98 protein-coding genes, 4 tRNA genes and 3 pseudogenes (2 of these 105 cut by a window edge) are annotated in these 115343 nt (G+C 58.2%); 41 read left to right on the forward strand and 64 right to left on the reverse strand.

The genetic code is table 11. The features are described 5' to 3' along the window. On the reverse strand, positions 1 to 35 hold the 5' portion of the coding sequence (locus I6E42_RS00250) for a hypothetical protein (protein ID WP_235369697.1). 244 nt of this gene lie to the left of the window's left edge; 35 of the gene's 279 nt are visible here — the first part of the coding sequence; it begins with the start codon at positions 33 to 35; its stop codon lies beyond the left edge, outside the window. A 175-nt stretch (positions 36 to 210) separates the two neighbouring features. Between I6E42_RS00250 and I6E42_RS00255 the strand changes: the two genes are divergently transcribed. The 5 genes from I6E42_RS00255 (at position 211) to I6E42_RS00275 (ending at position 4961) form a co-directional block, all read left to right on the forward strand. Further along, the gene (locus I6E42_RS00255) at positions 211 to 1245 is read left to right on the forward strand and encodes a tripartite tricarboxylate transporter substrate-binding protein (protein ID WP_235369698.1); all 1035 of its coding nucleotides are present in this window, start codon (positions 211 to 213) and stop codon (positions 1243 to 1245) included. Between the two features lie 94 nt (positions 1246 to 1339). Beyond that, the gene (locus tag I6E42_RS00260) at positions 1340 to 1855 is read left to right on the forward strand and encodes a tripartite tricarboxylate transporter TctB family protein (protein WP_235369699.1); all 516 of its coding nucleotides are present in this window, start codon (positions 1340 to 1342) and stop codon (positions 1853 to 1855) included. A gap of 21 nt (positions 1856 to 1876) precedes the next feature. Further along, positions 1877 to 3397: a tripartite tricarboxylate transporter permease gene (locus tag I6E42_RS00265; protein ID WP_235369700.1), complete on the forward strand. Its 1521-nt coding sequence runs from the start codon at positions 1877 to 1879 to the stop codon at positions 3395 to 3397. Between the two features lie 107 nt (positions 3398 to 3504). Further along, entirely contained in the window at positions 3505 to 3786 is a 282-nt protein-coding gene (locus tag I6E42_RS00270; protein ID WP_235369701.1) for a UxaA family hydrolase, read from the forward strand. Continuing rightward, entirely contained in the window at positions 3786 to 4961 is a 1176-nt protein-coding gene (locus I6E42_RS00275) for a UxaA family hydrolase (RefSeq protein WP_235369702.1), read from the forward strand. Before I6E42_RS00270 ends, I6E42_RS00275 begins: the two co-directional genes overlap by 1 nt. 2 nt (positions 4962 to 4963) lie before the next feature. Here the strand turns inward: I6E42_RS00275 and I6E42_RS00280 are convergent, their stop codons facing one another. Continuing rightward, the gene (locus I6E42_RS00280) at positions 4964 to 5866 is read right to left on the reverse strand and encodes a LysR family transcriptional regulator (protein WP_235369703.1); all 903 of its coding nucleotides are present in this window, start codon (positions 5864 to 5866) and stop codon (positions 4964 to 4966) included. Positions 5867 to 5999: 133 nt separating this feature from the next. Between I6E42_RS00280 and ilvD the strand changes: the two genes are divergently transcribed. From ilvD to I6E42_RS00295, 3 genes are read left to right on the forward strand one after another with little or no spacing between them, the layout of a single operon-like run. After that, positions 6000 to 7682 carry a dihydroxy-acid dehydratase gene (gene ilvD, locus I6E42_RS00285; RefSeq protein ID WP_235369704.1) on the forward strand — a complete coding sequence of 561 codons (1683 nt, stop codon included), beginning with the start codon at positions 6000 to 6002 and terminating at the stop codon, positions 7680 to 7682. 54 nt (positions 7683 to 7736) lie between these two features. Continuing rightward, positions 7737 to 8972, forward strand: a complete 1236-nt coding sequence (locus I6E42_RS00290) for an MFS transporter (RefSeq protein WP_235369705.1) — start codon at positions 7737 to 7739, stop codon at positions 8970 to 8972. After that, a complete protein-coding gene (locus tag I6E42_RS00295; protein WP_235369706.1) occupies positions 8969 to 10012 on the forward strand; it encodes an Ldh family oxidoreductase in 1044 nt (347 codons plus the stop codon). The genes I6E42_RS00290 and I6E42_RS00295 overlap by 4 nt, the downstream gene beginning before the upstream one ends. A gap of 108 nt (positions 10013 to 10120) precedes the next feature. Here the strand turns inward: I6E42_RS00295 and I6E42_RS00300 are convergent, their stop codons facing one another. The 6 genes from I6E42_RS00300 to I6E42_RS00325 all read right to left on the reverse strand — a co-directional run bounded on the left by I6E42_RS00300 (position 10121) and on the right by I6E42_RS00325 (position 15859). Further along, positions 10121 to 11389: a bifunctional folylpolyglutamate synthase/dihydrofolate synthase gene (locus I6E42_RS00300; protein ID WP_235369707.1), complete on the reverse strand. Its 1269-nt coding sequence runs from the start codon at positions 11387 to 11389 to the stop codon at positions 10121 to 10123. Positions 11390 to 11418: 29 nt separating this feature from the next. Next, positions 11419 to 12288 carry a bifunctional 5,10-methylenetetrahydrofolate dehydrogenase/5,10-methenyltetrahydrofolate cyclohydrolase gene (locus I6E42_RS00305; RefSeq protein WP_235369708.1) on the reverse strand — a complete coding sequence of 290 codons (870 nt, stop codon included), beginning with the start codon at positions 12286 to 12288 and terminating at the stop codon, positions 11419 to 11421. Between the two features lie 31 nt (positions 12289 to 12319). Continuing rightward, positions 12320 to 12916: a HutD family protein gene (locus I6E42_RS00310; protein WP_235369709.1), complete on the reverse strand. Its 597-nt coding sequence runs from the start codon at positions 12914 to 12916 to the stop codon at positions 12320 to 12322. 126 nt (positions 12917 to 13042) lie between these two features. Continuing rightward, positions 13043 to 13681 carry a cyclodeaminase/cyclohydrolase family protein gene (locus I6E42_RS00315; RefSeq protein ID WP_235369710.1) on the reverse strand — a complete coding sequence of 213 codons (639 nt, stop codon included), beginning with the start codon at positions 13679 to 13681 and terminating at the stop codon, positions 13043 to 13045. A gap of 33 nt (positions 13682 to 13714) precedes the next feature. After that, positions 13715 to 14629 (reverse strand): glutamate formimidoyltransferase, encoded by a 915-nt coding sequence (gene ftcD / locus I6E42_RS00320; protein ID WP_235369711.1) that lies wholly within the window; start codon positions 14627 to 14629, stop codon positions 13715 to 13717. Between the two features lie 294 nt (positions 14630 to 14923). Beyond that, positions 14924 to 15859, reverse strand: a complete 936-nt coding sequence (locus I6E42_RS00325) for a LysR family transcriptional regulator (protein ID WP_235369712.1) — start codon at positions 15857 to 15859, stop codon at positions 14924 to 14926. A 180-nt stretch (positions 15860 to 16039) separates the two neighbouring features. Between I6E42_RS00325 and I6E42_RS00330 the strand changes: the two genes are divergently transcribed. The 3 genes from I6E42_RS00330 (at position 16040) to I6E42_RS00340 (ending at position 19935) form a co-directional block, all read left to right on the forward strand. Continuing rightward, positions 16040 to 18061 (forward strand): urocanate hydratase, encoded by a 2022-nt coding sequence (locus tag I6E42_RS00330; protein WP_235369713.1) that lies wholly within the window; start codon positions 16040 to 16042, stop codon positions 18059 to 18061. 178 nt (positions 18062 to 18239) lie between these two features. Then, positions 18240 to 19466 carry an imidazolonepropionase gene (gene hutI / locus I6E42_RS00335; RefSeq protein WP_235369714.1) on the forward strand — a complete coding sequence of 409 codons (1227 nt, stop codon included), beginning with the start codon at positions 18240 to 18242 and terminating at the stop codon, positions 19464 to 19466. Between the two features lie 31 nt (positions 19467 to 19497). Next, positions 19498 to 19935, forward strand: a complete 438-nt coding sequence (locus tag I6E42_RS00340; RefSeq protein WP_235369715.1) for an Lrp/AsnC family transcriptional regulator — start codon at positions 19498 to 19500, stop codon at positions 19933 to 19935. 200 nt (positions 19936 to 20135) lie between these two features. On the opposite strand, the gene I6E42_RS00345 is transcribed toward I6E42_RS00340, so the two are convergent. After that, complete coding sequence (locus I6E42_RS00345; protein ID WP_235369716.1) at positions 20136 to 21812, reverse strand: formate--tetrahydrofolate ligase; 1677 nt, start codon at positions 21810 to 21812, stop codon at positions 20136 to 20138. A 383-nt stretch (positions 21813 to 22195) separates the two neighbouring features. Here I6E42_RS00345 and I6E42_RS00350 point away from each other — a divergent pair, with 383 nt between their 5' ends. Further along, positions 22196 to 23014 (forward strand): formate/nitrite transporter family protein, encoded by an 819-nt coding sequence (locus I6E42_RS00350; protein ID WP_235369717.1) that lies wholly within the window; start codon positions 22196 to 22198, stop codon positions 23012 to 23014. Positions 23015 to 23066: 52 nt separating this feature from the next. On the opposite strand, the gene I6E42_RS00355 is transcribed toward I6E42_RS00350, so the two are convergent. Both I6E42_RS00355 and I6E42_RS00360 read right to left on the reverse strand, forming a co-directional pair. Further along, positions 23067 to 24245, reverse strand: coding sequence for a mandelate racemase/muconate lactonizing enzyme family protein (locus I6E42_RS00355; protein ID WP_235369718.1), 1179 nt, complete (start codon positions 24243 to 24245; stop codon positions 23067 to 23069). Positions 24246 to 24448: 203 nt separating this feature from the next. Beyond that, positions 24449 to 24787 (reverse strand): histidine triad nucleotide-binding protein, encoded by a 339-nt coding sequence (locus I6E42_RS00360; protein ID WP_235369719.1) that lies wholly within the window; start codon positions 24785 to 24787, stop codon positions 24449 to 24451. 249 nt (positions 24788 to 25036) lie between these two features. Between I6E42_RS00360 and I6E42_RS00365 the strand changes: the two genes are divergently transcribed. Next, positions 25037 to 25113: transfer RNA gene (locus I6E42_RS00365), tRNA-Pro, on the forward strand. Positions 25114 to 25701: 588 nt separating this feature from the next. Here the strand turns inward: I6E42_RS00365 and I6E42_RS00370 are convergent. From I6E42_RS00370 to I6E42_RS00380, 3 genes are all read right to left on the reverse strand, one after another. Further along, positions 25702 to 28218: a heavy metal translocating P-type ATPase gene (locus I6E42_RS00370; protein ID WP_235369720.1), complete on the reverse strand. Its 2517-nt coding sequence runs from the start codon at positions 28216 to 28218 to the stop codon at positions 25702 to 25704. A gap of 86 nt (positions 28219 to 28304) precedes the next feature. Continuing rightward, positions 28305 to 28601 (reverse strand): metal-sensing transcriptional repressor, encoded by a 297-nt coding sequence (locus tag I6E42_RS00375; RefSeq protein ID WP_235369721.1) that lies wholly within the window; start codon positions 28599 to 28601, stop codon positions 28305 to 28307. Positions 28602 to 28718: 117 nt separating this feature from the next. Further along, positions 28719 to 29237, reverse strand: a complete 519-nt coding sequence (locus I6E42_RS00380; RefSeq protein ID WP_235369722.1) for a DUF1836 domain-containing protein — start codon at positions 29235 to 29237, stop codon at positions 28719 to 28721. A 205-nt stretch (positions 29238 to 29442) separates the two neighbouring features. Here I6E42_RS00380 and I6E42_RS00385 point away from each other — a divergent pair, with 205 nt between their 5' ends. The 3 genes from I6E42_RS00385 (at position 29443) to I6E42_RS00395 (ending at position 32343) form a co-directional block, all read left to right on the forward strand. Beyond that, on the forward strand, positions 29443 to 30303 hold the full coding sequence (locus I6E42_RS00385; protein WP_235369723.1) for a DegV family protein: 861 nt from the start codon (positions 29443 to 29445) through the stop codon (positions 30301 to 30303). A 254-nt stretch (positions 30304 to 30557) separates the two neighbouring features. Further along, positions 30558 to 31574: a FecCD family ABC transporter permease gene (locus tag I6E42_RS00390; RefSeq protein ID WP_235369724.1), complete on the forward strand. Its 1017-nt coding sequence runs from the start codon at positions 30558 to 30560 to the stop codon at positions 31572 to 31574. After that, positions 31567 to 32343, forward strand: a complete 777-nt coding sequence (locus I6E42_RS00395) for an ABC transporter ATP-binding protein (RefSeq protein ID WP_235369725.1) — start codon at positions 31567 to 31569, stop codon at positions 32341 to 32343. The genes I6E42_RS00390 and I6E42_RS00395 overlap by 8 nt, the downstream gene beginning before the upstream one ends. Positions 32344 to 32376: 33 nt before the next feature. Here the strand turns inward: I6E42_RS00395 and I6E42_RS00400 are convergent, their stop codons facing one another. Beyond that, a complete protein-coding gene (locus I6E42_RS00400; protein WP_235369726.1) occupies positions 32377 to 33159 on the reverse strand; it encodes a ZIP family metal transporter in 783 nt (260 codons plus the stop codon). Positions 33160 to 33438: 279 nt separating this feature from the next. Between I6E42_RS00400 and I6E42_RS00405 the strand changes: the two genes are divergently transcribed. Further along, the gene (locus I6E42_RS00405) at positions 33439 to 33828 is read left to right on the forward strand and encodes a metal-dependent transcriptional regulator (RefSeq protein WP_235369727.1); all 390 of its coding nucleotides are present in this window, start codon (positions 33439 to 33441) and stop codon (positions 33826 to 33828) included. A gap of 336 nt (positions 33829 to 34164) precedes the next feature. On the opposite strand, the pseudogene I6E42_RS00410 reads toward I6E42_RS00405, so the two are convergent. From I6E42_RS00410 to I6E42_RS00440, 7 genes and pseudogenes are all read right to left on the reverse strand, one after another. Next, a pseudogene (locus I6E42_RS00410) lies at positions 34165 to 34797 on the reverse strand (plasmid recombination protein); the annotation flags it as partial. A 510-nt stretch (positions 34798 to 35307) separates the two neighbouring features. Next, positions 35308 to 35970 carry an AAA family ATPase gene (locus tag I6E42_RS00415; protein WP_412761275.1) on the reverse strand — a complete coding sequence of 221 codons (663 nt, stop codon included), beginning with the start codon at positions 35968 to 35970 and terminating at the stop codon, positions 35308 to 35310. Then, positions 35946 to 36467 (reverse strand): annotated as a pseudogene (locus I6E42_RS00420) (plasmid recombination protein); the annotation flags it as partial. The gene I6E42_RS00415 and the pseudogene I6E42_RS00420, both read right to left, overlap by 25 nt. Positions 36468 to 36928: 461 nt before the next feature. Next, complete coding sequence (locus I6E42_RS00425; RefSeq protein WP_235370036.1) at positions 36929 to 38083, reverse strand: helicase RepA family protein; 1155 nt, start codon at positions 38081 to 38083, stop codon at positions 36929 to 36931. A 7-nt stretch (positions 38084 to 38090) separates the two neighbouring features. Further along, entirely contained in the window at positions 38091 to 38411 is a 321-nt protein-coding gene (locus I6E42_RS00430) for a plasmid mobilization protein (RefSeq protein ID WP_154039263.1), read from the reverse strand. 2 nt (positions 38412 to 38413) lie between these two features. Beyond that, a complete protein-coding gene (locus tag I6E42_RS00435) occupies positions 38414 to 39490 on the reverse strand; it encodes a site-specific integrase (protein ID WP_235369728.1) in 1077 nt (358 codons plus the stop codon). Positions 39491 to 39493: 3 nt separating this feature from the next. Next, positions 39494 to 39694: a MerR family transcriptional regulator gene (locus tag I6E42_RS00440; RefSeq protein ID WP_033524007.1), complete on the reverse strand. Its 201-nt coding sequence runs from the start codon at positions 39692 to 39694 to the stop codon at positions 39494 to 39496. 191 nt (positions 39695 to 39885) lie between these two features. On the opposite strand from I6E42_RS00440, the gene I6E42_RS00445 reads away from it, so the two are divergent. Next, positions 39886 to 40419: a helix-turn-helix domain-containing protein gene (locus I6E42_RS00445; protein WP_235369729.1), complete on the forward strand. Its 534-nt coding sequence runs from the start codon at positions 39886 to 39888 to the stop codon at positions 40417 to 40419. 433 nt (positions 40420 to 40852) lie between these two features. Here I6E42_RS00445 and tet(W) read toward each other — a convergent pair whose 3' ends face one another. The 6 genes from tet(W) to I6E42_RS00475 all read right to left on the reverse strand — a co-directional run bounded on the left by tet(W) (position 40853) and on the right by I6E42_RS00475 (position 47693). Next, positions 40853 to 42772: a tetracycline resistance ribosomal protection protein Tet(W) gene (gene tet(W) / locus I6E42_RS00450; protein WP_235369730.1), complete on the reverse strand. Its 1920-nt coding sequence runs from the start codon at positions 42770 to 42772 to the stop codon at positions 40853 to 40855. Between the two features lie 509 nt (positions 42773 to 43281). Next, positions 43282 to 44625: a plasmid recombination protein gene (locus tag I6E42_RS00455; RefSeq protein ID WP_036376036.1), complete on the reverse strand. Its 1344-nt coding sequence runs from the start codon at positions 44623 to 44625 to the stop codon at positions 43282 to 43284. Between the two features lie 320 nt (positions 44626 to 44945). Beyond that, entirely contained in the window at positions 44946 to 46100 is a 1155-nt protein-coding gene (locus I6E42_RS00460; protein WP_031583915.1) for a helicase RepA family protein, read from the reverse strand. Between the two features lie 7 nt (positions 46101 to 46107). Further along, positions 46108 to 46428, reverse strand: coding sequence for a plasmid mobilization protein (locus I6E42_RS00465; RefSeq protein ID WP_019541684.1), 321 nt, complete (start codon positions 46426 to 46428; stop codon positions 46108 to 46110). Beyond that, positions 46428 to 47504 carry a site-specific integrase gene (locus I6E42_RS00470; RefSeq protein WP_019541685.1) on the reverse strand — a complete coding sequence of 359 codons (1077 nt, stop codon included), beginning with the start codon at positions 47502 to 47504 and terminating at the stop codon, positions 46428 to 46430. The genes I6E42_RS00465 and I6E42_RS00470 overlap by 1 nt, the downstream gene beginning before the upstream one ends. Beyond that, positions 47505 to 47693: a helix-turn-helix transcriptional regulator gene (locus tag I6E42_RS00475; protein ID WP_016412724.1), complete on the reverse strand. Its 189-nt coding sequence runs from the start codon at positions 47691 to 47693 to the stop codon at positions 47505 to 47507. Between the two features lie 189 nt (positions 47694 to 47882). Here I6E42_RS00475 and I6E42_RS00480 point away from each other — a divergent pair, with 189 nt between their 5' ends. Further along, a complete protein-coding gene (locus tag I6E42_RS00480) occupies positions 47883 to 48416 on the forward strand; it encodes a helix-turn-helix domain-containing protein (protein ID WP_019541686.1) in 534 nt (177 codons plus the stop codon). A 210-nt stretch (positions 48417 to 48626) separates the two neighbouring features. Here the strand turns inward: I6E42_RS00480 and guaA are convergent, their stop codons facing one another. From guaA to I6E42_RS00500, 4 genes are all read right to left on the reverse strand, one after another. Continuing rightward, on the reverse strand, positions 48627 to 50168 hold the full coding sequence (gene guaA, locus I6E42_RS00485; RefSeq protein ID WP_235369731.1) for a glutamine-hydrolyzing GMP synthase: 1542 nt from the start codon (positions 50166 to 50168) through the stop codon (positions 48627 to 48629). A gap of 259 nt (positions 50169 to 50427) precedes the next feature. Then, on the reverse strand, positions 50428 to 50955 hold the full coding sequence (locus I6E42_RS00490) for an immunoglobulin-like domain-containing protein (RefSeq protein ID WP_235369732.1): 528 nt from the start codon (positions 50953 to 50955) through the stop codon (positions 50428 to 50430). A gap of 114 nt (positions 50956 to 51069) precedes the next feature. Then, the gene (gene carB / locus I6E42_RS00495) at positions 51070 to 54279 is read right to left on the reverse strand and encodes a carbamoyl-phosphate synthase large subunit (protein WP_235369733.1); all 3210 of its coding nucleotides are present in this window, start codon (positions 54277 to 54279) and stop codon (positions 51070 to 51072) included. After that, on the reverse strand, positions 54279 to 55361 hold the full coding sequence (locus I6E42_RS00500) for a carbamoyl phosphate synthase small subunit (RefSeq protein ID WP_235369734.1): 1083 nt from the start codon (positions 55359 to 55361) through the stop codon (positions 54279 to 54281). Before I6E42_RS00500 ends, carB begins: the two co-directional genes overlap by 1 nt. A gap of 221 nt (positions 55362 to 55582) precedes the next feature. On the opposite strand from I6E42_RS00500, the gene I6E42_RS00505 reads away from it, so the two are divergent. The 3 genes from I6E42_RS00505 (at position 55583) to I6E42_RS00515 (ending at position 57658) form a co-directional block, all read left to right on the forward strand. Further along, positions 55583 to 56272 carry a DUF421 domain-containing protein gene (locus tag I6E42_RS00505; RefSeq protein WP_412761276.1) on the forward strand — a complete coding sequence of 230 codons (690 nt, stop codon included), beginning with the start codon at positions 55583 to 55585 and terminating at the stop codon, positions 56270 to 56272. Positions 56273 to 56284: 12 nt separating this feature from the next. Beyond that, positions 56285 to 56665 carry a DUF4363 family protein gene (locus I6E42_RS00510; RefSeq protein ID WP_235369736.1) on the forward strand — a complete coding sequence of 127 codons (381 nt, stop codon included), beginning with the start codon at positions 56285 to 56287 and terminating at the stop codon, positions 56663 to 56665. Between the two features lie 96 nt (positions 56666 to 56761). Continuing rightward, complete coding sequence (locus I6E42_RS00515; protein ID WP_235369737.1) at positions 56762 to 57658, forward strand: DMT family transporter; 897 nt, start codon at positions 56762 to 56764, stop codon at positions 57656 to 57658. Between the two features lie 134 nt (positions 57659 to 57792). Here the strand turns inward: I6E42_RS00515 and glmS are convergent, their stop codons facing one another. Further along, on the reverse strand, positions 57793 to 59628 hold the full coding sequence (gene glmS, locus I6E42_RS00520; RefSeq protein WP_235369738.1) for a glutamine--fructose-6-phosphate transaminase (isomerizing): 1836 nt from the start codon (positions 59626 to 59628) through the stop codon (positions 57793 to 57795). Positions 59629 to 60212: 584 nt separating this feature from the next. On the opposite strand from glmS, the gene rsmA reads away from it, so the two are divergent. The 6 genes from rsmA (at position 60213) to I6E42_RS00550 (ending at position 68182) form a co-directional block, all read left to right on the forward strand. After that, positions 60213 to 61073 carry a 16S rRNA (adenine(1518)-N(6)/adenine(1519)-N(6))-dimethyltransferase RsmA gene (gene rsmA, locus I6E42_RS00525; RefSeq protein ID WP_235369739.1) on the forward strand — a complete coding sequence of 287 codons (861 nt, stop codon included), beginning with the start codon at positions 60213 to 60215 and terminating at the stop codon, positions 61071 to 61073. Positions 61074 to 61286: 213 nt separating this feature from the next. After that, on the forward strand, positions 61287 to 62894 hold the full coding sequence (pckA, locus tag I6E42_RS00530; RefSeq protein WP_235369740.1) for a phosphoenolpyruvate carboxykinase (ATP): 1608 nt from the start codon (positions 61287 to 61289) through the stop codon (positions 62892 to 62894). A 54-nt stretch (positions 62895 to 62948) separates the two neighbouring features. Next, positions 62949 to 63620 (forward strand): YoaK family protein, encoded by a 672-nt coding sequence (locus I6E42_RS00535; RefSeq protein ID WP_235369741.1) that lies wholly within the window; start codon positions 62949 to 62951, stop codon positions 63618 to 63620. 160 nt (positions 63621 to 63780) lie between these two features. Next, positions 63781 to 65946: a Tex family protein gene (locus I6E42_RS00540; RefSeq protein ID WP_235369742.1), complete on the forward strand. Its 2166-nt coding sequence runs from the start codon at positions 63781 to 63783 to the stop codon at positions 65944 to 65946. A 718-nt stretch (positions 65947 to 66664) separates the two neighbouring features. Next, the gene (locus I6E42_RS00545; RefSeq protein WP_235369743.1) at positions 66665 to 67609 is read left to right on the forward strand and encodes a dipeptidase; all 945 of its coding nucleotides are present in this window, start codon (positions 66665 to 66667) and stop codon (positions 67607 to 67609) included. 66 nt (positions 67610 to 67675) lie between these two features. Beyond that, positions 67676 to 68182 (forward strand): AlbA family DNA-binding domain-containing protein, encoded by a 507-nt coding sequence (locus I6E42_RS00550; protein ID WP_235369744.1) that lies wholly within the window; start codon positions 67676 to 67678, stop codon positions 68180 to 68182. Positions 68183 to 68217: 35 nt separating this feature from the next. On the opposite strand, the gene I6E42_RS00555 is transcribed toward I6E42_RS00550, so the two are convergent. Continuing rightward, complete coding sequence (locus I6E42_RS00555; protein WP_268841821.1) at positions 68218 to 70374, reverse strand: stage V sporulation T C-terminal domain-containing protein; 2157 nt, start codon at positions 70372 to 70374, stop codon at positions 68218 to 68220. A gap of 273 nt (positions 70375 to 70647) precedes the next feature. Between I6E42_RS00555 and I6E42_RS00560 the strand changes: the two genes are divergently transcribed. Then, complete coding sequence (locus tag I6E42_RS00560) at positions 70648 to 70920, forward strand: hypothetical protein (RefSeq protein WP_235369746.1); 273 nt, start codon at positions 70648 to 70650, stop codon at positions 70918 to 70920. Between the two features lie 99 nt (positions 70921 to 71019). Here I6E42_RS00560 and I6E42_RS00565 read toward each other — a convergent pair whose 3' ends face one another. The 3 genes from I6E42_RS00565 to I6E42_RS00575 form a co-directional block, all read right to left on the reverse strand. Next, positions 71020 to 71979, reverse strand: a complete 960-nt coding sequence (locus tag I6E42_RS00565; RefSeq protein WP_235369747.1) for a hypothetical protein — start codon at positions 71977 to 71979, stop codon at positions 71020 to 71022. A gap of 1091 nt (positions 71980 to 73070) precedes the next feature. Then, on the reverse strand, positions 73071 to 73457 hold the full coding sequence (locus I6E42_RS00570) for a hypothetical protein (protein WP_235369748.1): 387 nt from the start codon (positions 73455 to 73457) through the stop codon (positions 73071 to 73073). Further along, a complete protein-coding gene (locus I6E42_RS00575; RefSeq protein WP_235369749.1) occupies positions 73370 to 74545 on the reverse strand; it encodes a hypothetical protein in 1176 nt (391 codons plus the stop codon). The genes I6E42_RS00570 and I6E42_RS00575 overlap by 88 nt, the downstream gene beginning before the upstream one ends. Positions 74546 to 74913: 368 nt before the next feature. On the opposite strand from I6E42_RS00575, the gene I6E42_RS00580 reads away from it, so the two are divergent. Then, on the forward strand, positions 74914 to 75120 hold the full coding sequence (locus I6E42_RS00580; RefSeq protein WP_235369750.1) for a hypothetical protein: 207 nt from the start codon (positions 74914 to 74916) through the stop codon (positions 75118 to 75120). A gap of 524 nt (positions 75121 to 75644) precedes the next feature. Here the strand turns inward: I6E42_RS00580 and I6E42_RS00585 are convergent. From I6E42_RS00585 to I6E42_RS00595, 3 genes are all read right to left on the reverse strand, one after another. Then, positions 75645 to 80423, reverse strand: coding sequence for an S-layer homology domain-containing protein (locus I6E42_RS00585; RefSeq protein WP_235369751.1), 4779 nt, complete (start codon positions 80421 to 80423; stop codon positions 75645 to 75647). A 653-nt stretch (positions 80424 to 81076) separates the two neighbouring features. Then, on the reverse strand, positions 81077 to 81847 hold the full coding sequence (locus tag I6E42_RS00590) for a response regulator (RefSeq protein WP_235369752.1): 771 nt from the start codon (positions 81845 to 81847) through the stop codon (positions 81077 to 81079). Further along, the gene (locus tag I6E42_RS00595; protein ID WP_235369753.1) at positions 81825 to 83654 is read right to left on the reverse strand and encodes a sensor histidine kinase; all 1830 of its coding nucleotides are present in this window, start codon (positions 83652 to 83654) and stop codon (positions 81825 to 81827) included. Before I6E42_RS00595 ends, I6E42_RS00590 begins: the two co-directional genes overlap by 23 nt. Before the next feature lie 497 nt (positions 83655 to 84151). Here I6E42_RS00595 and I6E42_RS00600 point away from each other — a divergent pair, with 497 nt between their 5' ends. After that, positions 84152 to 84394, forward strand: coding sequence for a helix-turn-helix domain-containing protein (locus I6E42_RS00600; RefSeq protein WP_235369754.1), 243 nt, complete (start codon positions 84152 to 84154; stop codon positions 84392 to 84394). 226 nt (positions 84395 to 84620) lie between these two features. On the opposite strand, the pseudogene I6E42_RS00605 reads toward I6E42_RS00600, so the two are convergent. Beyond that, positions 84621 to 84722: pseudogene (locus I6E42_RS00605) on the reverse strand (AbrB/MazE/SpoVT family DNA-binding domain-containing protein); the annotation flags it as partial. A 484-nt stretch (positions 84723 to 85206) separates the two neighbouring features. Beyond that, positions 85207 to 85282, reverse strand: a tRNA-Ala gene (locus tag I6E42_RS00610). A 207-nt stretch (positions 85283 to 85489) separates the two neighbouring features. Between I6E42_RS00610 and I6E42_RS00615 the strand changes: the two genes are divergently transcribed. Continuing rightward, positions 85490 to 86086: a precorrin-2 dehydrogenase/sirohydrochlorin ferrochelatase family protein gene (locus I6E42_RS00615; protein ID WP_235369755.1), complete on the forward strand. Its 597-nt coding sequence runs from the start codon at positions 85490 to 85492 to the stop codon at positions 86084 to 86086. Next, positions 86083 to 87546 carry a uroporphyrinogen-III C-methyltransferase gene (cobA, locus tag I6E42_RS00620; protein ID WP_235369757.1) on the forward strand — a complete coding sequence of 488 codons (1464 nt, stop codon included), beginning with the start codon at positions 86083 to 86085 and terminating at the stop codon, positions 87544 to 87546. The genes I6E42_RS00615 and cobA overlap by 4 nt, the downstream gene beginning before the upstream one ends. Here cobA and I6E42_RS00625 read toward each other — a convergent pair. The 6 genes from I6E42_RS00625 to I6E42_RS00645 form a co-directional block, all read right to left on the reverse strand. Next, positions 87543 to 88478 (reverse strand): ABC transporter substrate-binding protein, encoded by a 936-nt coding sequence (locus I6E42_RS00625; RefSeq protein WP_235369758.1) that lies wholly within the window; start codon positions 88476 to 88478, stop codon positions 87543 to 87545. The two genes, cobA and I6E42_RS00625, sit on opposite strands and share 4 nt — an antisense overlap. A gap of 158 nt (positions 88479 to 88636) precedes the next feature. Continuing rightward, positions 88637 to 88712, reverse strand: a tRNA-Ala gene (locus I6E42_RS00630). A gap of 151 nt (positions 88713 to 88863) precedes the next feature. Then, positions 88864 to 89046, reverse strand: a complete 183-nt coding sequence (gene rpsU / locus I6E42_RS00635; protein WP_023348912.1) for a 30S ribosomal protein S21 — start codon at positions 89044 to 89046, stop codon at positions 88864 to 88866. A 130-nt stretch (positions 89047 to 89176) separates the two neighbouring features. Then, positions 89177 to 89299, reverse strand: a complete 123-nt coding sequence (locus I6E42_RS12660; protein ID WP_268841822.1) for a hypothetical protein — start codon at positions 89297 to 89299, stop codon at positions 89177 to 89179. 135 nt (positions 89300 to 89434) lie between these two features. After that, positions 89435 to 91864, reverse strand: a complete 2430-nt coding sequence (leuS, locus tag I6E42_RS00640; protein ID WP_235369760.1) for a leucine--tRNA ligase — start codon at positions 91862 to 91864, stop codon at positions 89435 to 89437. 150 nt (positions 91865 to 92014) lie between these two features. Then, on the reverse strand, positions 92015 to 92218 hold the full coding sequence (locus I6E42_RS00645; RefSeq protein WP_235369762.1) for a hypothetical protein: 204 nt from the start codon (positions 92216 to 92218) through the stop codon (positions 92015 to 92017). A 209-nt stretch (positions 92219 to 92427) separates the two neighbouring features. Between I6E42_RS00645 and I6E42_RS00650 the strand changes: the two genes are divergently transcribed. Next, positions 92428 to 93894 carry a copper amine oxidase N-terminal domain-containing protein gene (locus I6E42_RS00650; RefSeq protein ID WP_235369768.1) on the forward strand — a complete coding sequence of 489 codons (1467 nt, stop codon included), beginning with the start codon at positions 92428 to 92430 and terminating at the stop codon, positions 93892 to 93894. Between the two features lie 78 nt (positions 93895 to 93972). Here the strand turns inward: I6E42_RS00650 and I6E42_RS00655 are convergent, their stop codons facing one another. The 8 genes from I6E42_RS00655 to I6E42_RS00690 form a co-directional block, all read right to left on the reverse strand. Then, positions 93973 to 96285 carry an ATP-dependent Clp protease ATP-binding subunit gene (locus I6E42_RS00655; protein WP_235369770.1) on the reverse strand — a complete coding sequence of 771 codons (2313 nt, stop codon included), beginning with the start codon at positions 96283 to 96285 and terminating at the stop codon, positions 93973 to 93975. An 89-nt stretch (positions 96286 to 96374) separates the two neighbouring features. Next, a complete protein-coding gene (locus I6E42_RS00660; protein ID WP_235369774.1) occupies positions 96375 to 97070 on the reverse strand; it encodes a CvpA family protein in 696 nt (231 codons plus the stop codon). 28 nt (positions 97071 to 97098) lie between these two features. Further along, the gene (locus I6E42_RS00665; RefSeq protein ID WP_235369776.1) at positions 97099 to 98268 is read right to left on the reverse strand and encodes a DUF5711 family protein; all 1170 of its coding nucleotides are present in this window, start codon (positions 98266 to 98268) and stop codon (positions 97099 to 97101) included. Positions 98269 to 98771: 503 nt separating this feature from the next. Then, on the reverse strand, positions 98772 to 99524 hold the full coding sequence (gene truA, locus I6E42_RS00670; protein WP_235369783.1) for a tRNA pseudouridine(38-40) synthase TruA: 753 nt from the start codon (positions 99522 to 99524) through the stop codon (positions 98772 to 98774). A 10-nt stretch (positions 99525 to 99534) separates the two neighbouring features. Beyond that, positions 99535 to 100344: an energy-coupling factor transporter transmembrane component T family protein gene (locus tag I6E42_RS00675; RefSeq protein WP_235369785.1), complete on the reverse strand. Its 810-nt coding sequence runs from the start codon at positions 100342 to 100344 to the stop codon at positions 99535 to 99537. After that, on the reverse strand, positions 100345 to 101214 hold the full coding sequence (locus tag I6E42_RS00680; RefSeq protein WP_235369786.1) for an energy-coupling factor transporter ATPase: 870 nt from the start codon (positions 101212 to 101214) through the stop codon (positions 100345 to 100347). Positions 101215 to 101287: 73 nt separating this feature from the next. Continuing rightward, entirely contained in the window at positions 101288 to 102136 is an 849-nt protein-coding gene (locus I6E42_RS00685) for an energy-coupling factor transporter ATPase (RefSeq protein ID WP_235369792.1), read from the reverse strand. A 97-nt stretch (positions 102137 to 102233) separates the two neighbouring features. Further along, a complete protein-coding gene (locus I6E42_RS00690; protein WP_235369794.1) occupies positions 102234 to 103127 on the reverse strand; it encodes a class I SAM-dependent methyltransferase in 894 nt (297 codons plus the stop codon). Positions 103128 to 103397: 270 nt separating this feature from the next. Between I6E42_RS00690 and I6E42_RS12665 the strand changes: the two genes are divergently transcribed. From I6E42_RS12665 to I6E42_RS00715, 5 genes are all read left to right on the forward strand, one after another. Continuing rightward, the gene (locus I6E42_RS12665; protein WP_268841823.1) at positions 103398 to 103760 is read left to right on the forward strand and encodes a hypothetical protein; all 363 of its coding nucleotides are present in this window, start codon (positions 103398 to 103400) and stop codon (positions 103758 to 103760) included. Between the two features lie 88 nt (positions 103761 to 103848). Next, complete coding sequence (locus I6E42_RS00700) at positions 103849 to 105084, forward strand: leucine-rich repeat domain-containing protein (RefSeq protein ID WP_235369795.1); 1236 nt, start codon at positions 103849 to 103851, stop codon at positions 105082 to 105084. Next, positions 105081 to 105266: a hypothetical protein gene (locus I6E42_RS00705; RefSeq protein ID WP_235369797.1), complete on the forward strand. Its 186-nt coding sequence runs from the start codon at positions 105081 to 105083 to the stop codon at positions 105264 to 105266. Before I6E42_RS00700 ends, I6E42_RS00705 begins: the two co-directional genes overlap by 4 nt. After that, complete coding sequence (locus I6E42_RS00710) at positions 105253 to 106020, forward strand: peptidoglycan recognition protein family protein (protein WP_235369803.1); 768 nt, start codon at positions 105253 to 105255, stop codon at positions 106018 to 106020. Before I6E42_RS00705 ends, I6E42_RS00710 begins: the two co-directional genes overlap by 14 nt. Before the next feature lie 37 nt (positions 106021 to 106057). Then, positions 106058 to 106195: a hypothetical protein gene (locus tag I6E42_RS00715; RefSeq protein WP_235369805.1), complete on the forward strand. Its 138-nt coding sequence runs from the start codon at positions 106058 to 106060 to the stop codon at positions 106193 to 106195. A 77-nt stretch (positions 106196 to 106272) separates the two neighbouring features. Here I6E42_RS00715 and I6E42_RS00720 read toward each other — a convergent pair. Next, positions 106273 to 106346: transfer RNA gene (locus I6E42_RS00720), tRNA-Gln, on the reverse strand. 292 nt (positions 106347 to 106638) lie between these two features. Here I6E42_RS00720 and I6E42_RS00725 point away from each other — a divergent pair. Beyond that, positions 106639 to 107334: a hypothetical protein gene (locus I6E42_RS00725; protein WP_235369807.1), complete on the forward strand. Its 696-nt coding sequence runs from the start codon at positions 106639 to 106641 to the stop codon at positions 107332 to 107334. An 892-nt stretch (positions 107335 to 108226) separates the two neighbouring features. Here I6E42_RS00725 and I6E42_RS00730 read toward each other — a convergent pair. The 5 genes from I6E42_RS00730 to I6E42_RS00750 all read right to left on the reverse strand — a co-directional run bounded on the left by I6E42_RS00730 (position 108227) and on the right by I6E42_RS00750 (position 113411). Then, entirely contained in the window at positions 108227 to 109462 is a 1236-nt protein-coding gene (locus I6E42_RS00730) for a murein hydrolase activator EnvC family protein (RefSeq protein WP_235369808.1), read from the reverse strand. A gap of 143 nt (positions 109463 to 109605) precedes the next feature. After that, on the reverse strand, positions 109606 to 110496 hold the full coding sequence (ftsX, locus tag I6E42_RS00735; RefSeq protein ID WP_235369809.1) for a permease-like cell division protein FtsX: 891 nt from the start codon (positions 110494 to 110496) through the stop codon (positions 109606 to 109608). After that, positions 110480 to 111169, reverse strand: coding sequence for a cell division ATP-binding protein FtsE (gene ftsE / locus I6E42_RS00740; RefSeq protein WP_235369811.1), 690 nt, complete (start codon positions 111167 to 111169; stop codon positions 110480 to 110482). The genes ftsX and ftsE overlap by 17 nt, the downstream gene beginning before the upstream one ends. Positions 111170 to 111489: 320 nt before the next feature. Continuing rightward, on the reverse strand, positions 111490 to 112581 hold the full coding sequence (locus I6E42_RS00745) for a PucR family transcriptional regulator (protein ID WP_235369815.1): 1092 nt from the start codon (positions 112579 to 112581) through the stop codon (positions 111490 to 111492). Between the two features lie 104 nt (positions 112582 to 112685). Next, on the reverse strand, positions 112686 to 113411 hold the full coding sequence (locus I6E42_RS00750) for a pseudouridine synthase (RefSeq protein ID WP_235369817.1): 726 nt from the start codon (positions 113409 to 113411) through the stop codon (positions 112686 to 112688). A 163-nt stretch (positions 113412 to 113574) separates the two neighbouring features. Between I6E42_RS00750 and I6E42_RS00755 the strand changes: the two genes are divergently transcribed. Further along, on the forward strand, positions 113575 to 114051 hold the full coding sequence (locus tag I6E42_RS00755) for a DUF4830 domain-containing protein (RefSeq protein WP_235369820.1): 477 nt from the start codon (positions 113575 to 113577) through the stop codon (positions 114049 to 114051). Positions 114052 to 114083: 32 nt separating this feature from the next. On the opposite strand, the gene I6E42_RS00760 is transcribed toward I6E42_RS00755, so the two are convergent. Both I6E42_RS00760 and I6E42_RS00765 read right to left on the reverse strand, forming a co-directional pair. Further along, positions 114084 to 114905 (reverse strand): mechanosensitive ion channel family protein, encoded by an 822-nt coding sequence (locus I6E42_RS00760; RefSeq protein ID WP_235369822.1) that lies wholly within the window; start codon positions 114903 to 114905, stop codon positions 114084 to 114086. A 137-nt stretch (positions 114906 to 115042) separates the two neighbouring features. Next, positions 115043 to 115343, reverse strand: the 3' portion of a protein-coding gene (locus tag I6E42_RS00765) for a metal-dependent transcriptional regulator (RefSeq protein ID WP_235369829.1). The gene runs 68 nt beyond the window's last position; the window shows 301 of its 369 coding nt (coding positions 69–369); its start codon lies off the right edge, out of view; its stop codon occupies positions 115043 to 115045.

Consider the following 115343-nt stretch of genomic DNA (forward strand, 5'->3'; position numbering starts at 1 on the left):
TTTGCATTTTTTCTCCGGCAGGCGAATTTTGGCACATTCTTTGCTTTATTAAGATATGTAACTTATTTTTTTATGCAACATCCCCTATTTTCCTGTTCCGGTCCACACCGGGGCGCCGGATGCCCGGTATCGGAACGCACAACCCGTTTATGACGTATGAGGGAATACCCTTGTACGAGTCATAAAAAATAAAAATGGAGGAGAATATCAATGAAAAAACTTTTGTCCGCTTTGCTCGTCTCCGCTATGTTACTCTCCCTCGCCGCCTGTGGCTCTTCCGGGAAGACTTCTTCCACTGAAAGCAGCAAGTCCTCGGCTTCCGCGTCTTCCTCTGCCGCTGCCTCTCAGCCCGCCACGAAGGATGACTACCCCACCAAGCCCATCACTGATATCGTCTGCACCTCCGCCGGCGGCAGTACCGACCTGTACAACCGTCTGATCGGCTCTTACATTGAAAAGTACCTCGGCCAGGGCTTCGTGGTTGAGAACGTGACCGGCGGTGCCCAGGTCATCGGCACCACCCAGCTGGCCAATTCCGAGCCCGACGGCTACACCCTCGGCGGCGGCTGGAGCGCCTCCTTCGGTATGCGTCCCTACCTGCTGGAAGTCACCTATGATGTGGACGACTTCACCTTTGTCTGCGGCATCCTGAACCAGATCGAGGCCGTTATCGTCCGCGCCGACTCCCCCTTCCAGACTCTGGATGACCTGATCGCTTATGTTGGCGAGCACCCCGAGACTCCCTACGGCGCCGGTGATGCCGGTTCCTTCCAGTACCTCTGGGCCCGCTACGTCATGAACCAGAAGGGCGTCAACGGCACCTTTATCCCCCACAACGGTGATGCCGCTGCTCTGACCTCCCTGCTGGGCGGCGCCGTGGACTTCGTCTTTGCTGAGACCACCTCCGCCATGAGCGGCATCAAGTCCGGTGACTACCGCGTCCTGGCTACCTGCATGACCGAGCGCGACCCCGCCACTCCCGATGTCCCCTGCCTGACCGAGCTGGGCTATGAGTGCAAGCTGTCCCACACCATGTCCCTGATCATGCCCGCCGGCGTGCCCCAGGAACGCGTGGACAAGGTCTACAACGCCGTGGAGCAGGTCATGCAAGATCCCGAGTTCATCGAGCAGTGCAAGCAGGCCGGCTTCTCCGCTTGCTTCAAGACCGGCGCTGAGATCCGTGAGGAGATCGACAACCTGGCTGCCATCGTGAAGCCCATGATCGATGCGGGTGAGCTGGGCTGATCTGAGCTAAACCCAGTTTTTCCTCAACTATAGACAAAGCCCGGGAGGGGATGGTTTCCATACCTCTCCCGGGCCATCGCAAATGAGGTGCGAAATGAATAACCTATTTCAAAAACGTATCGTCATCAAGAAATCCTATTCGGATCTGGGGCTGGGCATTCTGTTCGCCTTGCTGACGCTGTACATGCTTTTTATCGGCAACTATAAGTTTATCAAGGTCGGTTTCGGCGCCGTCGGCAAAGTCGATGACCGGCTGTTCCCCACCATCGTTATGGTCATCGCCCTGATTTGTGCCTGCGCGATCATCGTCCTCGCCATCGGGGATATCAAGCGGGATAAGAAACTCGTTGCGGCCGGAAAGCAGCCTGCAACCGTAGAGTTTTCCATCATGGTTCTGTTTCTGTTCGCTGTTGGCCTTTTCTTCTACCTGACTATGAAAAAAATCGGCTATCCGCTGTGTAACTTTATCTGTGTATACGCCGCTTATTATATGCATGGAGGCAGAAAAATCTGGAAGGGCGTACTTCTGGCCGGTATTTTCACGCTGATTTGCTACCTGTTCTTCGCCGTCTACCTGGGTGTGAATCTGCCATTGGGCTTCTCACTGTAATCTGAACAGGAGGTCGTTTCAATGTCATTTAGTTTTGCCAACATTATCGCCGGTTTCCAGCAGATCGGCACGCTGAACTGCATCCTGATGATCGCATTCGGCACACTGCTGGGTATCATCATCGGCGCGCTCCCCGGCCTGACGGCCACCACTGGTGTCGCTATTTTCCTTCCCCTCACCTTCTACATGGAACCTGTTCCCGCCCTTGGATTCTTGGTGGGCATCTACTGCGGCGGCATGTACGGCGGCTCTATCACCGCCATCCTGATCAACACCCCGGGTACGCCCGCCGGCGCCGCAACGGTTCTGGACGGACATCCAATGGCACAAAAAGGCGAAGCATACCGGGCACTGCAGATGGCGCTTTACGCCTCCACCATCGGCGGTCTGATCTCCTGCGTTGCCCTCATGTTCTTCGCCCCTCTCCTGGCCTCCGCCGCCCTGAAGTTCAGCTACGCGGAATACTTCGCCCTGGGCGTGTTCGGCCTGTCCATCGTGGCCGGCCTCTCCAACGGCAATATTTTCAAGGGCCTGCTGGCCTGCTGCATCGGCCTTTTCATCGGCTGTATGGGCATGGACCCCATCTCCGGCTATCCCCGGCTCACCTTCGGCGTCACCTCCTTCCTGGGCGGTTTCCAGCTGATCCCCGTGCTGATCGGTATCTTCGCTTTTTCGGAACTGATCAAGCAGTGTGCTGAGAAAGTGCGCCGGAAGGATGAGAAGGAAGAGATATTCCCCGTATCCGGCAAAAGCCTGACCAAAGCGGACTGGAAACGGTCCATCTCTCCCCTTATCAAGGGTTCCCTCATCGGTACCTTTATCGGCGCCGTCCCCGCCACCGGCGGCGGTACCGCCGCGTTCCTCTCCTACGGCGAGGCCCGCCGGGCCAGCAAGCACCCCGAGGAGTTCGGCAACGGCAGTATTGAAGGCATCGCCGCCTCCGAGTCCGCCAACAACGGCGCCACCGGCGGCACCTTCATCCCCATGCTGTGCCTGGGCATCCCCGGCGACTCCGTCACCGCGGTTCTGATGGGCGCTCTGATCATTCAGGGCCTCACCCCCGGCCCCACCCTGTTCACCGACCACGCCGACACTGTCAACGGTCTGTACATCGCCCTTCTGATTGCCAACATCTTCATGCTGATCATGGGTCAGGTTGGTCTGCGCTGGTTCTATAAGGTCTGCCTCATCCCCAAGGAGATCCTCCAGCCCATTATCTTCGGCCTGTGTCTCATCGGCTCCTACGCGGCCAACTCCAACCTGTTTGATGTAGGCACCATGCTCGTCTTCGGTCTGCTGGGCTACCTCCTTATCCGCGCCGGCGTGCCTATGACCCCCATCCTGCTGGGCCTGATCCTCGGCAACATCACCGAATCCAACCTGCGCCGTGGTCTGATCCCCACCCAGGGCAATTTCCTGAAGTTCATCAATCGTCCCATCTGTCTGGCCATCCTCGCGATCACCATCTTCTCCCTGGCATTCACCATCATCCGGATGCTGCGGGACCGGAAGGCTGGCAAGGAGATCAATGAGGAGGAATAACCTCTTCCCTCTTTCATCACGTCTATCTGAACGGGCAACTCCGGACTCGGATTTGCCCGTTCGCTCTAACAATCTTCATTTTCCATCATCAAAGTGAGGTATGACGCATGACTGAAAAACGAATGTTGATCCTGGCCAGCGGCGACAACGTGGGTGTGCTGCTGGAGGATGCCCAGCAAGGCGATATTGCCGTCAGCGGCGATATCCGCGTGCCTTGTCTGGAGGACATCAAATTCTGCCACAAGATTGCCCTGAATGACCTGCCCAAACACACTTATTTCATCAAATACGGCGAGATCATCGGATATGCCCTGCGCGACATCAAAAAGGGCGAGTGGGTCCACACACACAATCTGGATGACGTGCGCGGAAGAGAGGGGATGCTGTAATGGATCAGATTTTAGGTTACCGCCGTCCAAACGGCACATTTGGTGTGCGCAATCACATCGCTGTGATCCCTTCCGTATTCTGCGCCAACCACACGGCCAAGATGGTGGCCAGCCAGGTGCAGGGTGCCATCGCGTTCCCCCACCCCGACGGCTGCGGCCAGCACGGCAAGGACCTGCAGCAGACCATCAACACCCTGGCCGGCATCGGACGCAACCCCAATTTCGGCGCCGTCCTGGTGGTCGGACTGGGGTGTGAACGGATCCACGCCGACTCCCTGGCCGCTCTCATTGCGGAGAGCGGAAAGCCTGTCCAGTACCTGAACATTCAGGAAATGGGCGGCACCCTAAAGGCCATCGAGGCCGGCGTCAAGATCGTCCGGGACTTCGCCTTCCAGCTCTCTCAGCAGCAGCGCGAGCCGTTCCCCATATCTGAGCTGATCCTGGGGCTGAAATGCGGCGGGACCGACGCCACCTCCGGCATCGCCGCCAACCCGGCCCTGGGTCTGGCCGTGGACAAGATCGTCGCCCAGGGCGGAACCGCTTTCCTCTCCGAGCTGGCGGAGCTGCTGGGCACGGAGCACATCATGGAGCGCCGTTCTGAGACCCCCGAGGTCTATCAGCGCATCAAGCAGGAGCTGAGCCACTGCGAAGACGTGCTGGAGCGGATGACCAAAGACTATGTGCGCACCAGCGAACAGGCGGCTCTGGTCACCCCCGGAAACTTCGAGGGCGGCGTCAGCTCCGTCTCGGAGAAGGCCCTGGGCGGGATCCATAAGTCCGGCAGCAGCAAATTTGTCGGCGTTCTGGACTACGCCGAGCAGCCCTCCAAAAAGGGCCTGTTCCTGATGGCGGCGGCCGGCGGCGACTCCGACATCGCCACCAGCTTGGTGGCCGGTGGGGCGCAGATCATCGCCTTCACCACCGGCCGCGGCACCCCCACCGGCTTCCCCGGCGTGCCTGTTTTGAAGATCACCGGGAACAGCAACACCTACCGCAACATGGAAGATGACCTGGATTTCAACGCCGGACAGGTCATTGACGGCACCCTTACCCTGGAGCAGGCCGGAGAGGGGATCTATCAGGAGATCCTGGCTATCGGCTCCGGCAAGCCCACCAAGGCGGAAGTGACCGGCCACGACGAGCTGTTCGCCATTGGCCGCTACGAGTGCTATTGATCTCACATCCCGCTGTGGGGAACAAATTCCGTCAGAAAGGCACGGAAGGCTTTCATCACCGGTGTCAAACGCCGTTCCTTCCGCCAGAACAGCCCTAACTGCCGGACCGCGCAGTCATCCTCAATGGGAACACACGCGAAGGGCCGAAACATCTCCGCAACAATGGGCTGCTTCAGCGCGGGGCCATATAGCAAAACAATGCCCATCCCGCTGGCCAGCAGGCGCGGACGCAAAGGGAAGTCACATTCCGTTATAATATTGGGGGTAATACCCGCCTTCTGGAACATATTCATACAAAAAACGGTATAGGGCATCTCCCTCAGCGTAGAAATGATCGGTTCGTCTTTCAGGTCAAGCAGTGTTACCGCTTGCCTGCCCTCCAGCCTGTGCCCCCGGGGCAGGCAGGCATATATTCTGCCTCCCTGCAGGGGCAGACACTCCAGCCGCTCGTCCGACATATCCTCTGTTCCCACCAGTGCCATATCCAACCGCCCGGACAACAGATTGTCTTTCATGGCCGGCAGCACTTCGCTCTGTTGCGTGATCCGGTACTGGGGGTATTTCTGCTTGAAGGCAATGATCGCTTCACCCCAAGCATTGGTGCCGCTGATGGCAAGAGAGAGGGTGCTGCTGTCTCCCTGTCCCCCCAGTGCTTTGACCGTATTCTCTCCATCTGCCAGCATGAGCAGCGCACCGTTTACATACTGCAGATACCTCCGCCCGCACTCGTTCAGCCGCAGGCCACCCCCATTCCGGTCAAACAGGCGCACACCAAGTTCCCGCTCCAGTTTCGAGATCATCGTAGACAAAGTAGTTTGAGAAATATAAAGTTTTTCCGCTGTCCGTCCCAGATGCTGTTCATCAGCCAAAGCCTGAAAATACTGTAATTGCAGCAGAGAAATCATATCATTTTCTCCTTTTATCCTTCTATTTTTATAGTAGTCTCTACGATGATTATATGCTTTACACCATTGCTGCACAAGGGTAATATAAAAAAAAGTAATGGGAGCATACCCAAGAAATCAGGAGGAGATTTATATGAGCGAAAAAATCAAAAAACTCCGCAACGGAGAGATGACTGACGGCATCATCAACGCCGGCAACCGCACCCTGCTGTACGCCCTGGGCATCGACAAGGAGGAGATGGAAAAGCCTTTTATCGGCGTGGTCAACTCCTGGAACGAGATGCACCCCGGACACAAGCACCTGCGGGAGCTGTCCGCCGCGGTAAAAGAAGGCATCATCGCGGCCGGTGGCCAGCCCTTTGAGTTCAACACCATCGCCCTGTGTGACGGCGAGACCCAGGGCCACAAAGGCATGTGCTTTGTCCTCCCCTCCCGTGACCTGATCGCGGACAGCGTGGAGGTCATGGCGGAGGGCCAGCGTCTGGACGGACTGGTGATGCTGGCCAGCTGTGACAAGATCGTTCCGGCCATGGCCATCGCCGCGGGCCGCCTGAACATCCCCGCCGTCATCGTCACCGGCGGCCCCATGATGCCCAGCACCTACAAGGGCCGGGCCTTCGGCGGCGCTTGGGAGGTCCGTGAGGCCGCGGGCAAGCTGGCTGCCGGCGAGATCTCCCAGGCGGATTACGACGCTATGGAGCAGTGCGTCTGCGGCGGCGTAGGTTCCTGCCCCATGATGGGGACCGCGAACACCATGTCCTGCCTCATGGAGCCTCTCGGCCTGTCCCTCCCCGGCTGCGGCACCATCCACGCCACCCAGGCAGACAAGCTGCGCTACGCCCGCAACAGCGGCAAACTGGTCATGCAGCTAGTGGCGGAAAACCGCCGTCCCCGGGACTACATCACCTATGAAAGCATCCTGAACATGATGCGGGTCAGCGCCGCCATCGGCGGCTCCACCAACACCTTCCTCCATATCCCCGCCATCGCCAAAGCCTTCGGTTTCCAGCTCGACCCCCAGGAGTTCAACCGCATCGGAGACAGCACGCCCTATCTGGCATGCACCAAGCCCTCCGGCAAGTATACCCTCTGGGACATGCACATGGCCGGCGGTGTCCCCGCCGTCATGAAGGAGCTGGGCGGCAAATATCTGGACCTCTCCCAGAAAGCCGTCACCGGACAGACCTGGGCCGAGGTGCTGGAACACGTCCCCGGTACTTTGAATCCCGAGGTCATCCATACCGCCGCCGAACCTGTTGCTCCCCAGGGAGGACTGATCGTCCTGAAAGGCAGTCTGGCTCCCGTGGGCGCCGGCCTGAAGCGGACGGCGGTGGACAAAAAGATGTGGATCCATCGCGGCCCCGCCAAGGTCTTTGACCGGGAAATGGACGCGATCCTGGCCATCCGAAACGGCAAGATTGAAAAGGGCGACGTCATCGTGATCCGCTACGAGGGACCCAAGGGCGGCCCCGGTATGCGGGAGATGCTGGCCGCCACCACCACCCTTATGGGCTTCGGACTGGGCGACAGCTGCGCCCTGGTCACCGACGGCCGGTTCTCCGGCGCCAGCCGCGGCCCCTGCATCGGACATGTGGCGCCCGAAGCCGCGGAGGGCGGTCCCATCGCCCTGGTGGAGGACGGCGACATGATCAGCATCGACCTGTACAAAAAGACGCTGGACCTGGAGGTCAGCCCGGAGGAGCTTGCCCGCCGCGCTGAGCACTGGACTCCCAAACCGCCGATGGTGGAGAGCTACTACCTGAACCGCTACCAGCGGCTGGTCAGCTCCACCTGGGACGGCGCCGTTCTGGAGTAATGGAGCGTCACAGCGAGCCGCTCCCCAACACCATCCCGCAGGAAGGGCCCCACTATGAAACAAGGTAAGATCCACTACGGCTTTTTTGTGGCAGCCGGCTGTTTTCTGGTCATGTACTATGGATTGGGGATGTCCTTCAACCTCTGTTCCCTTTTCCTGTCCAGCATGGTGTCCGAACGCGGCTTTTCCCAATCTCAGATCTCCGACGCGATGACCCTGCAGAGCATCGTATCCCTGCTATGCATCCTGTTTCTCGGCAGAATATACGCCAAATACAGCACCCGCAAGGTCCTGGCCTTCTGTTCCCTGGCCGGTGTTCTGGCCTATCTTTGCTTCATGTGCGACAGCTTGGCGATGTGTTATTTGGGCGCCGCCTTTGTGGGCGTGGCCCACGGCGGCGCGGCCCTGGTCCCGGTCTCCATCCTGGTGACAAGCTGGTTCCAAAAGTACCGCGGCACCGTGCTGAGCTGCTGCATGGTGGGTTCCAGCGTTCCCAATGTACTCTGGTCCCGGTTTATCGCCGGTATTCTGGACAGTCGGGGACTGGCCGCAGCCGGTTTGATCCATGCCGCCGCGATCCTGGTTCTGGCGGTCATCGCCCTGCTCCTTATTCGAGACGAACCGGCTCAAATGGGCCTGCTCCCCTTCGGCGCCGACGCAGAGCAGGCCGCCACGGCCCCCGTAGCCTGCGGAGATGCGTCCAGTCGCCCTCCAGCCGGAGATCACCAATCCAAGTTTATCCTCCTCGCCTGCGCCATGTTCATGGTGGGTTTCGTCATCACTCCCCTGAACGGTTTTTATCCCACATTTCTCCAAAGTGTCGGCTACAAGACCCTGTTTCTCGGAACAGCCTCCGCCATGTTTGGCATTACCATGATCGTCAGTAAGCTGTTTGTGGGCGGGATCATCGACTACTTCGGCATCCGCCGGGCCACCTTCTATCTCTACACCCTGCCTATCGCCGCCACAGTGTCTGCCCTGCTTGTCACCACCAATCCAGCCAGCGCGATCCTGTTCGTCGCGCTCTGGGGCATCGGGAACCCTCTGGGCACCGTCCCTCTCCCCCTCTGGGTCATCAGCATCTTCGGGCAGGAGAACTATAAACTGACCTATAGCAGAGTCCTGACAGTCTTTACCATGGGCAGCACCTGCGGATTCTTCCTCATCGGCAAGATTGCGGATTGGACCAACAGCTACAAACCTGTGTTTCTCTTAAATCTCGCCTGTCTTACCGTCAGCTTTTTCCTCGTCATGCTGGCACAACACAAGAAAGAGGTCGATACATTATGATCAAATACCCGGTCGAAACCATCCGTGATTTTTGCATCCAAGTCTGGGAACGCGTGGGCCTCTCCCCGGAAAACGCCCGTGTATGCACCGACACCCTTCTGGCCGCCGAGCTGCGCGGGGTCCGGACCCACGGCGTGACCCACATGAAGGATTACTGCACCCGCATGACCCTTGGCACCCTCGCCAACGGCGACACCATGGAGTTCACCCTCACCTCCCCCTCCACCCTGTTGGTGGACGCGAAATTCACCATGGGCACCGTTGCGGCCAACAAAGTGATGGACCGCTGTATTCAGGAGGCCAAGAAATCCGGCGCCTGCTTCGCTGCGGTCCGCAATGGCTGCCACTACGGATTGGGCGCTTACTACCCCATGAAGGCCGCCAAGGAAAACATGATCGGTCTGAGCCTCACCAACACCTCCCCCCTGGTGTCCCCCTCCGGAGGCGCTGACCCTCTGCTGGGCACCAACCCCATCTCCATCGCCATCCCCGCCGGCCGGTATCCCGATTTGGTCCTGGACATGGCCACCAGCACGGTGGCCAAGGGCAAGATCTCCCTGGCCCTGAAAGAGGGCAACGATATTCCTCTGGGCTGGGCCCTTGACTCTGAAGGTAAGCCCACCACTTCCGCCGCTAAAGCGGACAAGGGGTCCCTGACTCCCTTTGGTGGATACAAGGGCTACGGCCTGGGGCTTGTGGTTTCTCTGCTGTCCTTCGCCCTTAGCGGAGCCGACATGGACATCAACCTCCCCAAATTCTTTGACCGGCCCGACACCTTCAGCAACGGCGGCTACTTCATGGGCGCCATCGACGTCAACCGGTTCTGCCCCGCCGATGTGTTCAAGATCCGTGTGGACACATTCCTCGATATTTTGAAGAACTGCCGCCCCGCCGCCGGCTCCACCGGTGTGATGATCCCCGGCGAGATCGAGATCCAGCGCGCCCAGAAGATCCAGCAGGAGGGGATCGAGCTGTCTGACGCTACCCTCCGGGACTTCCGTGAAATGTCGGAGGCCTATGGGGTCCCCTATGTATTCTGAGGCGTGGTTTCATTGCATCGCTCTTTTCTTTTTCTCTCTCCCCCCTTTTTATGCTGAAAGCGGGCGCCTATGGCGCCCGCTTTCAGCATATTATTTGATTGTCCGCGGTCAGCAAAGTCCCAGAATATGCCGGACCTCTCCGATCATGTAGAGGGACCCGCAGATGCAGACCGTATCCTCGGGACCGGCCAGCTCCAGTACCTTTTCCACGCCTTCCTGCGTGGAGCCGCAGGGAAAGGCACGCTGCCCCCGCTTCTCCAGATAGGCAGCCAGATCCTGGGCCGTCAGGGCCCGGGGACTGTCCGGGGTGATGGTGACGAAGCCTTTAGCCAAGGGGATGATCTGTCCGAACATGGAGGGATAGTCCTTGTCCGCCAGCACGCCAGTCAGGAACCAGATCTTTTTCCCGGGATACAGCTGGGCCAGACTCTGACTCAACGCTTCCATACACTGGGGGTTGTGGCCGCCGTCCAGGATCACATCCGGCTCCCGGCGGGCCAGCTCCATCCGTGCGGGCCAGACAGCCTTCTCCAGTCCCTGCTCCAGGGCCTCCCCGGAGATGTGCCACCCCCGCTCCCGCAGGGACAGGATCACATCAATGGCCACCGTGGCGTTCAAGGTCTGGTAATCCCCCAACAGCCCGATCCGGAAGGGGCCCATGCCCCGGTAGCGGAATATCTGGCCCTCCCGTCCGGAGGACAGGACCTCCAGGGTATCAGGGGCGGTGATGGTCAGCGGGACGCCCACCTTGCGGCAGGCCGCCTCCACCACCTCCTCCACCTCCCGGCTCTGGTGGTAGAGAACGGCGGAGCACCCGGTTTTCAGGATGCCTGCCTTTTCCGCGGCGATCAGCGCCCTGGTATTCCCCAGTTCCTGGGTGTGCTCCAGACCGATGTTGGTGATGACAGCCGCCTCAGGGGCAGGGATCACATTGGTGGAGTCCAGGCGGCCCCCAAGGCCCACCTCCAGCACCACCAGATCGCAGCCCGCCTCCCGGAAATAGAGCATCCCCACGGCGGTCATCAGCTCGAACTCCGTGGCCGGGTCCTCCATTCCTTTGCCAGCACGGATCACCTGCTCCGCAATGCGGCCCAGGTCCGCGTCCGGAATGGGCTGTCCGTTGACCTGAAACCGCTCGTGGAAGCGCCACAGGTGGGGGGAGGTGTACAATCCCGTTTTCAGCCCCGCCCGGGTCAGGACTGAGGCCACCATGGCGGCGGTGGAGCCCTTTCCGTTGGTGCCGGTAATATGGATGAATTTCAGGCCTTTATGGGGGTCTCCCAGCCGCCGGAGCAGCTCCGTGGTCCGCTCCAGCCCCGGTTTCCGCCCGGTCCACGCCTCCTGATGGATCAGTTCAACAGCTTCCTGGCCGGTCATAGGCCGCGCCTCCTTACCATGTCATTTCCTTATTCCAGGGCCAAACCCTGAGCGCGCAAAGCCGCCTCCACCGTGTGGGCAGCCAGTACCGTGGAGGTCACCGCCCCCACTCCTCCGGGCACCGGGGTCAGTGCGGCCACCACAGGTTCCACCTGGTCAAAGGCCACATCTCCGTGGAGCTTACCGTCCGGTCCGGGGCTGACTCCCACATCCACCACCGCCTGGCCGGGACGGACATGGTCCCGTCCGATGAGCCCGGCCTTCCCGGCGGCGGAGATGATCACATCCGCGCTCCGACACAGCTCCGCCATGCGCCCGGGATCGGTGAAGATATTGCACACAGACACCGTGGCCCCCTGGTTCATGAGCAGAATGGCGGTGGGCATCCCCACTGTCATACCGCTGCCCACCATGACCACGTTCCGTCCGGGCAGCTCCACCCGGTAGTGGCCCAGCAGGGCCATACAGGCCGCGGCGGTACAGGGCGGGAAACCCGCCGCCCCCTGGACCATCAGTCCGCCCATAGAGGTGCTGGTCATGGAGTCGATGTCCTTCTCCGGGCACAGGGCTCCCATCACCGCGGGCGTATTCAGGCGGGGCGGCAGGGGACGGAACAGCAGACAGCCGTGGATACGGCGGTTACCGCTGATCTCCTCCAAGACCTGGATCAGCTCCCCCTCGCCCACATCCTCGGGCAGCAGGGTGCGGATCACCGCGATGCCCAGCGACTGGGCCCGCTTGGTAAACCCCCGCTCATAGGACAGGTCGGCCGGACGCTCCCCTACCCGGACGATGGCCACGGTGGGGGTCACCTCCCGGCTCTTCAGCAGGGCCACGCCCTCTCTGAGCCGGGCGCACAGCGCCTCGGCTACCGGGGCGCCGGTAAGCAGTTGGGCCATGGGAAATCAGCTCCTTTTCTTCCAATGAGGCTCAGCGGGTGAAGATCACCGCGGCCATGAAGGATGCGCCCGTCCGGCTGGACAGCTTCACCTTTCGGGTGGGGTCTGCCTGGCGGCACAGCAGGAACTGGCCCTCCTGTACAGCCACACCGTCCACCTCCGCGGCACCGGACACACAGTACAGGGCCACGGTGCAGCCAGGGTATTCCATGGGAGCGGGAACAGCGGGGGTCCAGGTCAAAGCGGAGCCGGCCTCCAGCGCCAGAGACTGGGCGTTTCCCTGGGCACGGCCCTTCCGCAGCATCAGGTTGTAGTCGGTACACTGGCCCCAGGACTCCACGGGGACGCCCCCGTCAAAGGAGCAGAGGGTCAGGGGTTCCAGGCCAAACCGTTCCCCCTCCCCCACTTTCATATCCAGGTCCCCATGGAGCACGGAGATCAGCCGGACATAGTCGGGCAGCGGCGTAAAGTCGGAGTGCTCCAGCTCCACCCGGGCGGAGCTGAACCGCCACAGGAAGTCCCGGTCGGCGTAAACCGCGCCCTCGGGCGCGATGGCCAGCTGGGTGGTGGTCCCGCCGGACCACAGGGTGGTCACATAATCCTCTTGGGTCAACAGCTTCCATTCCATTGGTAGGTCCCCTTCCAAACAAAGCAGACCATATAGCCGCCCTGTTTTTCCTCAAAATAGCGACAGAGGAAGGCCGCCGAAGCGGCCTCCCCCAGTCCCGGACAGGCAAAGCCCGTCCGTCATGATTTACATAGCAGCCAGAACGGTCTCGTAGATCTTGTCAGCCAGAGGCAGAGCCTTGGCCAGCATGGCCTCGCCCTTGGCGCGGTAGTCCTCGGCCAGAGCCTTGTTCTTCAGGCTGCCGATGTTGATGAGCACGTTCAGCCAGGCGCCCTGGATGGCGGCGCGCAGGGACAGGGCGGAGACGCCCAGGTCGCTGGCGGCGCTGTCGTTGGTCTTGCCCAGCAGCTCGGCGGTGAGCTCCAGAGTCTCGGTGGCCAGCTCCATCATCTCAAAGGGAGTGGCGGTGCAGCCCTCCAGACCCTTCTGGATGGCGGCGGAGCGGGCAGCCTTCTCCTCGTCGGTGGCCTTGGGCATACCGAAAGCGGCGCTGACCACGTTGAAAGCCTCGGTGTCCCGGTCCATCACGTCCACAAAGCGTGCCTTCAGGTCGGTGGCCTTCTTCTGGCTCTCGATGACGAACTCCTGATACTCGGCGTACTTCTCCTTGCTCTTGCCCACGGTGGTCAGGCCGCACACCATGGCGGTGAGGGCGGCGCCCAGAGCGCCTTCCAGAGCGGCAGCGGAGCCGCCGCCGGGAGCGGGAGCGTCAGAGGCCAGCAGGTCCACAAACTCAGCAGTCTGCAGTTCGGCTAATTTCTTCATGTCGTTTATCTCCTTTTCTTTCCGCTCTTCCGCTTACTTCATGTCCAGGAGGTGATACTCCATGATCTGGTTGTGGCAGTCGAAGTCACGGGCCTTCAGGTAGAACTCGGCGCAATCGATCATGGCCTTGGCGGGGGTCAGGCCCACGATCTCGCTGTCCACAATGTAGGTGCCGTAGCGCTCAGCCAGGGCCTTGATCTGCTCATAGACCACGTACAGGGGGGTGTCCTCATAGTTGACCATGTTCATGGAGACCTGAGCGATGCCCCGGTCCTCCATCATGAAGCCCATGGCCTTGCAGCTGCGGAAGCCGCCGGAGGAACCACGGATGACCTTGGCAATCTTCTTGGCGACTTCCACGTCGGAGGTGGCCAGGTTCACATTGAAGGCGACCAGGGGCATACGGGCGCCGATGGCGGTGATGCCGGCGGTGGGGTGGATCTTCCGCTCGCCGTAGTCGGGAGCCCACTCGGGCTGCAGCAGCTTCTCGGGCATGCCCTCGAACTCGCCCTTGCGGCAGGTGGCCAGATTGCGGCGCTCGGGACGGGTGGCGGAGTCCTCATACAGGAAGGAGGGGACCTTCAGCTCGTCCCAGATGCGCTGGGCCAGACGCTTGGACAGCTCCACGCACTCCTCCACGGTGACGTCCTTGGACTGGGGAACGAAGGGGATGACGTCGGTGGCGCCCATGCGCTTGTGCTCGCCCTTGTGCTTGGTCATGTCGATGCGCTCAGTGGCCACCTTGGTCAGCTGGAAAGCGACCTCCTCGATGGCGTCGATGTTGCCGATCAGGGTGAACACGCAGCGGTTGTGGTTGCCGTCGGTCTGAGCGTCGAACAGGGTGCAGCCGGGCACGCTGTTGGCGGCTTCCACCAGAGCGTTATAAGTGGCCTCGTCCTTCTCCTTGCTGCAGCTGAAATTGGGGATACACTCTACGAGCTTAGCCATTTTGATTTCCTCCTATAAATTTTTTGATGCTTCCTATCTTTCCATAAACGGACACGGGCAGGACGCCGTGCCCGGTTACTGACGGGATCGCGCCGGGTTTCGGGTTCTTTTGGGGACATTATACCATAAACCGGTTTTTTTGTTAATGTCGCCGCAAAAGCATTTTTCCCGCAACGTTTAATATTTTTAACCAGAATCCTTTTCCAAGAATCAGTCAGTCAACAGGCCGGTACGCCGGAAATATCCCGCTCCGGCAAAGCCATTCCAATTATCCTTTTATTGAAAAAATGCCCTTTAAACACCGGGCTCACCCTCCTCTTTCTCCTCTTCCTGCACATATTGCCAGGCTTCCGAGCCGGCCATGGAAATGAACTGCTTCACGCAGTTGGCGTAATAGATGTTGTCGCTCCAGACCAGGGTGGGATAGGATTTGGCCGTCAGGCCCAGGATGGGCTTGGTGTAGATGCCGGAATTGGGGTGGGTGGCCACGATGGAACGGGGCAGATAGCTGACGCCGAATCCCGCCTGCACCATCTGCATGGCCATGGGGGTGTCATAGCACTGGCACACCACATTGGCGAAGAATCCCTCCCGCTGGCACTCGCTGCGCAGATGGCTGCTGTATCCCCACAGGTCGTCGCTGCGCAGCAGGCACATGGGTACCCCCTTCAGCGCCTGGATGGGCACAAAGTCCTGGCCGGGGGCTGGGTCGGTCTCCGCCGTCATGACCAGCTCCAGGGGGTCCTCCCCCAGCACCTTCTCCCGCAGGCCGGAGACCACCTTCGACTGGCTGCGCAGAAAGAGCAGATGCAGTTCTCCCCGGTTCAGGTCTTCCAGCAGGTCGTTGGGGGAGCCCAGACGGATATACAGCTCCACCTGGGGATAACAGGCGTGGTACTCCTTTAAATGCTCCATGACTACAGGTAAGTCCGAGTAGATCACGCCCAGCTTCAGCAGACCCCTCACCCCGGCGTCGATGTCCCGGACGCTGTCCGTCATCCGCCTGAGATTCTGGAACATCTGCTGGCTCTGCTCATAGAGGCTGCGGCCCGCCTCGGTCAGTTCGATGCCCTTGTTATTGCGCAGAAATAAGCATACCCCCAGCTCATCCTCCAGCATGGAGATCTGCCGGCTCACCGGCGGCTGGGCCACATGGAGCTTCTTTGCCGCCATGGAAATGCTCTTTGCCTCTGCAACAGCGGAAAAATATTCGAGCTGCTTAAAATTCATCGCTTCATATCTCCCTTTCCTTTTATAGTTTTTGGGCGATATACCTTTTTTATATAGCTAATATATAATATCGGTACTTTTCATTCTAGCGATTTTCCGTTAAAATGCAATATGTAGAGAGAATTCTTTAAGCATCGAGAGCCAATTCTCACAAAATTTTTAAGAAACGAGGGAACTGCAATGAATGGTAACATCAACGACGCGATGACCATCAAGCTCGACTACGAGCTGCCCGAGTATCCCGCCTTTGAGGAGGGCTACCGCCGCGCTCCCCGCCGCGAGTCCCACCTGTCCGAGGCGGACAAAGCTCTGGCCATCAAGAACGCCCTGCGCTACATCCATCCCGACCATCACGCCCAGATGGCCAAGGAGTTCGCCCAGGAGCTGGAAGAGCACGGCCGTATCTATGGCTACCGCTTCCGTCCCGTCGGCAAGCTGTACGGCAAGCCCATCGACGAGTACAAGGGCGCCTGCATCGAGGGCCGCGCCATCCAGGTCATGATCGACAACAACCTGGACTTCGACGTCGCCCTGTATCCCTATGAGTTGGTCACCTACGGTGAGACCGGCCAGGTCTGCCAGAACTGGATGCAGTACCGCCTGATCAAGAAGTACCTGGAGGTCCTGACCGACGAGCAGACCCTGGTGGTCATGTCCGGCCACCCCCTGGGCCTGTTCCACAGCCACAAGATGGCCCCCCGCGTCATCATCTCCAACGGCCTGATGGTGGGTACCTTCGACGATCAGAAGAACTTCAACCGCGCCGCCGCTCTGGGCGTCGCCAACTACGGCCAGATGACCGCCGGCGGCTGGATGTACATCGGTCCCCAGGGCATCGTCCACGGCACCTTCAACACCCTGCTGAACGCCGGCCGTCTGAAGCTGGGCATCCCCCAGGACGGCAACCTGGCCGGCCGCCTGTTCGTCTCCGCCGGTCTGGGCGGCATGTCCGGCGCTCAGGGCAAGGCCGCTGAGATCGCCGGCGCCGCTTCCATCATCGCCGAGGTGGACGACTCCCGTATCGAGACCCGCTACACCCAGGGTTGGGTCAGCCACCGCACCGACAGCCTGGAGGAGGCCTGGGCCATCGCCAAGCAGCACATGGAGGACAAGGAGCCCTGCGCCGTCGCTTACCACGGCAACGTGGTGGACCTGCTGGAGTACCTGTACGACAACAACATCCATGTTGATCTGCTGTCCGACCAGACCTCCTGCCACGTGCCTTACGACGGCGGCTACTGCCCCCAGGGCCTGACCTTCGAGGAGCGCACCGAGATGCTGGACAAGGATCCCGAGGGCTTCGCCAAGCTGGTCGACAAGACCCTGCAGCACCACTATGAGATGATCTGCAAGCTCCATGACCGGGGCACCTACTTCTTCGACTACGGCAACAGCTTCCTGAAGGCCGTGTACGACACTGGCGTCAAGTCCATCTGCAAGAACGGCGAGAACGACCTGGACGGCTTCATCTTCCCCTCCTACGTGGAAGACATCCTGGGTCCCTGCCTGTTCGACTTCGGCTACGGTCCCTTCCGTTGGTGCTGCCTGTCCCGGAACCCCGAGGACCTGGACAAGACCGACGCCGCCGCCGCCGAGTACATCAAGAACCACAACCGCCGTTATCAGGACTACGACAACTATGTCTGGGTCCGTGACGCCAAGAAGAACAAGCTGGTCGTGGGTACCCAGTGCCGCATCCTGTACCAGGACGCCATGGGCCGCATGAACCTGGCTCTGAAGTTCAACGAGATGGTCCGCAACGGCGAGATCGGTCCCGTCATCCTGGGCCGTGACCACCACGACACCGGCGGAACCGACGCCCCCTTCCGTGAGACCTCCAACATCAAGGACGGCTCCAACATCATGGCCGAGATGGCTACCCAGTGCTACGCCGGCAACGCGGCCCGCGGCATGAGCTACATCGCTCTGCACAACGGCGGCGGCACCGGTATCGGCAACTCCATCAACGGCGGCTTCGGCATGGTTCTGGACGGCTCCGAGCGCGTGGACAACATCCTGAAGATGGCCATGCCTTGGGACACCATGGTGGGCGTTTCCCGCCGCGCCTGGGCCCGGAACGAGAATGCTCTGACCACCGTGGTTGAGTACAACGAGATGTACAAGGGTCAGGATCACATCACTCTGCCCTACCTGGCCGACGACGCGATTGTTGCTGAGGCGGTCAAGTCCATGAAGGGCTGAGCCTTTCGGGCTGAACCAAATCCAGTGAACTCTTGAAAGAGGGGGCGTGTTCGCACGCCCCCTTTTTTGAACTTGACAACCTTCGGAAAGTGTGTTTTCCTATTATTGGTACACCGTGATCCAATTATGCTGAGACAGGGCCGGTCCGGCTCCGTCTTTTCGGAAAGGATGTATGCACATGAGCAAATTATTGCTGAAAAATATCGGTATGTTGGCCACCCCCCTGGGCACCGCCGCCAAAAAGGGCACGGAGCAGGGCCAGATCCAGATCCTGAAGGACGCCTGGGTCCTGGTAGAGGACGGCATCATCGCCCAGGTCGGCACCGGTGCGGCCCCCGCTGTCGAGGACGCCCAGGTGCTGGACGCCGGCGGCAACCTGGTCACCCCCGGCCTGGTGGACGCCCACACCCACCTGATTTTCGGCGGTTGGCGCCAGAACGAGCTGGGCATGAAACTCCACGGCAAGACCTACCTGGAGATCCAGAACGCCGGCGGCGGTATCCAGTCCACCACCAATGCCACCCGTCAGGCCACCGAGGAGGAGCTGACCCAGAAGGCCGCCAAGGCCCTGGATGAGATGATGGGCTTCGGCACCACCACCGTGGAGGCCAAGAGCGGCTACGGTCTGGCCACCGAGCATGAGCTGAAGGCCCTGCAGGTCATCAAAAACCTGAACGACCGCCACGCCATGGACATCGTCGCCACCTTCATGGGCGCTCATCTGGTCCCCGCCGAGTACAAAAACAACCGCGCGGAGTATATCCGCCTGGTCTGCGAGGAAATGATCCCCCTGGTGGCCAAGCAGGGGATCGCCCAGTTCAACGACGTTTTTTGCGAGGCTGACACCTTTACCGTTGAGGAGTCCCGCCAGGTGCTGGAGGCCGGCAAGAAGTACGGCCTGACCCCCAAGATCCACGCCGACGAGATCGAGGCCATCGGCGGCTCCATCCTGGCAGGCGAGATCGGCGCCATCTCCTCCGAGCACCTGATCGTGTGCCCGCCCGAGGGCATTGAAAGCCTGGCCAAGGGCGGCGTCATCGCCTGCCTGCTCCCCGCCACCAGCTTCAACCTGGGCGCTGTCTTTGCCCCTGCCCGGGATATGGTGAAGGCCGGTGTCCCTGTGGCCATGGCCACCGACTTTAACCCCGGCTCCTGCCCCTGCCTGAACCTGCAGTTTGTCATCAACCTGGGCTGTCTGAAGTACAAGCTGACGCCCGAGGAGGTCCTGACCGCCGTCACTCTGAACGGCGCCGCGGCTATCCGAATGGCCGACAAGGTGGGTTCCGTGGAGCCCGGCAAGCAGGGTGACCTGGTGATCTGGGACGCCCCCGACCTGGATTATATCTGCTACCGTGTGGGCAGCAATCTGGCTAAGACTGTGATCAAGAAGGGCGTCGTGGTCTGAACCGCGCACCCTCAGAAAGGAGAAAACCGGGATGGACCGGACAGATTATCAGATCCTGAATATCCTTCAAGCCGACTCCCGTACCACTTTGCGGCAAATCGGTGACCAAGTGGGCCTCACCGCTCCGGCGGTCTCCGAGCGCATCCACCGCATGGAAGAAAAAAAGATCATCCGGGATTACCGCATTGACGTGGACCGGGAGCAGCTGGACTGCAGTATGACCGGCTTCATCCTGGTGGCTCCGGAACCGGAAAAATACAACAGCTTCTGCGAGTTCTGCCAGAAAAACCCCGCCATCATCAGCCACTACCATGTGATCGGCGTCTTCAATGCCCTGCTCCGTTTCGCGGTCCGGGGCACCCGGGAACTGGACGAGCTGTTGTCCGCCATCAAGCGTTACGGAGACTCCCAGACCTCTGTACAGCTCAAAACCTATTTTGAGACAAAAGAGATCGTTCTCCCCCGCTGACCCTTTTATGGAACAGCCGGAGGCCGCTGGCAGCGGCCTCCGGCTATTTTTTATTTTAAAGTCCGGGGTTCGTCCTTGAATGTTCTTCTCCTCCAGGCGCAAAAACGGCCCCACGGTACGAAATACCGTGGGGCCGTTTGCAGTAATCACACTTTCTCCCCCTTCGCCTGCCGGCGATAGGGAGCGAACCGCCGGTTCGATTAGAACAGGCCGGTGATCTTGCCGTTCTCGTCGATGTCGATGCGGTTGGCAGCGGGGACCTTGGGCAGGCCGGGCATGGTCATGATGTTGCCGGTCTTGGCAACCAGGAAGCCGGCGCCGGCGTTGACCTTCACCTCGCGGACAGTGATCTTGAAGCCGCGGGGAGCGCCCAGCTTGGTCTGATCGTCGGAGAAGGAGAACTGAGTCTTGGCCATGCAGATGGGCATCTTGTCAAAGCCCATCTCAGTCAGCTGCTTGATCTGCTTCTTGGCGTCGGCAGTCAGCACCACGCCGTCAGCGCGGTAGACCTTGGTGGCGATGGCATTCAGCTTCTCCTCAATGGTGGTGTCCAGATCGTAGACGAACTTGAAGGAATCGCTGCTCTCCTCCTCGCAGAGGCGGACGACCTCCTCGGCCAGAGCCTTGCCGCCCTCGCCGCCCTTGGCCCAGACCTCGGACAGGCGGACGTTGACGCCCTGCTCCTTGCACTTCTCCTCCACCAGCTTCAGCTCGGCCTCGGTGTCGGTGGGGAAGGCGTTGATGGCGACCACGCAGGGCAGGCCATAGACGTTCTTCACGTTGTCCACATGCTGCAGCAGGTTGGGCAGGCCCTTCTCCAGAGCCTCCAGATTCTCGTTGTTCAGGTCGGCTTTGGCCACGCCGCCGTGATACTTCAGGGCGCGGACGGTGGCAACGATGACCACAGCGTCGGGATGGAACCCGCCGGCGCGGCACTTGATGTCCAGGAACTTCTCAGCGCCCAGGTCAGCAGCGAAGCCGGCCTCGGTGACGGTGTATTCGGCCAGCTTCATAGCAGTCTCAGTGGCCTGGATGGAGTTGCAGCCGTGGGCGATGTTGGCGAAGGGGCCGCCGTGGATGAAGGCGGGGGTGTGCTCCAGAGTCTGGACCAGGTTGGGCTTGATGGCGTCCTTCAGGACGGCAGCCATGGCGCCCTCGGCCTGCAGGTCATGGGCGGTGATGGGCTCGCCGGCGCGGTTGTAGGCGACGACCATCTTGGCCAGACGCTGCTTCATGTCGGCCAGGCCGGAGGACAGGCACAGAACGGCCATGATCTCGGAAGCAACCACGATGTCGAAGCCATCCTCACGGGGCACGCCGGAGGCCTTGCCGCCCAGGCCGCAGACGATGTGGCGCAGCTGGCGGTCATTCATGTCCACAACGCGCTTCCAGGGGATGTTGCGCACGTCGATGTCCAGAGCGTTGCCCTGCTGGATGTGGTTGTCGATCAGGGCGGACATCAGGTTGTTGGCGATGCCGATGGCGTTGAAGTCGCCGGTGAAGTGCAGGTTGATGTCCTCCATGGGGACGACCTGAGCGTAGCCGCCGCCGGCAGCGCCGCCCTTGACGCCGAACACGGGACCCAGGGAGGGCTCACGCAGGCAGACGATGGTCTTCTTGCCGATCTTGTTCAGAGCGTCGGCCAGACCCACGGAAGTGGTGGTCTTGCCCTCGCCGGCGGGGGTGGGGCTGATGGCGGTCACCAGAACCAGCTTGGACTTCCGGGGCAGATCCTTCAGGGAGTGGATGTCGACCTTGGCCTTGTAGTGGCCGTAGTGCTCCAGGGCCTCGGGGCCGATGCCGATCTTGGCAGCAACCTCTTCGATAGGCAGCATGGTGGATTCCTGAGCGATCTCGATGTCAGTCTTGAAACTCATGTGGGCTCCTCCTCAAAATTTTTTCTTTTATTTCCCGGGGCCTCCCCGGGAATCGTTTCTCTCGATGATCCTATTTTACCGCAAAACCGGCGATTTCGTAAAGATTTTCCTTTTTCCTTTTTTGCCCCCCCACTTTTCTTTATTAAGCAAGGTTTCTTATTTTCAAAATAAAAAAAGGACCCAATTTTTCTTTTCCGCCCCGAGGCCCTTTCCCCCCAAGACTTCTCCCAATTTTTTGTGCATTTCGACGGGAAATGCGTCTTTTCTTTTTTGTGTTTGCATTCTTCTGTTCCCTATGCTATGCTGTAATCAACATTTTCACAGGGGGCGGCAGGCCCCCTGTGTGTCCCAAAATACGGATTTTGGAAAGGATGGATCACTCCATGGAATCGTCTCTCTCCCCCGCAGAGATCGCGGCAAAATACGCTGAAGTGGGCGCCGGAAAGGCCAAGCGCTCCACCCCCCTTCTCGTGGTGCTGGGCGTCCTGGCCGGCGCCCTCATTGCCCTGGGCAGCGCCGCCACCAACACCGCCGTCTACGGCATTCAGGACACCTGGATCGCCCGGACCATCTGTGGGCTGCTCTTCCCCTTCGGCCTGGGTATGGTGGTCATCATGGGCGCGGAGCTCTTCACCGGCAATTGCCTGATCACCCTCTCTGTACTGGATAAGCGCTGCACCTTCACCCAGATGCTCCGCAGTTGGGTCATCGTGTATCTGGCTAACTTCGCGGGCGCCCTGGCCGTGGCCGCGGGCTGCGCCTTCTTCGGACAGCTGAATTACTCCGGCGGCGCCTTGGCCGTCTACACCATGAAGGTGGCCGCCGGAAAGTGCGCCATCCCCTTCGGCAACGGCGTGGTGCTGGGCATTCTGTGCAACTTGCTGGTCTGTCTGGGGGTGCTCATGGCCATGTCCGCCAAGGATACCACCGGTAAGATCCTCGGCGCGTTTCTGCCGGTGTGCTACTTCGTCCTGTGCGGCTTTGAGCACTGCGTCGCCAACATGTACTACATTTCCGCCGGCCTGATGGCCAAGGCGGTCCCCGCTTACGCCCAGTTGGCCGCCGAGTCGGGCGTGGACCTGTCCGCCCTCACCCTGACCAACTTCCTGGCGGGCAATCTGATCCCCGTCACCCTGGGCAATATCCTGGGCGGCGCCGCGCTGGGCTGGCTGATGTGGTTCTGCCACCTGAAAAAGCGCTGAATCGGCTCTTTCCAAAAGAAAGCTCCCCGTCTTGCGGACGGGGAGCCTTTTTTCATTGAATGACCGTCATATCACAGTTCCGGAACGCCGTCTCAGACAGCTCCTGCCCAATACCAGGCAGCTCAGGCACCTGGTATTTGCCGTTGATCGGCTGATAGTCATATTTGCAGAGCTCGATATTGTAGGGACTCAGGGCATAGGTGTGGTGCTCATGGATCACAAAATTGGGGATGACCGCCTCCACCTGGAGGGCGGCGGCAGTAGAGATGGGACTGCCGCAGGCGTGGACCTGGACGCCCACATCATAGACATAGGCCATGTCGCACACCTTCTTCACCTCGCTGATCCCGCCGCAGGTACCAATGTCAGGCTGGATCACCTGGATCGCGTTCTCCTTGAAGTACTCCGCATACTGCCACCTGGTATAGATGCGCTCTCCGGTGGCGATGGGCAGCCCCGTCTTGTCTCCCACCAGCTTTGTCAGTCCGGGCGTGGGCGTCGTGGGCTCTTCGAAATAGAAGATATTCAAATGCTTGATGGCGTTTCCATACTGAATGGCGCTCAGCGCGTCGGTATAGCTGTGGTTCTCAATGATCAGATCCACATCGGGGCCAATGGCCTCGCGGACCGCTTCCACACGCTGGGTCAGAAGACGGATGGTCTTGGGGTCCCGCAGGCCCAGCCGGTCCTCGTCCGTATACTTGCGGCCGTCGGGTGCGAAGGTGAAAAAGTCATACTTCACGCAGTCGTACCCCTCTGCCACAGCCTTTTTGCCCTCCCGGGCGTAATCCTCCAGGGTGCAGGCCGGAATGATGTCCGGGCCCCAGCCGAATTGCAGCTGGCTGGCATAGGCCCGCAGGTTTTCCCGCTTCTTGCCGCCCAGGAGCTTGTACACAGGGACGCCGAAATATTTTCCCTTGATGTCCCAGAGGGCAATGTCGATGGCGCTGATTCCTGCGTTGATCACCGGGCCGCCATTCTGTCCCCAGAACGTGCTCCGGTACAGCTTGTCCCAGATCACCTCCGTGTCCAACGGGTCCATGCCGATGATGAGCCGGGCCATGTTCTGGACGATGCCGTAAGCCGCCACCTGGGCCTCGCCGTAGGCCAAAGCAGCCTCGCCGTCTCCATAGATCCCGGCATCCGTATGGATCCGGCACACCACGGGACGCCAGTGGCCGCCCTTCAGCTTGGTTTTCAAATGAAGAACTTCTACTTTTGTAATTTTCATGATGAATCTGCCCCTTTCACCGCTGCGGAGCGGAGGCCGCTCTCCTTCCATGAAACCGGACCGCTTTGCCGCTTCACTACGCTGATTCAATTGTATACATTATTCACAGAAATGCAACAGAAATCTGATAAAATCTCAAAAAAACTTCCGCACACAAAAAAGCGCCCCAGCTCCGCACGGGAAGCTGAGACGCTTTCTGCTGCTTAGCCCGGAGGCCAGGTCATGTCGCGGCCGCTCAGTACGTGGAAATGCAAGTGATGCACACTTTGCCCCGCCTGCTCACCGATATTGGACACCACACGGTAGCTGTCCAGACCCAACTCCTTGGTCACCTTGGAGATGACGGCAAAAATGTGGGCCACCACAGCCGCGTTATCCTCATTGACCTCAGCCACAGAGCCGATATGGGCCTTGGGGATCACCAGAAAGTGAGTGGGAGCCTGGGGCGAGATGTCGTTGAAAGCATAACACACCTCGTCCTCATAGACCTTGCTGGACGGGATCTGACCTTCCGCGATCTTACAAAACAGACAATCAGACATGGAAAAACCTCCTTTGCGTCATTTTATCCCAAACGATTCAAAAGGGCAAGCCCCCGGCCAGAAAAAGCCCTTCACTTTTCCGTTTTACGCTCCTCAGTTCAGCAAAATTGCCCTGTTTTGTCTTGTTTTCCCCCTGTCTTTTACACGAAATGTCAAAAGCGATTTTTTTCAAAAAAGGTATTGCTTTTTCTTTTCCTATGTGCTATTATGTATAAGCTGTCTGAGACAGCCAAGCAAAATCGAAAATATCCGGGTGTGGCGAAGTTTGGTATCGCGCTTGAATGGGGTTCAAGAGGCCGCTGGTTCGAATCCAGTCACTCGGACCAAGAAAAGCCTTGTGGTTCAATGAACTGCAAGGCTTTTTGCTTTACATTGAAATGGCAAAAGATGTAAGCGGGTCAACAAATGGGTCAACACCTTTCGAAAAACATTGGTCACCTGGGAAGGGTGTTTATCAATGGCAAGTATCACTCTAAAGAAAAAATCTGGCAGAATCGTATCCTATAAATTCAAAACTTGTGTCGGCAGAGATACCCAAGGCAAGCAGATTTTTCGTTCCAAGACTTGGACTCCCCCGGATGGTATGAGCGTCTTTATTCACGTGCAGGATGCAACATGGCGGGAGCGTCATCCCCACTCTTCTGTTGTTCGGCCTGTTGTTTCGCTTTCTGCTCCAAAATCTCCCTTATTTCTTATCAAACCGTCCTATCACACAGACCATTCTTGACCGTCTCCAAACACAAGAGCCGATAATCCGTGCCCAATGGGCAACGGGTTACCGGCTCTTCGTCTATATATTCGTCCCGTGGATCACTTCTGCGCTGTTCCGTGCTTTCTGCTTACAGCTCAGACAGCATGTCGTGAAATTTCACGAATCGTTTAAAGCTCCAATGCAGCGGCTGTTTCGTTCCCGATCACTGGATCCCGGTCACAGTATAGTCCTGGTCCTCCACCGTCTTCTTCAGCACCTCGTCGGAAACATCGGACTTCAAAGTCACCACGGCGGTACCCGCCTCATGGCTCACCGCCGCCTGCTCCACCTGGGGCAGCGCCTCCAGCGCCTTCTTGACCCGTGCCTCGCAGTGCATGCACATCATGCCCTCGATCTTCATTGTCTTTTCCATGTTTTTTTGTTCCTCCTTTTGTTTCACTTTGATAGCTTTATCGTTCGCGGTGTTCCGCAGATCAAACAGATTCAGCCTCAGGGCGTTGGACACCACACAGAAGCTGCTGAGGCTCATGGCCGCGGCGCCGAACATGGGGTTCAGCGTCAGGCCCAGGGGAATGAACACGCCGGCAGCCAACGGGATGCCGATGGTGTTATAGAAAAACGCCCAGAACAGGTTCTGATGGATATTCCGCAGGGTGGCCCGGCTGAGGCGGATGGCGGCGGGCACGTCGGAGAGCCGGCTCTTCATCAGCACCACGTCCGCCGCGTCGATGGCCACGTCCGTGCCCGCTCCAATGGCGATCCCCATGTCCGCCCGGGTCAGGGCCGGGGCGTCGTTGATCCCGTCGCCCACCATGGCCACCTTGCCCTGCTGTTTCAGCGAACGGATCACGCTCTCCTTCCCCTCCGGCAGGACCCCGGCGATGACCTCGTCCACCCCGGCCTGGGCGCCGATGGCCTTTGCGGTGCGCTCGTTGTCGCCGGTGAGCATGACAACCCGGATGCCCATATTCCGCAGTTCCTGTACCGCCTGGGGGCTGTCCTCCTTGATGACATCCGCCACAGCGATTACGCCCAGAGGCGTTTTCAGCGTCTCATTGGCAAAGTACATGGGGGTTTTGCCTTGGGCGGCTAGGGCGTCGGCCCGGCCGGAGAGCCCGCCGGGGACGATGCCCGCCTCCTCCAGCATAGCCCGGTTCCCACCGATGAAGGTGCAGTCTTCCATGACCGCCCGGACGCCTCGGCCATGGACGGCGGAAAAGTCGCTGACTGGTGTCAGAGACAGGCTATGTTTGGCAGCCTCCTCCACAATGGCCTTGGCCAGAGGGTGCCCCGAAGGGCCTTCCAGACAGGCGGCCAGGGTCAGCAGACCCTCCTCCGTGTTGTCCGGAGCCGGGATGATATCCGTCACCTTGGGCTCGCCGCTGGTGATGGTGCCGGTCTTGTCCAGGGCCACGATCTCCACCTGGCCGGTCTCCTCCAGAGAGGCGGCGGTTTTAAACAAGATGCCGTTTTTCGCCCCCATGCCGTTGCCCACCATGATGGCCACCGGCGTAGCCAGACCCAGGGCGCAGGGACAGGAGATGACCAGTACGGAGATGCCCCGCGCCAGGGCGAAGCCCGCGGTCCTGCCCAGCAGCAGCCAGACGATGGTGGTGACCGCGGCGATGGTGATGACGGCGGGGACAAACACACCGGAGACCCGGTCCGCGATCTTGGCGATGGGGGCCTTGGTGGCTGCCGCGTCACTGACCATTTGGATGATCTGAGACAGGGTGGTGTCCTCCCCCACCCGGGTGGCCCGGCATTTGAGGAAGCCGGACTGGTTCAGGGTGGCGGCGGACACCGCGTCTCCCACGTTTTTGTCCACCGGGATGCTCTCGCCGGTGAGGGCGGACTCGTTGACCGCGCTGGCGCCCTCCAACACCACGCCATCCACCGGGACCGTCTCGCCGGGGCGCACCACAAACACGTCGTCTTTCCGCACCTGCTCGATGGAGACCTCCGCCTCCTTGCCGTTCCGCAGCACCGTCGCGGTCTTGGGGGCCAGCTTCATCAACCCCTTCAGGGCATCGGTGGTCCTGCCCTTGGAACGGGCCTCCAGCATCTTGCCCACCGTGATGAGGGTCAGGATCATGGCGGCGGATTCGAAGTAGAATTCGTGCATATAGGCCATGACAGCCTCCGAATTCCCCTTTATCTGGGCGTCCGTCATGGCGAACAGGGCGTAGGTGCTGTACACGAAGGCCGCGGCGGAGCCCAGGGCCACCAGGGTGTCCATATTCGGCGCCCGGTGCCACAGGCTCTTGAACCCGCTGACAAAAAATTTTTGGTTGATGACCATGACGGCCACCGTGAGCAGCAGCTGGGTCAGGCCCATGGCCACATGGTTCCCGTCATAGAAGGACGGCAGGGGCCAGCCCCACATCATGTGGCCCATGGAGAAGTACATCAGGACCAGCAGGAACCCCACGGACCAGAGCAGGCGCCGTTTCAGCACCGGGGTCTCCAGGTCCCGCAGGGCGTCCTCCCCCGCCGCCCCGCCGCTTTTGGGGGCAGACGCTCCTTTCTCCGAAGCGCCGTACCCGGCCCCCTCCACAGCGGCGATGACCTCGCCGGGGGAAGCAGTTCCCTCCACGCCCATGGAATTGGTCAGCAGGCTGACGGAGCAGGCTGTGACGCCGGGCACTTTGGACACGGCCTTTTCCACCCTGGCACTGCAGGCCGCGCAGCTCATGCCAGTGACATTGTATTGTTTCATGATTTCCTCCGGAGTTCCCCCTATGCGGCAGATGATGTCCGCTGTTTCCCAGCGGCTGTCCTTATCATGTCCCGCTTTCGGATTTCCTACTTCATCAGTTTCTGCAGCGTGGCAACCAATTCTTCGATTGTCTCGTCCCTGCCCTCCCGGATGTCCCGGGCCACACAGGTGCGGATATGCTGGGCCAGCAGCTCCTTGCTGAAGGCGTTCAGCGCCGCGTTGGCCGCCGCCACCTGCGTCAGAATGTCCGGGCAGTAAGCGTTTTTTTCCACCATGCCGCGGATCCCCCGGATCTGACCCTCCACCCGGTTCAGCCGGTGGATCAGATTCTTATACTCCTCCTGGGAACGTTCTTTGGTCTTGTGGCAGCAGCACTCCTCCACAGCCTATCCCACCTTTCTTCCGCATTATATACCCCAACGGGGTATTTGTCAAGGTATAAAAAACCGCCCCACTTCCGGCTCATGCTGAAAGCGGGGCTTTCTATTCTCGTGGGAGCCTCAGCAAATGCCCACCGGGCCGCCGGACTCCAACTGCCCAAAACAAGCGTCCAGATAGATCATGTGGGAAACTGCGATGATGGCGCTGCGCAGCATGTCCTTTTCCACAGAAAAGGTGACGCCCACATCGTCCACGGAATCCTTGAGTCCAAACCGGAAATAGAGGATATTCTCCAGCTCCGTACAAAAATAGTCGTAAGCCACCGGGTCGGTGTAGACCTCCTTCTGCCGGGCAAAAAGCTGGCTGATGTGCTCCAGAGACATCACCTGTTTCAAGATGGTGACGCTGATCAAATGGGCGATCTGATCGGCCTTGTACTGCTTTTTGACAGGGTTGGTGACCAGTCCCATTTTCACGTAGTTACGGATCATGGAACCGGTGATCTCGATACACCCAAGGGGCTTCAGATAGTGATTGATATATTTGGTTGTCTGCTCCAAATAGAGCCCCACATCAGGCAATTCCCCATAGCGGGGCAGCCGGAAGGCCCGCATGGGATCTGCCAATGCGCTTTTCATTTTCTTATCCATACCTGCATTATATTTTGCGCGGCGAAAAAAGTCAAGAGCACCTCGAAATAGAGTTTTTAAAACTCCTTGACGAGTTTTTTGAAATATGCTAGGATGAATTGGGCCGCGGTGTTGGAAACATCCCAGCCCCCTATCCAAGAAAAAAATCCCGCTCCGGTTCCCGCCGGGAGCGCAGCATAAGGAGAAATGACCGATGGAACAGCATATCGTTTTGGTGGCGGAGACAGGGTCTGACCTTACCCCGGAACTGGCCCGGGAATACGGGGTCTGGCTGGTGCCCATGCACGTCTCCATGGGGGACCGGACGTTGGACGACGGTACCTTCCCCGCGGAGGATGTGTGCGCCTACTATGACGCCACCGGGCGGGTTCCCCAGACCAGCGCCAGCACGCCGGATAATTTCACCCGGGTCCTGGATGAGATCCACCAGAAATGGCCGGAAAAGCACATTCTGCACCTGGCCTACTCCGCGGTCACCACCTGCTCCTATCAAAACGCCCTCCTGGCCTCAGAGGGCCGGGATTATGTGACCCACATCGATACCAAGCACGTTTCCGTGGGCCAGGCGGCTGTAGTGTTGGAGGCGGCCAAGCTGCTGCGGGAGCATCCTGAGATGGACGTGGAGGAGGCCGTGGCGGCGGTGCGGGAGATCTGCGCCCGGACGCAGATGTGCTTTCTGCCCCGCAACCTGGACTACCTGCGGGCCGGAGGCCGGGTCAGCAACGTGGTGGCGCTGACAGGCAACCTGCTGAACCTGCACCCCTGCATTGAGATCATCGACGGACGGCTGCTGGCCAAGAAGAAGTACCGCGGCGCCCTCGTCAAACAGATCCCGAAGCTGATCGGGGACTTCGCGGACAAGCACCAACTGGATCGGGAACATCTGTATTTTATCTGGTCCCCCGGCCTGGATGACGCCTGCCGCAGAGCGGCGGAGGAGTGCGCCGCCGCCCACGGCTTCCGAAAAGTCACCTGGATGAAGACCGGATGCGTCATCACCTGCCACGGCGGTCCCAGCTGCTTTGGCATCGTCGGCTTCGCGGGGAACCCGTGAAGCTGCCGGTAAACCCTAATTTACCATATGCTTGAAAAAAGCGGCCGCGTTTGCGGCCGCTTTTTTGTAAAACAGGGCAAGCTATCTGTCGGCGGCGCCTCCCCGCCGTGACCGGATTCCGGGAAAGAATCTTGTATTTCCAGGGCGCATGGTGTACAATTGATCAACATATTTTCTTTGACCATACTGGGACGTACGTTCCCCCACCCAGGAACAGAAGACGGACATGACAACCGGAAAAGAGGTGTGCAGCCATGGAACGCGGGATCAAACAGGATAACCGGAACATACCGGTCCGGCTGGCCGGACTGGCTGCTGTACTGCTGGTGTTGGTGGCCCTGTCCCTGCTGTTGGGGTCCACCCGGTTGTCTCCCGTCCAAGTGGTCCGCGCCGCACTGGCCCAGGATTGGGAGGACACCAGCCTTCGCATCTTCCTCTATGTGCGCCTTCCCCGGACCTTGGGGGGGATCCTGTGCGGCTGCGGTCTGGCGGTGGCGGGTTCGGTGCTCCAGGTGGTGCTGAACAACTCCCTGGCCGGCCCCAACATCATCGGCGTCAACGCCGGAGCCGGTTTCGCCTCCCTGGTGGTGATGGCCCTGTTCCCCCGGGCAATGAACCTGCTCCCGGCGGCGGCTTTCGCCGGTGCCCTGGCCTGCTCCCTGCTGATCTACGGGGTGGCCCGGTGGACAGGCGCCTCCCGGATGACGCTAATCCTGGCGGGCGTGGCTGTGACCAGCGTGGTCAACGCCGCTTCCGCCTGCCTGCGCTACCTGTTTCCCGATATTCTGGCGGCCTACAACAGCTTTTCCGTGGGCACCCTCAACGGCGTCACCATGGGCAAGCTGTGGGCGGCCCTGCCCTACCTGGCGGCCGGTCTGGCCGCCGCCCTCCTCCTGAGCGGTGAGATGAACGTTCTGGCCCTCGGGGAGGAGATGGCCCGCTCTCTGGGGCTGAAGGTGGAGCGGTGCCGCCTGCTGCTGATCCTGACGGCGGCGGTGCTGGCGGGCGCTTCCGTGAGCTTCGCGGGGCTGATCGGCTTCGTGGGCCTGCTGGTCCCCCACGCCGCGCGGATCCTCCTGGGATCAGACAACAGGATGGTGGTGTCCGGCTCCGCGCTGCTGGGCGCGGCCAGCGTCCTGCTCTGCGACCTGCTGGGCCGGGTGGTGTTCGCCCCCTATGAGCTGCCTGTGGGCGTGGTCCTGTCCCTGGTGGGCGGCATCTGCTTCGTGGTCCTGCTGTTTCACCGGAGAGGAGGCAAGCTCCATGATTGAGTGTATCGGACTGGGGACCGGCTACGCCGGGACCGCTGTTTCCCGGCACATCGACCTGACCGTCCGGGATGGCGAGCTGCTCTCCCTCATCGGTCCCAACGGCTGCGGGAAAACCACCCTCCTGCGGACCATGGCCGGGCTGCTTCCCCCGCAGGCGGGAACCGTCTGTGCGGAGGGCCGTGATGTCCGCGAGATGACGGAGCGGGACCTGGCCCGGCTCCGCGCCTATCTGCCCCAGCTTCGGGAGACCCCGGACATCACCGTGGGCGCGCTGGTGGGCCATGGCCGCTTCCCCTATCTGGGCTTTTCCCGCCAGATGACCGCCCACGACCGGGAGCAGGTGGACCGGGCCATGGAGATCACCGGCGTATCCGGCTGGCGGCACAAGAAGCTGCGGCAGCTGTCCGGCGGCCAGCGGCAGCGGGTGTATCTGGCCATGACAGTGGCCCAGGACACCCCGGTACTGCTCTGGGACGAGCCGGCCACCTATTTGGATGTGGGCAGCCGGCTGGCCGTCATGGATCTGGCCAAAACACTCAACCGCAGCGGAAAAACGGTGGTGATGACCCTGCACGACTTATCCGACGCCCTGACCCTGTCAGACCGGGTATGCCTGATGGACGGAACGGGGCAGGTGGTCATGACCGCTCCCCCGGAGGAGGTCTTCCGTTCCGGCGCCCTGGACCGGGTATTCTCTGTCCGCGCGGAACAAGTGCGCCTCTCCTCTGGCAGCTTCTCCTACGTGTTCACACCGGAATCCGGTATTTGACAGTTCCCTGCCCCGGCACGCGAGGTGCGGCCATTACCCCAGCGCCACATCCAGCACCATCATGACGCTGAAGCCCACGGCGAAAAACACAGTACCGATGTTGGAATGACTTCCCTGTGACATCTCGGGGATCAGTTCCTCCACGACCACATAGACCATGGCTCCCGCGGCGAAGCTGAGCAGATAGGGCAGCGCGGGGACGATGATCCCCGACGCGGCGATGGTAAACATGGCTCCGAGGGGCTCCACCGCTCCCGAAAGCAGCCCATAGGTGAAGGCTCTCCCCTTTCCCGCCCCCTCTGCTCTCAGGGGCATGGAGATGATCGCGCCCTCCGGGAAGTTCTGGATCGCGATTCCCAGCGCCAGCGCTAAGGCTCCGGTGGCGCTGATGTTCGCGTTCCCGGTGAGATAACCCGCGTAAACCACGCCCACAGCCATGCCCTCCGGAATATTATGCAGGGCAACGGCCAGGACGAGCATGGTCGTTTTTTGCAGCTTTGTTTTCGGACCCTCGGCCTCCTGGCTGCCCAGATGCAGATGGGGGATCACATGGTCCAGCAGCAGCAAGAACAAGATCCCCAGCCAGAACCCTGCCACCGCCGGGAGGAACGACCAGCTTCCCATGTGTTCCGCCTGTTCAATAGACGGGATCAGCAGACTCCAGACTGCCGCCGCCACCATGACCCCAGCCGCAAAACCTGTGAGGATCCGCTGCAGGGTGCCGCTCATGGTATGTTTCATAAAGAAGACGCACGCAGCGCCCAGGCCCGTACCCAGAAACGGGATCAGGAGGCCCAATATCACTTCTGCCGGCATTTTACCGTCCTCCTATGCCAATGTTATGTATGCGAACGGCACGTTCACGGCCGTTCCAGTATAAAATAGCATACCCCTCCCCTGTTTTCAAGCGGTATCTCCGCCCGCTCCGCCAGGAACGCCGCTGCCTCCTCCCGGCTTCCCACGGGGGTGCCGCTGACAGCGCCCGGCCGCGGCTGAACCCCAATGTTTGGAGCCGTGAGTCAACCCCAGTCTTGCAAATTCGTCTGCTTTATGATAGCCTAAAGCAAACCCGTTGTGACAAGGAGGCGTCCATGGATGAAGATCCACGAATCGGCCGAGGACTACTTAGAACGCATTTTGATGCTCAAACTGAAAAACGGCATGGTCCGCTCCATCGACATCGTGCACGATCTGGACTACTCCAAGCCCAGTGTCAGCGTGGCTATGAAGCGGCTGCGGGAAAACGGATATATCGAGATGGACGCCGACGGCTACATTACCCTGCTGCCGCCGGGCCAGGAGATCGCCTCCCGGATCTATGACCGGCACCAGCTTCTGACGCAGTTTCTGCTCCAACTGGGCGTCTCCCCGGAAAACGCGTCAGCGGACGCCTGCAAGATCGAACACGACATCAGCGATGAGAGCTACGAAAAAATCAAGGCGCTCACCCTCCGGCAGCAGGCGGCCTCCCAAGTCAGCTTGTGACGGTGCCTTTCCAGAACAAAACCTCCTCATTTTCCAGCCATGCAGCCGCTGCACTGGTCTGGAAAACGGGGAGGTTTGTTATATTTATCCTTAGGTCAGTTTACAAGGAACTACACGCAGACCGTGAAACGGGCTGCTGACAACAAACGGCGCTATGCTCCCGGCTGGGTGCATAGCACCTGTTTGTTGCGGGGGTTTCCAAAGGGGGCAGCGCCCCATTTGGCACACGACTTTGCGGAGCAAAGTGTAGTGTGTTATACGCTCTGTCGGCGTTGCCCTGAAAATACCGTTGCCGCCGGGGAGGGCAAGGGCATTTGACGCGGCAGGAAAGCAGGGCTTAGCTGTGCATAGCGGTTCTCCGGTAGCTTCGTCCAGAATGGACTTGGACGCCCACTTCTTACTCATGCTCACCTGCATGATCGTTTCCTTGACCTTTCCCACCAGGGACTTGTCCTTACACCGCTTTGTCCAGCGTATCTCCTTCTCCACCACCGGGATATAGACCACATGGAGGTGGTAGTGGTACACGTCCTCCCCCAGCGCCTCGGACATGGCCCGGTTGCGCTCGTCGGCGTGCATGACCGCCGACAAAATATACTGCTCTCCACCCACGATTTTGATTGCGGCTTTATAGGCTTCGGTGTAAAATTGTTTTGCGAAGTCATACCCGCCGTGATTGTAGAAGTAAGCGGAGTTTACGTCAAAGACCAGCTCACTGTATCGAAAGGCGTCCTCCTTGATACCACGGGTGGAAATCACGCCATCAGCCTCCATTTGAGCAAATATCTCCCGATACCCAGCGGACGGGGTTTTGAAATGGACATTGAGCGGCGTCCGCTCTAATACAATGTCTTGGTTGACATAGGAATCTTTCTCACGCTCATTGTGCTGCTGGGTGTTGCCGATCTTGGTTTCGGTCAGCCTCATATTTCTTGCGTTGATACGGTCAATACCGTCGCCTCTCGCCATAGGCAAAAATCCTCCTGTTTCAGATGTTGGGTTGTTGATCGAGGACGGAAGTTCAGGGGAGGCACTTCCTGCGGGAAGTGTAATAACCCACTATGACACTTTCATCCCTTCGGGCTGCAAAGTGTCGTGGGCTCTCCGAGGGGGTGTGGGGGCTTTGTCCCCGGCAACATCTCCGGCCTAAGAGCCGCCGCAAGCGGCGGTTGGCCTCCGAAACGCCTCGCTGCGGCTCGGTGTGCGGTTGCCTCCCCCAGCAGGGCCGCCCTTTTACCCGCAGGGTATACTTCGCAGAAAAGGGCACCCTGCACCTCGTCGGGTCAAAGTCCGCTCCATTCGGGACGGCCTTGTGTCCATCCCTCACTCCGCTCCCTTGCCCCTCCTCTCCCCACCGCAACCGCTTCGCTGGGTTGCGGTGGGGGTGGGAAACGTCTGGGGCCGCTCCCTGTGACAGCCGTGACGACTGTGACGATGTTTCAGACACCGCCCCCGCCCTCAAAAAAGCCGTCACGGTCGTCACGCCTGGGGCGGTTCCAGCGTCAGGCTGATACTTCTCCCGGCGTGGCTCCTGCTGTTCTCATAGCGGATGTGGTAGTCTGTCAGCAGCTTCCCGGCCCGGACATTCAGCCGCATTGCCAGGGCATTGGGCTTCATGTCAGTCTGGAGCGCCGCCGCCAGTTCTGTGGCCGTCCCTGCCCAAGAGGGGCTTTCCGCTGTTACAAGGGCGGCTACGGCCTCCAGCACCGGGTCGGGCGGCTCTGTCCATGCCTCCGTTTCCGTACGCTCCAGCGTCCATATCAGCCGTTCCTTGTCCTTGGTAAGATAGAATCGCTGGTCTTGCTGGTCACGCCCGGCCACGTCCAGAACGGCGTTGCCGTCCGTCCGCTTCTCCTTTTGAAGAAGAAAGGCTCCGTCCGCTGCTCCCGCCAGTCCGTTGGTGCCGGAGATCATATCGAACTTATCATCGGCCTGTTGTTTCCGGGTGTGATGTACCAGCAGGAGGCAGACGCCGCAATCATCGGCAAATCGTTTCAGTTTCCCCACCACCTCGTAATCGTTGGCGTAGCTGTACTTATCCCCGCCAGCCTCTCGGATTTTCTGGAGGGTGTCAATGATAATCAGCTTGGTGTCCGGGTGTTCCCGGACGAACTTCTTTTGTCCTTGCACCGCTTTGTCCATCGTATCTCCTTCTCCACCACCGGGATATAGACCACATGGAGGTGGTAGTGGTACACGTCCTCCCCCAGCGCCTCGGACATGGCCCGGTTGCGCTCGTCGGCATGCATGACCGCCGACAAAATATACTGCTCTCCGCCTACGATTTTCATTGCGGCTTTGTAAGCGTCGGTGTAAAATTGTTTTGCGAAGTCATAGCCGCCATGATTGTAGAAGTAGGCGGAGTTGACATCAAAGACCAGCTCACCGTATCGAAATGCGTCCGCCTTAATGCCACGGGTGGAGATTACACCATTGGCCTCCATTTGGGAGAACATCTCCTGATACCCTGCGGATGGGGCCTTGAAATGGACATTGAGCGACGTCCGCTCTGGTACAATGTCCTGGTTGACATAGGAATCCTTCTCGCGTTCGTTGTGCTGCTGGGTGTTGCCGATTTTAGCAGCGGTCAGCCTCATATTTCTTGCGTTGGTGCGGTCAATGCCGTCGCCTCTCGCCATAGGCAAAAATCCTCCTGTTTCAGACGTTGGGTTGTTGAAAATGGACGGGGGTCCGGGGGAGGCACTTCCTGCGGGAAGTGTAATAACCCACTATGGCACTTTCGCCCCGTTGGTGCGAAAGTGCCGTGGGCTCTCCCGAGGGGGTGCGGGGGCTTTGCCCCCGGCAACTGCGGTTGCCTCCCCCAGCAGGGCCGCCCTTTGAAAAGGGCACCCTGCACCCCGCCTAAACTTTGCCACTCGCCGTTGGGCAGGTGGAAAGGCACAGCCTTTCCACCACCCGGCAAGTGTCCTCCGTGGGCCAAATGTCAAGGGGTTCGGGTTGTATTGCCTTGCGGCAATCTCCACCCGCAGGTATGCCCCCTTGACATTTGACCCCGCTCCCCGTGACAGCCGTGACGACCGTGACGATGTTTTAGACACCGCCCCCGCTCTCAAAAAAGCCGTCACAGCCGTCACGGTCGTCACGCCTGGGGAGGCTCCAGCGTCAGGCTGATGCTTCTCCCGGCGTGGGTACGGGTGTTCTCATAACGGATATGATACTCCGTTGCCAGTTTCCCAGCCCGGACATTCAGCCGCATAGCCAAGGCGTTAGGCTTCATATCCACTTGCAGGACCGCTGCCAACTCCGTGGCTGTACCGCCCCAGGACGGCCTCTCCGCCGTGATAAAGGCGGCTACGGCCTCCAGCACCGGGTCGGGTGGTTCTACCCATAACTCCGTTTCCATCCGCTCCAGTGTCCATGTCAGGTGTTCCTTGTCCTTGGTGAGATAGAGCCGCTGGTCTTGCTGGTCACGTCCTACCACATCCAGGGTGGCGGTGTCGTCCGTCCGCTTCTCCTTCTGAAGAAGAAAGGCCCCGTCCGCCGCACCCGACAGGCCGTTGGTGCCGGAGATCATATCAAACTTGTCATCGGCCTGCTGTTTCCGAGTGTGATGTACCAGCAGGAGACAAACGCCGCAAGCGTCAGCGAGGCGTTTCAGCTTTCCCACCACCTCATAATCGTTGGCGTAGCTGTACTTATCCCCGCCAGCCTCCCGGATTTTCTGGAGGGTGTCAATGATAATCAGCTTGGTGTCGGGGTGTTCCTGCACGAACCGCTTTAGCTGCTCCTCCAGCCCGCTGCCGACCTGCTTGGCGCAGATGGAAAAGAGAAGGTCGTTGGTGCCCTCCATGCCGAACATCCGGTAAAGCCGCTCCTGCAAGCGGCGGTGATCGTCCTCCAGCGCCAGATAGAGGACAGTCCCCTTGTGAACGGGATAGTCCCACAGGGGGAGGCCCATGCTGACGTGGTAGGCAAGCTGGGCCATCAGGAACGACTTGCCCACCTTGGGTGCTCCCGCAAAGAGGTACGTCCCCGGATAGAGCAGACCGTCAATGACGGGCGGTCTGCTCTGATAGACGTTCTCGTACAACTCATTCATGGAAATCGTGGGGAGGTATGCCGGGTCGTTCATGCGCTGCATTTTCCGCAGCAGTTCCGCATAATTTTTTTCAGGGGGATTGTTTTCTGTCGTTTCCTCTGCTATACTTGCGATAGGTGTTTGTGAAATGGGCTGTTCCCCGTCTGCGCCAACAGACGGAACCGGGACAGTCCTTTTCGTTTCCTTGGAATCCATCAATCTATCAATCCTCCTTCATGCCGCCCATGATAGCGGCGATTAGCTGAATGGTGTCCAGCAGCTCGTCGTCCACGCCAGCCCCGTCCTCGACCCGCCGCAGTTCATCCAGAACGGCGGCAAGCTGGTCACGCAGGGCCTTGTAGACCTTGGGATTACCCTGTACCACTACTTCCCGACACAGGAGGCGTCTTGTGATGTAGTCCTGCTTTGTCAGGCCGGAGAGCCGCACAGCGGCCTCAATCTGTTCATCTTCCTCCGGGGATACCCGGAAGGCCACGGTCTTGTTCCTCCAGCGGTTTTTGTTGTCTCGGTTTTTCAGCGACATGGTTACGTCCCCATCCTTTCAAAGTCCAGCTTGTCCGCCATTTCTGTCTGCCTTGTGGGAAACAGGTGGGCGTAGCGGTAGGTAATGTCGATACTCTCATGCCCTACCCGGTCAGCGATTGCCAGGGCGGTAAAGCCCATATCAATCAGCAGGGAAATGTGCGAATGTCGGAGGTCGTGAATCCTGATCCGCTTCACTCCCGCCGCTTTCGCACCCCTGTCCATTTCATGGTGGAGATAGTGTTTGCTGACAGGGAAAATCCGTTCATCCGCCCCGGCGCTGTAAAACATCTTTAAGTAGTCCTCCATCTCTCCACAGAGGAATTTGGGCATCTTAATGACACGGTTGCTTTTTTTCGTCTTGGGGGTGGTGATCACGTCCTCGCCCTTGAGCCGCTGATAGGATTTGCTGATGGACACTGTCCCCGCCTCAAAGTCGAAGTCAGACGGGGTGAGGGCCAGCAGTTCCCCCTCCCGGATACCGCACCAGTAGAGCATTTCAAAGGCATAGTAGGAGAGGGGTTTGTCCATCATGGCGTCGGCAAATTTCAGATACTCATCCTTCGTCCAGAACAGCATTTCACGCCGTTCCTCCACACCCATGTTCCCGGCCTTGGCCGCAGGATTGACCTGGAGGCCATAATAGCGAACAGCATGGTTAAAGAGGGCGCTCAACTGATTGTGGACGGTTTTGAGATAGGTAGGGGAATAGGGCTTTCCTTTGGCGTCCGTCAACCCCCGGATTGTGTTCTGCCAATCCATCACGTCCTTGGCGGTGATTTCCGACAACTTCCGCTTTCCAAAATACGGCAGGATTTTCTTTTGGATGATACTCTCTTTTGTCAGCCAGGTGTTCAGCTTCAGCTTGGGCTTCATGTCCTTCTCATAGAGCTGGGCGAAACTCTCAAAGGTCATATTTACGTCGGCCTGCTTCTGCATAAGGAACTCCCGCTCCCACGCCTGGGCCTCCTTTTTGGTGGCAAAGCCACGCTTTAACTTCTGCTGGCGCTCTCCTTTCCAGTCCGTATAGCGGAACTGGACGTACCAAGTGCCGTTGGCCTTGTTCTTAAACGCTGCCATAGGTTAATCACTCCTTTCACTCTGACCCCTTGTGCCATAAAATTTTTCGTGGAAGAATTTGCGGTCGATTCGGCCTGAAATGGTAATACAGCCCGTCTTTTTCAACTCCGCATTCATGGAACGAATCAGCTTATAGGCATAGGGGACAGAAACCCCTAATTCCTCCGCTACCTCGTCCACCCGCATGAACATGGTGCTTGCCATTGTGCGCTCACCTCCTTTCACGGCTCGAAAACTAAGCCTTTATGCTTAATCTATTATAACTAAGCAAATTTGCTTTGTCAAGTGGCTTGCGGAATAATTTTTAACTTTTTTGTTTAAGATACTCTTGACTGTTACTAAGCGAATATGTTATACTACTTTCGACAGAAACCACCAGATAGGAGTTGGCATTTATGGCAATAGGAGAGCGCATCCATTTTTTCCGCACCCTCCGGGGTATGACACAGAAGTATCTTGGTATGGCGGTGGGCTTTCCAGAGCGTTCCGCCGATGTTCGTCTGGCACAGTACGAAACAGGCACCCGGACGCCGAAGGCCGACTTGACCGCTGCCCTGGCGCATACATTAGATGTATCGCCCCAGGCGTTGAGCGTCCCGGACATAGACAACTACATAGGTTTGGCCCATACGCTGTTCGCCTTGGAGGATATTTACAGTCTGAAAGTGATAGAGGTGGATGGACGTGCCTGCCTGCAAGCAGATATTTTCCAGGGAGGCCGTCAAGCCAGTGAGCTGAACAAAATCTTGATTGCGTGGCGGGAACAGGCGGCGAAGTTGGAGGCCGGGGAGATCACCAAGGAGGACTATGACCGCTGGCGGTACAACTACCCCAAGTATGACACCACCCAGCGGTGGGCCAAAGTCCCCTCGAAGGAATTAAGCGATGCTCTGATAAAGGGATTGAAGAAACAGAGAAAAGACAAATAGCAAAAAAGGTCTTGCCGACTGGTGAAAGTCAGCAAGACCTTTTTCTTAGGATATGGAGGATTTACCCGCAAGCCACCCGCTATACGGGAGTGAACAAAGTAAATTCGGTTTTGGTATCTGCTATCAATTTGCTATCAAATGCCCCGTTTACGCTTTAAGACTCCAGTGTTTTCAAGGCTTTGCGGGTTTTGTCAGTTATTCCCACTCGTTGTTGGGCATCATATTTAACGGATTTTGCTTCATAAATTTGATACCTCATTTTTTTGATTATTTGATGTGTCCATATTATCCAGCCCTATACGATGGGCTGTTATCAAATTGTTATCGGTGGTGATAACGGGGGGTAGCAGGGTTGTTGTTTTCTCTGGTGGTTTACAACTACATTTTACCACGAAAGGCAGGGAAATGCAATAACCATCCTTGCTGTGGCGTATCAAGGAATCTTACTGAACATATGGCGCACCTTATCCAAACGGCTGTTTGGACGGCGGGGCTGGATGACCGGCTGGCCGACAGCGGCCTGATACCCTTTTAGCTCTGTAAGGCATACGCTCTGCCCGTTGGTGTAAAAGGCCAGATCAGTACGGTATGCCTGTATGCAGCGGACGGGAATCTCGCCAGTAAAGACAACTTCATCCTTTTTTACCTGGGCCGTTTCAATGGTGGCACAGTATTTCGGTGCATCATGATAAGCCCTGGAAAGATATTCCCGGGGCGCATAGAGGGTGAAGGAGAGATAAGGTTCCAGCAGTTGCGTCCCTGATTCCTTCAATGCCTGTTCCAATACAATCGGGGCCAATGAGCGGAAGTCCGCCGGCGTGCTGACCGGACTGTAATAAAGCCCGTATTCAAAGCAAATCTTACAGTCCGTTACGTTCCAGCCGAACAAGCCCTGCTCCAGCCCGTAACGGATACCATCCCTGACAGCGTTTTGAAAACTCTGGTTCAAGTATCCCAGCGAAACCCGGCTCTCGTATTGTACACCGGAGCCAAGCGGGAGTGGTGTAACAGACAGTCCGATGGATGCCCAAAACGGGTTGGGCGGCACCTCGATATGGATGGTGTGGCTGGCTGCTTTGAGCGGCCGCTCTAAATAAATGACGGTGGGTTCCTTCACCGCTGTTTCAATCTTGTACTTTTCCGCCAGCAAAGCGGAAACAACCTCCAACTGCACCCGGCCCAAAAAAGAAAGAATGATCTCATGGGTGATGGAATCCACCTCGTAGCGCAAAAGCGGGTCAGTATCCGCAATCTGCGTAAGAGCGTCCAGCAGCCGTTCTCTTTGCGCTGCCGTTTTCGGCGCAATCGTCGTCCGCAGCATGGGGAGGGGGTCCTCACGCCACCTTTTACGAGGGAGCCGGGTTGGGTCCCCTAATACATCGTTTAACCTCACGCTGTCGCTGGGAAGGATAACAATTTCACCCGGATAAGCGGTGTCTGTCCGAACAATTTCCCCTTTGGATGGAATACGCATCTCTGTGATTTTCAGCTTTTCTCTCCCGGCCAGGGCCACCGTATCCCGCAGGCGCAGCGTTCCGCTGTATAGCCGTAGATAGACACGCCGCTGGCCGCAATCTGTATACTCCACCTTGAAAACGCTGCCGCATAGGGCGGCGCTCCCCTGTTCCCCAATCGGTTGGAACAGCCCTGTCACCGCATCCATCAACGGTTGAATGCCAAGGCCCTTTTTGGCGCTGCCATAATAGACCGGGAACAGGGAGGCGTCTTGAACCCGCCGCTGTTCCTCCCGCACAAGTTTTTCCCGGCTGATTGGTTCTCCTGCGATATACTTTTCCAATAATTCATCGTTATTTTCGATGACCGCATCCCATGCTTCTATGTCGGTATTTTCCTCCAGGACTATTTCCGGGGACAGCGACACCGTCTGCTTGATGATAATATCGGCGGAGAGCTTATCCCGAACAGACTGAACCACGCTCTGCAAATCAACGCCAGCCTGGTCGATCTTGTTGATAAAGATAACGGTGGGAATGTTCATTTTCCGCAGGGCATGGAACAGAATACGGGTCTGGGCCTGCACGCCATCTTTAGCGGAGATCACCAAGATGGCCCCATCTAAAACAGCCAAAGAGCGGTACACCTCCGCCAAAAAATCCATGTGGCCGGGCGTATCCACAATGTTGACTTTACATCTGTGCCACTGGAAGGAAGTGACTGCCGCTTGAATGGTAATCCCACGCTGCCGCTCCAAAAACATGGTGTCCGTCCTCGTTGTCCCTTTTTCGACGCTCCCCGGTTCTGAAATGGCTCCGCTGGCATATAGCAGGCTCTCCGTCAAGGTCGTCTTTCCAGCGTCTACATGGGCAAGAATTCCAATATTGATAATGTTCATGTCTATCCTCCATACAAGGCCCGAATGGGCGCAAAAATCCCCAGCGGCTAATACTTTTACCGCTGGGGATCATGACTTCGGATACACAGAAACATACACGACTTACATAAGCCGCGGTCCGTCACGATATTTACTAAAAAGGCAAAAGTATTCTTAAAATTGGGTACAAAAACCAAGCCCCTGCAAGGGGCAATCATTTTTGCGCCCATTATCAAATTTTATTTAAGAATACCTTGCCGCATATTTGATAGACTCCTCAAATCAGGATAATAGCAGTATAGCATAGCACACTCTAAAATGCAAGAAGTTTTTACCCGCTGTCCCAAATAAATCAGGAGGGCATTCACCGGGACACCCTCCGATTTGGGGCCTCATGCGCAAATAATTTCTGTGTCCACGATTTCCGCCGCACACGCCCGAATATTGTTAGTCCCTCTGCAACTCATACCACAGACCGTTGCCCTCGTCAAAGATGTACTTTTCCATGAAATTACCTCCATTTTTTGTGATTATCGTGCGCCTACCCTTATTTTTGACCTTGCACCCCATTTCTGCTCCTTTTCGACCTGTTCCTGCTGGTAAGCTGCCTCCAGTATCCTGTCCGCCTGTTCCGGGCCAATGGCCCGTCTGACCCGCTCATAGTCCCTGACTTGCCCTTTCAAGCCGTCCCTCTCGGCACAAACCTCATAAATCCTGGCTGACAGGGAGCCGTTCTTACTGACCTCACGATCATAGGCGCTCTGCAACCGCTCAAACTTGCTCTTGAGGTCGAAGTAGGCCCGGTAGACGGAGCGCAGCACCTTGACGATCTTCTCCCAAAGGGGCTTGGCCTTTTTCTCCCGGTAGGACTTGGCCGATTCCAGCGGCCCCGCCTCCGGCAGCGTCCGCTCCGGGTCGTCGGAGAAGTCCGCCGCCAGTTTCTCCATGCCCTTGAGCAAGGGCGCTACATCGTCCAGCTTAGCCCTGGCCTGGGCCGCTTTCTTCTCAGCTGATGCTGCCTCCTTATTCTTTTTGTCGGCCTCAACCTGGGCCAGCGCCGACACCTCTTGAAGCTGTGCAAGCCGTTCCTGCTCACGCTCCGTCTTGAACTGCGTAACAGTCAAATGTTCTTCGGAACTACCACGTTCCCCACGCTCTACATCGTCATAGCCAGCGGAGCGCATATGCTCAAAGAAATCATCTTGCAGGACACTGTACGACTTTCGTAGAACGGGTTTGCCCTTAGCTGTGCGTAACGGCTCCCCGGTAGTTTCGTCCAGAATGGGCTTGGACGCCCACTTCTTGCTCATGCTCACCTGCATGATCGTTTCCTTGACCTTGCCCACCAGGGACTTGTCCTTGCACCGCTTTGTCCAGCGTATCTCCTTCTCCACTACCGGGATATAAACCACATGGAGGTGGTAGTGGTACACGTCCTCCCCCAGCGCCTCGGACATGGCCCGGTTGCGCTCGTCAGCGTGCATGACCGCCGACAAAATATACTGCTCTCCGCCCACGATTTTGATTGCGGCTTTATAGGCTTCGGTGTAAAATTGTTTTGCGAAGTCATACCCGCCGTGATTGTAGAAGTAAGCGGAGTTTACATCAAAGACCAACTCACCGTATCGAAAGGCATCCTCCTTGATGCCACGGGTGGAGATCACGCCGTCGGCCTCCATTTGAGCAAACATCTCCCGATACCCGGCAGACGGGGTTTTGAAATGGACATTGAGCGGCGTCCGCTCCAGTACAATGTCCTGATTGACATAGGAATCCTTCTCACGCTCGTTGTGCTGCTGGGTGTTACCGATCTTGGTTTCGGTCAGCCTCATATTTCTTGCGTTGGTACGGTCAATACCGTCGCCTCTCGCCATAGGCAAAAATCCTCCTGTTTCAGATGTTGGGTTGTTGAAAGAGGACGGGGGTTCGGGGGAGGCACTTCCTGCAGGAAGTGTAATAACCCACTATGACACTTTCATCCCTTCGGTCTGCAAAGTGTCGTGGGCTCTCCGAGGGGGTGTGGGGGCTTTGCCCCCGGCAACTGCGGTTGCCTCCCCCAGCAGGGCCGCCCTTTGAAAAGGGCACCCTGCACCCCGCCTAAACTTTGCTGCTCCCCGTGACAGCCGTGACGACCGTGACGATGTTTCAGACACCGCCGCCACTCTCAAAAAAGCCGTCACAGCCGTCACGGTCGTCACGCCTGGGACGGTTCCAGCGTCAGGCTGATACTTCTCCCGGCGTGGCTCCTGCTGTTCTCATAGCGGATGTGGTAGTCTATCAGCAGCTTCCCGGCCCGGACGTTTAGCCGCATCGCCAGGGCGTTGGGCTTCATGTCGGTCTGGAGCGCCGCTACCAGCTCGGTGGCCGTACCACCCCAGGTCGGCTTCTCCGCCGTCACAAGGGCGGCTATGGCCTCCAGCACCGGGTCGGGCGGCTCTGTCCATGCCTCCGTTTCCGTACGCTCCAGCGTCCATATCAGCCGTTCCTTGTCCCTGGTAAGATAGAATCGCTGGTCTTGCTGGTCACGCCCGGCCACGTCCAGAACGGCGCTGCCGTCTGTCCGCTTCTCCTTTTGAAGAAGAAAGGCCCCGTCCGCCGCTCCCAGCAGACCGTTGGTGCCGGAGATCATATCGAATTTGTCATCTGCCTGTTGCTTTCGAGTGTGGTGTACCAGCAGGAGGCAGACGCCGCAATCATCGGCAAGGCGTTTCAGCTTACCCACCACCTCGTAATCGTTGGCGTAGCTGTACTTATCCCCACCAGCCTCCCGGATTTTCTGGAGGGTGTCAATGATAATCAGCTTGGTGTTCGGGTGTTCCCGGACGAACTTCTTTAGCTGTTCCTCCAGGCCAACGCCAAGCTGTTTGGCGTAGACCGCAAAGAGCAGATTGTCGGTGCCCTCTGTGCCGAACATTCGGTATAGCCGCCCCTGCAAGCGGCGGTGGTCGTCCTCCAACGCCAGATAGAGGACAGTCCCCTTGTGGACAGGGTAGCCCCACAGGGGGAGGCCCATGCTGACATGGTAGGCAAGCTGGGCCATCAGGAACGACTTGCCCACCTTGGGCGCTCCCGCAAAGAGGTACGTCCCAGGGTAGAGCAGACCGTCTATTACGGGCGGTCTGCTCTGGTAGATGTTCTGGTAAAGGTCGTTCATGGAAACTGTGTGGAGGTAGGCTGGGTCGTTCATGCGCCGCATATCCCGGAGCATTTCCTCTAAATCTTTCTCTTGGGGGTTGTTTTCAGCCGTTTCCTCTGCTATACTTTGGGTAGTTGTTTGAGAATTGGGCTGTTCCCCGTCTGCGCCAACAGACGGAACCGGGACAGTCCTTTTCGTTTCTCTGGAATCCATCAATCTATCAATCCTCCTTCATGCCGCCCAGCGTCACTGAGATAAGGTCAATGGTGGCGAGAAGTTCATCCCCCACGTCGCCCCCGGCCTCAATGCGCCGCAGTTCCCCCAGGACGGCGGCGAGTTGGTCACGCAGGGCCTTGTAGACCCTGGGATTGCCCTGCACCACCACGGCCCGGTCTAAGAGCCGCCGGGTGATGTAGTCCTGCTTCGTCAGGCCAGAGAGCCGCACAGCGGCGTCAATCTGCTTGTTTTCCTCCGGGGATACCCGGAAGGCCACGGTCTTGTTCCTCCAGCGGTTGTGAGTGTCCAAATTCTTAGCTGACATTACGCTCCCATCCTTTCAAAGTCCAATTTGTCTGCCATTTCCGTCTGCTTGGACGGAAACAGGTGGGCATAGCGATAGGTGATCTCGATACTCTCATGCCCCACACGGTCAGCAATCGCCACAGCGGAGAAGCCCATGTCAATCAGAAGTGAGATGTGCGAATGCCGGAGGTCGTGGATTCTGATACGCTTGACCCCTGCCGACTTCGCCCCTCTGTCCATCTCATGGTGGAGATAGCTTTTCGTGATGGTGAAAATGCGCTCCTTCTTCTTGATACCGTAGAGCATCCCCAGGTAATCCTTCATCTCGTCACAGAGGAAGTTGGGCATTTTAATGGTGCGGTTGCTTTTCTTCGTCTTTGGCGTGGTAATGACGTCCTTGCCGTGGAGCCGCTGATAGGACTTGCTGATTTTCACCGTCCCGGCCTCAAAGTCAAAGTCTGCCGGGGTCAGGGCCAGCAGTTCCCCCTCCCGAATACCACACCAGTAGAGCATTTCAAAGGCGTAGTAGGAAACGGGCTTGTCCATCATGGCATCTGCAAACTTCTGGTACTCCGCTTTCGTCCAGAACAGCATTTCCTTCCGTTCCTCTGACCCCATGTTCCCAGCCTTGGCGGCGGGATTGGAGCGCAGCTCATAGAAGCGGACAGCGTGATTGAAGATGGCGCTAAGCTGGTTGTGCAGGGTTTTGAGGTAGGTAGCCGAGTAGGGCTTGCGCTTCTCGTCCCGGTAGGCCAGCAACTCGTTCTGCCATGCGATCACGTCCTTGGTGGTGATCTCGCTAATCTTCCGCTTGCCAAAGTAGGGCAGAATTTTCTTCTGGATGATGTTCTCCTTGGTCAGCCAGGTGTTCTCCTTGAGCCGGGGTTTCATATCCTTGGTGTAAAGCTCGGTAAAGGCTTCAAAGGTCATATCCAGGTCGCCGGAGGTCTGCATCTGGAAACTGCGCTCCCACTCCTGGGCCTCCCGTTTGGTGGCAAAGCCACGCTTGCACTTCTGTTTGCGCTCCCCCGTCCAGTCCTGATACCGCACCATGACGTACCATGTTCCTCTTGCTTCGTCCTTAAAGACTGGCATTTAGTTCCCTTCCTTTCTGGCCCCGTAGAGCCGTTCGTTGAAATACTGGCGGTTGACCCGCCCTGCGATGGTGATGAAGCCCTTGTCCTTCAATTCTTCGTTGAGCTGCCGGATGAGTTTATAGGCGTAGGGCTTCGATACACCCAGCTCGTCCGCAACTTCTTCCGCCCGGATGAATCTGTTCTCCATATGGATTCCTCCTTTCTTTTGATTTAACGCTATTTGCTTAACGTAGTCCTATTATACTAACTCTATTCCGTTATGTCAAGACCTTCCAACGAGAAAATATAAACAAATTTATTTATTTTTCTCTTGACTGGTCTAAACATATCTGTTATACTTCAAGTGTCCCCATTACATAGATTGGAGTTGGCAGTTATGGCGATTGGTGAACGTATTCGTTTCTTCCGCAACATGAAGGGCATCACACAGAAGTATCTTGGCATGGTGGTGGGTTTCCCGGAACGCTCCGCCGATGTGCGTATGGCACAGTATGAAACCGGGAGCCGCACCCCCAAGGCCGACCTGACAAAGACCCTGGCTGACTTCTTTGATATTTCCCCTGATGCCCTGACCGTCCCTGACATAGATACCGACATCGGCCTGATGCACACCCTCTTTGCTTTGGAGGATATTCGGGGGCTGACTATTGGGGAGATTGACGGCGAGGTTTGTCTGCGTCTGGACAAATCCAAAGGCAAGACCTATGCCAATATGCTTGATATGCTGTCCGCCTGGGCGGAGCAGGCCAAGAAGCTGGAGGCCGGGGAGATCACCAGGGAGGACTATGACCGCTGGCGGTACAACTACCCCAAGTACGACACCACCCTGCGGTGGGCAAAAGTTCCCTCACAGGAATTGAGTGATTTCCTGGTGGATGCACTCAAAGATAGCCCCGATACTGATGAATAGACAGCAAAAGCCCTTACCGACGTTGCCATCGGTAAGGGCTTTCTAATATGGTTGTCCTCACTTATAAGCCGCAAAAGAACATTCTTTACCCGCAATCCACTGGGGATACAGAATGATACGGCCTATGGGGAGCGTTATCAAATCGTTATCAAAAGAGAGATATAAAACCGCAAAATCGTTGTGCCGCAACGGGTTCGGAGTTTCAAAAACTCACTCCCACTCTATTGTGGCGGGGGGTTTGGACGTGATGTCGTAGCAGATGCGGTTGATGCCCTGGACCTCGTTGACAATACGGGTGGAGATCTTATCCAGCACGTCGTAGGGGATGCGGGCCCAGTCGGCGGTCATAAAGTCGCTGGTGGTGACGGCGCGGAGGGCCAGGGTGTAGTCGTAGGTCCGTCCGTCGCCCATGACACCCACGCTGCGGGTATTGGTGAGAACCGCGAAATACTGGTTCATATTCTTGTCCTCGCCGGCCTTGGCGATCTCGTCCCGGAAGATGAAATCGGCTTCCCGCAGGGTATCCGCCTTCTCCTTGGTGATCTCGCCGATAATGCGGATGGCAAGACCGGGGCCAGGGAAGGGCTGGCGGGTGACCAGGTACTCGGGCAGGCCCAGCTCCCGGCCCAGCTGACGGACCTCGTCCTTGAACAGCAGGCGCAGGGGCTCGATGATCTCCTTGAAGTCCACATAGTCGGGCAGGCCGCCCACGTTGTGGTGGCTCTTGATGACGGCGGCGTCGCCGGCGCCGGACTCGATGACGTCGGGGTAGATGGTGCCCTGGGCCAGGAAATCCACCGTGCCGATCTTCTTGGCTTCCTCCTCGAAGACCCGGATGAACTCCTCGCCGATGATTTTCCGCTTGCGCTCAGGCTCGGAGACTCCGGCCAGCTTGCCCAGGAAACGGGCCTCGGCATCCACCCGGATAAAGTTGATGTCCCACTTGTCGAAAGCGGCCTCCACCTCGTCGCCTTCATTCAGGCGCATGAGGCCGTGGTCCACGAAGACGCAGGTGAGCTGACGGCCCACAGCCTCGGCCAGCAGGGCGGCCACCACGGAGGAGTCCACGCCGCCGGACAGGGCCAGCAGCACCTTGCCGTCTCCCACCTTTTCCCGGACGGCGGCGATGGCAGTCTTCTTATAGTCCTCCATGGTCCAGTCGCCCTTGGCGCCGCAGACTTCATAGAGGAAGTTGCGGATCATCTTGATGCCGTTCTCGGTGTGGTTGACCTCGGGGTGGTACTGGACGCCGTAGAAGCCCCGGGCCTCGTCGGCAATGGCCACGTTGGGACAGGCGTCGGAGTGGGCGGTGAGTGCAAAGCCCTCGGGGACCTTCGCCATATAGTCGCCGTGGCTCATCCAAGAGATTCCCTGGTCGGGCAGGCCCTTGAACAGCTTGCAGGCGGTATCATAGTAAGTGACGGTCTTGCCGTACTCCCGGGCGGAGTCATCCTGGGCCTCGGTGACCTGGCCGCCCAGAGTGTGGGCCATAAGCTGGCAGCCGTAGCAAATACCCAGAATGGGCACACCCCAGGTGAAGATCTCCGGGTCCACATGGGGAGAGCTCTCCAGGTAGACGGAATTGGGACCGCCGGTAAAGATGATGCCGATGGGGTCCATGGCCTTCAGTTCCGCCAGGGGGGTGGTGTAGGGCTTGACCTCGCAGTACACACTGCACTCGCGGACCCGGCGGGCGATGAGCTGGTTATACTGGCCGCCGAAGTCCAGCACGATGACAGTCTGGTGGGACATAAACGCATCCTTCCTCTCTCGTAAAATAGGATTTAACCAACATTTAACCCGCTTTCCCTTGTTCTCCCCAAAACACCGGAGTATGATGGGGACAGAAAACAAGGAAAGGAGGCTTGATCGTATGACGAACACGAATTGGAGCAGTCTGGCCGACCTGGAAGACCTGATTTATGAGAATCAAAACGTCGTGGCCAGCGAGCGGTGATCCAAATTGAATTGGGACAAGGAACCACACCGGAGGGTGTGGGTTTTTTGTTGTTCAGGGCGTTTCCGGCAGGACATACATTCCCTTTTCCATATCCAGGCGGGCAAAGGCCGTATACCACACCCCAGTAGACAGCCGCTTCCCACCGAAGGAGACACGGTACTGCCCGTCAGGGAGCTTGCCATACTGCGAAAGGACCATGCGTGCCTGAACAGTACCCCCCGGCGCCAGTTCCAGACCCACACCGGCAGTGGCGAATGGCTCACAGGGAACCGTATACCATACCCCATCCAGCAAGATATCCAGACTGCCATGGACAATCAACTCCCTGTTGCCGTCCACACTAGCTCCGCTGTCCAAGGTGAAACCGCTGTTGTTGACAAAGGTCATCCGGAGCTGTTGACCTGTCAAGGCCAGAGACAGTTCCAGACCCGGGTCTGTATTGCGCTCCTCCGCCGGAGTCAGGTCTTCCGCCTTCAGCTCCACCGGGCGGGAGGTAAACCAAATGAACCCTCCCAGTCCGATCAGGAACAAAACCAGGAACAGGACGACTCCGCCCCATTGTTTTAGCCACTGTTTCATTTCACGCACCTCCAAAATTCTTTCATCCGTCAAGACGGAAAGGATGGATGGAAGTTGCGCAGAAACTGTTTTTTCGTATCCCCGCCGCTCTTGGAGCGGCGGGGATTCCTAGTCTCAGATCTTGGTGATGTCGATGGGCTCCAGTTCCTCGGAGCGGCTCTGCTGGCGGACGGTGAGCAGGGCCCGGGCGGTATCGATGGCGGTGACACAGCCCACGCCGTGCTCCACGGCGGAGCGGCGGATCTTGAAGCCGTCGGTGTCGTGCTTGCGGCCCCGGGTGGGGGTGTTGATGATCAGGTCCACGGTGCCGGAGGCGATCATGTCCAGGATATTGGGGTGAGCCTGGGACACGCGGTTGACCCGCTTGCACTCGATGCCCGCCTCGTTGAGGATGTCGCAGGTGCCGGAGGTGGCGAAGAGCTCGATGCCCATCTCCTCAAAGCCCCGGGCGATGGAGATGATCTCCCGCTTGTCCTCGTCTTTCACGGTGATGATGATACGGCCGCCCCGCTTGGGAGCCCGCATGTTGGACCCCTTGAAGGCCTTCAGCAGGGCCTGGGGGAAGGTCTCGGCAATGCCCAGCACCTCGCCGGTAGACTTCATCTCGGGGCCAAGGCCGGTATCCACGTCGGTCAGCTTCTCGAAGGAGAAGACAGGGGCCTTGACGGCGAAGTAGTCAGCCTCCTTGTAGATGCCGGTACCGTACTCCAGGTCCTTCAGCTTCTGACCCAACATGACCTTGGTGGCCAAATCGATGATGGGCACGCCGGTGACTTTGGAGATATATGGGATGGTGCGAGAGGAACGGGGATTGACCTCAATGACGTAGATGTCGTCATCGTAGAGGATATACTGGGCGTTGATCAGGCCGATGACGCCCAGGTGCTTGGCCATGTTCTTGGTATGCTGGAGGATCAGGTCGCGGTGCTTCTGCTCCAGGTGGAGCGGGGGATAGACGGCGATGGAGTCGCCGGAGTGGACGCCGGCCCGCTCCACATGCTCCATGATGCCGGGGATGAGGATGTCCTCTCCGTCGAAGACGCCGTCCACCTCCAGCTCCCGGCCCATGAGGTACTTATCCACCAGGACGGGGTGCTCCTGGACGGTCATGTTGATGATGCGCATGAACTCCTCAATGTTCCGGTCAGAGTAGGCGATCTCCATGCCCTGTCCGCCCAGGACGTAGGAGGGCCGGACCAGCACGGGGTAACCCAGCTCGTGGGCGGCGGCCAGAGCCTCCTCGGTGGTATAGATGGTGCGGCCCTTGGCGCGGGGGATGTGGCACTTCTCCAAGATCTCGTCGAAGCGCTCCCGGTCCTCGGCGGCGTCCACGCCGTCGGAGGAGGTGCCCAGGATCCGCACGCCCATGTCGGTGAGGGCCTTGGCCAGCTTGATGGCGGTCTGGCCGCCGAACTGGACCACGGCGCCCCAGGGCTTCTCCTGCTCCACGATGTTCTGAACGTCCTCGGCGGTCAGGGGCTCGAAGTACAGCTTGTCGGCCACGTCGAAGTCAGTGGAGACGGTCTCCGGGTTGTTGTTGACGATGATGGTCTCATAGCCCATGCGCTTGAAGGCCCAGACGGAGTGGACGGAGCAGTAGTCAAACTCGATGCCCTGGCCGATACGGATGGGGCCGGAGCCCAGGACCAGCACTTTCTTCTTGCCGGTATCGGACTCCACCGCCTCGTTCTCTCCGTCATAGGAGGAGTAATAGTAGGGGGTCTCGGCGTCGAACTCGGCGGCGCAGGTATCCACCATCTTGAAGGAGGGGATGATGCCGTAGCGTTCCCGCAGGGCCTTGACCTCGGCCTGCTTCATGCCGCAGAGGTTGCCGATATAGCTGTCGGCGAAGCACATCTCCTTGGCCCGCTTCAGGGTGTCGGCATCGGGCTCGCCCTTGCAGCGCTTCAGCTCCTCCTCCATGTCGATGATCCGCTTGAAGCCGTCCAGGAACCAGATGTCCATTTTGGTGATGTGGTTGATCTTCTGGGGGGAGAACCCGCGGCGCAGGGCCTCGGCCACCACGAACAGCCGCTCGTCGGTGACGTTGACCAGCAGGTCCTCGATCTCGTCGGTGTACAGCCCCTCCAGCTTGTCCAGCTTCAAAGCCCGGACATTCAGTTCCAGGGAGCGGATGGCCTTCATCAGGGCGCCCTCGAAGGAGTTGGCGATGGCCATGACCTCGCCGGTGGCCTTCATCTGGGTGCCCAGGGTACGGCTGGCGGTGGTGAACTTGTCGAAGGGCAGGCGGGGGATCTTCAGCACGCAGTAGTCGATGGTGGGCTCGAAACAGGCGGTGGTCTTGCCGGTCACCGCGTTGGGGATCTCGTCCAGGGTATAGCCCAGGGCGATCTTGGCGGCCACCTTGGCGATGGGGTAGCCGGTGGCCTTGGAGGCCAGGGCGGAAGAACGGGACACACGGGGGTTGACCTCGATGACCGCGTACTCGTAGGAGTCGGGGTTCAGGGCGAACTGGCAGTTACAGCCGCCCTCGATCTCCAGGGCGGAGATGATATCCAGTGCGGCGGAACGGAGCATCTGGAACTCCCGGTTGGCCAGGGTCTGGGTGGGGGCTACCACAATGGAGTCGCCGGTATGGACGCCCACAGGGTCGATGTTCTCCATGGAACAGACCTGGATCACGTTGCCGGCGGAGTCCCGCATGACCTCGAACTCGATTTCCTTCCAGCCGGCGATACACCGCTCGATCAGGACCTGGCCCACTCGGGAGAGGTTGATGCCCCGGTCGGAAATCTCCTCCAGGGAAGCCCGGTCATAGGCGATGCCGCCACCGGTGCCGCCCAGGGTGTAGGCGGGACGGACGATGACGGGATAGCCGATCTCCTCGGCAAAGGCCACGGCATCGGGCACGCTCTCCACCACCTTGGAGGTGACGCAGGGCTGGCCGATGGACTCCATGCAGTCCTTGAAGCCCTGGCGGTCCTCCGCCTTGCGGATGGAGTCGGGGCTGGTGCCCAGCAGCTTGACGCCGTACTTCTCCAGGGTGCCGTCCTCGTACAGGGCCATGGCCAGGTTCAGGCCGGTCTGGCCGCCCAGGGTGGGCAGGATGGAGTCGGGGCGCTCCATCTCAATGACCTGGGTCACGGAGGGGATATTCAGCGGCTCGATATAGACGTGGTCGGCGATGTCCTTGTCGGTCATGATGGTGGCGGGGTTGGAGTTGACCAGCACCACCTCGATGCCCTCTTCCTTCAGGGCGCGGCAGGCCTGGGTGCCGGCGTAGTCGAACTCGGCGGCCTGGCCGATGACGATGGGGCCGGAGCCCAGGACAAGGACTTTTTTGATATTGGGATTCTTAGGCATTACTTGTCACCTCCCATAGACGCGACGAAGCGGTCAAACAGGTACTCGGTATCCCGGGGACCGGCGTTGGCCTCGGGGTGGAACTGGGTGGTAAAGCAGTTGGGCCGCTTGTAGCGCAGGCCCTCACAGGTGCCGTCGTTGACGTTCACGTGGCTGACCTCGGCCACGCTGGGGTCCACGGAGTCGGACAGCACCATATAGCCGTGGTTCTGGCTGGTGATGAATACCCGGCCCTCCGCGATGTCCCGCACCGGGTGGTTGCCGCCCCGGTGGCCGTAGGCCAGGCGTCCGGTCTTGGCTCCGGTGGCCAGGGCCAGCAGCTGGTGGCCCAGGCAGACGCCGAACATGGGGATGGTGCTCTCATAGAGCTTTTTCAGCTCGGCGATGATGGCCACGTTTTCGGCGGGGTCGCCGGGGCCGTTGGACAGCATCACGCCGTCAAAGCCGCCGGTGAGAATGGTCTCGGCTGGGGTGCTGGCGGGGAACACCGTGACCTTGCAGCCCCGGCGGCGCAGGCACTCGATCATGTTCTGCTTCACGCCGTAGTCCAACATGGCCACATGGTGGCGCTGCTCGCCGCAGGCCTCAAAGGTCTGGGGTTCCTTCCGGGTGACCTTTTCCACGGTATTCTCCACCTTGTAGGCCTTCAGCTTCTCCAACACCTCGGCAACATTAAAATGCTCCGCACAGGTGAGCATACCATTCATGCTCCCCTGACTGCGGAGTATTTTGGTCAGCGCGCGGGTATCCACGCCCTCGATGCCGGTAATGTCGTGCTGCTTCAGGAAATTGTTCAGGGTATCCTCACAGCGGAAATTGCTGCCCCGGGGGGACAGGTGGCGGACCACAAAAGCCTCCACCCAGGGGCGGTCGGACTCATTGTCCTCACTGTTCACGCCATAATTGCCGATGAGGGGATAGGACATGACCACGCCCTGTCCCGCGTAGGAGGGGTCGGTCAAGATCTCCTGATAGCCGGTCATGGAGGTGTTGAACACCATCTCACAGATCCGGTCGGAGGTGCTGCCGATGCTGGTGCCGGAAAAAATGCTTCCGTTGGCCAGAATCAAGGTCGCTTTCATCAATTCTCACACGCCTTCCGTTCCAGTTCTCAGTTGCTCCATAACATGTGCAAACCGTTTCAAGATATTGTATCGAAAAAACCGTGCTTTTGCAAGATGTCGAATCCCCTTTTTCCATATAATTTTCTTCGAAATATTTGGGCAGTTCGTGGGGATAAGTTCTTGCGCCCCGGGCACACTGTAACGGAGCGGAATTCTTCCGCCCCCACCACCGGACCGAGGTGATCTGTTTGTTTACCGGACTTGTCCGAACCATGATCCTATACATCCTCATCATCGCAGGCATCCGCCTTATGGGGAAACGGCAGGTGGGGGAGCTGGAGCCTTCCGAGCTGGTGCTCTCCCTCATCATCGCCGACCTGGCCTCGGTGCCCATGCAGGACTACGGCATCCCCCTGCTCACCGGCGTCATCCCCATCCTCACCCTGCTGTCCGTGACCATGATCCTCTCGATACTCACCACCAAGAGCGTCCGGTTCCGGGCCGTCCTCTGCGGCCGGCCCAGTATCATCATCCAGAACGGCCTGGTGGATCAGAAAGAGATGTCCCGGAACCGGCTGACGGTGGACGAACTGCTGGAGGAGCTGCGGTGCAAGGGCTACACCGACCCCGCCATGGTGAAGTACGCCATTCTGGAGACCAACGGCCAGCTCTCCGTCCTCCCCTACGCCAACCAAAAGCCCCCCACCGCCCGACAGCTGAAAGTCTCCGTGGAGGAGGCGGGCCTGCCCCTGGTGGTGGTCAGCGACGGGCGGCTGCTGGAGCGCAACCTCACCGCCCTGGGCTATGACCGCCGGTGGCTGGACAAGCGGCTGGAGGAACGGGGGTGCGCCGGCCCGGAGGAGGTCTTTCTCCTGCTGGTGGACGAGAGCGGGGCCATCTATCTGGCCCGAAAAGACATGGGTATGTAAGGAGGCAGCGCCATGAAACGGCTTTGGATCGCCGCCGCCCTGATGGCGGCCATGCTGGCCGGGAGCCTGGCCAACGCCTGGTATGCCCAGGCTCTGTGCGACGGGCTGAACCAGAAGCTGGCGCTGGCTCGGGAGCTGGCTCAGGCGGAGGCGTGGGACCGGGCGGAGGAGCTCACCCGGGAGGTCTACCAGGTCTGGCAGGATCACCACTTCTACCTCCACACCGTCATGCGCCATTCAGACACCGACTCCATCCTGCGGTCCTTCCGGTCCGTGCTCCAGTACCTGAAGCTGGAGGAGATGGACCAGTACGCCGCCGCCAACGCCGACCTGATGGCCCAGATCGAGCTGCTGGCCGAGATGGAGCAGGCCAGCGTGGTCAATGTTCTGTGACCGGACAAATTCTCCTTGACTTCCCGCCCATTCGACGGTATAACACTATGCGGGCGTTCTTTCATGCTCTGATACAGTCGAAGGCGGGATCCAATCGTGAAAAAGGAATATCTTCTGGCCGGCATGGCCATTTTGTTTTGGGGTTCCTCCGCTTCCGTGAGTTCCCTGATGATCAGTTCCCTGTCCACCATCTCCGTGGTCTTTTTCGGCAGTCTCACCGCGGCGCTCTTTCTCTTTTTACTCTGTTTGTGCACCGGACGGCTCAAGCTTTTTCGCTCCCTGTCCCTGCATGAACTGGCCCACCTGGCCCTTCTGGGGCTGCTGGGGATGCTGGCGGTCAATCTTTTCTACTATAACGGCCTGAGCCACCTGAAAGCACAACAGGCCTTCATCATCAATTACCTCTGGCCCATTCTGATTGTCCTGTTCTCCTGCCTGCTGCTGGGAGCCCGCATGACGGCGCAAAAGGGGCTGGCCCTGGCCCTCTCCTTCTTCGGCGTGGTCATGGTGGCCACCGAGGGGCACTTCACCGGACTGGGACAGATCAGCATGGCAGGCGTCCTGTTCTGCGTGGCGGACGCGGTCTGCTACGCGCTCTTTTCTGTTCTGAACGTCAAGGTCACCTGCGACAAATTCGTCGCCATGACCGTCTACTATTCTGCCAGCACTCTGGCCGCCCTCCCCCTCCTGCTGACGTCAGGCCCGGTCCCCGCCCTCTCCCTCCCCCAAATGGGCGTGCTGCTCTGGATCGGCGTGTTCGTCAATGGACTGGGCTACACCACCTGGGCCATGGCCATGGACATCGGAGACACGGCCAAGCTGTCCAATCTGGCCTACCTGACCCCCTTCGTCTCCCTGGTCTACATCTTTCTCCTGCTCCATGAGCCCATCAGCTGGGCCTCCTTCGCCGGACTGTTCTTCATCGTCTCCGGTGTGCTGGTCCAGCTTCTCAAGGGTCCCCTCCCTCTGGTTTCCTACCGGCACTCCCACTAAATCTTTCTGATGATCATAAGACCGCGTGAGGCCGCCTTGTCCGCGACCCCACACGGTCTTTTTTCGCCCTTCGCAGCGAGAAACCGGGTCCGGCGGGGACATTCCCGCCGGACCCGGTTGAAACAGATTCCGTTTTACTCCACCGTGACGCTCTTGGCCAGATTTCTGGGCTTATCGATGTCGCAGCCCCGCATCAAGGCCACATAGTAGGCGAAGAGCTGGAGGGGCACCACGCCCAGAGAGGGCAGCAGCAGGTCGTGGGTGTCCGGGATGGTCATGACTGCGTTGGCGGTTTTTGCCATCTCCGACCTGTGGCTCTCGGTGGTCAGGGCCAGCACGTCAGCTCCCCGGGACTTCACCTCCACCACGTTGCTCATGGCCTTCTCAAAGAGCTTGCCGTAGGTGCCCAGCGCCACCACCAGGGTGCCGTCCTCGATGAGGCTGATGGTACCGTGCTTCAGCTCGCCGGAGGCGTAGGCCTCGGAGTGGATATAGGAGATCTCCTTCAGCTTCAGGGAGCCCTCCAGCCCCAGGGCATAGTCCACGTTGCGGCCGATGAAGAACACGCTGTTGTGGTTAAAATACTGGGAGGCAAAATACTGGATGTCGTCCCGGTCGGCCAGAACAGCCTCCATCTTGCCGGGCAGGCGGAGCATCTCCTCCAGCGCCTCCCGGTACTCCGCCTCGCCGATGGTGCCCAGGACGCGGGCGAAATAGAGGGCCAGCAGGTCGATGACCGCCATCTGGGTGGAGTAGGCCTTAGTGGTGGCTACGGCGATCTCCGGTCCCGCCCAGGTGTACAGCACCACGTCGGACTCCCGAGCGATGGAGCTACCCACCACGTTGACGATGGACAGTACCTTGGCCCCCAGCCGCTTGGCCTCCCGCAGGGCGGCCATGGTATCCAGAGTCTCCCCCGACTGGCTGATGGCCACCACCAGGGTATTTTCGTCCACAATGGGGTCCATGTACCGGAACTCCGAGGCCAGAGCCACCTCCACGGGCTTCCGGGTCAGCCGCTCCAGGTTGTACTTGCCCACCATGCCCACGTGGTAGCTGGAGCCGCAGGCCACGATGTAGACCTTGCGGATGTTCCGGATGTAGTCCTCCGTCAGGCCGAAATCCTCAAAGCAGACCGCCCCGTCCTTGATACGGGGGAAAATGGCCCGCCGCAGCGCCTCGGGCTGCTCCATGATCTCCTTGAACATGAAGTGCTCATAGCCGCCCTTCTCCGCCGCGTCGATCTCCCAGTCCACATGGGTGATTTCCTTCTCGATGGGCTGCATCAGGTGGTTGTAGCACTGGATGCCGTCCCGGGTGAGAACGGCCACCTCGCCGTCCTCCATATAACCCACGTTTCTGGTGTGCTTGATGATGGCGGTAACGTCACTGGCCAGGAAATTGCACCCGTCCCCATAGCCCAGGATCAGCGGGCTGTCCTTCCGGACGGCCACCAGCCGGTCCGGCGCGTCGGCGCAGAGGATGCCCAGGGCGTAGGCTCCCTGGATGCGGCGGAGCACCCGTCCCACGGCCTCCAGGATGTCCCCCTCGTAGAAATACTCGATGAGCTGGGCCACCACCTCGGTGTCCGTCTCGGAGGTGAAGACCACCCCTTTGTCCTCCAGGAAGGCCTTCAGCTCGGCGTAGTTTTCGATGATGCCGTTATGGACCACCGCAATCTTGCCGTTCTGGCTCACCTGGGGGTGGGAGTTGACGTCGCTGGGTGCCCCATGGGTGGCCCAGCGGGTATGGCCGATGCCCACGGTACCGTCCAGCGCCGCGCCCCCCTGGAGCATGTCGGACAGCACCTGCAGCCGTCCCTTGGCCTTGTGGACAGACAGGGCCTCCGCCCGCTCCGAATAGACGGCCACACCGGCGGAATCATACCCCCGGTACTCCAATCGCGCCAGACCGTCCAACAGCACGGGAGCCGCCTGCTCCCTGCCGATATAGCCAACGATTCCACACATATGAAATTGTTCCTCCTGATTTGATCAAAATAAGTCAAGAGGACAAACTCGCAGCCATTTGCCTCGTCCCCCGGCCACAGTCCCTTTGTTCCCCGGTCACCCGGGTATTTCCTGGCTGTGTGCGCACCCGGAGCAGTGCGGAGGGGCATCCGCCGAATCCTTCGATACTCCCCTCTCCTCGTCGTCCCGTGGGCCGACGTCCGCCGGTCCCCGGGCACTGGCGCTTGTGTTGGGCCAGACCCAAAGTCCTCCTTTCCTTCTGCGATCCTGTGAGAAAGGCCGATCCGGTCTTTCCAGTTACATTATACGGGATTCCTTCCCAGGAGTAAAGGGCAAAGTACCCTGTTCTTTTTTTGAGCCGGAACAGATCTCTGGTCAATATGTCAAACGCCGTGGGACAAGCCCCGGCAGATCAACCGGAGTTTGACGCTTTCACGGCCCCACAGGGGGAAGGCTCCTTTACACTTCCAGTGTACCTGCCCGGTTCATGTTCCGACTCTCCCCTTGCCTTTCCGCCCTTCCCCTGTTATATTATTCCTGAGCAAGAAAACCAGTGATTCTTCACATACTATAAGGAGCACATCATGGATCTATGTGATATCAACCAGATCAAAGCCCTGCTGACCCGCCACGGCTTCCGTTTCTCCAAATCCATGGGGCAGAACTTTCTCATTGAGCCCTGGGTCCCCCGGGACATCGCCGCGTCCTCAGGGGCCGCTCCCGGTAAGGGCGTGCTGGAGATTGGCCCCGGCATCGGTCCCCTGACCACCCAGCTGTCTCTGCTGGCAGATAAGGTCGTCTCGGTGGAGCTGGACCGGTCCCTGCTGCCCATTCTGGCCGAGACGCTGGCCGGACGGGACAACACCGAGATCGTCTCCGGGGACATTTTGAAGACGGACATCCCCGCCTTGGTCCGGGAAAAGTTTGCCGGTCTGGAGCCCATCGCCTGCGCCAACCTGCCCTATAACATCACCACCCCCGCCATCACCGCTCTGATCGAGGCCGGGTGTTTCTCCGCCATCACGGTGATGATCCAGCGGGAGGTGGCCCGCCGCATCTGCGCCGCTCCCGGGACAGCGGACTACGGAGCCTTCTCCCTCTACTGCCAGTACCACACCGTCCCGGAGCTGCTCTTTGACGTGCCTCCCTCCTGCTTCGTCCCCGCCCCAAAGGTGACCTCCTCGGTGGTTCGGATGGTCCCCCGTCCCGCTCCGGCGGAGGTGGACGACCCGTCCCACTTCTTCCTGGTGGTCAGGGCCGCCTTCTCCCAGCGGCGTAAGACTTTGCTGAACGGACTGAACTCTGCCTTCGGCCAGACCCTCTCCAAAGAGGAGCTCTCCCGGATCATCCTGGACTGCGGCCTCCCCGCCGACGTCCGGGGAGAACGGCTGGGCATCCCCGAATTCGCCGCCCTCTCCAAAGCCCTGCGCCGCGCGGGGGCTTGATTTTCCCTCCCCATTGGGACACGGTCCGGAAATTCGGCGGTTTCCGCCGCATGTTCAAAGATGCAATGGAATATATAGCTAAATTGCAATCTCCAATGACATTGACTTTGTCCTCCGCTCCGTGTATTATTATAGAGATTGAAGATAATCCCTCCTGCTCCGCGGGCAGGTCCCGCGGCGGGAAGATCATGTAAGAAAAGAGGTCATACAACTATGGCAGAGATCAATCTGAACAAGTATGGTATCACCGGTACCACCGAGATCGTCTACAATCCCTCTTACGAAATGCTCTTTGATGAGGAGACCAAGCCCGAGCTGGAAGGCTTTGACAAGGGCCAGGTCAGCGAGCTGGGCGCGGTGAACGTGATGACCGGCATCTACACCGGCCGTTCCCCCAAGGACAAGTATATCGTCATGGACGAGAACTCCAAGAACACTGTTTGGTGGACCTCCGACGAGTACAAGAACGACAACCACCCCATGAGCGAGGAGACCTGGGCCACCGTCAAGGACCTGGCCATTCAGGAGCTGTCCAACAAGCGCCTGTTCGTGGTGGACGCCTTCTGCGGCGCCAACAAGGACACCCGCATGGCCATCCGCTTCATCATGGAAGTGGCCTGGCAGGCCCACTTCGTGAAGAACATGTTCATCGTCCCCACCGAGGAGGAGCTGGCCAACTTCGAGCCCAACTTCATCGTCTACACCGCCTCCAAGGCCAAGGTGGACAACTACAAGGAGCTGGGCCTGAACTCCGAGACCTGTGTTGCCTTCAACATCACCTCCCGTGAGCAGGTCATTCTGAACACCTGGTACGGCGGCGAGATGAAGAAGGGCATGTTCTCCATGATGAACTACTACCTGCCCCTGAAGGGCATCGCCTCCATGCACTGCTCCGCCAACACCGACATGAACGGCGAGAACACCGCCATCTTCTTCGGCCTGTCCGGCACCGGCAAGACCACCCTGTCCACCGATCCCAAGCGCCTGCTCATCGGCGACGACGAGCACGGCTGGGACGACGAGGGCGTGTTTAACTTCGAGGGCGGCTGCTACGCCAAGGTCATCAACCTGGACAAGGATTCCGAGCCCGACATCTACAACGCCATCAAGCGCAACGCCCTGTTGGAGAACGTGACCCTGGACGCCGAGGGCAAGATCGACTTCGCCGACAAGAGCGTCACCGAGAATACCCGCGTCTCCTACCCCATCAACCACATCCAGAACATCGTGCGGCCCATCTCCGCCGCCCCCGCCGCTAAGAACGTGATCTTCCTGTCCGCCGACGCCTTCGGCGTGCTGCCCCCCGTCTCCATCCTGACCCCCGAGCAGACCCAGTACTACTTCCTGTCCGGCTTCACCGCCAAGCTGGCCGGCACCGAGCGGGGCATCACCGAGCCCACTCCCACCTTCTCCGCCTGCTTCGGCCAGGCCTTCCTGGAGCTGCACCCCACCAAGTACGCCGAGGAGCTGGTCAAGAAGATGGAGGTCTCCGGCGCCAAGGCCTATCTGGTCAACACCGGCTGGAACGGCACCGGCAAGCGCATCACCATCAAGGATACCCGCGGCATCATCGACGCCATCCTGAACGGCGACATCGGCAAGGCCCCCACCAAGACCATCCCCTACTTCAACCTGGAGGTCCCCACCGAGCTGCCCGGCGTGGATTCCGGCATTCTGGACCCCCGCGACACCTATGCGGACGCCGCTGAGTGGGAGACCAAGGCCAAGGACCTGGCTTCCCGCTTCGTCAAGAACTTCGCCAAGTACACCACCAACGAGGCTGGCAAGGCCCTGGTCAAGGCCGGCCCTGTGGCGGAATAATTTCATCTTGAAAAGGGCGCCGCGTCCGCGGTGCCCTTTTTTGTGAGGTCTTCCATGAAACACAATCAAATGTCGGAATCTCTTCCCGTCGGTCTCCTGCTGGCTCTGGCCGGGGGAATGCTGGACGCGTACAGCTATTTGAACCGGGGTGAGGTCTTCGCCACCGCCGAGACGGGCAACCTCGTCCTCCTGGGCCTCCACCTGGCTCGGGGCCAGTGGAGCGAAGGGCTGCACTACCTCCTCCCCATCCTTTCCTTCACCGCCGGGGTGCTGTTCACCGAGGCCCTGCGCCGGCGTTTGGGTCCCAACGCCGGACGGCTCCACTGGCGGCAGCCCATCCTCATTGCCGAGTGCCTGGTGCTACTCCTGGTGTCTCTGCTGCCCCTGGGCAGCTTCGACCCTCTGGCCAATATGCTGATCTCCTTCACCAGTGCCGTCCAGATCGAGTCCTTCCGGCAATTCCGGGGCTGCGGCTGCGCCACCACCATGTGCACAGGCAACCTGCGCAGCGGTACGGAGCACCTGTTTCGGGCACTGACCCAGCCCGGCAGCCAGTCCGCGCCCAAGGCCGCCCTGTATTACGGGCTGATCCTCTCCTTCGTGACGGGAGCGGTGGCCAGCGGCCTGCTCTCTCCCTTCTTCGGCGGACATACCGTCCTGGCCTCCTGCCTGCCCTTGCTGGCTGCGTTCCTCCTTATGTTCCGGGACACCCTGGGCGGGGAGTAAGGGCCAAGCCCGGCCATGAAAGCGGCCTGACGCGGGCGTCGGTCGCCATATTCCGTAGGACTATGTGGGGGCACGGCAAGCCGTGCCCCTTTTCGCTGGACTTTTTCCCGGTTTTCCGATAAACTGGGGAGGACTTCATTTACCAAGGAGAGCGAATGCCATGGACCCCATGATCCAAACCCTGGCCTGTGAACTGGGCCGCACCGAAGAACAGGTGCAGAACGTTGTCAATCTGATCGACGAGGGGGCTACCATCCCCTTTATCGCCCGGTACCGGAAGGAGCTTCACGGCTCTATGGACGACCAGCTGCTGCGCCAGCTGGCGGACCGGCTGCAATACCTGCGCAATCTGGACCAGCGCAGAACCGAGGTGAAGGCCTCCATCGAAAACCAGGGCAAGCTGACCGCGGAACTGACCGCCGCCATCGATAACGCCGCTACTCTGGCTGAGGTGGAGGACCTGTACCGCCCCTACAAGCAGAAGCGCCGCACCCGGGCCACCATCGCCCGGGAAAAGGGGTTAGCTCCCCTGGCCGACCTGCTCTTTGCCCACAGCGGCCCCGCCGTGATCCCCGAGGAGGCAGCCGCCGGCTTCATCGACCCTGAAAAGGGCGTGGAGACCGTAGAAGATGCCCTCCAGGGCGCCAGCGACATCATCGCCGAGGAGATCTCCGATGACGCCGACATCCGCAAGGAGCTGCGGGAGCTGTACCTGCGCCGTGCGGTATTGGTGTCCAAGGCCGCGGCCAAGGAGCCGGAGGACAGCGTCTACCGGCTCTATTACGACTTCAAGTGCCCGGTGAACCGCCTCCAGGGCTATCAGGTGCTGGCCGTCAACCGGGGCGAGCGGGAGGAGATTTTAAAGGTCAGCGTGGAACTGGACCCGGAGACCGCCCACGTCACTGTCCGCCGGGCGGTGGTGCCTGGGACGGCCGCCATGGCCTTCGTCCGCGCCGCCGCGGATGACGCCTATGACCGGCTCATCCAGCCCTCCATGGAACGGGAGATCCGGAACTATCTCACGGACCAGGCCAACGAGGGTGCCATCCACATGTTCGCTCTGAACCTAAAGCCCCTGCTGATGCAGCCCCCTGTCAAGGGCAAGGTGACCATGGGCCTGGACCCCGGCTACCGCATGGGCTGTAAGGTGGCGGTGGTGGACGGCACCGGCAAGGTGCTGGACACCACGGTGGTCTACCCCACCCACGGGGAGCGGCAGAAGCAGGAGTGCATTGCCAAACTGGCCGCCCTCATCAAAAAGCACGGCGTGGAGCACATCGCCATCGGCAACGGCACCGCCAGCCGGGAGACGGAGCAGATGACCGTGGAGCTGATCAAAAAAGTGGGCGGCGGCGTCTCCTACATGATCGTCAGCGAAGCGGGGGCCTCGGTGTACTCCGCCTCCAAGCTGGCCGCCGAGGAGTTCCCCCAGTTTGACGTGAATCTGAGAAGCGCCGTCTCCATCGCCAGGCGGCTCCAGGACCCCCTGGCCGAGCTGGTGAAGATCGACCCCAAGGCCATTGGTGTGGGCCAGTACCAGCACGATATGCCCCAGGCCCGTCTGGGCGAGACTCTGGACGGTGTGGTGGAGGACTGTGTCAACGCCGTGGGGGTGGACGCCAACACCGCTTCTCCCTCCCTGCTCCAGCGGGTCTCCGGCCTCACAGCGGCCACCGCCAAGAACCTGGTGAAATACCGGGAGGAGAACGGCATCTTCACCACCCGGAAGCAGCTTTTGAAGGTCCCCAAGCTGGGTCCCAAAGCCTTTGAGCAGTGCGCCGGCTTCCTCCGGGTCCCCGAGAGCAAATCCGTGCTGGACAACACCGGGGTCCACCCGGAGAGCTATGCCGCCGCGGAAAAACTGCTGGAGGCCTGCGGATACACGCTGGCCGATGTAAAGGCAGGGAACATCGGAGAACTGAAGACACGCGCGGAAGCCATCGGCTTGGAGAAACTGTCGGAGACCTGCGGCGCGGGCGTGCCTACCCTGGCTGACATTGTCAAGGAGCTGATGAAACCCGGCCGCGACCCCCGGGACGAGCTGCCCGCGCCCATCCTCCGCACCGACGTCATGGAGGCCAAGGATCTGAAACCTGGAATGGAGCTCCAGGGTACCGTTCGCAACGTCACCGACTTCGGTGTGTTTGTGGACATCGGCGTCCACCAGGACGGCCTGGTCCATATCTCCAAGCTGCCTCGGCGGGTACGCCACCCCTCTGAACTTCTCTCCGTGGGGGATGTGGTCACCGTTTGGGTGGTGGAGGTGGATGAGAAGAAAAAACGCATCTCCCTGACCATGAAAAAGCCAGGTGATGGCGGAAGATAAATTTTTGTTTATGGGGTGAGAAGATTTCGCCCTGCGGGGCGAGTTCCTTTTGCAGCGATGCAAAAGGAACCAACGGCCCAGGCCGCAAAATTTGAATGGACTCACACCGCCTTTTTGCTTCGCAGAATTCAGAGGTTTTACGGGGGATCGGCAATACAGCCCGCCTCGGTCACGGCATGACCTGTCCCTGACACTCCTTACCTCCGTGGCCAGCCGGGGCCGCCCGGTGGGGCGTGCCACTGGATCAAGTTTTACACAGCGGGGCGGGGCAGCGCAGTCAGGAACCACGCCGCACAGTTTGGAAACTCAGGCGCTGATATTCAGCGGTTTTCTGTATTCAAGTTTGATCCACCCAGGGCCGAAGGTCCGGAAGGCGGGGCAGCAAAACCAGGGGATGGGCGCCGGACGTGAGGCAGGCTTTTTTGTAGGACGCCCTTTGGGGTCCGGGCCCGCAGGCCCGGAGATTTTTTGGGTACTTTTGTATCTCTACAAAAGTACCTCGCCCGGGGGCGAAACATCCCCCATCTCCCGTCCCGCCTGTAGGCGAAGTGTTCAAGTACGCCAATTTATCCCAGTATTTGGTCCACCCGGAAAAGGCAAGGACAGAGCCCTTGCCCTACATCACATGGGTTTCGGTTCCATGGGCAGCGAAACGAAAATTTACAGTGCTTTTTCCGCATAAGCTACGGTATCACTCTGAATGGAAAGGGGCCTCGCCATGTATCCATTGGCCGTTGTCGACCTCCACTGCGACACCCTCACCGCATTTACTGCCCCCGGGCGGTGTCAAAATACGCTGGATGACCCCTGTGCCTCCCTATCCCTGACCTGTCTGCCCCGGGGAACCCGCTGGTGCCAGTGCTTCGCCATTTTTATTCCCGACGGTCTGTCTCCGGCGGAGTCCGCCGGTTATTACCGCTGCCATCAGCAGAGCTTTATGCGGCAAATGGAGCTTTTTGCCTCCCGGGTCACCCCTTGCCGCACCGCCGCTGACATTGAGGCAGCTTGGGCGCAGGGCAAGACTGCCGCCCTTCTGACGGTGGAAAACGGGGCCGCTCTGGCCGGCGACCTGGACCGGGTCGACGTCCTGGTCCGGGACGGGGTACGGATGATGACCCTGACCTGGAACGGAGAAAACGAGATCGGCTCCGGCATCGCCTCCGACCATGGGCTGACCTCCTTTGGCAAATCCCTGATCCCCTGCATGGAGGCAGCGGGCATTTTGGTGGACGTATCCCATCTCAACGACCGGGGCTTTGATGGCCTGCTGGAGGTAGCCAAGAAACCCTTTGTGGCCTCCCACTCCAACGCGCGCCGGGTGTGCTCCCACAAACGGAACCTCACAGACAACCAAATCCGGGAACTGACCGCCCGGCACTGTCTCATCGGCTTGAACTACTATGTGGAATTTCTCCGGGACGATGGCCGCCCCACACCGGAGGACCTGTTCGCCCATGTGGACCACTTTTTGGCCTTGGGCGCAGAAGACTGTCTGGCCCTGGGCTCCGATTTTGACGGTGCGGACCTCCCTCCCTGGCTGGACAGCCCCGAAAAAGTGGCGGGGCTATACGGCCGCTTTTTGGAGCGCGGGTATGCTCCCGCTCTGTGTGATAAGATCTTTTTCGGCAACGCGCTGGTCTTTTTCCGGGAAAACCTGCATTGACACCGGTTGAAATCCCCTCCCGCGCAGGGTATACTGGAATCAAAATACAAGGAGGGGAATGTGCCCATGGCTTCTCTGGAACATCTGGATTTTCTGGACGAGTATCAGGAGGATAACCGTGTGGAGGCCAAGCGTGCCCAGGGGGGGCTGCCTCACAGCCTCTGGGAGACCTATTCCGCCTTCGCCAATACCCTGGGCGGGGTCATCCTGCTGGGCGTGGCCGAGGCGGAGGACAAATCCCTGTACTCTGTTCCCCTATTCGACCCCCAGGAGTTGGTGAATGAGTTCTGGGATATGGTCAACGATCCCGCCGTGGTCAGTTCCAATATTCTCCAACCTGAGGACGTGCAGATCCTGCGCAGCGGAGGCAACGACATCGTAGCGATTTTTGTGCCCCGGGCCGGCTTTCGGCAGCGGCCGGTCTACCTTGGCCAGGACCCGTACACAGGTACCTACTGCCGGCGCGGCGAGGGGGATTGCCGCTGTCCCCGTCACGAGGTGGAAGCCATGCTCCAGGACCGGGACAACCCCGCTCCGCTGGCCGGAATAGACCGCGGAACCAACCCACATTGATAAAACGGACCCGGACAACAGTCCGGGTCCGTTTTTTAACTCTCCATATGACGTCCCAGGAACCCGGCGATGGACTGGGCCAGCTTGTACTCCACCTCTCCGTTCTGGAGGTTCTCTCCTTCCCCGGCAAAAATAACGCAGCCCAGCACGTCTCCCTCCGACAGGATCGGCGCGGCAGTCGCCAGGGCAAAGCGGGTCTCCCCCTCGCACAGCGGCACGGCCTCCTCTCCCTCCTTGTGCTGATAGATCTGCCGTCCCTCCATCAACTGTTCCAGCTGCCGGGAGATGGGCTTGTCCAAAAGCTCCCGCCGGGGTGCTCCGGCCGCCGCCACACAGCTGTCCCGGTCCGTGATCACCGTTACCCGACCCGTGGTACGGTTCAGCGTCTCACACAGCTGCCCCGCAAAGTCCGTCAGTCCACCCATCAGGGAATATTTTTTGAAGATCACACCGCCTTCTTTATCCGTGTAGATTTCCAGCGGGTCCCCACTATTGACAACATTGACAGTAAAGACCTTGCTCGGTCGGCGGGTGGCCGATTGAACAATTTCTGTGGGAAGATTTGAGATATCTTTACTGTCCTGCGGAAAATTTTCGCTTTCCTCCCATACTCCGGTAGCCAGCAATCCATCCACATCAGGTTTGAGCTGAATGTCGATGTGGTCCTCATAGACCGTAATGCGATCCACAATCAGGGAGATATCCCGTTTGTCCAGCTTTGGCTTTGTCAGAATGTCATCAAACACCTCGATGACCGTTTTGGCGGCCCGGTTGGCTTGCAGGAGGTGATTGCGGGAGTCAATGTTGACATCAATCTGTTGTTCCAGACCGGCGATGCGACGGGTCAGGTCCTTTTCCAACTCCGTGTATGCTTCATCGATGATGGCGGCTTCATCGGGAGCCTTTCCCATGGTGTCAATCAGCTTGCGCTTGTACATGGCCTTGAGCTGTTCCTTGCTTTCGGCCAGTTGACGCTCCAGAGAGTCAATGGCGTTTCCAATCTCCTGCTCCCGTTCCGGCTGCCGCTTGATGGCATCCTGAAGCTGATCCATCATGGAGGCGGAATTGTCCCGGACAACCTGTACATAGCGCTTGAGCAGCTCATCCAGCTTGTCCACGCGGACATGGTGGCTGGTACAGCCTTTACGCCCTCTGCGGTGGTAGGTGCCGCAGGTATAGGCAGGCTTCAAATCAGGGCGTGACATGGAGAACATGGGCGCTCCGCAGTCCCCGCAATACAGGAAACCGGAGTAGTCAGTAGCGTACTTTTTCTCGCCGCGGTAGTTGCTTCTGGAGCGAAGCTTGAGCTGCTCCTGCGTATAGGCAAAGGTGCGGGCATCAATGATCGGGGTATGCGCATTTTCGATGACGATATGCTCCTCCTCGTCCAATCGCTTATCTTTGCCATTGATTTTGGCTCTGGTATACTTTTTTTGCCGCAGTGTCCCAACATAAAAATCGTTGCCGAGAATGCTTGAGACGGAGATAATGGACCATTCTGCTTTGGACTTGAGCTTGGTATGCTGGCCCAGAGCTTCTCTCCATGCAATTTCATTGGCCCGTGGAGTTGGGATTCCCTTATCCGTCAGGTAATTGGCAATCCGCTTATATCCCCAACCGCTGTTGTATAAAGCGAAGATCTCACGGACGATCTCGGCGGCGGGAGGGTCGTTCTCGTAGGTCATCTCCTTGGTGTTGAGCATCCGGTAGCCGTAAGGCACGGCGCAGACCCATTCGCCGTTTTTTTGGCGATGCTGAATGATTGCTTTGATTTTTTTGCTTGTATCCGTGACGGGCATCTCGTTCATCAAAAATTTGAACTGAATGAGCGTCCAGTCATCTTTTGCGGGATAGTCAATGCCGTCATTGATGGCGATAATGCGAACGCCTGCGTCGCGCAGGTTTTCCAGCTCCAGTAATCCCAAACTGTTGCGTCGGGAAAAACGGGAAAAATCCTTGATAATCAGAATTTGTGATTCGCCGGAGAATAACTTGGGCCGCATTTGCTGATAGCCCTCGCGCTGCTCAAATGTATATCCGGAGCGATCACGATCCTCGTACAAGGTGAGTTTTGCTTGGGGAAAATGATTTGCGACATAGTCCGTTATGATGGCCTTTTGGTTTTCGATGGATGTATTGTCGCGATCCTGCTCAATATCCACAGAAATTCGGGTGTATCCAGATATGTTCATATGATTTCTCCAATGTTGATTTTTAAATTCAAATTGAATTATAATAACATTGTAAATCAGAAAGCACGAGAAATCAAGCCAGTATCCATAAACAAAGTTTTCCTGTAGTTGACTCTTTTCCCTAAAATGGGTATACTACAGATAGTATCTTTTTGATTTGTTTCTTTTCTCGCTGCATACAGGCAGCTATGTTTCTGTTGTTTTTATGTGTCTTTGGAGAAGTATGCCGTTTTTCAAAAGCGGCTATGATATGGTTTCGGAGGAGCGTGTCAATTGGCACGCTTTTTTGCACCTTTTTACGGCAGGAGAATAGTCTGGAGAAGTTTGGCAATACTCATCTTGGAGGTTGCCATTGTGATTTATCAAAAGAAGAACCCCTCTCTGAATGCCGTAGAACTATGGGTAACAAAGGGAACAGACGAAAGCGAAGTACAATCTGCACTTCGCAAGTATCAGCAGCAAGGCATATTTGTTTGCATTTTTCGCTCAGGCACAAAAGATTGCGCAGAACTGACCCAGGAGCTTTTAAGAATGAACCTGACATAATATTATAAGCAGCCAAGCTTGATTCCGCTTTATACAACCGAGATGAGATAAGATACCCACCAATGGGCCAAAATGGCTTCACTGGTGGGTTTTATGTTTTCAAACCGCCAGAATGTAGTTGCAGACCGTGACGTCCAGGCGCCAGTGCGACAGATGGAAGACGCTCACAGCCATGAGGGCCAGTCGGTTGTATGCGGTGGGAAGATTGTGTTCTTGGGCAAACTTGCGGTTGCGACCGCGGAGGTAGTAAGTGCCTTCCAACTTCTCAGGATCCCAATTCTTCTTTTTGTTAAATTGCCAGCGGGCTTCCAGTTCTTTGATCAGATTTTCCCGGAACGCCGGATCCTGAATACCATTTAAGTAATAAAGATAGGCCCGCTTGGCCTGGCATGCGCGGAGGTGGTGCAGGTCAATCTTGTTTTTCATCTCTTCACGGGTAAAGAGATACTCATCGTCATCCTTTTCCTCAAAATAGGAACGAATGAAATCAATATCAGATGGAAGAATCCTCTGATACTGAATCTTTCCCCCCTTTCCTTTGACCCAAATGCACAGGTGTCCGGATTCGTCTTTCACCAGATCACCACCGCTGAGCTTCTGGTACTCCCGGCGGCGGAGTCCCACTTTGGCAGCAAAGTCGTACAACCGCGGAGAAGCCTCTCGCTGTGCGTCCTTTCGCTTGCCCACAGCTTTTTCGCCGCGGCTGCGGGTATTTTGGGACACATGCCGTTCGGGCTTTTGGATTGTGCTCATATCAACACTCCAAACCCGGCAGACCGCTGCCAGATAGGTATGGATCGTACTGGCGGAATAACCTTCTTTGATCAGAAAATCAGCATAATCCTGGATGTGCGACTTGCAATCATCAAAGTGCCGGCATTTATATTTTCCTTTGCACCAAAGTCCAAATTTAATGGCATGATTCTTATATTGCCGTTCGCTCCTTTTTGTGATATCAACGGGTTCCGCCGGATTGCCGTTCTCATCTTTTTCCGGAGGTTTCAGATATTTTGACTTATCATATATGTGGGTGGATATTTCATACACTAAGCTTGCCATGTGGTCACTCCTTTCTATTATTAAGATGCCTGTTTGTCATCGGCAAACAGACCCAGCCGTTAGGCACGTTCAATGCGTAACATATTTTTTAGACATCGGAGGGTAAGGCTCACATTAAGATAAACCAAACTATTTCCTTCCGAAGGGGAATATAGAAACCCAGGTATAAGCGGTTGACCAGACCACCTATACCCCATAGCTGGTTATTTTCCGCTGGGCGCGGCAAATAACCAGCTGCAGATACCCGACTTTCAGAGCAGGTTCCAATGTTGGAAGGCGTCCCGGAACACATTATTCCGGGGTCCGAAAGCGGGTATCTGAAGAAAATGCGATACACTATTCTCTTGTCGATATCGCTGGACAAGGCTATCTTACTAACGGAGAAGCATAGCAAACCGGTCGCAAGCGACATAATCCCAACAAGCCTTGTAGGCTTGCGCGGAGGGGGTGGCTGGCCCCCTACGCTGAGCGTTGTATTTACCGTCACAACACACAATAAGGGGGTGTTTCGTCCCATGGTTCATTTCTGTCCGCGGCCAAGCGGATCAGGCGCCAATCTCCGAGGGCGCGAGCGGGTCACGTTAAGCGGCGTGGTGCTGGGGGAGGGGGAAATTGGGACATGATAACAGCTGGTCTCATGTCGTATATATATAAAATCGTCAGGATGCAAAACTGCCTCCTGACGATGGATTTTCTGTATCTCACCCACCAAGGTGGGCACATTGTAATTCTCTTTGATAATCATTGTTCTGATTCCAAATGAATCAGAATTAAACTCTGTGGAAAATAAAAAAGTCGAAGTAACTATGGATAGACATAGTACACCTCGACACAAACAAAAAAGCAAGGAAACTAATCGGCATAACAGACACGATTGATAGAAACAGTGTGTGAAAAATGAAATCACACATAAGAAAGAAACTTTGTAAATCAAGTATACATCAAGATGTTTTAAAATGCAAGAATAATTTTAAATTAATTGGTTTTGAATCAAAAATAAGGATTTTAAAGCGGATATTGTTCCGAAAACGGAATAACACGGATAAAATAGGGAGCCGGATTTCTCCGGCTCCCTAAGTGAGTTCTATGGATTATTCCACATCGGGCGGGAGGACAATGCCCTCCTCTTCCCAAGTGGACAAGGCAAAGTGGTAGGGGTTGCCCTTCTTGTCGTTCTGGCGGTTCAGCTCCGCCAGCAGAGCCTTCACCGTTTCGGGATGGCGCTGGGCGATGAGCACCGCCTCTCGAACTTCCATGTCATCGGCGATGCAGCCGTCGTGATACATCCGTAACTGGTACACGTCCTCCGCCTTGCTGCCGCCGGCTTTCGCCTCGTACAGGGTGACGCCCTCCATACTGCTGACAAACAGATCTGACTTGATCTGTAGCTTCAGGCACTGGTACAGGTTCTTCTCGGTGGAGACCCGCAGGACGTCCTCTTCCGCCGCCTTTTTCTCCGCCAACAGGCGTACCAGCATCTGCTCACGCCCCTCCTCCTTAATGGGCTCGGGAATATTGGTCCGGATCCAGAGGAACAGCGCGGCCACCTTCTCATCGTCCTCGCGCAGACCGTTTTCGCTGCCTTGGTGTCGGGCAGGGCGTCCACCTGATCACTTAGGATATCGATCTGGGCGATGAAGCGGTTCTGGTTGGGGTGGAGCGCCTTCCCCCAGATTTCGTTGTACAACCCATGCTGGATGGCGCGGCCGTTGATTCGGATTTCCGCGCCGCTGGAGGCCATATTCGCCCTATAGAAGAACGCGTTTTTCTTTCCCCGGCGGATGCTGCCGTAGCGGCAGCAGATGGTCACGCTGCCGCCGCCCAAGTCGGTTTCCACCGGGGGCAGCACCGTGCACCCATCCTTCCAGTTGGGCTCCAGAGGCTCGGTGATCCACTCATCATCGGGGACGCCATCCTTGCTGATGGTCGTAAAGATGATGGAGAACACCTCGTCCCGGAGCAGATTGGCGTAAGTGTAGCGCAGGGTTTCCTTCAGGTACGCTGCCGTCTCCGTGAAGGTGGGGGTATCCTTACGCCCGGTGGGTTTCAGGGAGAGGAACTTGTGCATGGGGCAGCGCACACGGACCACCGTACCGGTGCTGCCCACGATGTCCCCGCTGCCCGGGACAAGATACACGGGCATACCGATGCCATAGGGGCTTTCCACTCTCTGGTAGCGGTCGTGAGCGGCGTCCTCCACCGTCCGGGTCTGGATGCTCCAGTGCTGGGTCTCTCCGGCGTCAATGGACGCCAGGGCGTGCTTCAGGCCCATGCCGTGCTCATTCAGAAGGGACTGAGCGCAGGACCGCGCAGCAATGGTCAGGGCGGTGTCCAGATCCCCGATACCGGTGCCGTTGTCGCGGATCATGACATCCACATAGCTGTCGTGATCCTCCAGGGTGAGCTCGATGAGACCCTGGATCTTGTGGGCCAGAAAGTTGGAGATCGGATTGTCGATCAGCTCGCAGAGGGTCTGACCGAAGTCGTGGAAGTTACCGCTGATACCCTCAAAAAGTTCCTTGCCGTCGGGGATGTTACTGCTCTTACGGATGGTGATTTCTGTCATAATGTTTTCCTCCAAAATTTGTTTTTTGAAAACAAAACGCACGGTGCAGGCCATCGTCCTACATCGTGCGGGAGGATCTTACAACATTCCTCTTGCCCCGCCTCGTAAAAAAGGATATACTATCCCTATCGGTGCGGGGAATCCCGTTGTGTAGGTGGTCGCATCACCTGCGCAGGTGGTGGAGTGGTCGCAACACTCCATCACTGCCGTGTTTTTTATTTTCTGATTATATCTTACAATATCTGCACTCAGATATCAATGCACGAATCTCACGAATATCTGAGTGCAGATATGTTAAAACTGACCATATAGACAAAGAAGTCAGAATGACTTATACTGATACCATCAATAGAAGGTGGAGGTGCGTAATGTCTACTGATGAAGCCAAGCGCAGAGCAAAGAAAAAATTCATTGCCGAAAAACTGGAGGGAATCACTTTTCGGGTGCCTGTTGGACAGAAATCCCGCATTCAGGAGCACGCCAAGGCTCAGGGCGAATCCACCAACGCCTTTATCTATCGCGCGGTGAACGAAGCCATTGAGCGGGATGAGAAGAAAGCCAAAACAGAAGAATGATTGAATCAAAAAGGCCTTATACCCACGGAATGATTTCGTAGGTATATATAGTATTCTTCCATCAGCAATTTCCACACTCGATTCTTTCCTCTGCTATCATCCAGTCATAGTAGTCCGGAATGTGCGCCGTTGTAGGCAGGAAGATTTCTCTCATTTGCTCGTATTCGTTTTTATGATGACAGATTTCCTCTGATTCTTCAATGCCAGACTGTAACTCTTTTATGTCCTTTTGCAGTACTGTATTGCGCTTCAGGAATATTTCTTCCGAGCAAACGCCTCCATTGGTTATAGGGTCATTTCGTCCTGATGAATGTGATGACTCTACCTGCCCTTTTCGATGGTGTCGCATTGAGAAGGACATTTTTTGAGCTGTACCATCAGTGCAGTTCTGCCGAACAATTCGCCGGCTTCGTTTTTTATGGAACAATGTACAAAGAAGCGGCGGCATGGAACATTCTATTCCAGCCGCCGCTTCTTTTGCGCTTGCTTTGCCGTTGCTTTGCAGCGGCTTTTCCTGTATAGAGTTACTTCACGATCTCCGCACAGAAGCGCATCACCATAGTTGCCATTTGGGCGCGGGTGGTGCTGCCCTTGGGATCGAGAATCAGGCCGCTGCCATCGGCCGCGTCCTTGCCACCCACTACGCCGGAGCCGCAGGCCCACTGCATGGCGGGGATGGCGTATTCTGCCACGGTGGTCGCATCGCCGAAGGAGAGGATATTGGTGTACTCACCGACGCTCACATCGTAGCCCTTGCACTGGGCATAACGGAACAGTATCGTCACCATCTGCTCGCGGGTCAGCGTGCCGTTGGGACCAAACTTCCCGTTGCCGTAGCCACCGGCCACGCCTTCGGATTTCGCCCAGCGGACAGCCTCCGTATACCAGGCGTCTTCCGCCACATCGTCAAAGTCCAGTGCGTAATTGACCACGGGACTGCCGTTCAGACGCCACAGCATCACGATGAGCATGGAACGGGTGGTGGGCGCATCAGGCTTGAAGGTGTTGTCCCCATAGCCCACCATCAGCCCGTTTTCCAGGCAGAAGTGGACGCCGTCGTGATACCACGCCTTTGCATCCGCATCGGTGTAGGGCCAGATGGGGCAGGCGGTGTTCGCAGTGCAATCGCGGTAGTCCATGATGTATGTTTCTTCCTTGGTCGGCGGGGTAGGTCTGTTGCCCCCGGTAGAAGGAGCGGGCGGTGTGCGGACAGTGACTGCCGCTGCGTCAGCCTCGGCCAGCTTCACAGTCGTCGAATCCGCTTTCGGCTGCGTGACCGATACATGGTTCACATAGGTTCCGGCGGCCGCGTCGGGAAGTTTGACCGTAAACTCGACCGTACCGCCTGCGGGTACTGAAAAGTCCGCGGGATCAATGCCGGCAGGCGCCGTGATGGCAATCCCCTCCAGATCGTCGGTTAGCGTCAGCCCTTTGGCGTCATGGCTGCCGTTGTTTTCGACCGTAACCGTCCAGACCACATCGCTGCCTGCATACACCTCAATCTGCGCCGGGGTCTTGCTCACAGCGATACCCTCCGCCGCCTTGACGGTTAGCAGGCCGTCCACACGGGTGATGGCATAGTTTTCCGTCACATCCTGTCCGTCGCGCTTGATCACGACATCACCCACCGTATTGTCCACGCTGCCGATTTCTGTCAGGCTTCCGGTCGTCGTTGCTGTGAGTTCCTGTCCGCCCACAAGGCCCTCATGAGGCAGCGTCGATGTCGGCAGCGTGTAGGTGAACCCGCTTGTCAGCGCCGTGCCGTCGTAGAACTTCTCGCCGCTGTTCGCAGTAATCGTGATAGGGCGCTTCGTGATCTGAATGGTGACTGGATCACAGACCAGATCAACGTGTCCCGTCTGCGTTGCCTTGACGAGAACCGTCTTTTCCCCCTCTGCGGCGTTGGTCACACTCGGCGCCGTTTCACTCCAGTTTGTGCCGTTATTCGTAGAATATCGGATCGTGTAGCCCGTTGCTTCATTCGTCAGCGTTGCAGTTACTGCAAACGGCGTTCCGTCGTAGACCTTGGAGCCGCCGGACACCACCACCGCCGCACCGCTGATCACCGTGCTCTTAATGGTGAAGGTTCCCGGAACGAGTGTGACTTCATAGTTGCCGTTGGCCGTATAGCTTGCAGTCAGCACATCCTGATAGATGCCGACGCCGGAATCCGCCGGATTGGTTCTGGAATAGGTGATCGTGCCAAGGTCACCCGCGTTGACCAGGGATCCGCTTGTAATGCTGCCGGTAAAGGTCGGATCCGGTTCATGGTAGGACTTTTCCGCATTGTCCACCGTGATGGTGACCGGGCGCTTGGTGATGGTGATGGTCGCGCTGGCCGTGGCCGTCTTATAGTTCGGATTTTCCACCTTCACCCAGATGGTCTTCGCCTCCTGCACGTTGGTGCGCGTGGGCGGCGTCCCCGTCCATGTGGCGTTGTCCGTGCGGTAGGTCACCGTGTCGCCCTCCGTTGTACCGGTTACGGTGATCCCGTGGGCCTCGCCGTCATAGGGCGCGTTGTAATCCGTCGCCGTGATCGTGCGGGTGGCCTTGTTGATCGTCAGTTTGCCGGGAATGACCTGCAGCGTATACGCATAAACTCCGGAGCTATTCTTCACCGAAAAATCTCTGGCGCTCAGCGCCATCGTGTAGGTTCCAGCGTTAGTCTCGCTGGCGGTAACACAAGGTGCATTGCTGTCAGGCTCGGTCAAAGTGAGAAAGTCGGGCTTCGAGTTGCTCGTTGTGCCGTTCCAAGTATACGCAACGGAATAGCCGCTGACGCTGTGGGGGTTGCCGTCGTAGGTTACGGTTTCGCTGTTGCCCGTCACCGTGATCGCAACATTCTTTTTAAACCGCGCATAGTAAGTTTTAGTTTCGGTGATGGTATAGCTGATGGTCGCGCCGTCGTTGGTCAGCATGGAATCATCGACCGGAGTACCCTCAGCATTATACCAACCCACAAACTTGTAGCCCTCCCCTGCCCTCGCAGTGGAGCTGATCGGCGTGCCCACCGCATCGGCATAGGTGTAGCGGCCGAGGGTGCCGATCGTATCGTCAGTTGTTTCTTCCCATGCCCTGCTGTCCACATCCATGACCTGCCGTTTGTAGGTCTGCGTCACCGTGTTGGAAAAGCGGGCATAGCAGGTCTTGACGCTGTTTGTCGTTACCGCATAGCTGTAAATTGGGTTTGTGGTGATGAGCTTGCCATCCTCGCCGTACCAGCCCTCAAAGACATAGCCGGATGCCGGCGTGGCCTTGACAGTCACTTGTTCATTGCCCGCAGCGAAATAGGCCTTGCCGCCGTTGCTATTATAGGCATCGTTGTAATTCTCGTCAGAAGTATTCGTCACGCTGGTGATCTCCACCGTGCCGCCTTCGGCAGAAGCGACGTAGCCTTCGTCCGTGTGCTTCTGCGGCACAAAGGCCTGCCGCCAGCGCCACTGCGCCACCATGGTCAGGCCCTTGTGGAGATTGGCATAGGATGGGGTTGTTCCGCTGTTGTCCGTCGTCCAGGTCACACCGGTGACTCCGCTGGTAGCGTTCTGCTGAACCTGTTTGTTCAGCGTCACATAGCCGTTATAGATCTTGAAATACTGCGGCGCGCCTACACCATTGTTCCCACCCAGTACATAGTCGCACGCTAAGGTGTGCTCGGCAGGCAGGATCAGCGAACCCAACTTGTCCGCGTTCACCTGAACGACACCGGACGGAATAGTATCCACCGTATCGCCGGTCAGCTTCCAGCCCATGAATTTCCATCCATCATTCTGCCCTTCCGCCGCATGGGAGACATACGGCGCGATGAAGCTGTTCTCAATTGATATTCCTTCGCCGGAATTTGGCTTGAAGCTGTAGACGTTGTTGTCCGTCTCACCATTGCCTGTTTGTCTAACCACATAAGGCAGACCACCGTTGGGGTCATAGGTGATGGTCGGGTTCTTGATAAAGACAAAGTGCAGATCAACGCTTGACGTCAGGTTTCTCAGATAATAAGTGTAAGTGATATCGCCGTTAGTGCCTGTGGACTTGATCCACTTTCCGACCTTTTCTTCGTCAGTGGCAGATTCGCTGACTTCATTCCCGGCAAGCTGTAAGAAGTCGGTTTTCAAAGTGCCCGCGCCGTCGCGATAGGTGTAATAGAGTCCGACAAACTCGCAGCCCCCAGCAACGTCCGCCTGCTTGACGATCGCCTGTACGGTCAGTGTCTCGCCGTCTTTGATGTAAGTGGTCAGTCCGCCGGTGCTGCTGGCGTCGCCGCCGATGGCAGAGCCGTCGCTGCCTTTGATAACAGCGCTACCGTGGGTGGTAGAGCTTCCGGAGAAGGGATGGTAGAGCGTGAAATTGATGTTGTCCACGAAATTGCCGTAGGTCTTTGCCTTGTCAGCTGTCGTGATCGAATCCACATATCCCACGGACACAAAGCCGAACAGCGTCTTTGTTTGCCCCGCCGGAACAGTGTAGAGGTAATATTTGTTCAAATCCAGCCCGTTGCTCTGGGAACCGCTCGCATTCTCTTCGTCGTTTTCCCCATTGGAGCCAAAGTGGCTCCACGGGTTTTCCGTAACGCCGGTGCCGGCCTTGTTGCTTGATAGGATCCAGATATGCCATTCTTCGGTATAGATCGTGCTGGGCGTCAGGCTGAAGGCGTTGTTGCCCTGATTGTCAAGAAAGGAGCCATGCGTACCGAATTTTTTACTGTAAAGGGTATACTGCTGCGGTTCTGCGCCCGCTGCGATCCCGCTGATTGCATCTTTAATTTCGGGATTCGCATCAGAATTCAGCCAGTCTACCATCTGCATGAACTGGTCGCGCCCGTCCTTGCTGGGCTTGGAGGGGCGCTCACTTTGATTCGGCCCGATCACCAGAGCCATAATATCGGTGCCGTTGCGGGCGCCGTGATCCAGTCCCCATTCGTACACGCTGGAGTCGTAGGTGTCAACGATCTGGTAGAGCGTACTCTCCTCGTCGGCGTTCAGCTCCGCCGCATATGTCCCGTCCGTCGGCTTCAGCTCAACACCCGGTATATAGATACCGGTATTTTTTCGGAACAGCTCGATCTTGCCCTGGAACGCCGTGGTGTTCCAGGCAGGAACCGCGCTCTGATCCGGCTGGCTATAATCACCGCTCCAGCTCTGCCCCTCCTCGAAGCTGCCGTTGAGCAGATTCTTCTGGATGCTCTGGGTGCCTTCCGCGGCATAGGCCGTGCCACAGTACAGGCCTGCAGCAAGGGCAATCATCAAAAGAATGCTGAAAAGCACAGCGCCCAGTCTGTGCCACCACTGTTTTTTCTGTGTAGTTTCCATGAAAAGTTACTCCTTTGTTTCTCTCCTAAATTATTTTATCCATGCTCGTCCAAATCCAGGGCGAGAAACATTTGCTTTTTATCGTATAGCCGGCAAGGTACAACAAGCCGACAACAAATATGCGAAAAGCACTCTTGCAGAATGATGCGGTGATGCCCTTACTCTGCGTGTCCGTCCATTTCCCACAGGGCGCGGGTCGGGTCAAAGCCGGTCACGCCGGGCGTATCCACCTCCTTGGGTTATCCGCTGGATATTGAGAATGCTCCCCATACACAGGCTTTTCGCAGTCCGGGTACGCCATCCCGTAAGACCCCGCTCAGACTCTCCCGCAGCAGTTCTGCCCACCCAGATTCCCCATATCAAGCTGTAAGAAAACAGCATCCACACGGTTATTACGCACATCCTTTGGCGCTTGCAGCGGGTTGGTATGCTGGTAGATCACACTGCCGGGAAACGCTTCCAACAGCAGTCTGGTCAGCTCCGTAAGCCTTTCCCGGTTTTAATCCACTGCCATAAATGTTATTATATCACTTCCCATTCCCAAATGTCTACATTGTAATTTTAGCAATCCGAACGTTGCAGAACCGTTGCATATAGGCAAAAATAGGGCAGGAAATCAAAAAATTTCCTGCCCTGTTACGCGGTATTGTCCCTCAAGTTATCTGCTGCAGCGCGGCATTGGTGTATTCGCTCCAACCGTATTGGGCCATGTATTCCCCAAGATAGGCGTTTCCCATCTTTTTGCCGTCACACCAGTCGTAATAGTCGCAGCGGATGGCCTGGGGTACGATGCCCAATCTGCCCCGCTGCTGGGTGATGACATCTGCACACCCCGCCGCTTCCAGCGTGTCCAGCAGATCCTTCCGGAGACTGCGCAGATAAGCCTCATGGTTGTCGTCACCGAACAGATTGGTGATGATCTCGCCATTGGTGCAGAGGGCGCCCTTCCGGTCCGCCAGATAGGCCAGCAGCTCCTTCGTCTTGTGGTATTTGAACTCCAGGGGAATGCCGTCCAGGTAGACCTCAAAATTTCCGAAACACTGCACTTGAATGCGCTTCTCTTCCGGTACCGGGCGGCGCAGATTGTCCAGCTCTCTCTTCACCTTTTCCGCTGTGATGGGTTTCATCAGATAGCCGCTGGCGTGAAGGGCAAAGGCGCTGCCCTGGTAGCTGGAAAAGCCTGTGGCAAAGATGAGGTTGACGTCCGGATTGCGTAGCTTGAGCTGCTCGGCCAGCTCCACGCCGTTGATACCCGCCATCTCCACATCCAGAAAGGCCACGTCACAGCTATGATCCCGGAGGAACACCAGCACATCCTCGGCATAGGAAAAGCCGTGCAGCTCCGCGTTTGGGGCACAGGCGCGGATCGCGGCCATCAGCCCTTCCAGCGCCAGTTCTTCATCATCCAACGCGATGATCTTCATTTCTGCCCGCCTCCTTTTTCGGGATTGTGACCACAGCCGTGGTCCCATTGCCGGGGGCGCTGGTGATGGAAAGGGTCCCATTTACCATATTTTGTAGCCGCTCCCGCACATTCTTGATGCCGATATGCACCTTGCCGTCCTCCGGATACCGCTCGGGGTCAAACCCCACCCCGGTATCAATGACCATGACAAGGTACGCCTCCTCCGTCTCCCGGGTGGAGATGGTGACGGAGCCGCCGCCCCGTTTCTTGGTCACTCCGTGCTTCACGGCGTTTTCCACCAGAGGCTGCACCGTCAGCGGAGGCAGCATAAAGTTGACGATGTCAATATCGTAGATGATCTCCAGCGTCTTGAACCGGATCTTTTCCAGGGAGAGGTAGGCCTGGATATGCTGATACTCCTCTTCAAAGGGGATGGGCTCTTTCTGCTCAATGGATTTCATGTTGTTGCGCAGATAGTCGGAAAACTTGTCCACCGTCTCCTGGGCCAGCTTGGGATCCCGGTCACAGAGATGGTAGATGGAATTGAGCACATTATAGATGAAGTGGGGCTGCAGCTGGCTGAGGGTGATGGCGATGCGGCTGTCCTCCAGTTCCCGCTCCATCTGCTTTGCCTGTATGGATCCCCGGTGGTCGATCACGATATTCCTGACTACCCCCACCATATACAGCACGAACAGCAGGGCAAACACGGCCTTTGTGCAGGTGCCGTGGGAATAGATGCTCCGGCCCACGCCGGCAATGTCCAGCAAAACAGCAGACAGCAGGAATATATGAGAAAGCAGGACGATATGGTTTTTCTTTTTCTGATGATACCATTCCACAGCGGTACAGGCGATCAGCAGCGGACAGAGTACCATCTGCGAGACCGCCCAACAGAAACCCGTGTCGTAGATGACCGTAACGCCGATAAAAGACGACATAATCAGAGTGGCGTCCAGCAGGGCGGAGAGGAGCATGGCGGCATTCGCAGTTTTTCGCGGTATTCCCGTAAGGGTATCGCACACACTCAGACCCAGGCAATAGACGGCCAGCATCATACACAGCTGCCGGGCGTAGGTGTTGAATACGACCAGTTCACTGACAAAAGAGATCCCAATGGTGTCCAGTATCACAAAGCCGCCCATAAAAAAGGTCAGCAGACCGCACTTCCACAAGCTGCCGCCCATCGGGACACGCAGAAAGCAGGAGGCCAGCGCCGCGCCCAGCAGAATCAGCGCCGTGATGACGAGCACAATTCCCACGATCTGGAGGGGAGAGCTGTAGGGTTTCAGGAAGGATTCCAATATATAAGATGTGTTGGGGGAACCATAGAGCGTGTTCAGAAAGTCCCGGTATGCGCTGCTGTTGCCATGGCTGTGTGGGTTATGCAGACGGAACTCCACCTCGTCCTCTGTGGTAATGCCGGGAGACATAATATAGTTCCATCGGCTGCCGCACAAAGATGGCTCCAGGACAAGCCCCTTCTCTTCGTACTCTGATATGGTGTCAATGGACAGAAATTCACCATTGAGGTAGCTGGTGACGCCGATGTGGTTCTGGTAGTAGTAAAGCCGCCCTCCACCCATACTGTCATAACTGAGATGTCCCCGAAGAAACAGGTCTCCATTCAGAGCGTTCAAATCGGCATTGTCATTCAGCGGATACCATGTCTCTCCATCCCGGCTGTATTCCCCGGTAAAGGTCTGGAGCATCGGCTTGGACAGAGAGGACTGGTTGCTCTTCAGTATCATGGTAAGCAGGCAGGTGGCGGCAAGGAGGAATAAGATCAAGCTCACAAGCCAGTTGTATGTTCGTTTGCTTTTCATACAGAACTCCTTTTCAACCCAAGCAGGCTTCTTCAGAGAGCCGGCCTGCCGTTTCCGGCTGGCTACCCTTTCGTCATGGCAGGGTGTAGCGCACATTGTAACCATTAGTATAGCAGGAAAGAATCTATTTGGCACTTATTTTTTCAAGCGCCATCAACCGTATGTGTCTGAGAGCCCTCCAAGCGGCTTATCGCCCCTGTGCCCGGGTAGATCAAGATGATGGGCAGTCCTTTCCGCGCAGCCTTCTTGATTTTTCTTTGCAACAGTTACAACACCAATATCAGATTCATTATGACATTATGGAGTTTTTGTTTTATAGAACTCGGACAGTCACGATGTCCAAAGAATGTGCAGATGTTCATTTGTAACTCCTATTTTATATAGTGATTTGTCACTAATAATATACCATATTTCCGCGGGTTAGTGAAATATCGCTAATAGGAGCGCCTCCATTCGTTTATCATATCAATAGTGATAAATCGACCGGAGGCTTTCAAATGAACACCAGAGAAGCAATAGCCAATCGAATACGGCAGCTCTGTAAAGAACGCGGCATCACCCCAAATGGGCTGAGCAATCTCGCCGCAGTTCCGCAAGCTACGGTGAAAAGTATCCTTAACGGCGAAAGCCAGAACCCGGGGACGGTAACGATTAAAAAGCTATGTGATGGATTGGAGATCACATTGGGCGAATTCTTCTCCACTCCGGAATTTAATGAGTTGGAACAGGAAATAAAGTAACAGGCAACAGCAGATTGATTGAACTGCCGTTGCCTGTTTTATATTTGATGTAAAACAGCGACCACCGACTTTTAATAGCCGGCGGGCGCGATTGTTCCTATTTTCACGAAGTAAAACATTGCCCCACGCGTATTGCGTCGAACAAGGCCTTTCCTCAGCTACCCAGTCGTTTTCCGAGTTCAGTTATGTACTGGATTGCTCTTTCTTCAACTGTCAATGATTTCAATAGCGGGTCGCCTTCCCTTATTCTCATGGTGCGCCGAATCTCCTTTGGGATCACGACCCGTCCCAGATCGTCGATCCGGCGCACGATCCCTGTTGCTTTCATATTACAAATCCCTCCAGTGGCTCTGTATTTTGGTAAGCAAAACCTAGTATCCGCAGGAATTGTTGCGCTATGCAGGATTTTGCCTGGGTATGTTTTCCGAATCCGTACCCCAAATTCCAGACAAATCAAACTGCGCCTCAGGCCATGCACAGGCTGTTTTTATGCGCCCCCGGGGACAAAGTACCGCGTCCCGGCCCAAACGGTCCTTCCGGTCTTTTCACTCCAGCCTGTCGTTTTCGGGCAAGATAGACACTCAAACACTCCAGCTGCAGAAAAAATCCTGATTCTTCCGTTCTGACATATCAATTTGCCTCCTTTAGCACATTGCGAAGCGGGTAGAGGTCTACCGGGACTACAAACTGCACATTGATTTCAACATTGACTTTGAGCAGTTCAGCTGGGCATGGACATCATTGCCATCGCCACATAAAGCGAAAACCTCACTCCCGAAGGAGTGAGGTTTTCGTTCACAATCTCTTTGTGATGGTGGAGATAAGCGGGATCGAACCGCTGACCTCTTGAATGCCATTCAAGCGCTCTCCCAGCTGAGCTATACCCCCATATTTATTTTTCAGTGGATTTTCCATCCAGCACTCAAGTGCAGGTGTTATTATACCATATTTCTCTCTCTTGTCAACCCCTAAAATTTCTTTTCTTTCCGTGTTATAATAGAATCATACGCACAGGTTCTCGTTCGCCAAACTGTTGAAGCGAGGAGGTGTGCCGGGTCCGCCCGGCAACGAGCTATGGGATATTTTCCTTTTTTTATGGAGCTGGACGGTCAGCCGGGACTCATTGTCGGTGGGGGGACGGTGGCCCTGCGGAAGGTGCAGAAGCTGCTGCCCTACGGCCCCCGCCTCACGGTTGTCTCCCCCCATATTCTGCCGGAGCTGGAACAGGTCCCGGGTCTCATTCTATCCCGGCGTGAGTTTTCTCCCGACGATCTGGCGGGCGTCTTTTTTGCGGTCGCGGCCACCGACGACCAGGTCCTCAACCGCACAGTCTCCGCCCTTTGCCGGGCACGCAATATTCCGGTAAACGCAGTGGACGACCGGGATGCCTGCTCTTTTCTGTTCCCCGCCCTGGTCAAGCGCGGCGGTCTGTCTGTGGGGATTTCTACCAGCGGCGCCAGCCCTACCGCCGCCATCTGGCTGAAGGAGCAGATAAACGCACTCCTCCCGGAGCGTTTTGACCGTATTCTCGACTGGCTGGAAGAGCAGCGCCCCCGCTTGAAATCTCTCATCCCCGGGGAAGTCCAGCGTTCCCGCCTGTTTGCCGCGTTATTCACCGCCTGTCTGGATCAGGGCAGACCGCTGACCGAAGCGGAATTTTTGGAACTGCTGCAGGAGGAGGGATTGAAATGACTGCCGGATGCGTCTATCTTATTGGCGCGGGCTGCGGCCCCGCGGACCTCATCACCTTGCGTGGAATGGAGCGTCTGGGCCGCTGTGACGCCGTGGTCTATGATGACCTAATCGACTCTAAGCTGCTGGAATTGGCCCCACCCAAGGCGCAGCGCATCTATATGGGCAAACGGCAGGGGCGGCACTCCGCCCCTCAGTCTGAGATCAACGAGACACTGATCTCCCTCGCCCGTGAGGGCAAGCGGGTGGCCCGTCTCAAGGGCGGAGACCCCTTTGTCTTCGGCCGGGGCGGCGAGGAGATCTTGGCCCTTCAGGCCGCCGGCATCTCCTATGAGGAGATTCCCGGCATCTCCTCCGCCATTGCGATCCCCGCCCTGGCCGGCATCCCCGTCACTCACCGTGGGATCAGTCAGAGCGTTCACATCGTCACCGGACACACCGCCCGCACCCCTGACAGTCTGCCGGACCAGTTGGGGCAGCTGGCCAAGCTGGATGGGACTCTGGTTTTTCTCATGGGGCTGAGCCAGCTCTCCAAACTGGCAGACGGGCTGATGGCAGCCGGGAAAGCGCCCTCCACCCCGGCGGCGGTCATCTCCGGCGGAAACGCCCCCCATCCCGCCACGGTGCGGGGCACGCTGGATTCCATTACCCAACTTGCCCGTGAAGTGCAGCCCCCTGCCGTCATCGTGGTGGGACCGGTGGCGGCCATGGACCTGTCCCCCACCCTGTCCGGCCCTCTTGGGGGAATACGGGTGGGGATCACCGGGACCGCCGCTGTCACCGGGCGGCTGGAAGCGGCATTAACCGATCTGGGCGCCGCGGTGGTCCAGGCCGAACGCACCCTGCTGCGGACATTGGAACCGGACCTCTCTTTCCTGCGCGACGAACACCAGCGTTGGCTGGTCTTTACCAGCGCCAACGGGGTAGAGCTGTTCTTCCGGCTTCTGTGGGAACAGCAAGTGGACCTGCGCCGGCTCCATCCCTGTAAATTCGCCGTGATCGGTGCTGCCACCGGGGCCGCTCTGGCACGGCACGGCTTCCAGGCCGACCTGTGCCCGCCGGAATACACCAGCCGGGGGTTGGGCCTGGCGCTGCGGAAGCAAGCAAAACCGGAGGAAGAATTGCTCCTCCTCCGGTCTTTCCAGGGTTCTCCCGTCCTTCCCGCCCTGCTGCGGGAGCAGGATCTCGACGTTCGGGAAATCCCTCTTTACGATTTACAGTCAGACCCCGACCTGACTTCCTGCGATCTCTCCCAGCTGGATTACCTCACCTTCTCCAGCGCCAGCGGCGTAGAGCTGTTCTTTCGGCGGTATGGCAGGGTCCCCTCCCAGGTCAAATGCGTCTGTATTGGGGGAATCACGGCACAGGCGCTGCTGGACCGGGGCGGCCCCGTCCCCCTGGTCCCCATGGACACCTCCGTGCAGGGAATGGTCCGGGCCATCCTGGCTGACCGCGCTTAGCGCTCCGGATACAGAATATCCGCCAGATTTTGGTATGCCTCCCCCCAGCGGGCGTTGGGCTTCAGATTATACAGCTGGTGGTCCATCACATGATAGCGCCCCTCCTTCACGGCGGTGAGGCTCTGCCAGGCCGGGTCCGATAAAAGAGTCCGGTCCAGCGTCTCCTGGGCGGCGGTGGGGTCCGCTCCCTGGAGAACCACAAAAATGAACCGGGGATCGGCATCCAAGATAGCCTCCATGCTCAGTTCCTCCAGCAGGCCGGTCTCGCTGTCCGCCACGTTGACACAGTCCAGATCGGCCAGCATCTCCCCCAGCACACTGTCCTGGCTGTTTTTCACCTTGCAGCTGGAGCCCGTGGCCCGCACATAGAGCACCGTGGGCCGACTGCCATCCGCCCGGTCAATGGCCGCCTGACGCTGCTCCTCCAGGTCCTGGCCGTATTTCACATAGTTCTCCCGCTGACCGGTGATCTGGGTACAGACGTCCAGCATCCGGAGGTAATCGCCAAAATCGGCCACCTTAAAATAGGCCACGTTGAGGCCGCTGCCCTCCAGCGCCTCCAACAGGTCGACCTGGGCCCCGGTGTTGGCGCTGGCCAGGACCAGATCGGGCTGCGAGGCCAGCAGAAGCTCTAAATTGGGCTCCTTGATCTCGCCCAGGTCGGCCACTGTCTGGTCCAGTCCCAGGTCGAAGCTGGTCCAGGTATCGTGGGCCGCCGCCACCAACGTCTCTTTTCCGCCTGCCAGACACCAGATGTCCGCAAAGCTGCCGATCAGCGCGGCCACTCGCTTCGGCTCGTCCACCGTCACGGCACGGCCCAGATCGTCGGTAAACGTCACCCCCTTTTCCGCCGCAGTGGGCTCACTTTTCGCGGTTCCCCCGCAGCCTGCCAGCAAAAATGCCGTCAATATAAAACACAACAACTTTCGCATTCTGTTCTCCTCCTTTTCCACTTCCAACCGGCTCCCTTGTAGTTTATCCTGCTGATCGGATTTCTAACGTCAGCGCACGGCACAACCTGCCGCATTCTTATTCCTCTGCTTTAGAAAAAGAAAAGAAAAACCTGTAACTTTTCAGTTACAGGTTTTCTTGGTGGAGATAAGCGGGATCGAACCGCTGACCTCTTGAATGCCATTCAAGCGCTCTCCCAGCTGAGCTATACCCCCATTTTGTTGCCGAGCCGAAACTGCCGTGTCGTTCAGCGCAAGTAATATCTTATCAGATATTGTCGAGTTTGTCAATCCCAAATTTTAATTTTTTCATTTTTGTTTTCCGTTTGAAAAAACCGCCGCAGCTTTCGCTGCGGCGGTTTACGGCTTAGTAGAACTTCTTGCGGTTCTTGCGGGCAGCCTCAGACTTCTTGCGGCGCTTGACGCTGGGGCTCTCGTAATGCTCACGCTTACGGACCTCGGCCAGCACGCCGGACTTGGCGCAGCTGCGCTTGAAGCGCTTCAGGGCGCTCTCCAGAGACTCGTTCTCTCTGACACGGACTTCAGACATTTATATTTCCCTCCCTCCGGCGCGGCGGGGCGTCCCCTGCCACGTAAGGGCCATATTTATGGCTTTAACAGTGATATTATATTCATTTTTCGCCGCTCTGTCAAGAGGAGATTTATGAACGGGGTGTAAATTACGCCTGGGGCTTGAAGATCAGGCTCACCAGCTTGCCCTTGACCACGATAGACTTCACCAGCTTCATGCCCTCCGCCAGCTTGGCCACCTTGGGATCGGCCAGGGCGGCAGCTTTCCCCACGGAGCTTTCGCTCCGCGGGGACCCCTTTACTTTCAAATGCTCGAGCGAAGTGAATTCGCCCTGCGCAATTCTCCGCTTCGCTCCGAATTTACGCGCCACCCGGCGCGCCGCGCTTTCGCGCGGTCGTGGCCGCCGTTACGCCTGGGGCTTGAAGATCAGGCTCACCAGTTTCCCCTTGACCACGATGGACTTCACCAGCTTCATGCCCTCCGCCAGCTTGGCCACCTTGGGATCGGCCAGGGCGGCGGCCACGATGTCCTCGTCGGAGGCGTCGGCGGGCACCACGATGTTGGCCTTTACCTTGCCGCTGACCTGGACGGCCATCTGGACGGTGGCGGTGACGGTCTTGGACTCGTCATAATCGGGCCAGGGCTGGAGGCAGACCTGACCGCCGTAACCGGCCATCTCCCACAGCTCCTCACACATGTGGGGTGCGAAGGGGGACAGCATCAGCAGCAGGGCTTTCATATCCCCCCGGCTAGCGCCGTTGGCATAGAAGTCGTTGACCAGGGCCATCAGCGCGGCAATGGCGGTGTTGAACTTCATGGCCTCAATGTCCTCGGATACCTTCTTAATAGCCTTGTGGACGGCCACCTCGTTGACCTTGGAATACTCATCGCCCACGTGCTCCTGCTCGGTAGCCAGGTTCCAGACCCGGTCCAGGAACCGCTTGCAGCCCTTGACGGCATTGGCGGACCAGGCGGCGGCCTTCTCAAAGTCGCCGATAAACATGATATAGGTGCGCATGGTATCGGCGCCGTACTGCTCGATAATGTCGTTGGGGTTGACCACGTTGCCGCGGCTCTTGGACATCTTCTCGCCGCCCTCGCCCAGGATCATGCCGTGGGAGGTGCGCTTCTGGTAGGGCTCCTTGGTGGGCACCACGCCGATGTCGTAGAGGAACTTGTGCCAGAACCGGCTGTACAGCAGGTGGAGAGTGGTGTGCTCCATGCCGCCGTTGTACCAGTCCACGGGGGACCAGTACTCCAGCGCCTCCTTGGAGGCCAGCTCCTTGTCGTTGTGGGGGTCCATATACCGCAGGAAGTACCAGGAGGAACCCGCCCACTGGGGCATGGTGTCGGTCTCACGCTTGGCGGGGCCGCCGCAGCAGGGGCAGGTGGTGTTCACCCAATCGGTCATCTTGGAGATGGGGGACTCGCCGTCGTCGGTGGGCTCGTAGCTCTCCACCTCGGGCAGCAGCAGGGGCAGCTGGTCCTCGGGGATGGGCTGCCAGCCGCACTTGTCACACCAGACCATGGGGATGGGCTCGCCCCAGTAGCGCTGGCGGGAGAACACCCAGTCGCGCAGCTTGTAGTTGACCTTGGCATGGCCGATGCCCTTCTCCTCCAGCCACTTGGTGATGACGGGGATGGCGTCCTTGACGGTCAGGCCGTTGAGGAAGTCGGAATTGACCATGATGCCGGTATCGTCCTTGGCGGTAAAGGCGGCCTGCTGCACGTCCTCGCCGCCGGAGACCACCTCGATGATCTCACAGCCGAACTTCTTGGCGAACTCCCAGTCGCGGTCATCGTGGGCGGGAACGGCCATGATGGCGCCGGTGCCGTAGGTGGCCAGGACGTAGTCGGAGATGAAGATGGGGATCTCCTTGCCGTTGACGGGGTTGACGCCCCGGACGCCGTCCAGGCACACGCCGGTCTTTTCCTTGTTCAGCTCGGTGCGCTCCAGGTCGGACTTGGAGGCGGCAGCCTTCTGGTAGGCCACCACATCATCGGCGTTGGCCAGCTTACCGCTCTCCAGCCACTTGCGGATGAGCTCATGCTCAGGGGACAGCACCATATAAGTGGCGCCGAACAGGGTGTCAGGACGGGTGGTGTACACCACGATGTCCTCGCCGGTGGTGGCCTTGAAGGTGACCTCGGCGCCGGTGGACCGGCCGATCCAGTTCTTCTGCTGGATCTTCACCCGCTCGATGAAGTCCAAATCGTCCAGGTCATCAATGAGCCGCTGGGCGTAGGCGGTGATCTTCAGCATCCACTGGCTCTTCTCCTTGCGGATGACGGGAGAGCCGCAGCGCTCACACACGCCCTCTACCACTTCCTCGTTGGCCAGGACGCACTTGCAGGAGGTGCACCAGTTGACAGGCATGGTGGTCTTATAGGCCAGACCCTTCTTCCACAGCTGGAGGAAGATCCACTGGGTCCACTTGTAGTAGCTGGGGTCAGTGGTGTTGACCACCCGGTCCCAATCGAAGGAGTAGCCCAGCATCTCCAGCTGCTTAGTGAAATTGGCGATGTTGTCGTGGGTCACCTTGGCGGGGTGGATGTGGTTCTTGATGGCAAAGTTCTCCGTGGGCAGGCCGAAGGCGTCGAAGCCGATGGGGAACAGCACGTTATAGCCGTCCATCCGCTTCTTCCGGGCCACCACATCCATGGCGGTGTAGGGCCGGGCATGGCCCACGTGCAGGCCGTTTCCGGAGGGATAGGGGAACTCCACCAGGCCGTAGAACTTGGGCTTGCTGGTGTCGCCGGTCTGACAGGCGAAGGTCTTTTCTTCCTTCCACTTAGTCTGCCACTTTTTCTCAATCGCGGTAAAATCGTACTTCAAATCTATCACGCTCTCCTGTATTGTTTGGCCGGAAACCGGCTCATATTTGAAACGATTCCGTAATATTATACCGGAAGGGGCCTCTGATTGCAAGGGCTGAGGCGGAAAAATACGGCTATTTTGCGGAAAACGGCCTCGTTTTTTCAGTGTTCAAATACCATCCGGCGGACCGAACAGATCCTCCTCTGTCAGCTCAATGGGACCGTTTTCCCGTTCATAGCGCGCAATTTCTTTTTTGACCAGATATTCGATCATATTGGTCATGGAACGTTCCTCTTCCATTGCGATTTTCTTCAGCTTTGCGTGGCTTTCCAGGCTCAGCCGCAGCGTGAACTGTGTTTTGATCACTGCCATGATACCATCTCCTTATGGAAATATGGTATCAATATTGTCTCAATTTGTATGGTGTCCTATTGACACCATATTGGTGTCTTATTAAAATCAAACATGAAAATGCCATTAAATTTCCGTAAAGCCGTTGACCCTATCTTTTGGAATGATTATAATGCTTTTATAGGAAAGGAACATGGTTTTGCTTCAAAAATCAATAAGGAGTTGTATGTATGAAAAAGCTGTTCCGCACACTGCTCTGCGGCGCTGTACTGACACTCTCTCTGAGCGTCTCCGCTTTCGCCGCCGAGAGCGACCTGCTCATCAGCCCCGCCCCCAGCTTTCTCCCCGAGCAGCTGGAAAACTGTTCCATGCTGGTCAACGGAGAGCCTGCCGTCTTCACCGACGCGGTGCCGAAGCTCCGGGACGGCCGTCCCTCCGTTCCTTACATCGCCCTGCTCCAGAATCTGGGCTTCGCGGCAGAGGACATGACCTGGGACAGCGCCACTGAAACCGTCACCGCCACCAAGGGAGACACCACCGTCTCCCTCACCATCGGTAAGAACCAGATCACCCTGACCAAGGGCGGCGAGACCACTGTAGTTGAGACCGACGTGACCCCCTATGTGGACACCTCCGTCTACCGCACCTACGTCTCCCCCGATTTTGCGGCCGAGGTTCTGGGCTGCCGCGTGGGCTGGGACGCCTACCAAAACACCGTCATCATCGATGACGTGGACGCCATCCTGGCCGCCAATGATGAGACCTACACCCTGATGGACAAATACCTGGCCTACAGCAAGCGCTTCATGGATCAGAACCAGAAGGTCACCGGCGGATATGCCTTCGACATGAATATGAACGCCGCCGGCGAGGATTCCACCATGGACATGGGCTTCACTGTGGACGGTGACTACAGCATGGTGATATCCGGTTCCACTGCCTTCCAGTTCGACACCGACATGACCATGGACATGAGCATGCTGATGGACGGTCAGGACCTCACCGCCGCCATGGCCGGGCAAGAGGGTATGCCCCAGTTCCCCCTGAGCATTGACTTTGAGATGCGTGGCGATATGACCGACGGCATCTTCTATTTCCAGTCTGCCGCTCTGGCCCAGCTCATGGAACAGCCCGACATGGCCAACGCCTGGTTCAAGCTGGACATGGGCGCCATGTTCGACCAGATGAGCGATGTGCTGGGTATGGATTACGCCTCCCTGATACAGCTGTCCACCAACTCCCTGAACGCCAGCTTTGAGGAGACCCTGGCCGCCATGCTGAAGGTCATGCCCCTCACCAGCGCCGACCTGACCACCTCCGACTATCTGGCCCAGCTCAACGCCCTGCTGGGTGACAGCGCCTTCCGGAAGTCCGGCTCCAGCTACGTGAGCACCCTGGAACAAGACGGCGTGGTCATGACCTTCGTCCTGTATACCAGCGGCTCCCAGATCAACGGCTATGAAGTCACCATGGCCGCCCTGGACCCCGACGCCGCCATGGAGATGAACGTCACCATGAAGGACAAGACGCTGGAAATGGATCTGAGCATGGAGATGGTTATGGGTGACATGTTCTCCCTCAACATGTACATGAATATGGACGGAACCTACCAATCCACCAAGCTCAAGCCTGTCACCGCTCCCCCCACCGGCGCCGTTGTGGTCGATCTGACCCAGATGCTGGCCGGTCTGGAATAATGTTCAAGAAATCACAGAGAAACAAGCGCCGCCGCCCGGTTGGGCGGCGGCGCTTCTTTCTCTTCTTTTGTTCTGCATTTACATCGCCAGCAGCTGGATCTTGCCGTCCTCGGCCACGGCCTTCAGCTGGGAGATGGGATGGGCGTAGCCCTCGATGAGCCGGACGGCGATGGCGTCCTCCAGCTCCTTCTGGATGAGCCGGCGCAGGTTCCGGGCGCCGTAGGCGGCGGAGTAGGACTTCTGGACCAGGTAGTCCAGCAGGGAATCCTCCCAGGAGAAGGTGATGCCCTTGTCCGCCAGCGCCCCGGCCAGTTCCTTGAGCATCAGCACGGCGATCCCCTTGAAGTTGTCCTCGGTGAGCTGGTTAAAGTAGACGATCTCGTCCACCCGGTTGATAAACTCGGGGCGCAGGAATTCGTTGAGGGCCTTCAGGGCCCGCTCTTTCCCCTGCTCATTGGCGGTGCGGCCAAAGCCCACGGAGCCGACCTTGGTGTTGCTGCCGGCGTTGGTGGTCATGACGATGACGGTGTTCTCAAAGTTCACGGTCCGGCCGTGGGCGTCGGTAATGCGGCCATCGTCCAGGATCTGGAGCAGAATGTTCAGCACATCGGGATGGGCCTTCTCGATCTCGTCAAACAGCACCACGGAATAGGGCTTCCGCCGGATCTTCTCGGTGAGCTGCCCCGCCTCGTCATAGCCCACATAGCCCGGAGGAGAGCCGATGATCCGGGAGACGGCGTGTTTCTCCATAAACTCGGACATATCCAGGCGGATGAGGGATTCAGGGGTGTCAAACAGATCCGCGGCCAGCTGCTTCACCAATTCGGTCTTGCCAACGCCGGTGGAGCCCACGAAGATGAAGGAGACCGGTTTGTGCTTGGGGGAGATCCCCACCCGGCCACGGCGGACGGCGGCGGCCACGGCGGCCACAGCCTCGTCCTGGCCGATAATATGTCCCTTGAGCCGCTCCTCCAGCTGGGCCAAACGCTGGAACTCCTGCTCCTGGATGCGGCTGGCGGGGATATTGGTCCACAGTTCGATCACATTGGCCAGATGCTCCTGGGTCAGAGCGGGCTGCTCCTTCTCCTCCAGGCCCTGCTGCTCCGCCTCCAGGCGCAGCTCCATGCTCCGGATGGAGGCCAGACGCTGGTAGGACTCGTCGGTGGCGGCGGCCATCATGACCTCTCTCTCCTTGGCCAGATCGGCCAGTTCCTTTTTCACCTCGGCCAGACGGGCCAGGTATTTGTTGTTCAGGTTCACATTGGAACAGGCCTCGTCAATGAGGTCGATGGCCTTGTCCGGGAGATAGCGGTCAGTGATATACCGCTCGCTCATGACAACGGCCTGGCGGCACATCTCCTGGGAGACAGTCACCTGGTGGTAGGCCTCGTAGTAGGGGGCGATGCCCTCCAGGATCTTCACGCTGTCCTCAATGGAGGGCTCCTCCACGATGACGGGCTGGAATCGCCGCTCCAGGGCGGTGTCCTTTTCGATGTGCTTCCGGTACTCGTTGAGGGTGGTGGCGCCGATGACCTGGAGTTCGCCCCGGGAGAGGGCAGGCTTCAGGATATTGGCGGCGTTCATGGAGCCCTCGGCATCGCCGGCGCCCACAATATTGTGGACCTCGTCGATGACCAGAATGATGTTGCCCAGCTTCCGGATCTCCTCGATCAGGCCCTTCATCCGGCTCTCAAACTGCCCGCGGAACTGGGTACCCGCCACCAGGGCGGTCAGGTCCAGGAGGTAGACCTCCTTGTCCAGCAGCTTATAGGGCACTTCGCCCTGGACGATCTTCTGGGCCAGACCCTCGGCAATGGCGGTCTTGCCCACGCCGGGCTCACCGATGAGGCAGGGGTTGTTTTTCTGCCGGCGGTTCAGAATCTGGATGACCCGCAGCACCTCCCGCTCCCGGCCGATCAGTTTATCCAGCTTTCCCTCTTTGGCCTTCCGGGTCAGAGAGATACAGTAGCTGTCCAAAAACTTCCGCTTGGGCTGCTTGGGGGAGCCGTTCTTTTCCGGCCGCGGCGGTGTGCTTCCATCGCCGGAAGCGGGCTGCTGGGGGGCGGCAGGCGCACCTCCGCCGAACAGCTGGTTCAGGAAGGGGAAGGTGGCGGTACGGCCATCGTCCTCCTCGCCGTCGTCGGTGGGCTGATTCATCAGCCCCTCCATCCCCTCGGCCCCGCCGAAGGCGGACATCATCTCATTGGTCAGATTATCCAGGTCCTCGTCGGTGATGCCCATTTTCTTCATCATATCATCAATGGGCTTAATGCCCAGCTCTCTGGCACATTTCAGGCACAGCCCCTCATTTTTCGAGGTGCCGTTTTCCAGCTTGGTGATAAAGATCACAGCCACATTTTTTCCGCAGCGGCTGCACATAGTAGGCTGCATAAGCGTGCGCTCCTTTCCGGGAAAACTCCATTTGGGGATGATGATACACCCCAATTATGAACTGGTCATGAATATTGCTCTGTAAAGTTTTAGAAAAGCAGGGTCAGCGGGCTGACGGTGCAGAAAAATTTCAGCAGATAGCTGTTTTGGATGGCGTCCTGAGGCAGGACGCTCCCTTTCAGCAGCCAGCAGGCGATAAAGATAAACAGGCCGCCCCGGAACAGGCCAAGAGCCGCGCCGCTCCAGCGGTTCAGGGCGGAGAGGACCGGCAGGCGGAAGGCCAGGTCCAGCGCATGGCTGATGAGATACCAGGCCGCCAGAAGGAGCACAAAGGAAACCAGGAACAGGAGCATCTGCGCCACCTGTCTGGCAATGTAGTCGGAGATGACCCGGGCGGCGTTGGCCGTGGCGGCTACCATCCCGTCATTCACCGACTTCTGGAAGGCGTCGGCGAAGCCCTTGTACAGTTTGGTGTCCTTCAACAGGTCCAGTGCCTCCTGAAGCGGTATGGAAATATGTTCCGCCGCTGTTTCCCCGGCGGCGGCCGCGGCACTGGACGCTTTCTCGTCCAGCACCTGCTGGATCTGCTGCTCCACAATGGGCCGAATGCTGCGGGCCACCGGCTCAGCCAGGGCGTTGGAGACCACAGTAGCGCCAATAAAGGCAACGAACAGGGCCAAAAAACCGCACAGGGTCAAAACGAATCCCTTTTTATAGCCCCGCCAGACGGCCAGGAGCAGCAAGCCAACGATAACAGCGTCAAAAATCAGATAGGAATATGTCATAGAGTGCCTCCGAATCGCGTTGGGTGGGTCAATCAGGAATATAGAGCCAGGCCTGCTGGGCATCGGCCAACAGAGCGGAGCCATTGGGGGACAAGGCGGCATGGCGGGCCGCCTGGGTATCAGGCAGGTCCGCATAAGGAGTCAGGTCCCGGGTGTAGATGGTGAGATCGCTTCCGGTGAGTAAAGCGCAATAGCCCCCAGCACTGTCAAAGGAGAGGACCTGGCTCGACAGATTCAGGGAAGCGCTGGCCGTGCCGTCGGGTAGGATGGTCAAGGCCTGGTCGGCGGCCCCCGCCCGGTAACGGCTCAGGAGCAGCAGGGCGAAGCCATCCCCGCCGAAATCGCATCCCTTCAGATAGGAGCGTCCAAAGGAATACGTTTGAACGGTGCCCGCCTTGGGATCGGCAATAAGCATGCGGTCCTCTCCCAGGACCCACAGGGCCCCGTTTTCATAGTCCAGATCCAGTACCGCGCAGCTGCCCAGATCCACTGTCGCCTGGGGTTCCTTCTGGTCCACCGGGTAGAACAGGACCTTGCTGCGGAACGCGCCGCCCTCCTGGTCCATGGTGACCACAGCTACGGTCTTACAGTCAGGAGACAGGGCAGCATCCACCACAAAGGTGGAGGACAGGCTGATCCGGATGACTTCGCCGCCGTGGTTGTTGTAAACGGTGACGGCCCCCTTGAATCCACTCTGCTGGGCGGTGACCGCCAGCCAGCCGCTGTCGTTGACCCGGGCAGACAGGAGGTCAGCGCCGCCGTCCAAAGTCAGGTTGAACACTTCCTCAGTACCCCGGAACAGGAACAGGGACTGGCCGCCGGCATCGTAGACCACCCCCGTCTTGTCCGAAGCGGAGAGGACCGGATTCTCCATGGCCAGAACCTCCTCGGCGTACTTTTCACCGGAAAAGGAGTAGTAGTGGGCCCCGGTGGCGGAAGACATCAGAACGCCATTCTCCAGATAAGCCACCGACAGCTTGTCGCCTCCGGCGTGGGTGAAGGGCAAGGCCTCGCCGGTCTCCCCCGTCTCCAGATTACGGTAGGACAACCAGCGCTTCAGCGCGTTCAAATTAAAACGGTCCCGGTAAACTACCAGGGCCAGTGCTCCAAGTACCAGTGCCGCCGTTACCAGCAGGGCAAGCAACCGGAGAATGATATTCGGTTTTTTCGGCTTCTTGGCCGTCGTTTCTTGGTTCATGGTGTGTTCCCCTACAGATGAGGTATGTGGACATAACATATAAACAGATTGAAGCGGTAAATTTTAGTAGGGCAAGGGCTCTGCCCTTGCCTTTTCCGGGTGGACCAAATACCGGGAGAAATCTGCGCGCTTGAACACTTCGCCTGCGGGCGGGACGGGGGAGTGGGGAAGTTTCGCCCCCGGGCGAGGTACTTTTGTAGAGATACAAAAGTACCCAAAAAATCTCCGGGGCTTCGGCCCCGGTCCCCAAGGGCGTCCTACAAAAAAGCCTGCCTCATGTCCGGCGCACATCCCCTGGTTTTGCTGCCCCTCCTTCCGAGCCTTCGGCCCTGAGTGGAACAAACCGGAATCCGGATTGCCGCTAATACTGGCGCCTGAGTTTCCGAATCCCGCAGCGTGGTCCCCGACTGCGTTGATCCCCTCCGCTACGTGCAGCTTATTCAGCGGACACACGCACCGGTTCGTCCCGCAGAGTAAAGACTCGCTGATCTATAAACTAAAATTTACAGCACGTCCTCGTCGTACCACAGTCTGGTCATGTACAGCCCCCCGGGCGGGACGGTGGGGCCGGCCAAAGTCCGGTTGCCCGACTCCAGAATGGCGGGAATATCTTCCGGGGACAGCTTGCCCTCGGCGGCGTAGACGATGGTGCCCACCATGGCCCGGACCATGTTATAGAGAAAACCGTTGGCGCACACCTTACACTCTATCAAATCTCCCTGGCGGGACACGTCGAAATAGTAGACCGTGCGCACTGTTGTTTTCGTCTCTGTGCCCACGGAACGGACCGCCCGGAAGTCGTGAATCCCCACGAACTGCTCCGCCGCCCGTCTCATCACCGACTCGTCCAAGTGCTTGGGGTAGAACCAGGCCCGGTCCACATAGAATGGATTGCCCAGACGGGAGTTGTAGATCCGGTAGGTGTACTCCTTCCGGTGGCAGGAGCCGATGGCGTTGAACTCCATGGGCACCTGAGTGGCTTTGACCACCACGATGTCATTGGGGAGCCGGGTATTGACCGCCAGGGGGATGCGGTCACAGGGAATGGTGGAGGTGGTACGGAAATTGGCCACATAGGTCTCGGCATGGACCCCCGCGTCGGTGCGTCCCGCTCCGGTGCATTTCACCGGGTGGCACACCACCGTGGACAGGGCCTTTTCCAAGGTCTCCGCCACCGAAACGGCATTTTTCTGTACCTGCCAGCCGTGGTAGGCGGTGCCGTTATACATCAGCTTTAAAGCGATATTGCGTTCCATGGCCCACTCCTCAGAGACCGAACCGGGCCAGCACAAACACCGCGGCGGTGACCACCAGGAAGAAGGCGATGGTCATATAGTCGATGCCCCGGTAGCGCAGCTGGCGCAGGCGGGTGCGCCCTTCGCCGCCATGGTAGCAGCGGCACTCCATGGCCACCGCCAGCTCGTCGGCCCGGCGGAAGGCGGAGATGAACAGGGGCACCAGCAGGGGGATCAGGGCCTTGGCCCGCTGGATCAGGTTGCCGCTCTCAAAGTCGGCGCCCCGGGCCCGCTGGGCGGACATGATCTTGTCCGTCTCCTCGATCAGAGTGGGAATAAACCGCAGGGCGATGGACATCATCATAGCCAGCTCATGGACGGGGACCTTGATTTTCTTCAGCGGGTTCAGCAGGGACTCCAGGCCGTCGGTGAGCAGGATGGGAGACGTAGTATAGGTCAGCAGGAAGGTACCGGAAATGAGCATCATGATCCGGACCACCATGAAAAACGCCTGGAACACGCCCTCCAAAGTGATGGTGAAGATCCAGAAATGGACCAGCACATGGGTGCCGGTGGTGTAAAACAGGTTGAGCACCGCCGTGAAGATGGCGATGAACAGCACCGGCTTCAAGCCCCGGAGAATGGATTTCAGCGGCACGTGGGAGATCGCGATGGACAGGGCCAGGACCCCGAACATGATGGCGTAGGTGACGAAATACTTGGCCAGGAACAGGGCCACGATATACAGCACCACGGCGATGAGCTTGGTGCGGGGGTCCAGCCGGTGGACCAGGGAATTCCCGGGGAAATACTGGCCCAGGGTGATGTCTTTCAATGCCATTTACACCGCCCCCTTTCCGGATCTCAGCTTGCGGAGGATCGCTTCCTTGGCCTGGTCGATGGTGTACACCGAGGGATCGATGTCCACCCCCATGTTCCGGAGGCGGTGGAACACCCGGGTCATCTGGGGCACGCCCAGGCCCATGCGCTCCAGCTCGCCACCGTGCTGGAACACCTCCCGGGGCGTACCGTGGAAGGGGATGCGGCCGTCGTTGACCACCACCAGGCGGTCGACCGTCCGGGCCACCTCCTCCATAGAGTGGGAGACCAGGATGATGGTGGCGTTGTGGACCTGATGGTAGTCCCGAATGTTGCCCAGAATGGACTCCACGCCCACCGGGTCCAGACCGGCGGTGGGTTCATCCAGGATCAGCACCTTGGGCTCCATGGCGATGACGCCGGCGATGGCCACCCGGCGCTTCTGTCCGCCGGACAGCTCAAAGGGGGACTTGTCCAGCTGGTCGTCCCGCAGGCCCACAAAATAGGCGGCCTCCCGGACCCGGCGGTCGATCTCCTTCTCGTCCAGCCCCATATTTTTGGGGCCGAAGGCAATGTCATTATACACCGTCTCCTCAAAAAGCTGGTACTCCGGGTACTGGAACACCAGCCCCACCTGAAACCGGGTAAAGCGGGTGAGCTTGGGGTCGGACCAGATGTCCTGGCCCTGGAACAGCACCTGGCCGGAGGTGGGCTTGAGCAGGCCGTTCAGGTGCTGGATCAGGGTGGACTTGCCCGAACCGGTGTGGCCGATAATGCCCAAATACTCGCCCTTGTAGGCGGTGAAGTCCACGTCAACCAGAGCCCCCCGCTCAAAGGGAGTTCCGGCGGAGTAGATGTGTGAGAGCTGTTTGGTTTCAATGATCGCTTCCATTGCAGACCGTCCTTGTTCAAAATGGTGTATGCCCCTTGGGGTCATACCCGAAGGATAGAAGAATCGGGATGTCTTATCGTTTCAACAGGGTATACAGGACCCGGGCGCACTCCTCGTCGCTGAGGGCGTCAAGGGGCACGTCACAACCCTCCTGACGCAGCTCCCACAGCAGCTGGGTGGTGTGGGGAACGGTGAGCCCCACGGCCTTCAGGCCCTCCACATCGGAAAAGACCTCCTTGGGCGTGCCGTCCGCCACCACCCTGCCCTTAGCCATGACAATGAGCCTGTCGGCCTGGGCCGCCTCGTCCATGTGGTGGGTGATGAGGACCACGGTGACGCCCCGGGTCCGGTTCAGTTCCTTGATGGTGCGCAGGACGTCGGCCCGTCCGATGGGGTCCAGCATGGCGGTGGGCTCGTCCAACACGATGCACCGGGGCTGCATGGCGATGACCCCGGCGATGGCGATGCGCTGCTTCTGCCCGCCGGACAGCAGATGGGGGGCATGCTCCCGGAACTCATACATCCCAACGGCCTTCAGGGCGTCATCCACCCGCCGGCGGATCTCCTCGGGGGGGATGCCCAGGTTCTCCGGGGCGAAGGCCACGTCCTCCTCCACCACGTTGGCCACGATCTGGTTATCCGGATTCTGGAACACCATGCCCACGGTGCGGCGGATGTCCAGCAGCTTGTCCTCGTTTGCGGTGTCCATGCCGTCCACATACACTGTGCCGCCGGAGGGCAGGAGAATGGCGTTCATATGCTTGGCCAGGGTGGATTTCCCGCTGCCGTTGTGGCCCAGAATGGCCACGAAGGAGCCCTCCTCAATGGCCACATCCACGCCGTCCAGCACGGTGGGCGCCACCCCCTCGGCGGTGGTATAGGAAAAACGCAGGCCGTTTGTTTCGATGATTGGATGATTCATAGCTCAAATACCTCGTTGTGGTGAGAGATTGGGACCCCGCGCAAGCCCATCGGAACGGGTTTGGTGGGAGAGGAGGAGCAACGGGAAGCTTTTCCCGTCAGCGGGAAACAGAATGGCGCGGGCTTTGCGGCGACGCGGTCCAGCGCCCTGTAGCTCCGCAGGGCAGGGCCAGACCGCTCTCGGTGACGGGCAGGCCCAGCTCCTGACTCTCGGTATGGCCGCCGTATTTTTTGGAGATCAGCGTCTCCAGGATATAAGTGACCACGCTGGGGGCCAGACCGGTGGTATAGGAGTTCAAAATAATAAACAGAGGGTCGTCGGACAGCACGCCGGAGACCAATTCCACAAAGGGATACAGGTTTTCTTCCAGCTTCCACACCTCGCCTGTGGGTCCCCGGCCATAGGATGGCGGGTCCATGATGATGGCGTCGTACTTCCGGCCCCGGCGGATCTCCCGCTCCACGAATTTGGCACAGTCATCCACGATCCAACGGATGGGCGCGTCTTCCAGGCCGGAGCTTTTGGCGTTCTCCCTGGCCCACTGGACCATCCCCCGGGCCGCGTCCACATGGCAGACGCTGGCTCCCGCGGCGGCGCAGGCCACTGTGGCCCCGCCGGTATAGGCGAACAGATTGAGCACGCTGATGGGCCGGCCCGCCTTCTGGATCTGCTCCCGGGCAAAGTCCCAGTTAGCGGCCTGTTCGGGAAACAGTCCGGTGTGCTTAAAGTTCATGGGCTTGATGTTGAAGGTCAGGTCCCGGTAAGAGACAGTCCACCGCTCAGGCATGGATTTGTTCTGCCACTGGCCTCCCCCGGTGGAGGAACGGGCGTACCGCCCCGCGTTCACCTTCCAGCCGCGGTGGGTCCTGGGCGTATTCCAAATGGCCTGGGGGTCGGGCCGAACCAGCAATTGATCTCCCCAGCGCTCCAGTTTCTCACCCCGGCCGCAGTCGATCAGTTCATAATCCTTCCATTGATTGGAAAGCCACATAAAAGGCACACCTTTCCAGCTTAATACAAATTAAAACTAAGATAGTATATCATTTCAAAGGATTTCAGTCAATGAATTTGGGGACCCACCCGGGAACTTTCCCTGAAAAAAATCCGGACACTTTCGTGTCCGGAAATGGGGCGACTCCTGTTTCAGATTCTGTATGACGGCAGCGCAGTCCATATCTCCGCCAAATTTTCCGAAAGGTGTACGTATACGGTCAACACATCACAGCTGCCCGCCCTGGGTAAGGGGGGATATTATCATACCATGATTATTTTTAGCAACTGGCAGATCACAGCTCCACGAGGCGTCATCGCCCGGCAGTACGACAACCTGTCCCGCCGCCTGGAGGTGGTGGGCGAGCTCCCGGAGGGCTACACCTGGTCCATACTGGTCCAGGTCGGTGAGGACATGGACGTCATCACCCTGGAGTCCATGGAGGGCGGCGCAGGCGTCACGCTGACGGCGGACTGGATAATCCGGCCTCTGTTGATATTCGCGGCCCCGCAGGCCCAACAGGCGCGCAGGGCCCTCAGGGCGAGGCCGGCCCCCAGGGGCCCCAGGGGGCGCCGGGAGCGCAAGGAGAACCCGGTCCTCAGGGTGAGCCCGGGACCGGTCTTCCCGCGGTGACAGAGGCAGACAACGGGAAATTTGCCCGTGTCATAGGCGGCGTGTGGACGGCACAGGCCATCACAAACGCGGAGGAGGCGGAATACTGATGAGTGAGGTTTTGGTGCGGGATTCCAGCCTGCAGAGCATTGCCGATGCCATCCGGTCCAAAAACGGACTCACGAACCTCTACAAGCCCGCCGAAATGGCGGCGGCTATCCGGGCTATTCAAACGGGTTCCGGCGGCGGTGCCACATCATCCGTTGACCTGAAGGACGTCAATTTCTATGATTATGACGGAACCCTTGTGGCCTCTTACACCCTGGCGGAAGCCCAGGCATTGACCGCCCTGCCGGACGGCCCCACCCATGATGGCCTGGTGTTCCAGGGATGGAACTGGTCTTTGGCGGACATCAACGCCTTGACCAGGCCAATGAATGTGGGCGCTATGTACATCACCGACGACGGCAAGACCAGACTGCATATCCGCGTGTGGGATACGGCCCGGAGCCATGTGCCGCTGTATTTCTCCCAGACCGTGGCCAACGGCGTGACCATCGACTGGGGAGACGGAAGCGCAACGGAAACCTTGGCTGGGACCGGCAATGTAAACACCACTCACCAATACACGGAGGCGGGGGATTACACGATTACGCTGAACCCGGCAGAGGGCTGTACGCTGGGGCTTGGGGCTGCTTCGTCTTCGTACTGCGTCATGGGCAGTACGGGAAATAACGGAATAGTTTACTGCAATCTACTGCAAGATGTAAAAATTGGTTCTAATGTCACCAGCATCGATATCCATGCGTTCCGTTACTGCTATTCTCTGGCAAGTATAACTATCCCAGACGGTGTAACCAGCATCAAAGGCTATGCGTTCCAGTACTGCTATTCTCTGGCAAGTATAACTATCCCGGACGGTGTAACCAGCATCGGCATCAGTGCGTTCAGTAGCTGCTCCTCGCTGGCAAGTATAACTATCCCAGACAGTGTAACTGGCATCGGCAACAGTGCGTTCAGTAGCTGCTCCTCGCTGGCAAGTATAACTATCCCAGACGGTGTAGCCATCATCAACAACGAGACGTTCAACAAATGCCCCTCGCTGTCAAGTCTCACCATCCCTGACAGTGTAGCCAGCATCGGCTCCTATGTGTTCCAGTACTGCTACGGCATAGCCAAGTATCACCTCAAGCCCACAAAGCCGCCTACGCTGTACAACACCAACGCATTCACCAGTATACCCTCCGACTGCGTTATCTACGTCCCGGTGGGGTTCCTGGAGGCATACCAAACAGCCACGAACTGGACTACTTATGCTTCTTATATGCAGGAGGAACCGGCATGATAAAAACAGAAGCTGTCACGATTCGAGACAAACAGTATCAGCGCACCTGGTCTGACGCAGGAATGATGATCGAACGGAACGGGGCGAGGTACAGCGAGGCCGTTGATCCGCTGAACAGCGGGCGCACATACACTGAAACGGACGAACCAATAGAACAGGAGATCGATTATGAATCTGCATAAATGCATCCTGACCAACAACGACTGTTACCGCGCCGGGCGTACCATCACCCCCAAGGGCGTCATGGTCCACTCCACTGGGGCCAACAACCCCCGTCTGAGCCGCTACGTGGCCCCCAACGACGGGTTACTGGGAGAGCCGTCCCTCCGGCACTGGAACCAGAGTGGGGTGGGTGCCTGTCCCCATGCCTTTATCGGCAAGCTGGCGGACGGCTCCGTGGCCACCTACCAGACTCTGCCCTGGACCATGCGGGGCTGGCACTGCGGCACAGGCACCAGCGGCATCAGCGCCAACAACACCCACATCTCCTTTGAGATCTGCGAGGACGGCCTAACAGATGCCAGCTACTTTCAGGCGGTGTACCGGGAGGCCGTGGAGCTGACGGCTTACCTCTGCAAGGAGTACGGCCTGGACCCGCTGGCCGATGGCGTGGTCATCTGCCACGCAGAGGGCTATCAGCGCGGCATCGCCAGCAACCACGCCGACGTGCTCCACTGGTTTCCCAAGTTCGGCAAGAGTATGGATGACTTCCGGGCTGACCTGGCCCGGACGATGGAAGGAGATGAGACTGTGACCTACGAACAGTGGCTGGAGTACATGACCCGGTATCGTCAGGAGCTGGCCCAGCAAGAAGCGGCCATGCCCGGTCTGCTGGCCGACGCCAAGGCAATGGGCCTGACCGACGGGAGCCGCCCCCGGGATCTGGTGACCCGGGAGGAAGCTGCCATCATGGCCAGAGCGGCCGCAAACCGGTAAAGCATACGCTGTCCTGTTCCTCCAGAATGGGGACGATGTGAAAACCGTGCAGGGGAATCTGGGTCATGCCACGGCAGCGTTCACCCTGGATGTCTACGGTCATGTCTCCGACCGGATGAAAGAGGACAGCGCCAACCGTATGCAGGGCTACATTGAGAGCGTTTCTGGGCTGTAAAGGGAAAACGTAAAGGAAAATAGCTGAAAAAAGCAAACGAAAAACCCTAGAACCGTTGAGGCTCTAGGGTTTCTTCATGGCAGCGGGAGAAGGATTCGAACCCTCACAAACAGAGTCAGAGTCTGTCGTGCTACCCTTACACAATCCCGCTATTTGTACTCGCTTGCCGCAAGCACAAGTGATATTATAGCAAACAATTTCGAAATGTCAAGGGGAAATTTCAGTTTTTTCTTCCGGCGGCAAAATTTTCGAAAATCGATCAAATACGGCGCAAGGCATCCGGTGTACCGGTTTCTTTGAAGAAACGGGCCCCAGAGCGAACAAAAGAGAGGTTTCCTGACGAACCCGCGGGAAAAGATTGTAATTGTCGTCACCCTGTGTTAAAATATGAAAAAATCGACATGAGCAAATGTTTCAAGCATTACTTGAGAGAGGTGCGTACCATGGATCATCCCTTCCGCAGCGCAGTATTCGGCGGCTTCAACCGGCAGGACGTTTTAACATATCTGGAAGCCACCGCCCAGGAGGCGGCCCGTCAGCAGGAGGAGCTCCAGCAAAAGCTGGATAGTTCTTTGGAAACCGTGACCCGGCAGGATGCCGACCTGACGGATCAGCAGGAACAGCTGGAGCGGTTGGGGCAGGAAAACGAGAGTCTGAAGGCCCAACTGGAGCAGGCCAATGTGGCCTTGTCCTCCTGCCGGACAGAGTGTAGCCAGAAGAACGGAGAGTTGGCGGCTGCTCAATGCGAGATCGACGCTCTGAAAGCACGGGTCGCCGCACTGGAGCCCGATGCCTCCGCCTACGCCGCCGTCAAGGAGCGGACCGCCGGCGTGGAGTTGGAGGCCCACCGCCGTGCTCAAGCCGTTCAGGAGGAGGCGGAACAACAGGCCAGCCAGCTCCGGCGGCAAATGGAACAGTGGTTTCAGAAAGTGGAGCGGGAATATGACGCCCTGCGCGCTCAAATTGAGTCTACCGTTTCCCACGCCGCGGATCAACTTGGCAAGGCGGAAGCAAGTCTGGAAAAAGTAACGGTTCTCATGGAGGAGCAGGATGTGGCGCTGGCAGCTATCGCCCAGGACTACAGCCGCACCGACCCGGCTAAAATAGCCGCGCCCATGCCCATCCCGGAAAATGAATGACCAATCACCAGCCCCCTGTCCTTCTCAGGACAGGGGGCTGTTAGCGTCGTATCAAAATATCCTCTAACAAAATTTTCGTTTATAGGGGTAAGGGATTTCACCCTGGGGGGCGAGTTCCTTTTGCAGCGATGCAAAAGGAACCAACGGCCCAGGCCGCAAAATTCGAATGGACTCACACCGCCTTTTTGCTTCGCAAAATCCGGAGGTTTTACGTGGGATCAGCAATACAGCCCGCCTCGATACGGGCAAAAGCTGCTTTTGATGTGCCTTACAGCCGGGGCCGCCCGGTGGGAAGTGCCACTGAATCAAGTTTTGCACAGCGGGGCGTGGCAGCGCAGTCAGGAACCACGCCGCACAATTCGGAAATGCAGTCGCTGATATTCAGTGGCAGTCCTTATTCAAACTCGTTTCACTCAGGGCCGAAGGCCCGGAAGACGGGGCACCAAAACCAGGGAATAGGCGCCGGACGCGAGTGTACCGGGCCAGGAGAACACCCCCGTAAAAAGGGGTCCGGGGACAGGCGGCATGAAAGTGCGGAAAAATTTCCAACGGGAGAAATTTTTCGTGCTTTCTTGGGCCGGCGTCCCCGGCGGCGTTCTGGTTACTTTGCCGCCGCAGGCAAAGTAACTCGCCCCGCAGGGCGAAATATCCCCATCCTCGTCCCGCCCGCAGGCGAGATTTTCCACTCTTTACCATTCTGGGACGGCGGCCCCAAGGGGCCGCCCCGCCTGAACGCAGAATAACGTTCGTCAAAGCAGCACCTCCGTCAAAGGCAAGGGCAGAGCCCTTGCCCTACATCACATAGGGTTCCGCTTCCATGAGCAGCGAAACTAAAATTTACGCCTTCACAAAAAGCGCGGCCCCGGGAACAGGGCCGCGCTTCTTCATACACTCAGTGGCTCAGAAGAACTTTCTGACCCTTATACGTGACATAGAGGGTCTTATCCTTAAAATAACTCGCAGGGTCCACCCGGCTTCCGTTGACCCGGATCTCAAAATGGAGATGGTTGCCGGTGGAAGATCCGGTGGTGCCCACTGCACCCAGCTTTTGGCCCTGCTTGACCGTCTGGCCTTCGCTGACGCTCCGCGCGCTCATATGGGCATAGAGGGTGCTGGTGCCGTCGCTGTGGGACACCACCACATAGTTGCCATAAGATCTGTTTTTGGTGGAGATGGATACCACACCGCTTTTGGCCGCCAGGATGGGTGTTCCCTTGGGCGCGGGGATGTCAATGCCGGTATGGTTATTGGGCTTGCCCGTAATGGGATGGATCCGGTTTCCGAACAGGGAGGACAAGGTATTGTAGTTGGTCAGGGGCCAGAGGAAACCGGATTCACTGGGAACATTCTTGATCTGGCTGGCCAGCTCCTGCTCCTTCTTCTTGATCTCCGCGTTGGCCGCGTCGGCCGCTTTTTTCAGGTCAGCCTCTATCTTCTCCAGCTGGTCCTCCTGTGCGCTGATCTCTCCGATGAGCTTGTCCACCTCGGACTCCTGGGATTTCAGCTCCTGCCGGGCCGCCACCTGGGCCGCTTTGGCAGACTCCTGTTCCGCCTTGGCCGACTCCAGCGCCGCCTTGTCCTCCTCGATCTGCCTCTGGAGGGCCAGCAGATTCTCCATGATGCCGTTGTCGTACTCAATGATCTCCTCGATCATCATAAAGTTATCCAACAAGTCAGAGAAGTCGCTGGAGGAGAACAGGATGGACCAGTATGAGACCTCCCCCTCCTCTTCCATGGTGCGGACCCTCTGGCAGAACAGCTCATACTGCTTCTGCCGGTCCGCCTCGTTTTCCGCCAGCTCTGTCTCTTTCTCTCCGATCAGCTCGCTGTACTTGCTGATCTGGGCGTCCAGATTGCTGATCTCATTGACGATGACGTCGATCTGCTGCTCCAGCAGCTCCTTCTGATCCAACGCCTTGCTCTTGTCCGCGCGAACAGATTTCAGCTGATTTTGAATGTCCTTTTTCTGGTCGTTCAGCTTGCTTGCATCCGATTTCAGGGCGTCGATCTCCGCCTGAGTCACGGCGCCGGCCTCCATGACCACCGCGGGTCCGGTCAGGGGGAGCACCAATGCCAGGGTCAAAGCCAGCGCCAGGAACTTTCGGAACCCGGTATGTCTCTTTTTCATTCTGTTACCTCTTGAAATGCGGGTCAGCGGATCAGGATATTGGCCAGGATGGGCAGCAGCATGGCCACCACCATCAGCCCCGCCAGCACCGCCATCATGATACGCTGTCTCTTTTGACGTTTCATGTGCTCACCTCTTCCCCATCAGACCTGAAGGAACTTCCGGATGGCAAGCAGGGAGCCGCCCACGCCGATCAGGGCGCCGGTCCCGCAGAACACCGGAAGGATCGTCTTGATCATGTCGGCGTAGGGAAGGATGGTCACCAGAGACAGGCCGTTGCCCTGGATGATGAGCTTGCCCACCAGCTGGTACAAGCCCCACTGGGCAAAGAAGGCGATCAGCGCCCCCGTCAGGCCCAGAATCATGCCTTCCACCACAAAAGGCCACTGAATAAAGGCGTTGGTGGCGCCGCACATCTTCATGATGGCGATCTCTTCCCGGCGGTAGAAGGTGGCCAGCTTAATGGTGTTGGCAATGATAAACAGGGAGACCACCGCCAGGATCGCGATCAGCACCACAGCCACGCCGGTGGCGATGTTGCGGACCAGTACGAAGCCTTGAGCGATCTCCACAGCCGCCCGCACATTGGCCACCCCAGCCACCTGCCGCACCGCCTCCGAAGTCTCTTTCAGCCGCTCAATATCCGTGACATGGATCCGGTAGCGGTCCCGCAGCACCTCGGCAGGCAGAGAGTTGAGCAGGTCGTTGGTCTCCCGCCCCTCCAGAAAGTCATCCAGCGCCTCCTGACGGGTCACAAACGTGACCTGGGAGACGTTGGGCACCGCCTCGATCTTGGTCTGCAGCGACCGGGCCTGCTCCTCGGTATAGTCCTCCTCTATGTAGGCCAAAAACTCATTTTCCGCCTCCAGGTCCCCCAGCATGTGGTCCAGATTGACCGCCAGCAGAGAGAAGGAGCCCATGATCAGTAGACAGGCTACGATCATGCACACGGCGGCAAAGGACATAAAGCCGTGGGTAAAAATGGAGTGGAAGCCTTCGCTGAAATAATATCCCGCATCAAATTTTCTCGCCATTGTAGTACCCGCCTGTCTCGTCGCTGATGATCCGTCCGTCCTGGATGGCTACCACCCGCTTGGTAAATTTGTTGACCAGCTCTTCCTCGTGGGTGACCACCAGCACAGTGGTGCCCAGCTCGTTGATCCGTTCCAGCAGCATCATGATCTCCAGCGAGCGCTGGGGATCCAGATTGCCCGTGGGCTCGTCGGCGATGATCATGCTGGGGTTGTTCACCAGAGCGCGGGCGATGGCCACACGCTGCTGCTCGCCGCCGGACAGCTGGCCGGGGTAGCGGTCCGCTTTCTGCTCCAGGCCCACCAACTGGAGCACATAGGGGATGCGCCGCCGCAGTTCCCGGTTGGAGGCTCCGATGGCCCGCATGACAAAGGCCAGGTTTTCATAGACCGTCTTCTTCTCGATCAGGCGGAAATCCTGGAAGATGATGCCCAGGGTACGCCGCATGTAAGGGATCTGCCGGGGGGCAATGTTGTTCAGGTTGTAGCCGTTGACCATCAGCCGCCCCTCGGTGGCCGCGATCTCTCCGGTGATGAGTTTGATAACCGTGGATTTCCCGGAGCCGGACGGCCCCACCAAAAAGACAAATTCCCCGTCATCAATGCGCATATTGACCCCTTTCAGGGCCTTTGTTCCGTTATCGTACTCTTTATATACATCAATGAGCCGTATCATGTGCTCCTCCGAATCCTGTTCTTATGTTATCAGACGTTTTTCTCAGGAAAATGTTACGGCAAAAGAGCCGCTTTGTAAAAAGTGTACCACAGTTCCTGCGTTATGTAAATGACAATTTCAAGGGGATTTCGTTTTCTTTCGTGAATTTTGTAACGCTGTCCCTCCCCTGCTTTTGTAACTTTTCAGTAATTTTTGTTACTATATTGTAACTTTTAATCCTCCACTTGCCGATTGGCCCCAGCAAAGGCGGAGGTTTTTTCTCCCTTTTGCGCAAAAAAGCGCCGCCCATCTGCATGGGCGGCGCGGCTTTCCATTCAAAATCAGGACTCAATTCCCCGGGAAATCAGGTACTTTTTGACCATCAGAGCCACCTTGAAGGTGATGGCGTCATCAAACTCCCGCAGGTCCAAACCTGTGAGCTTCTTGATCTTCTCCAGACGGTACACCAGGGTGTTCCGGTGGACAAAGAGCTTCCGGGCGGTTTCAGACACGTTCAGGTTGTTCTCGAAGAACTTGTTGATGGTGAGCAGCGTCTCCTGATCCAGGGCGTCGATGGGATTCTTCTTGAAGACCTCCTGCAGGAACATCTGGCACAGGATGGTGGGCAGCTGATAGATCAGACGGCCAATGCCCAGATTTTCATAGTTGATGACGGTCTTTTCCGTCTCAAAAACCTTGCCCACGTCGATAGCCACCCCGGCCTCCTTATAGGCACGGGCCAGGTCCCGGATGTGGTTGACCACGGTACCGATACCGATAACCACCTTGATGCCCAGTTCCTGGGTGACAGCGGTGGAGATCTGCTTGGCGATCTTCTGCAGATCCTTGGCGTCCGCGCCCTCTGGCAACTGCTTGATCAGGGCCACATCCGTCTCATTGATGGAGATGACGAAATCCGTCTGCTTATCAGGGAACAGATTCTGGATCACATCGATGGTGCTCACGTCGGCGGGCCCCAGCTGACGCACCAGGAAAGCGGCGCGGGGGGCCTCGGAGACAAAGTGCAGCTCCTTCGCCTGGGTGTAGATGTCACCCAGAAGAATATTATCCGAGATGATATTTTTCACAAAGGTGGCCTTGTCGTGCTTTTCCTCATAATAGGTCTTGGCTCCGTTAAAGGCCACCACAGCCATGGCACACAGGGACGCAGCCACGTCATCCTCGCCCTTGACGAAGGCGGCGTAGTCAAATTGAGCCCCCCAGCCGGCCAGCGGCTTAAAGGTTTTTCCTTCAAAATAAGCGGTACCGTTATCCGCGGCATTGACCGCGGCCACAGCTCCGGACCAGTGTTCACCAATGCAGGTCAGCTCGCTGCAGGCAACGACAATTCCATCGGAATCAATGACACCCACCATACGATTGACGCTGTCCTTCATCTGAAGGACGACACCCTGGAACATCCTGCTCGACACATCGATCCCTCCTAAAACTTCCAAACGCTGGTACTATTATAACGGGTCCGCCCCCGGTTTGGCAAGAGGTTTTCGCTATTTTTTTGTGGAAAACGACCAAACTCTCAGGACAGCTCCACAGCCCTTTTCAGTTTTCCCGTCTCCTCAGACGTCAATGGGCGCCATTCCCCCGGATTTAGTTCCTCATCCAGGCACAAAGGGCCCATGGACAACCGTTTCAGCGCCAAAACAGGTTTTCCCCGGGCGGCCAGCATCCGTTTGACCTGGTGATACTTCCCCTCCCGGAGGGTGACCAGACAGGAGGAGCCATCCCCCAGTGGTTCCAGTCCGGCGGGCAGGCATTGCAGCCCGTCCCCCAGCACCATACCGGCAGCCAGTGCGGCCACATCGGCCTCGTCCACTTTCCCCTCCACCCGGGCCAGATACACCTTGTCCACATGCTTTTTGGGGGAGAGCAATTCATGGGCCAGAGGGCCGTCATCGGTGAGCAGGAGCAGCCCGGTGGTGTCCTTGTCCAGCCGTCCCACCGGGAACAGGCCCCGGCGGCGCAGGTGGGGCGGCAGCAAGTCCAGCACCGTCTTTTGCGTCCGGTCCTCAGTGGCGGACAGCAATCCCTCCGGCTTGTGGAGCATGAGATAGACGAAGGGGGCGCAGTCCACCTCCGCCCCATCCACCTGAATGGAGTCAGTCTGGGGATCAAATTTTTCCTCCGGCTTCCGCACCGGTACGCCGCCGGCCAAGACCCGGCCCTGACGGACCAGGTCCTTGACCTCTTTCCGGGACCAGAGCCCGGTGGAGGCCAGCAGTTTATCCAGACGTTCCCGCGCCATGTCGGTTCCTCCTTCCTACAGAACAAAGCGGTCCCAGGACTCTGGCGACCGGACCGCGTCATAACCCGCTCCGGCACCCGAATGCCCTGTAAAAATACGTATAAACCCCTCCTCCGCCGCATACCTTGAAGGGAGAACAAGCCGACGGAAGGAGAAATGCGCTGTGTTGATCGTAACCGCGAAGGTGCCCCGGCGGAAGCTGGCCGTTGGGGTGGCGCTGGCGGCTCTGGCCTGCTGCTGCGCCCTGGTGCTCAACCTGGGCAGCGGGGTCGTCCGGGAGGCGGCCGCCACGGCCGCGCCCAATCCCAAAGGGGTCCGCTCCAATGCAGACCGGGTGGAGTATCTGCGCTCCTACGGCTGGGAGGTAATGGAGGAGCCCGTGGCCACCCAGGAGCTTCTGATCCCCGAAGAACTGGACGAAAGTTATACGGAGTATCTGGCCCTTCAGAGCGAACAGGGCTTTCATCTGGAAAAATACGCCGGGAAACGGGCGAAACGGTACACCTATGAGATCACCAATTATCCCACAGGGGAGGCCGGAGTCCAGGCCAACCTGCTGATTTCCAAGAACACCGTCATTGCCGGAGAGGTACTTTCCCCCCAGCTGGACGGCTTCCTCCACGGGCTGGCCATGCCCTGAAGGCCCCGGGGGCTGGGGGTGCGGCAGATCGCTTACTTGTCCAGAATGTGGACGTTCAGATGGTCGTAAGTCATCTCTACTCCGTGGCGCTGGAAGGACTCCCGAACGCCCTCCTGGATGGCGAAGTAGACTGCCCAGTAGTCGGCGGCGGTGGTCCAGGCCCGGACGGTGTACTGGATGCTGCTGCTCTGATACTCCGTCAGCCAGATCTCCGGGGCGGGATCGGCCATGATCTGGGGAATGGTGTCCAGCACCTCCCGAATGGCTCCCTTCACCGCGGCGGTGGATGCCTCATAGGAGGCGGTGAAGCTCAAGTCCACCCGGCGTCTGCCCAAAGCGGTATAGTTGACCACCTTGGCGGAGGACAGCTGGCTGTTGGGGACAAAGATCTCCTTGTTGTCCACGGTGACAAAGGTGGTGTAGGACAGGTCCACCGCGGAGACGGTGCCGCTGACCCCGTCGGCCTCCACATAGTCCCCCACCTGGAAGGGCTTAGCCACCAGCAGCATGATGCCGCCGGCCAGGTTGGAGAGCGTGTTCTGCAAGGCCAGGGAGACGGCCAAACCGGCCACACTCAGCATGGCGATCAGGGAGGTGGTATCGATGCCCAGGGAACTGGCCACCATCAGCACCAGCAGGAACCACAGCACCACCTTAGTCACGGAGCGGATGTAGACTTTCAGGGAAGACAGCGACTTGGAGTTGTCCAGCATCCGGTCTACCAGCTTCAGCAGGACCCGGATGACCATCATACCCACCAACACCAGCAGGACCACCCGGAGGATGCCCCCCAGCGTCAGTGCGCCCAGATTCACATGGATTCCGGCGCTGGCTAAAATATCCTCTGCATTCAACGTTAAAACCCTCTTTTCGTCAGATTTTGCCCCCATGGGGCACAGCGGAGAGTATTATATCAGGTTCTCTTTCTGTGCGCAAGAGGCCGTGAAAGTCCGGAACACCGGAGCAAACGCCCCGGTGTTCCACTCTTTTTTCAGTTGCTTTTTTCCGCATGTGCCTTGAGACAGCGGAAGGTCTCCGGGCTGATGTCGTGTTCGATCTTACAGGCGTCCTCCGCCGCAGTCTCAGGCGGCACGCCCAGACGGACAAGCCAGTCGGTGAGCAGCCGGTGCCGCTCGTAGATCTCCCGGGCCACCTGGTCCCCCGCCTGGGTCAATTCCAGACGTCCGTCCTTCTCCATGGTAATATAGCCGCTGGAGCGGAGAATGGACACGGCCCGGCTGATGGAGGGCTTGGAAAAGCCCAGGTGCTGCGCCACATCGATGGACCGGACG

This window comes from Pseudoflavonifractor phocaeensis, assembly GCF_021531815.1.
Taxonomy (GTDB): domain Bacteria; phylum Bacillota; class Clostridia; order Oscillospirales; family Oscillospiraceae; genus Lawsonibacter; species Lawsonibacter phocaeensis_A.

Bases quoted from the DNA above. Each gene is read 5' to 3' on its own strand.
- I6E42_RS00255 (WP_235369698.1), top strand. From the start codon at position 211: ATGAAAAAACTTTTGTCCGCTTTGCTCGTCTCCGCTATGTTACTCTCC.
- I6E42_RS00260 (WP_235369699.1), top strand. From the start codon at position 1,340: ATGAATAACCTATTTCAAAAACGTATCGTCATCAAGAAATCCTATTCG.
- I6E42_RS00265 (WP_235369700.1), top strand. From the start codon at position 1,877: ATGTCATTTAGTTTTGCCAACATTATCGCCGGTTTCCAGCAGATCGGC.
- I6E42_RS00270 (WP_235369701.1), top strand. From the start codon at position 3,505: ATGACTGAAAAACGAATGTTGATCCTGGCCAGCGGCGACAACGTGGGT.
- I6E42_RS00275 (WP_235369702.1), top strand. From the start codon at position 3,786: ATGGATCAGATTTTAGGTTACCGCCGTCCAAACGGCACATTTGGTGTG.
- I6E42_RS00280 (WP_235369703.1), bottom strand. From the start codon at position 5,866: ATGATTTCTCTGCTGCAATTACAGTATTTTCAGGCTTTGGCTGATGAA.
- ilvD (WP_235369704.1), top strand. From the start codon at position 6,000: ATGAGCGAAAAAATCAAAAAACTCCGCAACGGAGAGATGACTGACGGC.
- I6E42_RS00290 (WP_235369705.1), top strand. From the start codon at position 7,737: ATGAAACAAGGTAAGATCCACTACGGCTTTTTTGTGGCAGCCGGCTGT.
- I6E42_RS00295 (WP_235369706.1), top strand. From the start codon at position 8,969: ATGATCAAATACCCGGTCGAAACCATCCGTGATTTTTGCATCCAAGTC.
- I6E42_RS00300 (WP_235369707.1), bottom strand. From the start codon at position 11,389: ATGACCGGCCAGGAAGCTGTTGAACTGATCCATCAGGAGGCGTGGACC.
- I6E42_RS00305 (WP_235369708.1), bottom strand. From the start codon at position 12,288: ATGGCCCAACTGCTTACCGGCGCCCCGGTAGCCGAGGCGCTGTGCGCC.
- I6E42_RS00310 (WP_235369709.1), bottom strand. From the start codon at position 12,916: ATGGAATGGAAGCTGTTGACCCAAGAGGATTATGTGACCACCCTGTGG.
- I6E42_RS00315 (WP_235369710.1), bottom strand. From the start codon at position 13,681: ATGAAGAAATTAGCCGAACTGCAGACTGCTGAGTTTGTGGACCTGCTG.
- ftcD (WP_235369711.1), bottom strand. From the start codon at position 14,629: ATGGCTAAGCTCGTAGAGTGTATCCCCAATTTCAGCTGCAGCAAGGAG.
- I6E42_RS00325 (WP_235369712.1), bottom strand. From the start codon at position 15,859: ATGAATTTTAAGCAGCTCGAATATTTTTCCGCTGTTGCAGAGGCAAAG.
- I6E42_RS00330 (WP_235369713.1), top strand. From the start codon at position 16,040: ATGAATGGTAACATCAACGACGCGATGACCATCAAGCTCGACTACGAG.
- hutI (WP_235369714.1), top strand. From the start codon at position 18,240: ATGAGCAAATTATTGCTGAAAAATATCGGTATGTTGGCCACCCCCCTG.
- I6E42_RS00340 (WP_235369715.1), top strand. From the start codon at position 19,498: ATGGACCGGACAGATTATCAGATCCTGAATATCCTTCAAGCCGACTCC.
- I6E42_RS00345 (WP_235369716.1), bottom strand. From the start codon at position 21,812: ATGAGTTTCAAGACTGACATCGAGATCGCTCAGGAATCCACCATGCTG.
- I6E42_RS00350 (WP_235369717.1), top strand. From the start codon at position 22,196: ATGGAATCGTCTCTCTCCCCCGCAGAGATCGCGGCAAAATACGCTGAA.
- I6E42_RS00355 (WP_235369718.1), bottom strand. From the start codon at position 24,245: ATGAAAATTACAAAAGTAGAAGTTCTTCATTTGAAAACCAAGCTGAAG.
- I6E42_RS00360 (WP_235369719.1), bottom strand. From the start codon at position 24,787: ATGTCTGATTGTCTGTTTTGTAAGATCGCGGAAGGTCAGATCCCGTCC.
- I6E42_RS00370 (WP_235369720.1), bottom strand. From the start codon at position 28,218: ATGAAACAATACAATGTCACTGGCATGAGCTGCGCGGCCTGCAGTGCC.
- I6E42_RS00380 (WP_235369722.1), bottom strand. From the start codon at position 29,237: ATGAAAAGCGCATTGGCAGATCCCATGCGGGCCTTCCGGCTGCCCCGC.
- I6E42_RS00385 (WP_235369723.1), top strand. From the start codon at position 29,443: ATGGAACAGCATATCGTTTTGGTGGCGGAGACAGGGTCTGACCTTACC.
- I6E42_RS00390 (WP_235369724.1), top strand. From the start codon at position 30,558: ATGGAACGCGGGATCAAACAGGATAACCGGAACATACCGGTCCGGCTG.
- I6E42_RS00395 (WP_235369725.1), top strand. From the start codon at position 31,567: ATGATTGAGTGTATCGGACTGGGGACCGGCTACGCCGGGACCGCTGTT.
- I6E42_RS00400 (WP_235369726.1), bottom strand. From the start codon at position 33,159: ATGCCGGCAGAAGTGATATTGGGCCTCCTGATCCCGTTTCTGGGTACG.
- I6E42_RS00405 (WP_235369727.1), top strand. From the start codon at position 33,439: ATGAAGATCCACGAATCGGCCGAGGACTACTTAGAACGCATTTTGATG.
- I6E42_RS00415 (WP_412761275.1), bottom strand. From the start codon at position 35,970: ATGGACAAAGCGGTGCAAGGACAAAAGAAGTTCGTCCGGGAACACCCG.
- I6E42_RS00425 (WP_235370036.1), bottom strand. From the start codon at position 38,083: ATGGATTCCAAGGAAACGAAAAGGACTGTCCCGGTTCCGTCTGTTGGC.
- I6E42_RS00430 (WP_154039263.1), bottom strand. From the start codon at position 38,411: ATGTCGCTGAAAAACCGAGACAACAAAAACCGCTGGAGGAACAAGACC.
- I6E42_RS00435 (WP_235369728.1), bottom strand. From the start codon at position 39,490: ATGGCAGCGTTTAAGAACAAGGCCAACGGCACTTGGTACGTCCAGTTC.
- I6E42_RS00440 (WP_033524007.1), bottom strand. From the start codon at position 39,694: ATGGCAAGCACCATGTTCATGCGGGTGGACGAGGTAGCGGAGGAATTA.
- I6E42_RS00445 (WP_235369729.1), top strand. From the start codon at position 39,886: ATGGCAATAGGAGAGCGCATCCATTTTTTCCGCACCCTCCGGGGTATG.
- I6E42_RS00455 (WP_036376036.1), bottom strand. From the start codon at position 44,625: ATGGCGAGAGGCGACGGTATTGACCGTACCAACGCAAGAAATATGAGG.
- I6E42_RS00460 (WP_031583915.1), bottom strand. From the start codon at position 46,100: ATGGATTCCAGAGAAACGAAAAGGACTGTCCCGGTTCCGTCTGTTGGC.
- I6E42_RS00465 (WP_019541684.1), bottom strand. From the start codon at position 46,428: ATGTCAGCTAAGAATTTGGACACTCACAACCGCTGGAGGAACAAGACC.
- I6E42_RS00470 (WP_019541685.1), bottom strand. From the start codon at position 47,504: ATGCCAGTCTTTAAGGACGAAGCAAGAGGAACATGGTACGTCATGGTG.
- I6E42_RS00475 (WP_016412724.1), bottom strand. From the start codon at position 47,693: ATGGAGAACAGATTCATCCGGGCGGAAGAAGTTGCGGACGAGCTGGGT.
- I6E42_RS00480 (WP_019541686.1), top strand. From the start codon at position 47,883: ATGGCGATTGGTGAACGTATTCGTTTCTTCCGCAACATGAAGGGCATC.
- guaA (WP_235369731.1), bottom strand. From the start codon at position 50,168: ATGTCCCACCAGACTGTCATCGTGCTGGACTTCGGCGGCCAGTATAAC.
- I6E42_RS00490 (WP_235369732.1), bottom strand. From the start codon at position 50,955: ATGAAACAGTGGCTAAAACAATGGGGCGGAGTCGTCCTGTTCCTGGTT.
- carB (WP_235369733.1), bottom strand. From the start codon at position 54,279: ATGCCTAAGAATCCCAATATCAAAAAAGTCCTTGTCCTGGGCTCCGGC.
- I6E42_RS00500 (WP_235369734.1), bottom strand. From the start codon at position 55,361: ATGAAAGCGACCTTGATTCTGGCCAACGGAAGCATTTTTTCCGGCACC.
- I6E42_RS00510 (WP_235369736.1), top strand. From the start codon at position 56,285: ATGAAACGGCTTTGGATCGCCGCCGCCCTGATGGCGGCCATGCTGGCC.
- glmS (WP_235369738.1), bottom strand. From the start codon at position 59,628: ATGTGTGGAATCGTTGGCTATATCGGCAGGGAGCAGGCGGCTCCCGTG.
- rsmA (WP_235369739.1), top strand. From the start codon at position 60,213: ATGGATCTATGTGATATCAACCAGATCAAAGCCCTGCTGACCCGCCAC.
- pckA (WP_235369740.1), top strand. From the start codon at position 61,287: ATGGCAGAGATCAATCTGAACAAGTATGGTATCACCGGTACCACCGAG.
- I6E42_RS00535 (WP_235369741.1), top strand. From the start codon at position 62,949: ATGAAACACAATCAAATGTCGGAATCTCTTCCCGTCGGTCTCCTGCTG.
- I6E42_RS00540 (WP_235369742.1), top strand. From the start codon at position 63,781: ATGGACCCCATGATCCAAACCCTGGCCTGTGAACTGGGCCGCACCGAA.
- I6E42_RS00545 (WP_235369743.1), top strand. From the start codon at position 66,665: ATGTATCCATTGGCCGTTGTCGACCTCCACTGCGACACCCTCACCGCA.
- I6E42_RS00550 (WP_235369744.1), top strand. From the start codon at position 67,676: ATGGCTTCTCTGGAACATCTGGATTTTCTGGACGAGTATCAGGAGGAT.
- I6E42_RS00555 (WP_268841821.1), bottom strand. From the start codon at position 70,374: ATGAACATATCTGGATACACCCGAATTTCTGTGGATATTGAGCAGGAT.
- I6E42_RS00565 (WP_235369747.1), bottom strand. From the start codon at position 71,979: ATGGCAAGCTTAGTGTATGAAATATCCACCCACATATATGATAAGTCA.
- I6E42_RS00570 (WP_235369748.1), bottom strand. From the start codon at position 73,457: ATGCTGGTACGCCTGTTGGCGGAGAAAAAGGCGGCGGAAGAGGACGTC.
- I6E42_RS00575 (WP_235369749.1), bottom strand. From the start codon at position 74,545: ATGACAGAAATCACCATCCGTAAGAGCAGTAACATCCCCGACGGCAAG.
- I6E42_RS00580 (WP_235369750.1), top strand. From the start codon at position 74,914: ATGTCTACTGATGAAGCCAAGCGCAGAGCAAAGAAAAAATTCATTGCC.
- I6E42_RS00585 (WP_235369751.1), bottom strand. From the start codon at position 80,423: ATGGAAACTACACAGAAAAAACAGTGGTGGCACAGACTGGGCGCTGTG.
- I6E42_RS00590 (WP_235369752.1), bottom strand. From the start codon at position 81,847: ATGAAGATCATCGCGTTGGATGATGAAGAACTGGCGCTGGAAGGGCTG.
- I6E42_RS00595 (WP_235369753.1), bottom strand. From the start codon at position 83,654: ATGAAAAGCAAACGAACATACAACTGGCTTGTGAGCTTGATCTTATTC.
- I6E42_RS00600 (WP_235369754.1), top strand. From the start codon at position 84,152: ATGAACACCAGAGAAGCAATAGCCAATCGAATACGGCAGCTCTGTAAA.
- I6E42_RS00615 (WP_235369755.1), top strand. From the start codon at position 85,490: ATGGAGCTGGACGGTCAGCCGGGACTCATTGTCGGTGGGGGGACGGTG.
- cobA (WP_235369757.1), top strand. From the start codon at position 86,083: ATGACTGCCGGATGCGTCTATCTTATTGGCGCGGGCTGCGGCCCCGCG.
- I6E42_RS00625 (WP_235369758.1), bottom strand. From the start codon at position 88,478: ATGCGAAAGTTGTTGTGTTTTATATTGACGGCATTTTTGCTGGCAGGC.
- rpsU (WP_023348912.1), bottom strand. From the start codon at position 89,046: ATGTCTGAAGTCCGTGTCAGAGAGAACGAGTCTCTGGAGAGCGCCCTG.
- I6E42_RS00645 (WP_235369762.1), bottom strand. From the start codon at position 92,218: ATGGCAGTGATCAAAACACAGTTCACGCTGCGGCTGAGCCTGGAAAGC.
- I6E42_RS00650 (WP_235369768.1), top strand. From the start codon at position 92,428: ATGAAAAAGCTGTTCCGCACACTGCTCTGCGGCGCTGTACTGACACTC.
- I6E42_RS00655 (WP_235369770.1), bottom strand. From the start codon at position 96,285: ATGCAGCCTACTATGTGCAGCCGCTGCGGAAAAAATGTGGCTGTGATC.
- I6E42_RS00660 (WP_235369774.1), bottom strand. From the start codon at position 97,070: ATGACATATTCCTATCTGATTTTTGACGCTGTTATCGTTGGCTTGCTG.
- I6E42_RS00665 (WP_235369776.1), bottom strand. From the start codon at position 98,268: ATGAACCAAGAAACGACGGCCAAGAAGCCGAAAAAACCGAATATCATT.
- truA (WP_235369783.1), bottom strand. From the start codon at position 99,524: ATGGAACGCAATATCGCTTTAAAGCTGATGTATAACGGCACCGCCTAC.
- I6E42_RS00675 (WP_235369785.1), bottom strand. From the start codon at position 100,344: ATGGCATTGAAAGACATCACCCTGGGCCAGTATTTCCCCGGGAATTCC.
- I6E42_RS00680 (WP_235369786.1), bottom strand. From the start codon at position 101,214: ATGGAAGCGATCATTGAAACCAAACAGCTCTCACACATCTACTCCGCC.
- I6E42_RS00685 (WP_235369792.1), bottom strand. From the start codon at position 102,136: ATGAATCATCCAATCATCGAAACAAACGGCCTGCGTTTTTCCTATACC.
- I6E42_RS00690 (WP_235369794.1), bottom strand. From the start codon at position 103,127: ATGTGGCTTTCCAATCAATGGAAGGATTATGAACTGATCGACTGCGGC.
- I6E42_RS12665 (WP_268841823.1), top strand. From the start codon at position 103,398: ATGATTATTTTTAGCAACTGGCAGATCACAGCTCCACGAGGCGTCATC.
- I6E42_RS00700 (WP_235369795.1), top strand. From the start codon at position 103,849: ATGAGTGAGGTTTTGGTGCGGGATTCCAGCCTGCAGAGCATTGCCGAT.
- I6E42_RS00705 (WP_235369797.1), top strand. From the start codon at position 105,081: ATGATAAAAACAGAAGCTGTCACGATTCGAGACAAACAGTATCAGCGC.
- I6E42_RS00710 (WP_235369803.1), top strand. From the start codon at position 105,253: ATGAATCTGCATAAATGCATCCTGACCAACAACGACTGTTACCGCGCC.
- I6E42_RS00725 (WP_235369807.1), top strand. From the start codon at position 106,639: ATGGATCATCCCTTCCGCAGCGCAGTATTCGGCGGCTTCAACCGGCAG.
- I6E42_RS00730 (WP_235369808.1), bottom strand. From the start codon at position 109,462: ATGAAAAAGAGACATACCGGGTTCCGAAAGTTCCTGGCGCTGGCTTTG.
- ftsX (WP_235369809.1), bottom strand. From the start codon at position 110,496: ATGGCGAGAAAATTTGATGCGGGATATTATTTCAGCGAAGGCTTCCAC.
- ftsE (WP_235369811.1), bottom strand. From the start codon at position 111,169: ATGATACGGCTCATTGATGTATATAAAGAGTACGATAACGGAACAAAG.
- I6E42_RS00750 (WP_235369817.1), bottom strand. From the start codon at position 113,411: ATGGCGCGGGAACGTCTGGATAAACTGCTGGCCTCCACCGGGCTCTGG.